A 115343-nucleotide genomic window follows, 5' to 3' on the forward strand; every position below is an offset into this window, starting at 1 on the left:
TCTTGGCCAGATCGACCCCAATGCGCTTAAGCTTCATGGGTGGACTCCTCTTCGCCGTTGACTGGTGTATCGCAGCTCCAGTCTGGCACTCGATGCCGAAGGCGGGGAGGAGTCCATCTCATTGCTTTGGGTCGCAAGCGGACCTATCAATGCATTCTAAGCAGTGTCGTCATTAGTCGGCGGCAACTCGCTCTCTTTCGAAGGGCGAACATGAGGTCGCGCCCGCTCTTCCTTGGCCCCGAACATGCGGTAGTTAGAGCGTGCCTGATTCAGGCTCGGGTGGTTCGCTCCACCAGCGAAGTCAGGATTGTCGAACTGCACGTCGTCATCCTCCCAGAAGCAAACAGGGCAGATCACGAACGAGCCGGGAAACGACCCATCGTCCGGCATCGTGAGATGGTCACAGCACGGGCAGGCAAGGCTCATATTCCCCCTTTGTAAAAGGTCTGCTCTGGGTCGGAAGCAGACCTTCCTGTGAGTAAGAAATTACTCGAAATCTGGCCTGATGGCGCCCCATCCGCCATTCTGGAACCCGTAGTAGTAAATCGCCTCTGGTCCCGAGTAGTGCTCGTCGGCAAGAAGAACGGCGATTCGTCCGCCCCCGAAAAACTCGATGGAGACCTCATCGGCGTTTATGTCGACGGCTTGCACCCGCCCCGATATGTGGCTGCATAGCAGGTTGCGAAACTGATTATCTCCGGTCCTAGCGGATTGCTCTTGCGATGACACCGCGACCGTATTCATCACATTGAGGGCCGGACCATCGAACTGGAGCTGCAAGTAGTCCCATACGAATGTCACGGCAGTGAGCTGGCGCCCGGCCAGCTCTTTTAGCTGCTCGTGATCTTGAATGCTCATCTGCCTTCTTGACCTCAATGCAGGAGGAGAGATAAACCGTGAAGAACCTTCAGACCACTGAGTGTCTGTTATGGGTCGGAAGCGGACGCTAGCACTCATGCTTTGGAATTCATGGGCTGACGTCCTGCCAAATCCCTGCTCGTTCGAACAACCCGACATACACATCGACGAGCTTGGCCAAGCCACGCGCATCCGCCCTTGATTCCGGTTCCCAGCGCGATATGCCCTTGCATTCACCGTTTGATACGACCTCAACGATCAATATGTCGCCGTCCGCACCCCTTACGTTGTCCGTTACCGGAAGGTTCCAGTAGCCGGCATCGCCAATTGCCTTCTTGATGTCATCAATTTCCGCGACGGATGGGCTGTCGGTTTTTTCAAATGCTACCGGCCCTACGCGCTGTCCAAATTGCCCAGACAAAACGATCGCTCGGCGTGTTGTTTTCGCTCCGTTCCTCTCGTAACGGAGTGCGATTGGATGCCGAAATGTAGGCAGATAGGTCAACCTGACGGCAAAGTACCCCGGCGCCTTGCCAGTCGCCGTCAGGGTTGGCTCATTGAAACCGTGAAGACCAAAAGCTTCGTATGGGTTGGAACAACTCTCGGTTTTAGAAACTTGACCGGCGAGTGCGACGTTGGTCCAAACGAAGAAAATCACGGCAAGGTTTGACAAAATCGGCTTCACGAATTCGATTCCTTGTTTGCGACTATGCCGCCAGAGAAATGTCCGCTCTGGGTCGGCAGCGGACCTTAGCCTACCAGCGTCAGGTCGTTCGGAAACTGGGATGCCGAGTCCCAATCGCTGTCGTCTAAAGCTTTCGCACTGCGCCGCCACGCCCTGTTGAGATGCGCATATACGTGGCCGAGATCAATACGAAGGGCGTCTTCGTCAAAGTCCGGAACCTGCACGAGATCTCTAAGGAGATTCCCGAGATGCTCCCTGGCGTCCTCAAGTTCAGACAAGAAGGCGGCCCACTCAACTGGCTGAAGGGTTCGATCGATCACTTGTCACCCAATTTGTCTCGTAATTGCCGATGTGAAAGCGTCCGCTCCGCGTCGGGAGCGGACATCGTTACATGTTCACTTCGTGAATTGCTTTGACGTCACTTCGCCTGTATTTGGGTCGATCGTGCAGGCGAAACATGCATAGTTGAATGCGACCAACGGATGTTCCGAAGTGATGCCGGTGTATGCGTCCACCTCGCCCATCCCGATGTCTTCCGCACGCCAAAGCGCCTCGCCAGTTAGGCCATAGGCGAAGAGGTTCCTCGCGGGCGCTCCATTAGGAAAGGCCATCCAATCGCATAGAACCACGACCAAGTCACCCACCTGGCGCGCGTCGAGGACGGGGTATCCGACCTCAATCGATCCCCCAGGTGCATTCACCTGGCTCCCCTGAAATTCAATCTTCAAAGTCCCCTCCGGCTCCGGATTCCCGCGTCGTCCCTGATGTCTGCTATGGGTCGGGAGCGGACTCCCGTTTCTATCCAAGCCCCTTAGCTGGCGTGACTCAACACGATGCGAAGTGCCAGGTAAGGAACAAGGTTGAACAGGAGGATGCCGATTTTGTAAATGGCCATGCCTGCGTAGTGGATGCTGTCGAAACGCTCCTCGGGCAGGCGGAACCAGCGACCGTGAAGGTTCAACATCCAGCGATGTGCAAGGACGAAAGCAGCGAACCACACGATCAAGATGACGTAGTTGATGATGGTGCACCAGAGCAGAACATCTTTCACAAGTTCAATATTCATTGTCCACTCCTTTGCCGGCTAACGCCCTAATGAGCGGACGCGCATATTCGTCATGTATCTGCATGCACTTGCTGGATGCAGCCTCCAAGGCACTGACTCCATAACCTTTACCCGACGCACATGTCACTGGCAATCCAAAGCAATGGTGGACTTGGAATGCATCCCTTTGAATACCCGCATGGGGTCGCTGGCTTACGTCCGCTGCGAGTCGGGGGAAGACACTTCGATGAGCCACGCATCATGCTGCTCTCGCTACCCCATCGAGCGAAGAGATGTCTTCGAGGCCACGAGTGCGGTGGCGTCCGCCACGCTTCCGAAGGTAATGCCCGAATCAGGCAGCCACCTGATCCCACCCGGCCGTTTCAGGAGAATTCCATCAGGGAATCGGACGGCTCGCGGGTATGCGGACCAAGGCATTACCGTATGGTGCTCGATGCCACCCACGCCGACCCCGACTTCACTCAATAGCGTCACTGCTTCGGTCCCGAATCCTTGTCGTCTCCTGAATTTCATCATGATGCCAAATTTCGTCGCCCAGACGCCGGATGCAGCAAACACACCGCAGATCAATACGATCAGCAAGACTATCCTTGGGTCCGACATGCCCCAAAGGCCAAGGAAAAAGATCGCGCACCCGACGCCGATAAGGCCAAATTGAATGGGTAGTCGTAACAGCCACGGTCCCTGTCGATACTGGCGATCGATGACTACCTTGAAGTAGGCCGTGTCACAAAGGTACTGATACTTGACGTCCATGAAGCGCTCATCCTTTCGCTGACGAAAGTCCAACTTGGCTGAACACCAGTGGCCGCTGTCGGGAATGTCCGTTTCGGGTTGCCGACTCAGCCGGGAGTAAACAGCCCCCTCGGATCACATCAACCTGATTCCCCATGGGCGCACAGCCCAGGCGAACAGGGCGAAACAGACGACGGTGATGATTGCGCTCAGGCCGAGGGCCGGCCAGAACCCGAAGCGCGAGAAGAGCCAGGGGAACGCCAGGAACATCGGCAGGGTCGGCACCACGTACCAGAACGTATACCAGGCGTGGTTGGCGATCTTCGCCGCTGGCTGCTTTTCCATGTGCAGCCAGGTCAACGCCAGCAAGGTCACCAGAGGTAACGATGCCAGCAGGGCACCGGCCCTGTCGCTGCGCTTGGCGACTTCCGAAACTGCCACGACGATGGCGGCGGTAATGAAGTACTTGGTGATGATCCAGAGCATGGGCGGTCTCTACTGCGCAGCAAGATCGACAGGTTGAAAAGTGACGGCCCACGGAAGGATCAGTCGCGCGCCTTGACGCTTGAAGGAAGGACGACGAAGTCCTGTGTTCTTTCCAGGGACTCCATGGCCGCGATGAGTGCCGCTGGTGGGGCTACGAGCTTGCGCTCGTTGAGGTCCAGCCAGCCGCCTGCGCTGGTCACCCGCGCGCTGAGCTTGCCGTCCTGCCGGAAAATCTCGTGCCGAAGCAGGAAGCGGCTGCCGTCGTCGGAATGGCCGGCAAGCGCATAGGTCACCGTGATCTGCTGTTGCAGGCCGATCTCCTTGAAGTATTCCAACTCGTCCTTCATGACCACCGGGCCGATCCGCAGGCGCATGAACTCTTCCATGGGGAACCCATGCTCCATCAGGAACATCTGCCGCACATCGACCGTCTTGTCGAGGTAAGCCGTATTCCGCATATGGGCGTTGAAGTCCATGTCGCCCCAACCTGCATAGAGAGTCTTCGTGTACATGCACGTGCTCCAGCGGATATGAGTAGCCAGCCTTGGACCATCCCCTCCGCGCCAGCCGGCCATGGCGCCCACCAACCGCCGGGAGTCTAGGACATTCCGCGGTTGCGAGCTTGCCGTGTTCGCCCGCGACCACTGCCCCATGCACGCCCCAATGACCGTTTCCCGTTCGAGGCCGCGCAAGCTTGATGCCGCCCTCCACTGACCTGCCGCGGCGGCAACAGACGACCCGGTCCTGACACGCCCATTCTTGATGAGGCCCGCGCTGGGTCGGCGGGTTTTTCCGGGATTTACGTCCGCGGCGCCCGCCAAACCATGCTGCAACAACAGGCACCCGAGAGCGCTGTACGGACCAGCTTCCGGATCATCGAGCACCAGCCGGCGCAGGTCTGCGACGCCCTCCCAGACCCGGGCCAATACCCCTCGGACGGTCTCCCCAGGTGTTTTTCGCCCATGGTGCGCCACCGCTTGACACCGGTGTCAATTACGTTACACGCTGATAACAGTTCCAATGCAAGGGGCGCACTGGGCGTGGCAATCGACCATCCGGATCGACTGGCGGGGACACCGACGCTGCCATTTTTGGCGGCCGATATCGGCGGCACGCACGCGCGTGTTGCGCTGATGCGCGCCTCGCCCGACGGGGCCCGCGGGGTCGAAACGCTGGCCTATCGCGTCTTCGCGTGCGCAGAGTTCTCGACCCTGCCGGAACTGTTGCAGGCCTTTGTCGACGCCGACGTGCGGGCCCCAGTGAAGCACTGCGTGCTGGCTTGCGCGGGCCAGATCATGGGCGACGAGGTGGTGAACGACAACCTCGCCTGGCCTGTCCACCTGGCGCAGCTACGTCACGCAATGGGCCTCGACGAGGTCGCCGTGCTCAACGACTTCGAGGCCTTGGCGTACGCGCTTGATGGCCCGCTTGCTGACGGTGGTCGTCACCTCTGCGGGCCCGGCGCCGCTACCAGTGGCCCGACCTTGGTGATCGGCCCGGGCACCGGCCTTGGCGCGGCGGTGCATGTTCCTGGCCCGGCCGGCGGCCTGGTGCTGGCGACGGAAGCCGGCCAGATGGATTACACACCCAACTCGATCCGCGAGCGCGAGGTTCTCGCCTACCTCGCGCCCAATGGCGGCTATGTGCCGTTTGAACACATCGTGTCGGGCCCCGGCCTGCTGACGGTCTACGCGATTCTGTGCAGGCTGCAAGGAGAGGCACCGAAGCTGTCCACGCCAGAGGCAGTCAGCGCGGCGGCTGTTGCCTGCAGCGATGTACAAGCGGTGGAGGCGGTGGAGATTTTCTGCGCCTCGCTGGGAAGCTTCGCCGGCAATCTCGCGATGGCCTTCATGGCCACGGGCGGGGTGTATCTGGCTGGCGGCTTCCTCTCTTCCCTGTTCGAGCTGCTCAAGGGCAGCGCCTTCGAGAAACGATTCCTGCACGGACGCAGCGCGCGCGCGCTGCTGTCGCAAGTGCCGGTGTGGGTCACCGAGCACGGCCGCCACGGCGTGCAGGGCGCCGCCCAGTGGTATCTCAGGCAGGCCCTGTCAGGGACGGGGACGCTGCGGCAGGCCGCGGCAGGTGGCGCCGGCCCATGAGCCCTATCGCGACCTCACGATTCTTCCGGTGCGTGGCCATCGTGTGGCTGGCCGCGACGGGCGCGGTCGTTGCAGCGCCAGCCATCCCCGCGTGGTCGTTGCTGCCGCAGCCGGCAAAGCTCAGCCCCGCCGGATCGGGCGCGGCCACGATCGCCGATGGTGCTGTGGTCTCGGTGCGCGGCGCGGATCGCGCACAAGTGCAGTCCATGGCGGAGCGCTTCGTGCAGCGCGTGGCCGACACCAATGGATTGCATTTGCGGCTGGCGGCTACGGGCGCCGCGCATCCTGCGATCGCCTTCGACGTCGAGCCAAACGCCGATGTCACCGACGACGCCGGCTATCGCATCACAGTGGATGACGGCGGCATCCTGGTCACGGCGCGTACGCCGCGCGGTGCGTTTTATGGCAGCGTCACGCTGGCGCAGTTGCTGACGCCAGCGGGATGGACGCGTGGCGCGCCGGTCGCGGTGGCGCATGGCGTCATCGACGATCACCCGCGTTTCGCATGGCGCGCCTTGCTGCTCGACTCCGGGCGACACTACCAGAGCGTGGCCGAGATCAAGCAGCTGATCGACTGGATGTCGCTGCACAAGCTCAACGTGTTGCTGTGGCACCTGACCGAAGACCAGGGCTGGCGCCTCGACATCCCCAAGTATCCCGAGCTCACCAAAATCGGCGCCTGTCGCAAGGCGGTGGGCTTCGATCGCGAACTGACCGGCTCTGCCGAGCAACCCTATTGCGGCTTTTATACGGAGGCCGACGCGCGCGACATCGTGCGTTACGCCGCCGAGCGTTATGTGGAGGTGGTACCGGAAATCGATCTTCCCGGGCATATGCAGGCCGCCGTCGCCACCTATCCGTGGCTGGGCGTGACCGGCCAGCGTCCGCCGGTATGGACCGAGTGGGGCGTCAGCCCGTGGCTGCTCAAGCCCAATGAAAAGACTCTGCAGTTTGTCGACGACGTGCTCGATGAAGTGATGCGGCTGTTTCCTTCGCGCTACATCTCCATTGGTGGCGACGAGGCGGACAAGCAGCAGTGGAATGCGTCGCCCGAGGTGCAGGCGCAGATGCGCAAGCTGGGCCTGGCGAACATGGATCAGCTGCAAGGCTGGTTCACCCAGCAAGTTGCCGCCCACCTGATCAAGGCCGGGCGTACGCCGGTGGGCTGGGATGACGAGCTGGTCGCGGGCGCAACGCTGCCGGCAGCGGAAGTGGTGATGTCCTGGCACGGCGACGACAACGAGCGCGTGGCGCTTACTGCGATCAAGCAAGGCCACGACGTGGTCATGACGCCGCAGGAATCGCTGTACTTCGACCACGTGCAGTCCGACCGACCCGACGAATGGCCGGGGCCGCCGCCGGCGGCGACGCTGCGGCAAGCGTACGACACGGTCGTCATCCCGAACGGCGCGAGTGCGGCTGAAGCCAAACGCATCATCGGCGTGCAGGCGGGGCTCTGGGCCGAGCAGATGCCAACCTTTGCACACGACCAGCACGCGGTATTCCCGCGCGTCGCGGCGCTGGCGGAGCTTGGCTGGTCGCCTGCGCAGGCGCACGACTGGGATGGCTTTCTGCAACGCATGCCGGCGGAACTGGCCCGTTACCGCGCGCTCGGCATCGGCTATGCCGACAGTGCGTTTGCACCCGCCTTTCAGGTGACGGCGAGCGAGGGTGGGTTCCGGGTCGAGTTGGCCAATCAGGTCGGATTCGGCACCCTGCGTTACACCACGGATGGCTCCGCACCGACCAGCCGATCCACGCCGTACTCCCGGCCGCTCACGCTGGCGCGCGATGCGACCCTGCGCGCGGCGACGTTTGCGGCGGACGGCTTCGAGCTGGCCGCGCCACGCGCGCTGGTGCTGGACGAAACCACCTTGCTGAGCCGCGACAGCAGCGCGCTGGCGACCTGCTCGCAGCAGCCGGGCTCGCGCCTGGAAGGCAGCAAGCCGGCGACGGGACCGCGGCCGCTCTATTCCGTCGACATCGGCAACGCCTGTTGGCTCTGGCCGCAAGCGTCCTTGGACGGCACCAGGCATGTGGCCATGACGGTCGAACGCATGCCATGGCGTTTCGGTGACGAGGCCAAGGACGCCGTGGTACGCCACCCGGCCGATGCGGCCGGTGAGTTCGAGATCCATGCGGATTCCTGTACAGGGCCGCTGCTTGCCCGTTTGCCGCTGGGGAGTGCGGCGCGGGCCAACGGGCAAGTTCGTCTTGATGCACAAGTGGCCATGCCGGCGGGGGCCGGCGCGCGCGACCTGTGTGTGTTTGCTACCGGCGATCCACGCCAGGGGCAGTGGGCGTTGGCGCGGATCGCGTTTTCGAAATAAGCGGAAGGCGGGACGGGGGTCCCGCGCCGTGGCAGCACAGTGAACGGCTTTGGCTCGCGTAGCCAGGGTTGGGGACATCGAGAAGTTGCATTACGACGGCGTGCGCACTTGCAGGCACCGCCGGGCCCTACGCGTTTTTCTTGAAACACCACGGAGCAGTTGAGGTTCGACAGGCAACACCAACGAGGTCAAAGCCCATGCCAAGCGCACTTCGCAAACATCCATTGTCATTCGCCGTCACCATGTCGCTGTTCGCCGCCGTGTCGACGTCGGCTGCAGCATCGACCTTCTTCGACGCCCAGGCGGACGACCAGGCCACGCAGAGCAGCACGGCGCAAACGGCGCCAACGCCGCCTCCCGATGCCAAGAAAGCAGACGGCAAGGCCGACAGCAGCGACGCGGAGAAGAACGCGGTCACGTTGTCGACGGTGGCCGTCTCCGGCGTGCGCGCGTCGCAGATCCGCGCGATTGACCTGAAACGCGATGCGACGAACATTCAGGACAGCATCACGGCGGAAAACATCGGCGCGCTGCCCGACACCACGATCACTGACTCGCTCCAGCGCGTTACCGGCGTGCAGATCAACCGCGATGCCGGTGTAGGTACCTCGGTCGACGTGCGTGGCCTGCCCCAGGTCGGCACCATGCTGAATGGCGAAGTGTTCATCACGGCCGACCAGATCGATTCGCAGCAGCCCGACTTCACCATGTTGCCGTCCACGCTGTTCCATGGCGTGGACGTGATCAAGTCATCCAGCGCCAACCTGACCGATGGCGGCATCAGCGGCGCCATCGACCTGCACACCTATCGCCCGTGGGATCTTCCCAGCGGTTTCACCTATAGCTATTCGGCCAACGGCGAGCGCGGCACCACCACCAATCATTGGGGTCCCGAGGCCAATGGCCTGATCTCGTTCAACGACGGTGGCCATTGGGGCCTGCTGGTATCCGCCGATTACTCCGACACCCGGCGCATGAACGCCACCGAGGGTCTCGACCAGTATGGCGTGGTGCTCAATGGCGAAAACGCGGCCAGCGCGGGCGGCTACAACGGCTTCCTGACCCCGTGGAACGGCGCGCCCATTCCATCGAAGATCGTCCAGAACGCCGACGGCAGCGTCGACGTCAATGGCGACGGCAAGTCCAACGGCGTGTTCATGGGCAGCCAGGACATCGGCCTCAATGACATCATCACCCAGCGCAAGCGCAAGTCCGGCAATGCCTCGTTCCAGATGGACCTTGGCAGCGGCTTCAGCCTGACCAGCGATTTCTTCTACTCGCAGCAGCGTGAGTACGATCGCAACTACGGCATCCAGTTCAATTCCACCAACTGGCAGGGCGCCACCTACGTGCCGCTGCAGTCGCGCAATACCGGCAGCCCTGCGCTCGGCCAGTACGGCACGCCAGATCCAGGCTGGGAGGGCTCGCAGATATTCACCACGCAGGTCTACCAGAAGTGGCCGGGCGACGTGGAGTCGTATTCGCAGATCATCCAGAAAAACTCGACGGCGAAGAACTTCAACCTGCAGATGGACTACGACAACGGCGGTCCGTTCACGGCGAGCGTGCGTGGCATCCGTGACACGGCGTCGCAAACGAACCAGGAAACCGACGTCAATATCTCCAACTCCGACGGCGCCCTGTGGCCCAACGTGCTGATGGACGGCGTGGACCCAAGTACCGTGCCGCCCGGTACCTTTGTCTATCCGTCGCAATTGGGCGGCAATCGTGTGTTCAATGCGAACGGTATGCCGCAGAACACGGTGCCGATCATCGCGAACTTCACTGGCAAGTACATCACCGTCAACCTGCCATCCTCGCTGGCATCCCAGTTCGCCGACCCGAACGGCTGGACCATGAAGACGCTGGAGTCCTCCGGCGACTACGACCGCCAGGTGGCGCTGAACGCGCTGCGTTTCGATGGCAAATACGATTTCCAGGATGGCTTCAAGCTGGAATTTGGCGTGCGCAACAGCATCCGCAGCGCCAGCAATGATGGCTGGACCCTGGAAACCCCGGTCTACGCGGGCATTGGCGCCAGCGACCCGGGTGGATGCCTGGTGCGTTACGTCGGTGCCGACGTGGTGTTGAATAGCGGCTCCTGTACGGCCGGCAATGACCAGGGCTACTTCCGCGCAGGACCGTTGTCCGCGATCTCGATGCCCAATACGGCGACGCCGCTATCGAGCAATTTCAAGTACTACAGCAACCTGCTGGGCTCGGGCATCAACTTCTGGGCGATCGATCCCAACGCCATGGTCAATCCGATTTCCTTCTGGAAGTCGCTCTACCCCGACACCGTCCAGGTGGGTGAGCCCGGCACGACCTGGGCCGTGCGACTGAAAGAGTTGTCGGGCTATCTGCAGGGCGACTTCAACGGCAGCATGTGGGACATGACGTACAACGGCAATATCGGCGTGCGCCTGATCCACAGCAATCTTGACGTGACCCAGCATCTGAGTGGTGCTCCGGGTGCGTACGGCGACGAACCGGAGGACGTCGGCACGGCCGTCACCAAGCGCAGTTATCAGGACGTGCTGCCGTCCCTGAACTTCGCGCTGGATCTGACCGATAGCCTGAAGTTCCGCCTGGCTTATTCCAAGAACATGATGCCGCTGGACCTCAGCACCTGGGCCGGCGGTTTGCAGCTGAACTACTCGCTGGCAGAGACACCGCAGGGTCCGATCTTCCGTGTCGCCAATGGCACCTCAACCGGCAACCCGAACCTCAACCCCTGGCGCTCCACCAACTACGGGACGTCGCTGGAGTACTACATCAACCCCACCAGCATGCTCAGCCTCGCGCTGTTCCGCATCGAGGTGGACAGCTTCATCAAGAACGGCAGCGTGACCAACTGCAGCCTGCCGGACGAGGACGGCGTGGTGCGCGATCATTGCATCGTGATCACCCAGCCCGTGCAGGGCACCGGCAACAGCATCCATGGCGCGGAGTTCGATTACCGCCAGGGCTTCACCTTCCTGCCCGGCTTCCTCTCCAAGACCGGCATCCAGGTCAACGCCACCTATGCACCCAGCAACTCCGGCGAAACGGATTTGTCGGGCAGCAAGATCCCGTTCCAGGACAACTCCACCAAGTCCGGCAACTTCATCGTGTGGTATCAGGACGACCACTTCCAGGCCCGTGTCGCCTATAACTATCGCTCGCGCCGCGCGGTGATGGACAGCGTGGGCGGCATCACCGGCATGGAAATGTACGAAGCGCCGCAGCATTACCTCGATGCGTCGATCTCGTACAAGTTCAACAAATACGCCGAAGTGTTCCTGGACGGCACCAACCTCACCAACGAGTATCAGCGTTACTACCTCGTCTGGCCCGACCAGCCCGCGCACTCGACGTTCTCCGAGCGCATGGTCATGTTGGGCGTACGCGGCCAGTGGTAAGCGGAGCAGCTTCCCACCTCGGCCCCGGCTGACCGGTGGCACCGTTCCTGCCCTCGCGGGAACGGTGCCACCACGGCTCGGGCTGAGTCCGGATTCACAAGATCGCCCTTTGGGATAGCTCCATGGATACTCCACTCGCACCCCACCACGACCAGGCAAGCATGCAGGACTCCAGCGCGCCCCGATCCGCTCGCGACAACGCCTTCCATCGTTCCATCGGCGTGTTCTCGGGTACCGCGATCAATATGACCCAGATGTGCGGCATCGGGCCGTTCATCACCATCCCCATCATGGTCGCCGCGATGGGCGGCCCGCAGGCGATCATTGGCTGGATCGTCGGCGCCATCCTGGCCATGGCCGACGGCCTGGTCTGGGCCGAGCTTGGCGCGGCCATGCCGGGTTCCGGCGGAACCTATGTCTATCTGCGTGAGGCGTTCCAGTATCGCACCGGCAAGCTGATGCCGTTCCTGTTCATCTGGACCATGCTGCTGGCGATCCCCCTGCTGATGTCCACCGGCATCATCGGCATGGTGGAGTATCTGGGCTTCTTCTTCCCCAACCTGGGCTGGTGGCCAGTGCATCTGATCGGCGTGGCGGCCACCGTCGTGGTCACCTGGTTGCTCTACCGTCGCATCGAATCCGTACGCTCGATCACCATCGCCTTGTGGATCATCATGCTGGTCTCCGTCGTCGGCGTGACCGCGGCGGGTTTCTCACACTTCAATGCGGGCTTTGCCTTTGCCTACCCGGCCGACACGTTCGGCAGCCACTTCCTGGTCGGACTCGGGGCTGGCCTGATCATCGGCATCTACGACTATCTCGGCTACAACACCACCGCCTATATCGGCGACGAGCTGCGCGATCCCGGCCGGACCATGCCCAGGTCGATCATCATCTCGGTGATCGCGATGATGTTTATCTACCTTCTGCTCAACATCAGCGTGCTTGGCGTGGCGCCGTGGCAGGAAATCGCGCAGTCCAAGTCGGTAGCGTCGCTGGTGGTGGAGCGTAGTTGGGGGCATGTGGCCGCCGCCGTCATGACCGTGCTCATCATCGTGACCGCGTTCGCCTCGGTGTTCACCGGCCTGCTGGGTGGCTCGCGCGTACCGTTCCAGGCAGCGCAGGACAAGGTGTTCCTGTCGGTGTTTGCGAACCTGCACGCCAAGCACGGCTTCCCGCACGTGGCCCTGCTGACGATGGGCGTGGTGACCGCCATCGGCACGTTCTTTGACCTGACCGAAGTCATCAACATGCTGCTGGCCGCGACCATCATCGTGCAGTCGCTGGCGCAGATTGCCGCCCTGGTGGTGCTGCGCAAGCGCCAGCCGGATCTCGCGCGCCCGTACAAGCAATGGCTTTACCCCGTGCCATGCGTGATCGCGCTGCTGGGGTGGGTCTATGTATACGTGTCTGCCTCCACCTTGTCGCTGATCCTATCCGGCCTGTGGATCATCGCCGGCCTGGTGGTGTTTGCGATCTGGGCCAGGCTCAACCAGTCCTGGCCGTTCGCGCCGACTGAAATACGCGAAACCTATCTCGGGAAGCAGTGACTCCATGCAAACTCCAGCCAGGCACGCGCTTTGGATGGTGCTCGCGGTGGCGATATCCGCCGCGCCAGCCGCCCACGCCCAAACCACTTACGCCCCCACCCAGGTAGCCACCGACGTCGGCTCCCTCACGACCATCAAGCACTGGCACATCCAGGACAGTGCGAAGGCACAACAAGGTGGCGCCGACATCTCCGCCACCGGCTTCTCCACCAAGGGCTGGTACCCGGTGAGTGGTCGGGCAACCGTGATGGCCGGGCTGTTGGAAAACGGCACGTTCAAGAACGACGTGTTCTACAGCGACAACCTGCGCGCGGTGCAGGTGCCGGACGCCAGTGGCAATCTCTTCGTGACGCCCTGGTGGTACCGCACCGAATTCACGCTGCCGGAGAACCAGACGGGCAGGCATACCCTGCTGCGCACCAACGGCATCATCGCCAGCGCCGACCTGTGGCTAAACGGGCATCAGGTCGCCGACCACGCCGACGTGGCCGGCGCCTATCCCGTGCACGAGCTCGACGTGACGCCCTGGGTAGGCCCAGGCGCCAACGCCCTCGCCATGCAAGTGCATCCGGCCGATCCGAGACAGAGCCTGTCAATTGGCTGGGTGGACTGGAACCCCACGCCTCCGGACAACAACATGGGCCCATGGCGCGGTGTCGACATCGTGCAGACCGGACCTGTCGCGCTGAGCTTTCCACAGGTGCTTTCGACGCTGCCGCTGCCCGATCTCTCGCATGCCGCGCTAACCGTGAAGGTCACCGCCAGGAACCTCGACACGGTGGCGCACGATGCGACGATCTCCGGCACGGCGGCCGGCGTTTCCATGCAGCAGACCGTCCATCTCGCGCCCGGACAAAGCCAGGTCGTTTCGTTCTCACCCTCGACCACGCCGGGCCTCGCGCTCGATCACCCGAAGATCTGGTGGCCGGTCGGCATGGGCGAGCACCCGCTGTACCAGCTCGAGATGACGGCTGTCGTCGATGGCTCGCCCTCCGACCGGGCCGCCACCACGTTCGGCATACGCAGCGTCACTTCCAGCCTGACCAAGCAGGGCTATCGGCAGTTCTTCATCAACGGCAAACCCCTGCTGATCCGCGGTGGCGGCTGGGCGCCAGACATGTTCCTGCGCGATGACCCCGCGCGCATGGAGGCGGAGTTCAGCTATGTCGCCAACCTCGGCCTCAACACCATCCGCAGCGAAGGCAAGCTGGAGAACCAGCGCTTCTACGATCTCGCCGACCGCAACGGCATCATGGTATTGGCGGGCTGGGAGTGCTGCGATAAATGGGAGTCGGCGGCGAAGACCGGCGGCTCCCCTTGGAGTGCGGCCGACCTGAAAGTCGCACAAGACTCCATGGCCAGCGAGGCACGCCTGCTGCGCAACCATCCCTCGGTGATCGGCTTCTATATCGGCAGTGACAACGCGCCGCCGCCGCCGATTGCAAAGATGTACGTCGATACCTTGCGCGCCGAGGATTGGTCCTTGCCGATCATCTCGGCCGCTGCCGACCAGGGGACCGCCGAGACCGGCCCCTCCGGCATGAAGATGGCCGGCCCGTACGACTGGATTCCGCCGGCCTACTGGTACGCCGACAAGCTTGGCGGCGCGTTCGGCTTTGATTCGGAAGTCAGTGCGGGCGCCGATATCCCACGGCTGGATGACCTCAAGCGCATGCTGTCGCCGCAGGAGCAGGAAGCGCTGTGGAAATCGCCGGAGGCGCGGCAGTACCACGCCTCCGCAGACTGGTCGACCTTCGCCGTGCTGACGCCGTTCGACAAGGCGCTGGCCGCTCGCTACGGCGCGCCCACCAGCCTCGCCGACTATGTCGCCAAGGCCCAGCTCGACAACTACGATAACGTCCGCGCCCAGTTCGAGGCATTCAACGCGCGCATGGACGCCGCCAAGCCAGCGACCGGCGTCATCTACTGGATGCTCAACAACGCGTGGCCCTCGCTGCACTGGCACTTGTACGACTACTACATGAACCCCGCCGGCGCCTATTTCGGCGCCAAGAAAGCGAACGAGCTGGTGCACATCCAGTATTCGTACGACTCGAACAGCATCGTGCTGGTGAACCACGCGCTGGACGATGCCCATGGCCTGCAGGCCAGCATCCGTGTGCGCAACCTGGACGGCAGCGTGCGTTTCGAGAAGCACCTGCAAGGCATCGACCTCGCGGGCAACCACACGCAGGCATTGGCAACGCTGCCGGCCATCGCCAACCTGTCCCACGTGTATTTCATCGAGCTCGAGCTGGCCGCTGCGGACGGCAAGCCGGTCAGCCGAAATGTCTATTGGCTGTCCACCAAACAGGACGTGCTCGATTGGCCGCATTCGACCTGGTACCTCACCCCGGTGACGAAGTATGCAGACCTCACCGCGCTGCAGTCGTTGCCGGCCGCGACCACCGAGGTGCACGCCACCACGCGGCGCGAGGGCAATGAGGATGTCACCACGGTCACTCTATCGGTGCCCGCATCGTCCAAGGCCGTGGCGCTATTCCTGCACGTGTCGATCAGGCGTGGCGCCCACGGCGACCTTGCGCTGCCGATACGCTGGACTGACAATGACGTCACGCTTTGGCCCGGTGAATCGATGGTCCTGACCGCGCGATACGCAGCGCAGGGAACGGCCGAACCTGTCGTCGAAGTGAGCGGGTGGAACGTTCCTGTCCAAAGCGTGGCGGCGGGCGCTACGCAGGGGACAGCTCATTGAAGACGCAAAGGCTTCCATGTCACGCGTGACCATCAACGATGTTGCCCGTGCCTCGGACACATCGAAAAAGACCGTATCGCGAGTATTGAACAATGAGCCGAACGTGCGCGACTCCGTGCGCGAGCGCGTGCTCGCGGCCGTGGCGGAGCTGAACTACCGGCCACTCACCTCGGCGCGCAGCCTGGCGACGAACCGCTCCTTCATGATCGGCCTGCTCTACGACAACTTGTCGCCGAGCTACATCATGGAAGTCCAGGCCGGCGTGCTGGAAGCCTGCGAGGCGAAGCAATACAGCATGATGGTGCAGCCGCTGGTGTCGACGGCGCCGGACTTCGTCGAGCGTGTCGAGAGCATCCTGTCGCGACACCAGCCCGATGGACTGATCCTCACGCCGCCGATCACCGACCACGCGAAGCTGCTCGATCACCTGCGCAAGAGCGACCTGCCGTTTGCCTCGATCGCGCCACGCCAACCCAAGGGCTGCATCGGCGTGATGCTGCACGAGCGCGAAGCGGCCGCGGCCATGGTCGAGCACCTGGCATCGCTGGGCCACCGCCGCATCGCCCATATCATTGGCGACCCCAAGCACGGCGCCGGCATCTGGCGCCTCGCCGGCTACCGCGACGGCCTGAAGCGCGCAGGCTTGAAGGAAAACCCCGCGTACATGATCCAGGGCCAGTTCTCGTTCGAATCCGGCGTGGCCGCCGCCCGCCGCTTGCTCGCGCTGAAGCAGCGGCCCACCGCCATCTTCGCGGCCGACGATGACATGGCCGTCGGCGCGATCTGGGCCGCCGCGGAGGCCGGCGTATCAGTTCCCGGCGACATGTCCATTTGCGGCTTCGACGACACCACCATCGCGACGCAGGTGTGGCCGCCACTGACCACGGTCCACCAGCCCGTGCGCGAAATGGGCAAGCGCGCCACGGAAGAGCTGCTGCTGCGCGTGCTGGGCAAGGGCGAAGCCCGCATGGTCGAAGTAGCGTACGAAATGCGCATGCGCGCCTCGACGGCACCCGCGCCCTGAACCTGGCACCATCCTGCAACCCACGCTACCGATCGACCGGAGATTGACCGCATGCCAGCAACGCCAGACGCCAGCAAGCCGCCGCGAAAGTTCCACTTTATTTCCGGGCTGCCGCGCTCCGGCACCACCCTGCTCGCTGCCATCCTCAACCAGAACCCGCGCTTCCGCGCCGGCATGACCAGCCCGCTGGCCGACATCATGGGCGTGGTGATTGCGGAAGCGAGCAGCAAGAACGATTTTTCGTTCGATGTCTCCGACGAGCAGCGCGTTGCCCTGTTGCGCGGCCTGGTCGAGAACTTCTACTCGGTGCAAACAGGCGCCGAGGTGGTATTCGACACCAGTCGGCTATGGTGCAGCCGCATGCAGTTGCTCAGCGTGCTGTTTCCGGAAGTGAAGGTCATCGCGTGCGTGCGCCAGTTGGCCTGGGTACTGGACAGCATGGAGCGATTGGTGCGCAAGCAACCGGTCAGCGTCAGCAAGGTGTTCCGCTTCGACACCAACACCACGGTCTACTCCCGCGTCGAGGCGTTGACCGATCCGCGGGGCATGGTGGGTTTTGCCTACCAGGCCACCAAGGAAGCGTTTTACGGCCAGGACGCGCAAAACCACCTGCTGATGCTGACCTACGAAAGCCTGGCGCGTGATCCCGCCACGGCCGTACGCGCGGTCTATCAATTCCTCGGTGAGCCGTGGTTCGAGCACGACTTCGACCACATCGAATACCACGCAGACGAGTTCGATGCACGCGTCGGCATGCCCGGCCTGCATTCCGTCCGGCCGAAGGTTGAGGCGATCGAACGCCAACCCATCCTGCCGCGCGACGTCTTCGGGCGCTTCGTCAACGAAGCGTTCTGGATGGACCCCAAGAACAACGTCAACCAGGTCACCATCGTCTAGAGGCGCGTCATCGCCACGAGAGACAAAGGCCGCTTGCGCGGCCTTTGTTCTATCTGAAGAGGCCAATCGAGCGTGGGGCCGGCTATCAAAGACGCTTCGCCACCAAGGCAAGCCCGCTCCTGAATGCCGTAGCGCCACCATTGGAAGGATGGCGGATCTTCTCGGCTTCCACGCCAAGCTTTCGCAGCGAATCGGCCGCAACGTTTCCCACGGCAACGACCGTGACATCGGGCAACGCCGAAAGAAGTTCGCGCAACAGGACGGCGCCAACAGCCTTCTCGGCTTCATTCGGCGCGCGATTCGACAAGGGTGATTCGCCATAGGGGTGCCAAGGGAAGGCACCCCACAGAATGGTGTAGTCCGCCAAGCCCTCTTCGCGCAGCGCACCCCACACAATCGTGGACGATGGCTCGCGCCAGGGAAGGCGCCGCGAAGAAAGTCGCTTACTCAGCTTGCCTACGCGTGGCACGCCGCCCTCCAGCAGCAGGGCCTCGGACGTAAATGGGACACCGGTTATCCGTGATCCCTGATAACCGGGCGCCTCGCCGATGAGCAGCAGCCTCGGGGCCGATGCCGACAGATGCAGCCTCAGGCGTTCGCGACGCCCCTCTACCGCGTCAGGAGCAATGTCATCACCAGAGACAGCATTCCAGGGATCGAAGACACGCGGCATCCCAGCGGTCGGCGCCGAGAAGAGCTCCGCGAGGAATGCCTTGATCTTCGGGTTGGTTCGCGTCGCCATGCCGTCGCTCCAAGGAACCCGTTGAGGTAGGAATTCGCCACGGGTCGGAAGCAGATACTCAAATCAGCCGCCCGTGCTACGGACCCCCATTCTCCTCTCGCAAGAAGACGCCTGCGCGCGAGTAGATAAAGCGGCGATCACTATCCGGAGCACAGCAAACGTATTCCTTGCCCGGACTGCCAAAGTAGGGCCACGCGAACACTAGCCAGTGGTCATCCACGAGCACGGCGTCCAATCGGCATCCGTCGATTTTTCGATCCACGGGATGGCAGAAGTTGGACGAATCCTTCTCTGCGAGGGCAATAATCTCGCGCTCGACTGGGGGATTGTGCATGGGAACGACACTAGCCGCCCGGAGAGCTTCCGATCTCTCGCGCAAGAACTGAGCACTGTCGTGCTCTTTCGAGCGCTCGTAGACATGGAAAAGTGCCCCCGCCAGGGCAAGCGCACCGATTTGGATGGAAACGGCCTTCCAGTTCACATCGCCACCTGCACCACGATCCAATGGATGATTCGCGACCCCGAACAGCCGAAGGTTTCTAAGGGCTGCTGAGAGTCGGAAGCGGACCTTCTCAGCTTGCCGTCCAGCCGCTGTTCTCGCAACCCGAGATCTAAGCGCATAGGGTTGACCCCTTCCCTGTGGTTACGGGCCCTATGCCCGATTACTTGGCGTCTGTGCTATCCGGCAAGGACTGACTCAGCGCTTCGGCGCGTTCACTCAGCACCAGCAAGGCGGTAAACAGGTCGTCGGTGATGTGGCCGTTTAGAGGCCAATGGCCGGGCTCGACGGATTGGCAGTTGGCCTGCACGTCGCGGAAGGCTTCGCTGTTGGCGAACAGGCGCGCGAGGGCGTGGATGCCGGTGCAGTGCATGGCGAGCATGGCTTCGGCGCGTGCGCGGGTGCCTCAGCTTTCGGAAGTCATCCAGTGGACGCGGCCCAGGGGATTGAGGAGTTTGTCGTCGTTGCGCCCGAACTGGCGAGTGCTTGGCTGGAGATCGGTTTGAGCCATGATCAACTCCCTTGCATAGGGTGGCGGTGGCGGGAGTAACGGCGTAAGACACGGCTGATCGACGGATAAGCCCAGGCGCCAATCCGTGTAGGTCAAAACCGTATTCAGGAGTAAGTCGTCACCAAGGTGCGGTGCATCGCCGAATCGGCCGATGCACCGCGAGAACGATCACAAGGACGCGCTTACTCGTTCATCGCCTGCTCGTCGCTGAGCTGTTTGGCGTACTGCTCCAGGCACCGGATCGCCATGGACACTCCTTCCTTGAACAGCGGTGGAAGTGGCCATGTATGGGCTTGGCGCGGCAAACACCTAGCCTTAGCCACGCGATACTGCTCGTCTTCAAACCACAGCTGCGCAAGCGCGTAGTGCGCCAGTGCAACATCGTCGAGGGTAGCGTGGCGGTGCGAGTGTGCCTGGGGGCCTTGCGCCATGGGATCGGCGGCGGGCGAGGCAGTGAACGGGTCACCCAAGGGAGGAAAAGACAGGCGTGCGGGTGCCGTATGATCGTGGACAGCCATGATCAACTCTCAGTAAGTTGGTGATGGTTAGCGGGTCGTAGGTGTTGGCGCACCTGCGGCCCGCGCCTCATGACATTGCTGCCATGGTCACTCGCGTTGCCCAAACCAAAGAACGCCGCGAGTGACGCGCCGAAAGTAGCAAAGCGAGACTTTGCCGCCTGTCAGGGATTACCGTTGCGACGCATCCGGTCGCATGACATGGCTCGTGTGGTCCTCGGACTTCGGGGATTCGGACGATCCCAGGCTCACTTACCTCTTGAGCTGACTGGCGATCGTTGGAGATGAGCCTGGAACCGTTCTTCTGCGAATCAGCGATACATCGCATCGATGTCAATGTTGCGATGCCACTGAGGCATCTGCAGCATCTGCGGGCATGCCGCAGAGAAAAATGGTCACCGAAATGACCGTTGTACGCACGAACATCGCGACTGCCATGTGCCCTACCTTTTTCATAGGTCAGTGCGAAACAACCATCTATGTATGAGATCGTTCCCGTCAAACGTCGGCTTCGAGTCGAAAGCAGACCTTACATTGACGGCACATTGATATCAGGAAACAGCCGCAAGAAGGTCGCGAGAATCAATGGTTGCTGCCCGAGGGCAGCCGTCGCCGTAGCTTCCCCTGGGCCATCCGGCTGTCGAACTCCACGGCGAAAGGCAATTCCGCTCAGTGCGAGATAGTCCGCCTCTGTGAGCCCTGGGGATGGCGTGAAACCAATAAGACGGAACACTTGCGCCCTCGGACCTGAAAACTCCCTGAGATCGACTATGTAGCCTGGGTAGCTCACAGAAGTCGCCATCACTCGCTCAGCCCAATCGTGCAACTCGGCAGTGTCGATAGCACCGGCCAGATAGCAGGCGAGAACGAATCCAATTGTCGATGAGTCGCCTCTTGTCAGTCCGATCATTGCGTCCTTGCCTCGCTTGAAGGGTAATGTCTGCGTTGGATCGGAAGCGGACCTTAGCAAGCCTGTTCAACAAAGCACCACTACGACTTCCTGATGTTCTGTCACAGCGGTCTTACACGCCGCGATAAGGTCCGTGACGCAATACAGCCGCCACCCGTTGCCTTGACCCCATTTAGCCTTTACCGGGTCCAAGCCCGCCTTCTCATCGTCGGCTGTCGCCCGCCGCCAGTCCTGGTGCCCGATCTCCTCGACCAAGGCCTTCCTATATTCGATTAGGGCAGGCAGGAGTACTTCAGCCTGGGTCGCACTGATCGTGACGAACTCTGATGTCTCAAACCCCGACGTTATCGATGGCACTAGATCGTCGGAAACGTTGCCGAGCGCTTTCAAGACAGCTTCGAAAGCTGATCCTGACTTGTCGTCGCCTGAAAACGTGCCACATGAAATGTGTAACCCCGCCATGCTCTCCCCTTGATTAGGTCCGTTTCGGGTCGAAAGCAGACCTTACATTCCGTAGCTAGAGCTCGATAAAGCCGCACTCCTCCGCGTCGTAGAAGCGAGCCTCAAGTCGACTGCAGATCTGCCTCAATACAACACGTTCCTCGTCTCCCCAGACCCCACTGAACGTAATTGCGCGTGGATCGGGGCTCTCGGCCACGCTTTCCACGTTGGCTGTGAGTCGAAGGCCTACCGCAACCTCCATAACCTCCGTCACAAGGTCCTCCACGACTTGCCGCGGCCCGAGTGGAGGCGGCACCCAGTCATTACCCAACGTCTCGGCGTCCCGATCCGCTCGCACGACAATACCGATGCTACCCATTTGCTTTCCCCTAACTCCGTGACTTTCTTAAACGTGATGTCCGTGATGGGTCTGAAGCGGACGCTCCTGACGGTTGCCATTCCGCTCGCTTAGCGCTTCGCGCCTTCAGTATTGCCAAGCGTAATGAAGGTGAAAATCGCGATGACGGCTGCCGATCCGAGCGTCACTCTGGAAGCCAAGAGGGCAACCAGGAAACTATAGTGAACTCCCAGCACCAAGCATTTGACCAGAACAGTGACCATCGCGATCGTTGTGACGACCGCATAGAAGATGAAGCCGCCTAGCAAAGCCTTCAGGACTCTTTTCACCAATCCCCTCTCCGTCAGTGATCAGAAATACGTCCGCTTCGGGTTGCGGATTCAGCCGGTCGTTGCAACGGTTTGATGAAATCGCTCGGCCGGCGTTTCGTAGTCGGAGGCGGACCTACTACAACCAATCAGCTATCCCTGTCCCGCGATCTGCCTTAGCTCATGGACGCGCTCAATATCAAGGTTCATCGGACAGACCACGAACTCCGGTGAACCGATATATTTGCCCGCGAGATCGCAATGGGCATTTCGATATGCAAGCCAGGATCTTTGCGCCTTGTCGAACTCGGCCGCATCGTCTGGACTCTTGGACTCCAATTGAGCGTGAATCACGTTGTACAGGGCATTTATTTCGCGCTTTGTTTCATCGACGACGAACTCTGTACACCCCTCGACTGCTCCAGTCGGGCCGGCGTCTGTAGAGGCTTTTAAGCATTCGTCGTACGCAGCCCTGTAGTCCTTCAGCTTTGGCGGATCTGCCAAAGCCTGGGTCGAGAGAAGAATAGAGCCCAGCGCGATACCGGTGGCAAACAGATGCATTTGTTCCCCCTTTTACTTGATTCTAACCGTCATCTCGCCAAGGCCCGCTACGGGTCGGCAGCAGACCTTAGCGGCTCTATCCCTTGAGGACCGATGTTAGCGACTTAATGCGTTCCATCGCGATTCGGTTGTGTGGATCAATGGCCAGAATCTTGCGATAGCTCGAAACGGCCTTCTCGGGTTTACCGGCAATTTCATAGGCAGCTCCGAGATCTGTCCACGCGTCGATACTTTTGGGGGAGACGTGACTCCACAAAAGACAAATGTCGACGGCATCGTCGGCATGGGCAAGGTCCGACAGAGATGAAAACCAAGCTTCGAAAGTATCATCAGGGATATGGAATCCCGGATGCTCCTTCGTATAGGCGGCATAGACCTGCAACGCGTTGTCGAAACCGCGAGCGCGAAGCGTCCTCGCGAAGTCTTGTACGGAAGGAGGCACCCCCGCAGATGCTCGATGTCGTATCGACAATACCCCAGCGGGTACATGCTCAGAATCGGGCGTTGCGGCCATAAATAGCTTAGCGCCGGCATCCCTTTTCAGCGTCGCATCCAGGAATGCAAGGGTATAGCGGGCCACCCAGGCATAGCTCTCGTTCCGCTCGTCAACGGTCGTTCCCTTGCTGCTGGCTTCGCTGAGGAAGCGGAGGTTGTCGGTCGCCAAGTCGTCGTGTGACAGCCTGTGCAAGCCGATCTCCGTCACGTCGGCGTAATGGATGTGAGCCAGAAAGCTGTTGGGCAGAGAATCGACGCCCGGCCCCAGCGGGTCACCCCGTTCGGCGAAGAAAAGCAGCGGTACGGTGATCCGATCTGGTATCACATCGGGAGCCGCGGCCAATACGTTGGGGAAGTAGCGAACGGAACCATCAAGATCCACCAAAGCCCGGATCCGGCTATCGGCAACAGCGGCAAAAGTGCTGGCCATGCCGCCCCAGCTGTATCCGACGACACCGACCTTGGCCCCATCTACATCGGGAAGCGATCCGGCGTACCCGATCAGGAAACCTATGTCTGCCGCTTGTGCGCGAGTGTTCTCCACACTATCGGCCACACTGCCGTCTCTCATATAGCGGACGTGCGCACCATGCGATGGACTCGCAATCACCACGTAGCCGTGGCTCGCAAGATATTCGCAAAGACCGTCGTTCTCGAACGCTGTCGATGCGTCACTTGGGGCGTAAATGATCAGCGGAAACGCGCCTTGTTCGGCCGGAGCATCACCAGTGGCGCGAACAGGTTCGTTACGCACGGCGTCGATGTGAGTGGGGCTGACTCCAAAGGCCAAATATTCACGCAATGCCTGCGTGGTAATGCGCATTGCCTCATCTTTGTCGAGGTCGAACCGGTCCTCGGTTGCAGCCAGCCGCAAGTAATCGTCATAAATGAGTGGACGTCCGGGCGAAGCAGCGGGATACCAGATCAAAGTCTGTATTGGGCGTCCTTGCAGACCCTGGTCAGCCTCGCCCGTGACGGCATCGTATCCCACGCGGTAGCTCCGACTGAGGTCGTATTGTTGTACAACCCTGAAGCCAACTAGATGCGGTCCGTATTCCGCCCGAAACTGAAATCCTTCACTGGCATGGACCGAGAGGGCAACGAGGACAAGGAAACAACTAGCCAGCCAACGCATGCGTTTCGGTCCTTTAGACGGGTTTGTGGTCCAGATGAACTGATTGCGCGGTCGTTAGTGTGTTGCGTCGACCGGTTGAGGCCGCCGCGAAAATCGGACCACCCTTTCGTCGAAATGCCCGCCTTGGGGCGGGCGGCTGGATGGTCAATTCTTCGCTGGCTAATCATCCTGGCCGACCAGCAGTTTGAAATTGACCAAGACGTAGAACGCGCCCCAATAGATGAAGACACTGGCGAATACGACAAACCACGAGATCAAAGGCATGGTCGAACTATTTGCAATCAGGCGTGACAGTGACAGTACAGAATGTGAGCTGTCGTCCGTGATCATGTCGCCGTTGAAGAAGGTTGGGAAATGGATTACGGAAAAGTCTCCCAATATGAAGGCGAACGCGACAATCAAAAATACCGCCAATCTCAGAAAGGCATGCGGCACCGGCCTCAGCGAGGCACTTCTGCGAATCGCCACCCTGATCGTGGGGGCAACTGGCCAGTAGCCAATAAATAGCAGCGCGGCGTAAAGCAAAAACAAGAGCCACTGAATCGTCATGACGAAACTGCATTTCTCTGGATAGGGGGAAATTCCGACAGATTTCCAGATGGCCGGCACATGATTTACCCCATATGCACCGATCTCGCTAGCCAAGGTTGAGCCAGCGACCACGTCAAAAAATATTGACGATAGGTAACTTATGGCAAGCGTCACGATCGCCGTTATCGCTATGGGTCCCAGGTTCATCTTGCCTTTAAGAGCAAGCTTTCGCCTTTTGGCATACGGCCCGATCATCAGACTCATCAGTCCTCCCGTTTAGCTTTTGATGACGCATTCGCGCGAAATCAGTTTCTGATCGGAATGTCTGCTGTGGGTCGGTAGCGGACCTCACGACTCCAAAGTGCGCCTACTGGCCAGTTGCCAGAACATGATGCCGGCAATACCGCCGGCAAAGCCAAGCGGGCCCCAAAAAATCTCGAACCCTCGCGAGAGATCTAGGGGCACCTTGTCGGGTGAATCGGTATAAAAGCTGATCGAACTGCCCAGTTTGACCCATGCCACCACGGCAAGAAGACCAACTACGATCCCGGCGCACGGATAGAAGGTAGGAGCCTTAACCTGCATTCTCTTAGCAGTCCACGCCAGCACCAAACAAGGAGCTGCCGAGAGCATCACCGCCACGAGCCAGGCGACCGTGAGCACTGCGACCAGCTCCACCCCGAATGCAAGAACTGAATGCTGCTTCGCAATGAGCTCCGCAAACATGCGCGTGCCGAAAAAGGCGTACCAGATCGCGAAGCAAAGGGCCGCCACCGAAACACTCTGAAAATAGCATTCCGCCATTTGACCGTAGGAAAGTGTTGCTATAGAACTGCGCCCTTCGATTAAAGTTCGCTCGCTCCCCATAATTCCTCCCAAGATGATCACAGTAAATCCATAGCTGGCGAGAGATCCAATCTCGGCCAATTTCACATCCTTGATCTGACTTTCCCATGTCCGCTTCGGGTTGCGGTTTCAGCCGGTCGATGCAACACACTGAAGACTGCGCGATTAGCAGGAGTGTTGCATCGACCGGCTGAAACCGCAGTCGGAAGCGCACCTTATCTGTCGAACCGAAGCAACCGCTCGGTTACGGGCGATTTTCCCCACGCATTTCTGAAGTCACCCCGTGGGACAAAGGAAATTTTCCGCCCAAAGGAACACGGTCGCTCGAGAAAAATGGTCATTCGGTAGGCTCGGCCACTGATGAGCCGGACGCGACCAATGTCATCCAAAGTAATTGTTGTGGTCTTCCTGCCTCGAGACACGACGAGAGAATCTCCACAGTCGCGCACAACGTCCATCAACCATGCGAATGGCAACAAGGCCACTATGGTTGCGAAGGCGCCAATCATCGCAACATGAAAACACATCCCCGGCGAAAAACCGCTTCCCCAAATTGTTCGCCAGGCAGCAACAAGCGTAAGCAGTGAGAAGGCGACAGCCATAAACGCGGCGATCGCCCATTTGGAGCCGAATACCCCGGCAGACAGGATTGCTCCTTCAGAATTCATCACGCCCCCTTTTTCGATTCTCTACCGCATTGACTGCTCACCCAGCTCAACTGTCCGCTTCGGGTCGGCAGCGGGCGCCCTCCCTCCATAACCCAAGCGCCAGCGATCAGCCAAGTCTCCAGCCAAAGTCCGAATACGGTACACCTTCAAACGCACACCGAATGCCTTGTGCAGTGTACGGAATGATGTCGTAGGGAAGCTCGGCCCAATCATGCCAACCAAGGTAGTCGTGCTTTCCGTTCTCAACCAATTCGGGCGTCCCCGCCCAACGCTCCGCAAAGAAGAATGCGCCCAGCCATTCGGCACCGGAATCGCCAGCGCGACAATGCATGAGGTGAGCCAACCGAAGTGTTTCCGGGCTAGCCACCAATCCCGTCTCTTCCCTGAGCTCCCGCGCGGCGGCCACCGTCAAAGGCTCCCCACCATCGTGGGATCCGGCGGGAAGACTTAAGAAGCCATCCATCCAGCCGGTGTTGCTGCGCCGTAACAACAGTACGTTGCTTTTCTTGCGAACGATGACGAAAACGCTCGTCGTCAACTGAAACCGCTGCCTCAATGCGCTCTCCAAAGCCAAGTCGTCCAGTGCGTCACTAAGGTCCGGCATGGGTTGCAAGCGGACCCTGAGCGGCGGCCTAGAGCGCCGCCAAATCTGTTCTCCTGACCCTCCTCACCCCACCGCGACAGGTCGAGGGGCGGTCGTAAAAATCATTCGGAAGTTAACAACGTAGTGGAGGATGGCCCAGTACACACAGATAGTCGCAAATGGCGCGAACCATGCGAACAAAGGCATGGCGATTGAGCTGTTCATGATGCCGACGAAGGTTCGCGAGGAAGCCTTCCCTTCATCGAGCGGAAAGAATCCCCCATTCATCAGCGTTGGGAACTTCATTACGCCGATCTCTCCAAGCAAATAGAGACACAGGGTGATCCCGCCGACGAAGAGCTTAAGCTCCCGGTGGCTGACGTATGTGCGCTTGTACCAGCCATGGATGGCAATCCTGGTGGGCGTTGAAAAAGGGCAGTAACCCACGAAAAGCACCCACGCGTAGATTGGCACGAAAAGCCATTGGACTGACATGATAAACCGAGCTGTCGCGCCGAACCTCGAGTACTCCGGTGCGTTGCGAACTACTGGGATTAAGCTAGCAGCCGCATCGACAAAGCCATTGATTGCCGGGCCACTAGAGAAGCGAGGATATGCGAGAAGACTAAGATAGCTAAGAACCAGAAAAACACCTGCCGACCAGAGAAGCGGTCTGAGGTAGAAGCGGCCCTTCAAGGCGAGTCGTTTCTTCTGCATAAACGGTGCTGGAAATTCGCTCACTCTCCCTCCTCGCGTCGTCACTGACCCTTGCCAGGGCTTCTTCACGGATCCGCTCCGCGTCTGAGGCGGACCTAAATCGGAGCTGGACCCGAGCACACTGCGCCTGGCGTCAGTCTGCCCCGTCATGCACAAGCTGATATGTCGGAGACAACGGCCAAATCCGTTGGTCCGGTTCAACAAGGCGAACTCTGGCGTAGCCGTTCTCCGCCACTGGCAGAGATGGCGCAATGGCTTTCTCCACGTCGGCTGCGACACTTAGCCATTGCCTATTCCACTGAGAGAAGTCTCGCAGGAACGGCTCTGGCAGCGACTCGATCTGCTTATTCGACCAGAGCAGGAGCGATCGACCTGATTCAGCGCCGTAAAAGAAATGAACTACGCCGCCAATAACGGCTCCTTGCGCCGTGTCGATCCAGACGAACCCCTTTTCATCGCACGAATGCAATCGACAGGAAGACAGCATGACGTACCGACCGTCCGTCTCCACCAGAGACTGATCGGGCCCACCCATCACCTCCCATACCGAACTTCGTAGTGGCGGAGGTGGAGCTTTTGACTTACTCATCCCGAGATAGATGCTTATCTTCGGCACGCTTCTGGCAAGCAAATGATCAAATCGCTTGTCGAAGAGAATCCCACTGGCGCTTGCCCCCTTGGATGGCAACAACCAAGTCAACGATTCTGACTCCGACGACACTGGAGCCTCGGCTTTCGCGGAAACCTGGCTCGCGAACAAGCCTCCAGCTATGGCGAGGAGAAACACCATGCTGGCCCACCGATAATTCGATCCCATACCTTTCCCAAGTGACTTTGAACTGTCCGTTTCGGGTTGCGGATTCAGCCGGTCCCTGCAACAGACTGAACACTGCGCGAGCATTAGCGCATTCAGAGGATCCACTTGAACGGGTCTCAGCGCGCGACTTGCTCAGCCCAGCTTTTCCCCATAGTAAAGCCGATAGAACCATGCCCATGCCGTCTCTATTTGTTTCTGGATGCGCGGCGGTACTGAATGCGGCATGGGTGTCGCCATGCGAGTGGACTGCCGGTGCGGGTACTTCATCCGGTAGTGGCTGTCGCTTTCCTGTTTTCCCACCGTGAGCCGTTCCGGATCAATCTCGAACGGCGCGAGCCCGAGCCATGCGTACAGATGTGACATGCATTTCGCCGGCTGCGCGACCAAGTCTTCGAAGCGCACGAAGTACAGCCGCTGCTTGACGGCATCAGGCAAATCCAAGACAGCTTGCAGTGCGATGAGCGGGGCTCCGATCACGCGGTCTTTTGCAAACAGCATATCCGCGCGGCCGAAACGGTCGTAGTCCGCCAGGTGATCGATAAAATCCACCAGTATCGTGCGCTGATGTTGCGCTTCAATCGATCCGTAGATCTGCCCGAGCTCACGCAGGCAGACGATCAATTTGGCTTCAGGCTCGATGTGCAGCAACAGTTCAAACGCATGCAGCCAGGCACGGTTCTTGTCGATCACCACCCGGTGTGTGCCGCTGTCGTGATACCAGCCATGCAAAAATCCCCGCATGGCCGAAGCCAGGTGCGCGTAGCTGGTCTCGAACGACGAATCCAGCTGCGACAGGAAGAACTGATCGTCACTGATCATCCGCCGGATGCCGAGCAGCGTGTTGCACAACGGCGAGCTTTGTCCTTCGCACTGAATCTCAGGGTGTTGCGCGAGGAGCTGGCATAGCAGAGTCGAACCCGCGCGCGGCAGGCCGGTGATGCCAACGAAAGTGGGCGTGGCCATGTCAGAACCCCTTACTGATCTGCACCCACGCACGTGTGGATGGACGCTTGCCCGCCAGCGCTGGCGTGCTCCCCACTGGCTGGCCCACTTGCACCTGCGCTATCCATTGGTCGTGTCCGACCCAGGACAGCCCGGCACCGAGGCTGCTCAGCGCGGCATGGTTGCTTCCGGTGTTGCCGGGCCACGATTGGGGATTGATCCACACGGCGCCTTGGTCGGCAAACACGCTGCCCTGCCAGGCTCCGCCTGGCAGACTCAGGTCATGGCGCAGTTCCACCGTGGCCAGATAACCTGAGGCACCGGCCAACGTACTTACTTCGTAGCCGCGCACACTTTGCATGCCTCCGAGCAGGAACTGTTCGGAAGAGTCCAGGTTGCGGTTGCTGTACTGGCCACTAATGGCCACGTACAAGCGCGTCGTGGCGGTGATTGACTGCAGACGATTCACGCCGCCATCCCAATGCAGCTCATGCCCTTGCGTATTGGCCGTCGCCGCATCGCTGGCCTGAGCCACTGGGTTGTCGAAACTCAGCTGCCCGCGCGTCACTGACAGTTGCGCTTGTGTCACGCCGCCGCCACCCCAGCTATCGAGGTGGTCGAAGGTGCCACTGGCGCTCCAGTTCCAGGTGTGGCGCTCATCGTACACGCCAGTCAGACCGGTATCGTCCGCCAGACCGCGATGGTCCAGCTCCAGCCGCGCACTGACGTTTGTCGTAGGGCTGCGCACGATGGCCTGTGTTATCCACGCGCTCGTTTCGTTCGCATGCCCTCGCGCATCCAGGTCTGACAGGCTGTCGCCCAGTCTGTAGGCAAGCGTCGAGTACGCCAAGCCGAACCGTGTGCCTGCGCCATTGAGCGCAAGATCATAGGCAAGATGCCCGTAGTGCATGTGCTCGTCGGACGTCAGAAGCCCCGCCGTGAGCTGGTCGCCGAGGCCAGCCAGGTTGTTCACCGCAACATTTCCGCCCAGGCGGGTACGGCCGGTGAATCGGTCTCCCGCATTATCCAGCGTAAGGTTGCCGGTCACCGGAGGCAGCGCCTGGGCATCGACGTTGAGGTTGCTGGTACCAGGCTGACTGCCGGGCCCCAGCACCGCGTGGGCTTGCACGCCGGGCAGGTCGTTCAATAACAGCAACTGACGATCTAGCGTCTGCTGCGTTACCAGTTGGCCGCTCTGCAGCGGGCTTAGGGTGGCGTCGAGCAGGCTCGTCCGGACCCGACTTTGGTTAGTCACCTGCACCTGGTCGTAGCGCGCCTCGATGACATTGAACTGCACCACGCCGTCACTCAACGTCTGCGCCGGCACCACAGCGCGGGACAACGGATAACCGTGGGCGCGATAGTAGTCAGTGATGCGCTGAGCCAGATGCGTGAGCGAGGTGAGCGTCTGCGTGTGGCCCTCGCCATCGGCGACCAGCGCGTACAGCGTCTCGGTATCGAACGTCGTGTTGCCGCGGACAACGATCTGCTTCACTTCGAAAGGCGTGTTGTCGGTAGCGTGGGCCGTCTCGGGTGACTGGATCTGTATCCCCGGCTCTCGGTTGGGCAACTCCCGCTGTGGAGGCTGCGCCTGCTGCAGCAACTGACCGCTGGTGGGCGGCACCTGCTGCGCGAACACGGGAGTAGCCAACAGTGCCAGGGCGAAGGGCGACAAACGCAACACGGTGGATCGGGTCACAGGCAGGTATCCGAAAGACAGAGAAGGGAGATGGAACGGGTCGTCATGGCAAGCGCACGCCGCCGCCAACCACGCGCACATCCGGCGTGTAGAGATCCGACACACCAGCCGGGCCAGGCGACCGCGGCGGTACCGTGGCCTCTCCGTCCGAGGTGGCCATCGTCGACACCGGCAGGCCGCCTGCCGAACGTGCGACGGGCGCCGATTGACCCAACTGCTGCTGGACGTAGGCCACGCCCGGCAGCGTCGCATCACTGTTGGCCATGACATAGAACGCCAGCGCATTACCTGCGGCCTGCGCGAAGACGTAATTGCCATCATTGGCGGCGAGTCCATTGCCGGTCATGGCGTATGCACCTGCGGGACTTTGCGCGGTTGCCGGCGTGGTAAAGGTCAGCGCGCCGGTGGTGGCATTGGTCAACGTGTCGCTGCCCTGGAAACCGCTGACCGTGCCAGTCAGCGACGGAACCGCCTGGCCGGCGAAGATCTGCATCGGTGTCGCCAGGTAGGTAAGCGTGGCCGGCGTCACCGTGAGCGTGCCGCTGCTATAGGTGATGGCGTAGTTACCCGACGTCAGGCCACCGGGCGTGAGTGCATAGTTGCCCACGTTCAAGGCACCTTGCGAACTGCCGCCATAGGTCAGCGCACCGGCCAGCACCGCGGTGGTCTGCCCATCGACAAAACCGCTATAGGTGACGCCGCTGCCACCGCTGTACGCATGTGCGTTGTAGATCGCGCTGGCATTATTGGCTGTGATGGTGAGTGGCGCCGGGGTAATGATCCCGGTGGCAGCCGTCACCGCACTGTTGCCCAGCATGTAGTTGCTTGCCCCACTGCCACCGATCGCCAGGCCGCTGACTTCGACGTTGATGCCACTGCCAGCATTTGCAGTGCTATAGAGGCCGGAGGCAGGGTCATTGAGACTGACCACATCGCTGCCAATCACGCCGGTCAACGTGTAGTTTCCTGGCGCCAACATCGCCACCGTGGTGCCGTCATACACCTTGCTGATCGGACCGCCAAGGCTGGCCGCCAGTGTCGCCGGCGTGATGCTTGCCGCCACACTCGCGTTGGTGGATGCCAGGGTGTAGTCGCTGGTCTGCGACCCGTTGCTGCCGACAATGCCGCCGATGCTCAGACCCGACACCGTGACGTCCGTGGCGCTGGCCACGCGTGCGCTGTTGTAAGCCACGCTGGTGTCGCTCAGGTTGGCGCCGGTATCACCCGACACCAGGCCACTCAAGCTATACGCCGGGTTGAAGCCGGTTGGCACCTTGGTCGTGCCGTCATAGATCTTGGTCACGCCGCTGTTGGTCAGCGTCGCCGTCAGTGTCGCTGGCGTGATCGTTGCGGCAACGGGAGAAATAAACGGCACCGCCACGCTGTAGTCAGAGCTCAAACTGGCGTACGTGCTGGAGAGAATATCCACCCAGAGACTGCCGCTCGCACTGATGTTGCTGGCTGTTGCTACATGACTGCTGTTGTAAGCCAACGTGATGCCGGAGGCATTGAGCACGAGGCTATCGCCGCTGAGCGCACCGCTGACGCCGCCGCCGATCAAGCTGGCACCGTTCGCCGTTGAAGTGCCATCGTAGACCTTGGTCAGCAGGCCGCCGATGGTCGGCGCCGTGGCCGTCAGCACCTGGGGTGAAATGCTGGCCACGCCGCCGCCGGTGGAGGCCGTGGTGCTCGCCAAGGCGTAATCGCCGAGCACGGAATTGTCGGTACCGTTACCGGTGATCGATGCCAGCGACAGGCCCGCCTGCGTGATCGAGTTCGCCGAGATGACGTGCGCCGAATTGAATACGGGCGTTGCTGAACTGCTCACCGTAGCGCTATCGCCCGACACCAGGCCGGCGATGCTGTACGTCGGACTGAATCCGCTGGGTGCCGACGTGGTGCCGTCGTAGGTCTTGGTGACGTTGGTGATATTGGAAAGCGATACCGTGATGGCGGCCGGCATGATGGTCGCCGCCACACTCGCACTGGTGGACACCAGCATGTAGTCGCTGGCCAGCGAGCCATTGCTGCCGGCAATGCCACTGATGGCCAGACCCGATACCGTGAGGTTGGTAGCACTGGCCACATGCGCACTGTTGTAAGCCATGCCGGTGTCGGTCGGGCTGGCGCTGGTATCACCGAAAATCAGTCCACTGTAGCTATACGTCGGGGTAAATCCGGCCGGTGCATTGGTCGTGCCGTCGTAACTCTTGGTCACATTACCGTTGGACAACGTCATCCGCAGAAGCTGGGGCGTAATCGTCGCCGCCACACTTGCACTGGTCGACGCCAACATGTAATCGCTGGGCAGCGAGCCGTTGCTGCCGATAACGTTACTGATGCTCAGGCCCGATACGGTGGCCTCGTTGGCGCTGAGGACGTGCGCGCTGTTGTAAGCCACGCCCGTGTTGGTCAAGTTGGCGCTGGTGTCGCCCGAAGCAAAGCCAATGTAGTTATACATTGGCGTAAAGCCGACGGGCGCCGCAGTCGTGCCGTCATAGATCTTCGTCGGACCGCTATTGGTAAGCATCGCCGTCAGCATCGCGGGTGTGATGCTCGCCGCCACATTTGCGCTGGTGGACGCCAGCATGTAATCGCTGGCCTGCGAACCGTTGCTGCCGGTAATGCCTGTGATGCCCAGGCCCGATACCGTAACGTCAGTAGCGCTGACCACGTGTGCGCTGTTGTAAACCACGCTTGTGTCGCTCAGGGTAGCGCTGGTATCACCTGACACCAGGCCACTGTAGCTATACGTCGGCGCAAAGGCGATCGGCGCATTGGTCGTGCCGTCATAGATTTTGGTCACGCCGCTGTTGTTCAACGTCGGCGTCAGTGTCGCCGGCGTGATCGTTCCGGCCACCGAAGCAATGGTCGGTACCGCCACGCTGTAGTCCGTGCCCTGGCTACCATTGGTGCTGGAGAGGATATTCACCCAGAGACTGCCGATGGCGTTGATGCTGCTGGCCGTTGCGACGTGACTGCTGTTGTAACCCAACATGATGCCGCTGGTATTGAGCGCGAGGCTATCGCCGCCGAGCGCACCGCTGACGCTGCCGCCGCTCAACATCGCACCGTTCGCCACGGTGGTGCCGTCGTAGACCTTGGTCAGCAGGCCGCCGATGGTCGGTGCCGTGGCCGTCAGCACCAGGGGTGAAATGCTGGCTACGCCCGCACCCGTGGAAGCGGTCGTGCTCGCCAAAATGTAATCGCCGAGCACGGAATTGTCGGTACCGTTACCGGTAATGGATGCCAGCGACAGTCCACCTTGCGCGATGGTCGTCGCCGAGACGACGTGAGACGAATTGAATACCGGCGTTGCCGAACTGCTCACCGTGGCGCTGTCGCCCGACACCAGGCCAGAGATGCTGTAGGTCGGACTGAATCCGCCGGGCGCGGCCGTGGTGCCGTCGTAGGTCTTGGAGACATTTGCGGTATTGGAAAGAGATACCGTCAACGGTGCCGGTGTAATAGTGGCCGCCACATTGGCGCTGCTGGATGCCAGGGTGTAATCGCTGGCCTGAGAACCATCGCTACCGATGATGCCGGTGATGCTCAGACCCGATACCGTGACGTTCGTGGCGCTGCCCACATGCGCACTGTTGTAGGCGACGCCGGTGTCGGAAAGGCTGGCGCTGGTATCACCGGAAATCAGTCCACTGTAACTATACGTCGGGGTAAACCCGGACGGCGCATTGGTCGTGCCGTCGTACGTCTTGGTGACGCCACTATTCGTCAGCGTCGCCGTCAGCGTTACCGGTGTGATGGTCGCCGCCCCATTCGCGCTGGTGGATGCCAGCGCGTAATCGCTGATCAGCGAACCATTGCTACCGGCAATGCCGCTGAGGCTCAGGCCCGACACCGTCACAAGATTGGCGATCGCCACATGCGCGCTGTTATAGGCCGCGCCGGTGTCGGTCAGGCTGGCGCTGGTGTCGCCGGCAACGAGTCCGCTATAGCTATACGTCGGCGTAAAGCCGGTCGGTACAGTGGTCGTGCCGTCGTATGTCTTGGTCAGGCCGATGTTGGCGAGCGTCGCCGCCAGGGTCGCGGGTGTGATGCTCGCCGCCACACTGGCGCTGGTGGAGGCCAACGTGTAATCGCTGGCCAGCGAGCCGTTGCTGCCGGTAATGCCACTGATGGCCAGACCCGATACCGTGACGTCCGTGGCACTGGCCACATGCGCACTGTTATAAGCCACGCCGGTGTTGGACAGGCTGGCGCCGGTATCGCCCGACACCAGGCCGCTGAAGCTATACGTCGGGGTAAAGCCCGCCGGCCCACTGGTGGTGCCGTTATAGGTTTTGGTCACGCCGCTATTGGTCAGCGTCGGCGTCAGCGTTGCCGGATTGACCGTCAAGGTCGCACTCGACGTACCAAAGCTCAAGTCGTAGCTGGTGGAATACGCCGACGACAGATTCTCGCTATAGCTACCGGCGTGCTGCGCGTTCGTCAGCCCCAACGTGATCGCCGAAAGCACCGGCGATGCGGACGAATAGCTCACTACCGCACTGGCCTGATTGGTCCCGTTATACGTCACCGTTTGATTGCTGGCGTTGATCGTCAGCGGCGTCAGCAAGCTTTCGATCAAGGGCGTGGTATTGCCCGCGTAGATTCGCCAGGTGCCACTGCTTCCACCGCTGGTTGCGATGGTCCAGGAATAATTGCCTGGCTGCATCATCTGGGCGTTGGACAAGCCGGTCATCCCGCTTGTGGAGGTGCTACCGCTGCTGGTCCCCAAGAGCTGCCCGGTGGTTGTCGTATCCCAATAGCTGGCTGTAACCGTGCCGCCATTGATAAATCCAACCAGACCACCGAGCGTGTCGCTTCCATCACCACTCGCCACGTGGCCTGTGGCATAGGCGTCGGTGACCGTGCCGGTGCTTAAACCAACCAACCCGCCAATGGCATTGACGTTACTCGTCCCGCCGGACGTCCACGACGCGTTACCTGTTGCGTAAGCGTTCTGAATGCTGCCCTGGTTGTAACCGACCAGCCCTCCGATGTCGTCTTGAGCCGAGCCGCCGCCATAGGACCCGCTCACCGCGCCCGTGGCATAGGCATTGCGGATCGTGCCGTAGTTGCCTCCGACGAGGCCGCCAAAATAGGACATGTATGACGTCCCGCTGACGACTCCCTTGGCGAAGGCGTTGCTGATGGTGCCGGTGGTTTCGTTATAGCCCACCAGGTCGCCAACCCATTCGCCACCACCGGCGGCGCCCCCCGTGCCGCTGGCTGTCCCCGTCGTGAAAACATTGCTGATGGCGCCCCTGTTGTCGCCTACCAGTCCACCGATGGAGGCACCGTAACCCGAGCCTGAAACGCTGCCGCCTAACAGACCGACGTTGCGGATCGTGCCCGAGGAAATTCCAAACAGGCCTACGCCGACCGGGGTGCCGCCCACAGCGCTGGCAGAACTCGCGATGGTCAGGCCACTTATGGTGTGGCCAAGACCGTCGAAGACGCCTGAGAACGGCGAGGCGTTGCTTCCTATCGGCGTGAAGTTGCCGGAGAGCACCAAATTGCCCGCAAGCGCGTAGTATCCGGATGCGCTCATACCCTGCAGCGCTGACGCGGTGTTGATCAGCGTATAGCTGTTTCCGTTGATGCTCAGCGCATTGCTGCCCGTGAAATTCACTTGCCCACCGAAACCGCTGCCGCCCAGCCCCACATTGACGCCGGTGCCGCTGTAGTTCAGTGCGAGACCCGCCGAGCCGCTGGCAGTCATCGTCCCGTTGATATTGATGTTGTTCTGCGCGTCCAACGTCAGCGTGTGCGCACTCCAGCTAACCGTGTCATTGACATTCACGTTGCCGGTGCCGGCGGTACTGCCTTCGCTGGACTGGATGACGACATTGCCGCTGCTCAGCGCGGCGCTGAGCGTGGCGCCCGAGATGTCACCGGAAGGTGTGCCGGCCGATACCGTCCCGGAATTGCCCGGCGCGATAGTGAAATCGGTCGGATCGATCAGCCACGTGCCGGACAAGCCGAGTTGCGCGGCCGTCGTGATCTTTGCAGTATCGGCTACGTTGACTTTCGCTGCGCTTGTTTCGATCTGCCCGCCATTGCCACTATTGGGGGCGCTGGCATCGAGCGTGCCAGCAACGGTGACAGCGCCCGCATCCATGCCACCCAGCAGAACGATGTGACCATTCTTGTTCTGTACGGTCTGCGCCTCGATGGTGCCGGTGTTGTTCACCGCACTGGCGAGCAGGCTATCGCGCGCGCCGGCCGTCATCCAAACGTTGCCGCCATCCGCTTCAATGAGCTGACCGTTCTGGGCGAGCGCGTTGAGCGTGCTCTGGTCTACGCGCACGCTCACTAGCTGGTTGCCGCTGAAGTTGAGCGTCACGGCGCTGCCACCGGCGAGCGCTACGCTGCCCAGTTGGGCGTGAATCGCGCCCTGGTTGCCGACCTGGTTGCCGAGCAGGGCGACGTAGCCGCCACCGGTGACGTTGATCGTGCCAAGATTGGTCACGCTACCCTTGCCCGTGCCGCTGAAGCTCAGCGAGCCGGTACCCAGTGCGCTGTCGTTGACATCCAGCGTCGAGGCGACGAGTCCACCCACGTTCACCTGTGCACCCTGACCAAACAGCACGCCGTTGGGATTGATCAGGAACACCTGACCGTTGGCGTTGAGGTGGCCAAAAATCTGGCTGCCATTGGTATCAGCGATGCGGTTGACCGCAATGGCGCTGGCACCGGGCTGCACAAAATCCACGGTGGACTGGCTGCCAATATTGAAGGTCTGCCAATTGAGCGAGAGATTCTGACTCTGCTGGGTGACGGTGAGTGTGTCGCCGTGCTGCGCAAGTTGACCGGCGCCGTTGGTGACTTTGCCGCCGGTGGGCAATGCGTTGGCCGCCACGGCGGAAGTCGCAGCGAGAACGACCGGGGTCGTGGTGGTGCCGGGAGGTGGTGCGGCCGCCAGCGCCAGAAGCGGCAGGCTCAGGGGTACGCCGGCCAACCACGCGGCACGACGCGTGCCCCCTTCAGCATTGCGCCCACCCTTAGTGCGACCACGGGCGAATTCGGACGCCACTTGAAGCACGCCCAGCCTGCGGTTCCAGACCAACCGAAAGATATGGTTCACCAGATTGTCCCCTGTGCGGTGCTCAAGCTTGAGCGCCAGACTTCATGTCATGTGGCAATGGTTCGACCGATATCACGCGCGATTCGCACGAGCGGTGCGTCCCCTCGCGCAGCGATACCCAAGAACCTAAGACAGCTTTTCGTGCCAACTTCCTTTTTCGCCACCGGCGACGGCGCGGTGACACAACAGCATCAACAGCGACCGAGGTTGCCGAAATTATCGACACTCCAGGGCCGCCATTGAGCCGGCCGCCATGCTGCCTACTTGTGACGCGTATCACAAGGTGTCGATCAGCCCTTTCACTCCAATCGGCGACGAGCACGTCGCCGGCACGGGTCGCAAAATGTTGCGCCAGAGGCAGGGCAAGGAAGTTCACTCAACGAATCCTGTCCCGCATGTCGCGCACCCAAGACTTCGCAGACGCACGTTGGCAACTAAAGCGGATGTTGTCAGTGCGATCGTTGAGAGCTTTGGCCTAGCGAATGACTTATGCAGAGGACGCGAATCCGACTCCGACTATGTCAGCACGTAAGTATTAACTGCTTTCGTCGCCGCTTTGTTTTTGGCGATCTTTAGAAACAAAGAAGGTAAAGCCCGCCATTGCAACACCGAGACCCGCGGCACCGCGAGACCCAGATTTAAGTGCCGCAACAAAGGCATCCTCGCCAGATGGGAGATGAACTCTTCACCGATTGCCATCTGGCCGGACACTCGGGAAACGCGTGGGGCGTCGTCAATGAAGAAAGCCGGGATCATCCCGACATCTTTGTCTGCGGCCCCACGCGCATACCGTGGAGCGAACTATGGAGCCATGGACCCGAGTTTGGGTAACGCGCAAGCCCGTAGTCGATCCGACAAGGCGATATGAGATCAGGACCAGTGGTATTTGGATGCCTGTTTTGGGTGACGGAATCAGCCGAGAGGCCGGGATAATGGGACGGTAGGCCGCTCACAAGCTGGCTCGCGCCTGGGCGTCAGGCAGTCCGCACAGCGTCGATAGCGCGGCTGCCGTCCAACTCTCGCGGTGCCCTAGCAAAGCGCTTTCAACCTTCCGGGCCACAGTGCACCGTGCTCGACACCGCCTGAAAACCGAGCGCAAAGCCCGTCATCGCGCGGCTTTCACGCGGCTTGCGGCATAGACTCGCGGTGGCCGAATGCCCTGGCAGGCTCCACTCGGCCGTATTCCGTGAATACCTAAGGGAGCGCGTGGTCATGATCGAGGCCGTCGTGGGAATGCGCGTGAATGAGGATCGCCTGTCACCGTGGTGGCTGCGCGCCGTGCTGGTGGTGATGGTGATCGGTTTTTCCACCTTGCTTGCCGTCACCGTGCTGGCGTATCGGAACGCGCCGCCAGTTCCTGCGCAGGTGGTCGGCCCCGATGGCGCCGTGCTGTATACCGGCGACGACATACGCGCCGGGCAAGCGGTTTTCCTGAAATACGGCCTGATGGACAACGGCAGCATCTGGGGCCACGGCGCCTATCTTGGGCCGGACTTCGGGGCCGAAGCATTGCATCGCATGGGCACGGCGACCGAACAGCATCTCGCGCAACAGCAGTACCAGCAGCCGTGGGCGTCGCTAGATCCGATGCAGCAGGCCGCCGTTCAAGGACAGACGGCCGTGATGCTCAAGACCAATCGCTACGATCCGGCCAGTGACCGCCTGTCGCTCACGGCACCGGAAGCGAAGGCTTTCGAACAGGAGGCCGCCTATTGGACCGGATATTTTCAGGAGCCCACCCGCAACGCAGGACTCAAGCGCGGCTTGATCAGCGACCCGCAGGAGCTGCACCAGTTCAGCGCCTTCGTCAGCTGGGCGGCCTGGGTTTCGGTGGCCAACCGACCCGGTCATGCGTATTCCTACACCAATAACTTTCCGTTCGATCCTGCAGTCGGCAACGTGGCGCCAAGCGGTGCACTGCTGTGGAGTGCTCTGAGCCTGGTGATGCTGCTGGGCGGCATCGCCGCGGTGCTGCTCGCGTTCGGTAAATTCGACTACCTCGGCTGGATCACGCGCGGCCACCGGGCCACGCCTCAGGTCATTCCCGGGCAATCGAGCCCCGGGCAGCGTGCGCTGGCCAAGTTCTTCGTGGTGGTGGCGTTGCTCTACCTCGCGCAGACGCTCATTGGTGGCGCGGTAGCGCATTTCCGTGCCGACCCGGGCACCTTTTATGGCTTCGAGCTGGAGCGCATCTTCCCCAGCAACGTGCTGCGCGTCTGGCACCTGCAGACCGCCATTTTTTGGATCGCCACCTCCTATGTCGCGGCGGCCCTCTATCTGGCGCGCTCGCTGCGCCGCGACGAGCCAAGCTGGCTGCCCATGGCGATTCATCTGCTGTTCGCCGCGTTCGCGGTGGTGATCGTGGGCAGCCTGCTCGGCGAGTGGGCCGGCATCTCGCAGCTGCTGGGGCGCTGGTGGTTCTGGCTCGGCAACCAGGGCTGGGAATACCTGGAGCTGGGGCGGATCTGGCAGTACCTGCTGGTGGTTGGCCTGCTCGGATGGTTCGCCCTGCTCTGGTATCTCGCGCGCCCGCGCGATGTGGTGCAGGTGGAAGCCCGCCCGCTCGCTCGCGTCTTCCTGTTCGCCGCGCTGTCGATCCCCGTGTTCTACCTGCCCGCCCTGTTCTTTGGCGCCGAGACCAACTACACGGTGGTCGATACCTGGCGCTTCTGGATCATTCACCTGTGGGTGGAAGGCTTCTTCGAATTCTTCGCCACCACCGTGGTGGCTGTGGTGTTCTACCAGCTGGGACTGACGCGCCTGACGACGGCCATGCGGGTCATTTATCTCGACGCGATCCTCTACTTCCTGGGTGGCCTGATCGGCACCGGGCACCACTGGTACTTCAGTGGCCAGACCCAGTTCAACATGGCCCTGTCCGCGCTGTTCTCAGCGCTCGAAGTGGTGCCACTGACGCTGTTGACGCTGGATGCCTGGGACTTCGTGCGGACCACCCAGGGCGGGCGCGATGACCAGGGAGGGGTGCTGCGGATACCGCACAAGTGGACGTTTTATTTCCTGATGGCCGTTGGCTTCTGGAATTTCGTCGGTGCCGGCGTGTTCGGTTTCCTGATCAACCTGCCGATTGTCAGTTACTACGAAGTCGGTACCCAGCTCACGCCAAACCACGGTCACGCCGCCATGCTTGGCGTGTTTGGCATGCTTGCGCTGGCCTTGTTGGTATTCGTCATTCGGCAAACCACCGCCGAGGCGCAATGGCCTGCCGTCGAGAAGTACGTCAAGGTCGGATTCTGGGGCGTCAACATCGGCCTGGCCATGATGCTGGTGATGAGCCTGTTTCCCAGTGGCGTGCTGCAGGTCTGGGATGTCATGTCGAACGGTTACTGGCACGCCCGCGGCTACGACTACGTCAATGCGCCGCGCTCCCGCCTGATCGAATGGCTGCGCATGCCCGGCGACCTGGTAATGATCGTGTTCGGCGCCGTGCCCATGGCCATGGCCGCGATCAAGGGCTGGTGGCTTTCGCGTTATCCGCTTCAGCCCTGAGGCGCGCCGTTTGCCGCCAAAGAGGCAGAAGTGCGTCAGCTCGCCGCGAGTGCCTTGCGTACGGCGTCCACGAAGGTCGGATCGACTCGTCCGATCACCGTGGTGCGCGCAATGATGCGCCCGTCGGGATCGAGCAGGATCAGTTCGGTGGAGTGATTGAAGTCGCCGTCGGGCAACTGACGGTACTGCAGGCCCAGCAGTGCGGAAAGCGCGCGCACGTCCTGCGGCTCGGCGCGGGCCAGGGTCCAGTGCGGCGCATCGAGCTGGCGCTTCTGGGCGTACTGCTGCAAGGCCGCCACGTTGTCGCGCGCCGGATCGAAGCTGACCGCGAGCAGATCCAGCTTGTCACGCGCAGGCTCGTCCAGGGCTTTGCGTGTGGCTTTCATGGTGTCCACGGTCATCGGGCAGACCATGGCGCAGGACGTGTAGAACATGGTTATCAGCTGCACGCGCCCGCGGCGTTCGGACAACGTCCAGCTGTGCCCGCCCTGATCGGTGAGCTTGATGCCGAGCTGATAAATCGAATCGTTCGGCAGCGGCGTCGCCGCCAGTGCCGGGCCGACCAGTAGCAGGCAAAGCCAGGATATCAACAGGCGTCTCATCGAATGCCTCACTCGGGCCGCGCGCAGCGGAAGCCCAGGTTGTTGGTGGTGTCCGAGGCCTTGAGCGCGGACAGCATGGCCACGCGCATCAGGGTGGCGTAGTTTTCCTTCTGCTGCATGTTGGCGGCGCCGGCACCGCAGAAGCGCACCTTGTCGGCGCCATCCTGCTCTCGACCATCGCCACTCACCAGCAAGGCGTTGAAGTCGTCCACCCATTCCCACACCAGGCCATTGAGGTCGCGCACGCCGTGCACGTCCGCGTCACCACCCACCAAGGGCAGCGGCGTGTTTGACGGACGGCTGTACCAATCCAGCACGCGGTCGCGCCAGGCGGGATCGCTGCGGGCATCGGCGCGATGCGCGTCGGCGGCCGCGGCGTATTCCCACTCGTACCATGAGGGCAGGCGCGCCTGCTCGCTCTCGCAGAAAGCCTGTGCCGCGAACCAGCTCACCCGCGTCACGGGTTGCTGCGGCAATTCGCTGGCACCCAGCGCATCGGCGCTGGCCCAGCGCGATAAATACTGGCCATCGGCGAAGACCGGCGCCACGCGATCACGTCGCCACTGCGGATGCGCCCTGACGAAGGCCAGGAACTCGGCGTTCGTCACGGGCTCGGTGCGCAGGCGAAACGGCTTGATCTGCGCCGGCGCGCTCTTGTTGTCGGCTGCGATCACGCTGGCGAAGCTGCCGCCAGGCAAGGGCACGTAGTCCGCCGCCAGCGACGCCGACGCCGCACACATGCCCATGACCAGCCACCACCCACGCATGACTATCGAACCCATCAGTGCCCTGCCGCAGGTGTCGGCGCGGGCTGCGCGCGTACCTTGGCCACGTCTTCCTTGGTGATCTGCCCACCTGGGTTGCCCCAGCTGTTGAGCACGAAGGTAAGAATATTGGCCACCTCGTCGTCGGTGAGCTGACCCATCGGCGGCATCACCGAATCGTACTCCTTGCCGTTGACGGTGACCTTGCCGGTGTGGCCATGCAGGGGGATGCTGATCAAGTCGTCCTTGCTCAGCTTGGCCAGGAAATCGGACTTGGCCAACGGCGGAAACACCCCTTCGAGGCCTTCGCCATTGGGCTGGTGGCAGACCGAGCAGGTACCGGCGAACAACTCCTTGCCCGCGGCGATCTGCTCGTCCTTGCTCAGCGTGCCGCTGGCATGCGCCTGGGCGGCGACCGCCACCGCCTGCAGGTTCGGCCCGGCGCGGTCACCCAGGTAGACCGAGTCCACCTCCTTGCCCGAGTAGATCGCCTTGTTCTCCGGGCCTTCCACCTTGAGGATGCCCAGCGCGCCCTTGTTGAAGGCGCGGAAAATCGAATGGTCGACCAACACGTAGCTGCCCGGCACGTCGACATGGAACTCGCCCATGATCGCGCCGCCAGCGGGAATCAAGGTGGTTTGCACGTTCTCCTGCGCGTGCGTGCCACCTTCGAAGTAGACCTTGTCGAAGATCTCGCCGATCACGTGGAAGCTGGAGACCAGGTTGGGCCCGCCATTGCCCACGAACAGGCGCACGGTTTCCCCGGTCTTGGCGGTGAGCGCGTGGTCGCCGGTGAGCGAACCCTCGTGGCCGTTGAACAGCACGTAGGTCGGATGCTCATCGATGGCCTTGTCCATATCGAACGGCTGGTGACCCTTCTCGCGGTACTTGCCCGTCGTATAGAAGTCGCCCTGCATCACGTAGTACTCGTGGTCCACCTTGGGCAGGCCTTCCGGCGGCTCGATCAGGATCAGGCCGTACATGCCGTTGGCAATGTGCATGCCTACCGGCGCAGTCGCGCAGTGATAGACGTAGATGCCGGCGTTGAGCGCCTTGAAGGTGAACTGGCTCTCGTGGCCCGGTGCGGTGAAGCTCGACGCCGCGCCGCCGCCCGGACCGGTGACGCCATGCAGGTCGATGTTATGCGGCATCTTGCTGTCCGGCGAATTCTTCAGATGGAACTCCACCGTGTCGCCCTGGCGCACGCGGATGAAGCTGCCGGGTACCGTGCCGCCGAAGGTCCAGTAGGTGTAGGTGACGCCTTCGGAAATCGGCATCTCCTTCTCGATCACTTCCAGGTCCACGATCACCTTGGCCGGATGATCGCGATGGATCGGTGGCGGCACATTCGGTGGTATGCCCAGCACGGCATGGATGGGTTCGCCCTGCGGCGGACCGAAATCACCAGGTACCGATGTCGCGGATTTCGCTGGCGCGCTGCTGCTCGCCGCGGTGTCATTCGCCGTCTTGCCCGAACAGGCCGCCAAGGCCAGCATGCAGCCGGCCACCCACATGGTCATCAACTGCCGCTTCATCGTAACGCTCCCCTTTCGGATTCCCGTCACGCAACCCGGCATGCTCACCGCCCAACCATGCCGGCCGCGGGAACGAAGTGAATGGAAATAAGCGGAACCTTGCGCCCGCTGGCGTGAGCGACCCGTCAACGCGGGGCGCTGCCTCTTGGAGCGAGCTCCCATCTGCCCTGCAAATGGTCGGCCCACCCATATGACACGGGCAGGCCCTGCTCGACCCTGGCGGGCATGGCTAGGATGGCTTTCTGGATTTCAGAGGAGGATGAATCCGGGTACCCAAGTAGTGTCCGGCCGCCTTCGGTGAACTTGCCTGGCTCGGCGGAGGCGAGGTGATCCTTGACCACGTCGCTGAGTGCGAAGACTTTGATGGGCCAGCCTACCCGTCACTCAAGCGGCTGGCATTGTCTGGGCGTCTCCCGTGCGCCCAAGGTCCATGGCAGACCGTAGCTACCCTACCTCCGGTAACAAGCGCCCATTGGCGCCGCTGGACGGTCGCGCGAGCTCAGTGCCTCTGCTGCTGGCAATCCTCGAGGTCCGCTGTGCATTGCGGAATCAGCTGGTCGACGCACATTCCATCGACATCAACCCGACGGCACGGCTGCCAGGTTAATGCCGTTCTCTGCGGCCTTCTGCCGAGTGAGGTCGGTTATGACCACTCCCTTTGCCATCAGATAGTCCGCGAGATGCTGATTCTTGCAAATGACGGCTGCTGTAAGGGCATTGAAGCCTTTTGAGTTCGGAGGCGTGTCCAGTCGAACGCCAGCGGCGACCAGCGCGTAAACATTCGATGCTTGATCATGGAGTGATGCTGCTTCGAGTGGGCTGAGCACATTGCCGTCAGCTCTGAGATTTGGATCCAGTCCATGCGCCATCAGGGTCACCAAAGTAGCCGTGGAGTCGTATTGAACGGCCCATGACAGCATCCTCAGGGCATTCTCTTCCCGGATCTGCGCTCCTTTTTCGAACAGCCTATTGAGCAGGTCGGCATCGTCCGCGAGGACAGCCATGTCAATCGCGTTCATCTGCTGGCCGTGCAACGGCATTGACGCGTTGGGATCAGCCAGTGAAGCGGCTATTTGAGCCAACCTCTCTCGGTCAGCCATCTCGTCTTTGGCCGCCTCCCCGTGACAAAGGCCTCGCTGGAGTGCGCGTGTCAGCACGTTCGAAACGGTATCCGAAGTCGGATCCGACGGATCGGATGCCCTCGAGGCTGACGACAGCACAAGCCCGATCGACAATACGGCAGCGCAACACGACATCCTGCTCATGATCACCCCTTAGGAATTGGACCAGCTTCGTTCGTCGTGGCTGATAAGGAAGCACGCGAACCCACCCGATGGCTTGCGCGCAACTCTATGGTGTCTGCTTCGAGTTGCGGACTAACATCTATCCAAATCACGCAAGCGATCAAGCGGCTTTAGTCTGCGGAGCGCCGCCATCTGACGAGCAGCGCTCCGGCAAACCTCAGAACCTCCAATCCAGACTCAAGCGCGCGGACTGATCCGAAGCGCGCTGAGCAAACTGACCTTGGTAGCTGGCATCCACCGAAACGTTGGGCGTGATGGTGAAGCTGATGCCCGTGTTGAGCACGCCGGCATTGCGCGCCACCGGCAGGCCGGCGATGTCGAAGCTGTCGCCACCGGCGGCAAAGCGCATGGTCGCGCCGGGCACCGTATCGCCCCAGGCGTGCTGCCAGCCCAGGCCCACGTGCGCGTGCAGGCCGTGATCTGCCCCCCCGAGGTCGAAGATGGTCCGCAGGCCCAGCGTACTGTAGCCGAGGGTGCTGTCCTGCGCGGCCACATCCAGCGTGGCGGGCATGCCGTTCTCGTGAATCGTCGGCGTGCTCAAGCGCTCGACGGCCAGGTTCGCGAACGGCGCCAGCATGGTGCGGCCCAGCGCAATCGGCCAGCTTGCATCGACATAGCCCTGCGCGGTGTTGGCGCGGTAGCTGCTGCCTGCACTGCCGCCGAAGGTGCCAAAACCGATGAAGCGGTTCGTGTCCACCTTCTGCCAGCCGTAGATGACGCCCCCCTGCCACTGCAGCGGGCCGGTCTGCATGCTGCCGTACAAGCCCAGGTGTTGGTCGACCATGTGGGAAGACGCACCCAGCGTGGCGATGCGTGCCGTGCCTTGACCGGTGCCGATCACCGCGCCCAGCCGCGCGCTACCACCTACCGGCAGGTCGCCCCCGATCAGCAGGCCACTGCCGTCGTCACTGAGGTCAGATGCATTGCCATCGCTGTCATGGCTGCCCCAATGCCCCCAAACGGCAGTCCAGGCGGTGACGCCGTGGTCGTCGGTGACATTCAGGCCGTTCGCATTGTTGTCTTGACCGGCAAGATGCTGGTTGATCGCTTCGCGCACGTAGTGATCGTTGTCGGCAATCGCCGTGCGGGTCGAGGCGTGGATTTCGCCGGAGAGCTGATCGAAGGCGTGGCGGGCGGTAGCCGCGTCCAACACCACCAGCGCATCATAGAGGGGGCTGCTTGGACCCAGGGCGTTCGTCGCCGTCGCCACTGCCCGCTGGTTGGGCGTCTGCGCCACGGTGGCGAAGCTGATGTCGTTGCGCTCCAGTGATAACGTCACCGCGTTGGTGCCATAGCTAAGTACCGGCTCGAGAAAGGCCAGGTTGGCGCTGGCCGAAGCGAACCGGCCACTGACGCCACCGGCGGCGGTGAGCACCGTGTAGCTGGTGAGCGGCGCCCAGTTGCCCGCATCGGCCAGCACCAGCGCCGTGCCCGCGAGGCTGGCGGTGCCGCCGACGCTCAGTAGACTGGCCTGACCACTGGGGGTCGCTTCCACCTCAAACACACCGTTGGCGAGCTGGGTGTAGTTGCCCTGGATGGTGAGTGTGCCGATCGAGCCACCCGCCCACAGCGTGCCGCCGTTACTGACGTTGCCGCCAATCGTGCCGTGGCCGCGCAGCGTGCCGCCACTGGCGACGGTCACGTTGCCACCCAGCACGGCCGCTGGCGTGCTTGCATCGCCCACTTCCAGCGCGCCTGCCTGCACGGTCGTGGTGCCGGTAAAGCCATTGCTGTTGCCGTCCAGAATGAGTGTGCCGGCGTTCTGCACCAGTGCGCCGCTGCCGGAAATCGCACCTGGGAATTCAAGCGCATCGCTGCGGAAAAACGTGAGCACGCCATGGGCGCCGATGGTCACGTCGCCGGTAATGGAGCCTGCGGTCCCGTTGTTGCCAATCTGCAGCGTGCCTTGATTGATCGTGGTACCACCGGTGTAGCTATCGGTGCCAGTAAGCACCAGATTACTCGCGCCGTTCTTGATCAATGCACCTGGTCCGTCGATGTTGCCTGACGTGACGAGGCTACCGACGGTGTCAAATGTGCCGCTGCCTGCCAACGTGATGTTGCGCGCCGAGTTGAACGAGGCTGTGTTCGCCAGCGTGCCGCCGTTGAAGGTGAGACCACCCGACGCGTCACCCAGGTTGGCATCGCTCGACACCGACAGCGTGCCACCATTGATCGTGCTGCCACCGAGATACGTGTTGTTGCCCCCGAGAGTCTCGGTCCCGCCGGCCAGCGTGAGGCCACCGTTACCCGTGATGGTGCCGCCGAAATGGCCAGCCGCATTCGTCAGCGTCAACACCTGGTTGCCGAGGCTCACCTTGCCGTTGCCATCGAGTGAGACGATCGACGCGCCACTGCTGGTGCCCGAGATATCGAAGATGGCGCCGCTGGCGACGTTGACGTCTGACGAATGGGTCGGTGCGCCGCTGCCCGACAAGGCCAGCGTGCCGCCATTGATCGCGGTGGCGCCGGTATAGAGGTTGGACCCGGCCAGGGTTTCGTTGCCGCTGGCGAGGGTAAGCCCGCCGGCGCCGGCGATCGTACCGGCAAAGTTGCCGCTGGCCTGGGTCAGCGTGAGCGTCTGGTTGCCGAGATTGACGAAGCCACTGCCGTCGAGCGACGTGATGGACGCACCACTTGTGGTGTGGCTGATGTCGAAGGTGGCGCCAGTCGCTATATTCACGTCCGCGGAATGGGCGATGCTGCCGCTGCCTGATAAGGAAAGGGTGCCGGCACCGATGGTAGTTGTCCCGGCGTAGGAATCCGCACCGGTGAGCACCAGCGTGCCTGCGCCGCCTTTTGTGAGGCCGCCACTACCCGTCAACGCCTGCGCCACCGTGAACGCATTAGCAGCATTGTCGATGTCAAAGCCGCCACCTGCATTGCCCCAGACAATGTTGCGGGCCGTCTGGTTGAACGTGGTGCCGGTGACTTCCAGCGTGCCGCCTTCGAAATCCAGCGGATTGGTGCTCGCGCCGAGGTTGGCATCGGAGGACACCGCCAGGTTGCCGCCACTCAGTGTGGTCGTGCCGGTGTAACCATTGATACCGTTGAGAACCAGCGTGCCGCCATCGGTCTTGTTCAGGCCATTGACGCCATCCAGTACATTGTCGATGGTGGCGATAGCACCGCTGCTCACGCGAAGGACCGGCGCTACGCCACCCTGCCCAACCAGATTGATGGCGCCGCCCGTCACATGGTAGCCGTCACTGACGAACTGGATGCCGGTGGCGCCGACCGTGCCGTTGGTGTCATCCACTGTCACCGTGCCTGATGCGCCACCGAAGATCGCAAAGTCCGGTTGCGGCGACATCGGCCCGACAAACTGGCCGGTGGTGTCGGACCAGGTGTTGGAATTCAACGACCACGTACCGCTGCCGCCGCCCATTTGGCTTGCGCTGGCCAGCCCGTTCGCATTCCACGCCGCCAACGTGAGGCCAAGCGTGTCGACCAGATTGATCTGCTTGGTGACGGTGAGTATCTGCAATGCCATGCCACTCGGCGGCGCAAAACCGCCGGCGGTGATGTTCAACGAACCACCCCAGTCGAAGAGGTTGTACAAGCCCGGCCCCATGCTGCCGAGATTGTTGACGTTGAGGGTGGCGCTGTCGATCGACAGGCTGCCGTTCACTACAACGTGATCGCCCTGGCCAGGCGTGCTGAAGTTGGGACCGGGCGAGCCGAAGTCGAAGTTCAGCTGCGACCCGGCACCGATGGTGAGATTGCCATTGACGGTCAAGGTGCCCGCGGCGAGCGCACTGCCCGGCGTGAGTGAAGCACCGTTGGCAAGCACGACACTACCCTGCACGCTGCCGTAACCGCCAAGCGTGCCTCCGTTGACGCTGACATCGCCGCCCAGGGCGGCTGCGGTGTGCAAGCTGTCGCCAATGAGCAGCGTGGAACCGGAAGCCACGGTGGTAAGACCGCTGGCCGTGTTGACGCCGTCGAGGGTCAGCGTGCCTGGGCCATTCGTGGTCAGCGTACCGGCGCCAGAGATCACGCCGACATAGATGCCGCTACTGCCTTGGTTGAACACCAGTGCGGCGTTATTGACGATATCGCCTTGCAGGCTGCTCGTATTGCCTTGCAGCGTGCCGGCGCTGATCGTCGTGCCGCCGACATAATTGTTGACTCCGGTCAGCACCAGCGTGCCGGTACCGGTCTTGGTCAATGTGCCGATGCCGGAGACTGTGCCGCCATAGGTGCCATTGGCGGCCTGGTTGAACACCAGTGCAGCGTTGTCGGTGATGCTCCCCTGCAGGCTGGTCGTATTGCCTTGCAGGGTGCCTGCACTGACCAACGTGCCGCCAATGTAGCTGTTGACGCCGATGAGCGTCAGCGTGCCCACGCCCGTCTTGATCAGCGCGCCGTTGCCGCTGATGCCGCCCGATACCGCCAGGTCGGCATTGGTCTGCAACGTGCCACCGGTGTTGACCAGGCTAATGTTGCGGCTGGTCGCAAACGCGCCATCGGTCTCCAGCGTGCCGCCGTTGAGGGACAACCCAGCGGTACTCTGCCCCAGGTTGGTATCCGCAGAAACGACGAGCGTACCGCCGTTGAGTGTCGTAACCCCGGTATAGGCGTTGGCACCGGAGAACGTCTGCATGCCGCCATTGAGCGTGACGCCGCCGATGCCGACAATCGTGCCGCCGAAATTTTCGTTAGCAGCGTTGTCGATCACCAGCGTATGCGTGCCCAGCGTCACCGTGCCGTTGCCGGACACACCGGCGATCGTAGCCGTCGTGCCCGTGGTACCGCTGACATCGAGGGCGCCGCCATCGAGAACATCGGCGCCCTGGAAATTGCCGTTGCCCGTCAGCGCCACCGTGCCCTGGTTGATGGTCAAGGACCCGCTGAACGTGGACGCGTCACCTGAAAGCGAGAGCGAGCCGGCGCCATCCTTGATGAGCTGACCCATGCCGCTCATCGAGCCGGCGAAGCTACCCGTAGAAGCCTGGTTGAAGTCCACCGCTGGCGTTCCGATGCCATTGCTCACGAAGGTCAGATTGCCAACGAGGGCACTGCTGTTGCCGGTTAGCACACCTTGCTGGATCGTCCAGTCGATGCCCGCGTTGCCCGTGCCGGTCAGTGTCCAGTCGCTGTTACCGGTCTTGGTATTGCTGACGAAGCCATTGATCAGTGCGGCATTGAGGGACCCGTTTATGCCGCCCGCCAGCGTAAGGATGTCGCCGCCGTTGGTGTTGCCGCTGATACTCTGGATATTGCCGGTAAACGAGGCGCCCGACAGTACCACCAGCTGGTTGCCACCGCCGGAGAAAAGCACCGAATCCGCCTGTGTGGTGCCGTTGCTGCCACCGGCAATGGTGCCTTCGTTGACAACCGTGACTCCACCCCAGCCGCGCACGCCAACACCCGGCGTGCCGTCCTGCGCGCTCGGTATCGGGGAGACGGTGTTGGCGTTGCCGCCGATGATCAAGCCCGCGTTCTCCAGCGATGAGCCCGCACCCACAAGGTTGACGCCTGCGCCACCACCACCGTAACCACCGGGCAGGTTCCCGCCGTCCTGATAAATCCCAGGGCTGCCTCCGAGGCCGCCGATGATCGAGCCGGTAGCGTTGTTGGTGACCGCCGCTCCGGCGCCGAGCACCAGCAGGCCATCACCGCCGGCGCCACCACTGCCGGCATAGCCGCCATTGCCGCCGGCCCCGCCAGCGCCACCCAGCAACCTGCCGGTGTTGATGAGGGATACGCCACCCGCGCCCGCCGCAATGATCACACCCGCGCCACCGCCGCCACCGCCACCCGGGTCGCCGTTCGTGGCGTTGCCATTGGCCGCCGAGGCGGTCGCATCACCACCCTTGCCGCCCATACCGCCGGCGATGGTTGTGGCACTCCCCACGAAGGGCGCCGAGCTGCCGTCGTTGATGTAAACGCCGGCTCCGCCGCCACCGCCGCCACTGCCGACAACGCTTGCTCCCGACTCGGCCTGGCCCGCACTGCCGGTACCACCGGTAACGGACGCGGCGACGCCCGCTGAACCGATGGCCCCTGCGGTGCCGCCGGCGCCGCCGATTGCCGTGATATTGGTCGAACCTACGTTGAAGATCCCGTTCGCGCCATTGCCACCCGTGCCGTTGGTGGCGGTGCTACCCGCGCTTTCGCTGGTATTGGGGTTCCACACGATCGCATCGCCGCCGTCGCCGTTACCAGCACCGCCAATCGGGCTGCGACCGGGGCGTCCACCGATGCCGCCCGCCGCACCGCATCCCGAGGAGGCGCTTGGCGTACAAGTCTCGCTCCATGCCGGCGCGGTCACACAAGCCAACGCCAGGGCGGCAATTGCCAGCGCAAGCGGATGGCGGCGCGGGACGCGCGTACCGGATGCGCCGGAAGACGAACCCCGCGTTCGCGTGAGTTCGGACGTCACCTGCACGACCGCCAGCGACCCATTCCATACGAGTCTGTACACACGGTTCATTCGATTTTCCCCTGTCATGCGCCGCATCGCTCGGCTGGCGTGCGATAGCGGTTCGGATTCGCGGCCATTCAACGCCGCCGATGGAGCCCCTGACGCGAAAGGTTTTCGCGCACCAACGTTCACTGGCGCATACGTTTGCCCCGCCCGTACGTACCTGCGCCAACACGCTAATCGTGATCGATGTCAGACACCGCATCAACCATGTTTTCGGAGGGAATGGCCGCGGAACGACGGGGCTTCACCCTCGCCCGTACATCGTCGAATCACACCACGCGTACGGCGCGGATGTTGGCCGCCGCATTAAGCCAGAAGGCGTCGTTCTCGAAGCGCCGGAAGATGTCGGGCGGCAACACCGTCGCGCGTTCTTGCGCTTGTACCTTTCCGCCCACAGTGTGCAGGCCAGGGGTGCCGGCGCGTTCGTCAAACTCCTCCGCCTCAAATCGCACGTTGTCGAAATCGTGCTGAAACAGTGGCTCGCCGATGAACTCGTAGACCGCGGCCATGGCCCCAGCAGGATCGCGCACCAAGGTTTCGTACTGCAGGACCATCAGATGCTTAGCATGCTCGCCGTAAAACGCTTCCTTCAGCGCGTTGTACGCATAACCCAACATCCCCTCGCCATGGGCAATGCCTTCGGCGCGACTGTAGACGGTGCCCCCGGTCTGAAAACTGAAAATGGTGGATGGGCGCAACGCGTTGTTGCGAATCGCACACTCCACGCTGTCCACGATCCATGACACGTGACGCACGCAGGCAATCAACTTCGCGCCAGGGAAAAGCGTGTGCAACACCGGCAACTTCGCGCACCAGATGCGGCTGGTGTCGAAGACAACGTCCGCCGTGAACTCGTCACTGTAATAACTATCGAAAAGCCCACGCAGCACGCGCTGGCGTTGCTGGTCGGTGATGAATACCGAAAATTCGTTCCGACCACTCATCTCACCCAACATGGCATTGACCATGCCGGCGAGGGGGCCACTCATGTTCGCGTAAAACCGCGGATTCTGGCGCAGCAACGCCGCCAGCAGCGTAGAACCGGACCTGGGCAAGCCAGATAGGAAATGAATGGATTGCACACTGCCCCCTTTTTCGGCCTATCCCAGGCTTTGAACGCTTCAACATCATTGATAGCCGTCCGAAAGAAAAGGGCCGGAGTAGCCGGCCCTTTCCCATTTCAACACCAGGAAGTCATTGCTTCCTCGGCGCCTCCTTCAGACCGCGATTGAGCAGCATCGGCTCGATGCTCGGGTCCTTGCCGCGCCAGTTCCTGTACATCGTGGCGAGGTCCTGGGTGTTGCCCTGCGAGAGGATCATCGCGCGGAAGCGGTCGCCGTTCTCGCGGGTCAGGCCGCCCTTGTCGACGAAGCCCTGGAAGGCGTCGTCAGCCAGCATTTCCGTCCACAGGTAGGCGTAGTAACCCGCGGCATAGCCGCCACCCCAGATGTGCGAGAAATAGCTGGAGCGATAGCGGGGCGGCACATAGCTCAGGTTGATCTTGGCCTTGGTGAGCGCGTCCATCTCGAACGTGTTCGGGTCCTGCTTCGGCGCATCGGCCGACAGGCTGTGCCAGCTCATGTCGAGCAGGGCGGCGCCGACCAGTTCGGTCATGTCGTAGCCCTTGTTGAAGGTCTTCGCCTTTTTGATCTTCTCGACCAGTGCCTGCGGCATCGGTTCGCCGGTCTGATAGTTTTTTGCGTAGTTGGCGAAGATCTTCGGGTCGGTGGCCCAGTGCTCGTTGAATTGCGACGGGAATTCCACGAAATCGCGTGCCGTTGCCGACCCCGAAAGACTCGGGTATTCGGAATTCGCGAACATGCCATGCAGACCATGACCGAACTCATGGAACATGGTGATCACGTCGTCGAACGACAGCAGCGCTGGCTGGCCCGGTGCCGGCTTGGTGAAGTTGGCGACGTTGAAGACCACGGGCTTGGTGCCCATCAGCTTGGATTGGGCCACCAGATTGCTCATCCAGGCGCCGCCGTTCTTGTTGTCGCGCTTGAAGTAGTCACAGTAGAACAGCGCCATCGAGGTGCCGTCCTTGTCGAACACTTCGAACACGCGTACGTCAGGCTGCCAGACGGGGATGTCCTTGCGCTCTTTGAAGGTCAAACCGTAGAGCTGGTTGGCGGCGAAGAACACGCCGTTCTGCAGCACGTTGTCCAGCTCGAAGTACGGTTTGATCTGCGATTCGTCGAGATCGTACTTGGCCTTGCGGACCTGCTCGGAGTAGTGATTCCAGTCCCACGCCTCGACCTTGAAGTCGCCCTTCTGCTGGTCGATCACGTCCTGGATATCCTTTGCCTCGCGCTGGGCACGCGCGGTGGCCGCCGGGGCCAGCTTGTCCATGAAGGTGATCGCCGCTTCCGGCGTCTTGGCCATCTGGTCTTCCAGCTTCCAAGCGGCGTAACTGGAGAAGCCCAGCAGCTTGGCCTGCTCGGCGCGAATCTGCGCGATACGCGAAATCAGCTCGCGCGTGTCGTTGTCGTCGCCCTTTTCCGCACGATTCCACGACGCCTTGAACAACTGCTCGCGCGTGGCGCGGTCGTTGAGGTTCTGCAACGCCGGCTGCTGCGTAGTGTTCTGCAGTGGGATCACCCACTTGCCGTCCAGCTTGCGACTGGCGGCTGCCTGCGAAGCGGCGGCGATGTCGGCATCGGACAAGCCATCGAGCGTGGCCTTGTCGTCCACCACCAGCGCGCCGGCCTTGGTGCCCGCCAGCAGCTTCTTGGCGAACTGAGCGCGCAGTCCGGACTCTTCCTTGTTGAGCGCCTTGAGCTTGGTCTTGTCGGCGTCGGAAAGTTTTGCGCCGCCGCGCACGAAGTTCTTGTAGGTGACCTCCACCAGGCGCTTGGATTCCGGATCGAGCTTGAGCGAATCACGCTGGTTGTAGATCGTCTCGATGCGCTTGAAGAGCTTATCGTTCAGGACAATGGCGTCCTGATGCTCCGCAAACTTGGGCGCTTCGTCCTGCTGCACTTTCTGCAGTACGTCGTTGGTGTTGGCACCCGTCACCGCGAAGAAAGCGCGGCGAACGCGGGACAGCAACTGACCCGACTTCTCCATCGGGATGAAGGTGTTCTCGAAGGTTGGCGCATCCGGGTTGTCGGCGATCTTGTTGATCTCCTCCAGGTGCTGCTTCATGCCCTCCTCGAGCGCCGGCTGGTAGTCGCCATCCTTGATCTTGTCGAACGGCGGCGCCTCGAAGGGCAGCGTGCTGGGCGAGAGGAACGGGTTCACGGCGCTGACCTCAGCGGCCGGCGCCGCCGTGGATGCCTTGGCTGGCGCGGTGCCGGCGGGAGCGGGAGAGGGAGCGGGGCCAGGCTGCGCAGCCTGTTCGTTCGATTGCTGCGAACAGGCGGCCAGCGCAATGGACGTGGCTATGACAAGCGTACGAAGGCGTGGCATCAGGAGTTCCCCAGTGGACTGAACAAACCCTCACCTAACCACACCTTGCCTCGCCTGCCATGGGTCGAAAGTCAGGCCCGCGCCCACTCAGCCAGAAGCTGCCGCCTCCGTCATCAACCATTCGCGAAATGTCGCGATCTTGGGCAGCGAGGAACTTTCGACTCGATAGACCACGTAATGAGCCCACTGCGGCGCCAGCTTCATCTTCGGAATCTGCCGGATGAGTCGCGCGTCTCTTGTCGCGCCTGACGCGATCGACCAGGGGCGTGTTCTGTTCCCCCGATCGAGTAGGCGGCCCACGTCGTGACTCAGTGAGCGTTTGCCGGAGTCGCGACATAGCCAATGCACTCCACTTCGAGTGCAGCCCCCAGAGCCAAACCCGTCACGCCAAAGGCGCTACGCGCAGGGAACTGACCGGCCTGGAAATAGCTGCGATAGATCTGGTTAAACGCGTCCCAGTTTTTCATGTCGGCCAGCATGACCGTGCATTTGACGATATGGTCCGGCCCCATCCCCGCGAGCTTGGCCGCCGCCATGATGTTGTCCATGGCGAGGCGCGCCTGGGTTTCGAAGTCCTTGCCCAGGCCTGTGGCATCGTTACCGATCTGCCCAGAGAGATAGACGGTATTGCCCGCTCGTACAGCCGGCGAGAAGGGATATTTGGTCTCGCCGGTAACGTAGTGGGTGATGCCCCCTTGTGCGGGAGCGGCGTGCAAGTTGAACGCACTAGCCACTGCTACGGTGGCGACGGCCAGCATTCGAACGAAGGGTCGGGTCATTGAAGCGGTCTCCTGGAGCAGTGGCGTGAGATTGGGCGATAGGCCAATTGAACGAGCACACCCGAATACTGCACTACTATCACTCATCCCTGTGTCGTGCAGCCACTGGCGAACCCGGCCAGGCAAGCTCGGAGGAGAGCATCAAGTGACCACGACGGAAATGATCCATGGTTCCTGCCGCTGCGGCACGATTCAATGGCGCTTCAAAGGTACGCCCGAGTCAGCAACAGTGTGCAATTGCACCGCATGTCACCGCTACGGCGCGCTGTGGGCGTATGCGTATGAAGGGGATGGCATTCACGTCTCGGGCCCGACGCAAACCTACACGCAGGGAAGATGGGTCGTGTTTCATTTTTGCTCCGTCTGCGGCTGCGTGGCGTACTGGCGCGGATTGAAGAACAGCGAGAACGGACAGCGCCCCATGGGCGTCAACCTGCGACTGGCCGACCTGGAGAGTGTTGCGCAGATTCCCATAGTCCGTCACGACGGGCTCAACACCACGGATGACATGCCGCAAGACGGTCGATGCGTCACCGACTATTGGTATTGAATCGCTCTCCCTCTGTCGCGAGCAGCGCTTGTTGGCGAGGATGGCTCAGGAAGAATCGGAACGACGGATCCGCCTTGTTCGAATGGAAGCCCGGATCAGAGTGCAGTTATTTCGGAAGAGCGCACTCTGACCACGGCTTTGCTCATTCCACCCAGGTATTCAATCGCCCGACCAGACACCATCCCCGCAACACCACGTACCCGCCACCAAGGCCGGCGAACAGGGTTGCACCTGGTGGCGGATGTGTGATGTTGCTGTAGGCATAGACGTCGTCGCCCGACGCCATGCGGTCGCTGATGACCATCCAGTCCGCATATTTATTGAACTGACGATCCATCCATTCTTTGCTCGTTGGCTGGTGCGCCAGGCGAATGCCCGTCGGCAAGGTGAGGCAATGAAAGTCTGGGTCCACTTGGTCATTGACGGATCCAAAGCCTGTTACCAATTGCATCAGTGTGTCTGACCCGTGCATTTGCCTCAGTCGGACTTGTCGGTCCCGCTGCGCGACCAGCCCTGCCCCGTAGAAGGCCAATGCTGCGGCGACCAACACGCTCGACATCCAGCCCAGGGATTTCCAGTTGATGGTCATGGGTAACCCGGGTGCTTCAGAGCGAGGGCCCCACTTGAACACTTTCCTGGCCGTCCGTGGTGAGGGAAACCATGATGGTTGCGCCCTCCTGACGCCGGGTCTTCAGATAGGCATCTGCATAAGTATCGATATAGACGGCAGCCTCATAGGGACCACAATAACCTTCCACCTCCACCACCGCCGTTGAAGGTCGGTCACTGAGCAGGAGGTTTACGGTGTGCAGCGTTTCTTCGCGCAGCGGCTTGCCACGGTACGTCAGGCTGGTGAGGGTCGCCCTGGCCTGCCGCGGCTGCGTGATGGATGCCTGTACGGAAACCCCGTTGCGGCATTCCAGGGTGAGCGCGCGCTTGTCCACGCAATGGGCATCGTCGGTGCAGGTGGTGTCCTTGGTGATTGTTTGACGCTTGGGGACCAGGTCAGGGCCATCCAGCGTGACGGTCGATGGCTTCTCCGCCGCGCTCGCGCCGCAAGTAAGGGCAGCGCCAAAGAGGGCAATAACAGCAAGAGCGACTCTGTAAGCCATACCTTCCCCTGGATCCTACTTAGAAGACATCACCGATGTTGATTTACAACTGTCCGTTACGGATCGGAAGCAGACCCCGGCCACCAAGCGACTTCCTAGTCGGCCGACCCCGCCTGCAAGGCCTTGGTAAGCGCATAGCGGGCACCCCCGGGCGGAAAGTCAGGCAATCGACTGAAGACGGTGTAGCCGCGCTTTTCATAGAAGGGTAGCGCCTGGAAATCGAACGTTTCGAGGAAGGCATTGGCACACCCTTTTTTGATCGCGGCTTCCTCGATCAGTGCCATCAGGGCGCTTCCGTAACCTTGACCGCGCAATTCATCTTGAAGCCACAGCGCGCTGACCTGCAGCCAACTCACATAAGCGGCTGCAACAACACCGCCGACCAACTTGCCTTCGCCGTCCCGAACGGTCGCCACAAGATATTCCGGCGTCGCGCCATTGGTATGGGACTGATTGAAAGCGAGTAGGCCATGGACGATTGCATTGATGTCGCTACCACTTGGCTTGTCTTCGAGCGCCGTGCAGAGTGATGTGGCCATAGCTGTCCCTAGGTTGCGTCTGATGCGACCGTCCTTGTCGACGGAGCGCCAATGGTGAAGTCGACTGACATCTCGGTGTCTTCTCTGGATCGGAGGTGACCCGAAGCGGGCGTTAAATCTCTTCCCTTCAACCCGACGCCTCAAGCAATCGGCTAACGCCCCTGAGTCCGGTCTGCCTTCTCTACCAAAACGTCAAAGGCCTTGCCGATTTGCTCATGCGTAAAGTCACAGTGCCCCTCTCCCACACGTGGCAGCACCGTCACTTTCGACGCATTGCCAGCGGCCTTCGCGAGTTCGGGATAGACCGTATCGAAGCGGGACGGCACAGTCTGGTCGAAGGCGTTCCTTTGCAGTACGACGGGGCTGGCGACTCGCCCAGTTAGCGTCACGTTGTCAGCGAGATAAGTCATCGCCGATGGCGTTCCCTTGTAGCGACGTACCTTGTGTTTGAAGTCGGCATCGTCTGCGAACTCAGTGTAGTTGGCCTTCATCGTATCGACGGGCATGCCACCTGCACGCTGCTCGATCTCCCGCAGCAACATATAGTTGAGCATCAATGTCCCAGGTAACGTTGCACTGGTTTCCTGCAACCTATCCTCTAACCGGGCGGCCTTGGTAGGATCGCTCTGCAGCGCTTCTTGAATGCGGCCCGAATCGATCATCGCTGGAGAGGCGGGATTCGCCAGATCCGGCATGACCCCCGGGAAATACGTATCAAAGGCGACCAGGGGCGTCACGACGCCGCGCGCGACAATGTCCGGCGCGGACACATTCACGCCACACACCGACAGCGCTCCACTGTAGGCCGGGCCGTGGCGTTCCAGGGTTGCCAGCGCCTCCAGCCCACCTAGTGAGAACCCGACCAAGTAAGCACGATGCGGCTTTCCGTTCTCCTTGATAAAGAGCCGACGAAGCTGCTCGCTGTCTTCCAGTGCATCCCCCACTGCCCAGCCCTGGGAAGCGAACGCACTGGCCGCGACAGCAAAGCCACGAGAAAGGAAGACGGGCGTTTCTTCATTCTGCGGCCACGGGCTCTGGCGCGGCACGCCCTTCGGCTCATAGCCGTGCATAAGCACGACCAGGTCACCATTCCAGTTCTTCGGTATATCAATTCGATAGGGGGCACCATCCAACGATCCTACCGACGTGCGGATCACCGACCCGGTCGCGGAATCCGAGGAGGCCGACGAGGCATTAATCGGGCAACAGACACTACAGGCCACCAGCAGGCCAAGAAGCCAACTTCCGGGAGCGCAGCGCATGCAATTTCCCCTGGGGATGTCATTTAAAGCTAGCACAGGACTGGCGACTGGCCGTCGCCGGATCTCCATCTATTTCCGGTTGTCCCCAGTGGGCGGCTTGGAGCCGGCCGATGATCGCTTCGGGTCGGAAACAACCATTCGGTGAATAGTCATACCTCCACTGGAATGTCCATGCGCCTGCCGAAATAGCTTGAAAGAAAGACCACCATGACCATGATGCCGAGCGAAGAGGGAATGACCTGGCTCCACGGCTGTGCGTGCTTGAGTAGATTGCCCGCTCCAGACGACAGCATCGCGAAATAGCATCCGGTCATTTTGAGTCCGTGATCCAGAGGCCGGACGCGGCGCAGCCAGTACGCCGCCCAAAACGGCCTGCTCAAGTCGTAGAGCGCCATACATGCTACGTAGGCCGCTGTTGAGTAGGCGATCGCGGGTGTCCAGGACGCCGTACCAGTGCCCTTCGATAACACGATCCACGCGCATCCGATCAACGCGACAATGGCTAGTATGGCGTCGACGGTGGAAGGGTAGCGGTTCCGCAGCGCCAATGAGCGCAAACTGCTGATGTACTGATAGGAAGCAGACAGTGTCACGGCTATCAGCGCTATCGGCACGTAAAGGAAGATATCGGCCAAGATGGCGGTGCCTAGAACCATGCCAGCCATCACCACGAATACGCGGCCGCTGCGCCGATGAACGACGCCTCCCTTTCTCGATAGCAGAGGCCATAGCCCGCAAATCAGGCCGCCTGCACCCATGCCAATGTGAACGGCTATGTTGACGTCGTTCGCCTGCATGCTCCCCCCTGGGATGCAAGAACTTCTATGGAAACAGCGAGACTTACATTCCCATGGCTTCCGGGCAATTGAAGCTATGCGCTATTCAGTCTCGACGCAAAACCAGGATGCCGGAACGGGCTGCTTCGAGTTGCGGATTCGGCCGGTCGAAAGCCGACATGGAATGCCCAGCTCAGTCGTGGAGGATACCTATCGTCCGAAACCACGTCTCGGCCAACCGGGGCCAGCCCGTGATCGGGTCCGGTGTCGGCCTCAAGCCGAATGCATGGCCTCCATGAGCATACAGATGCATCTCAGCCGGCACATGCGCCTTTGCCAGCGCGGCGTAATAGACCATCGACTGATCCACGCCATCGACATAATCGTCTTCCGCCTGCACGAGAAAGGTGGGCGGTGTCTCGCTGGACACGGGTACATTGGTATTCAATTTGCCACCACCCTCGGTGAGATGCCCGGGGTAAATCGGCATTGCAAAATCCGGTCGCGCACTCTCCTTGTCGGCCGCATCTACCGGTGCATACAGGGATCGATTGAAGTTCGTGCTGATCTCGGCCACCAGGAATCCGCCCGCTGAGAAACCCAGCACGCCGACCTTGTGCGGATCGACATGCCATTCCGCCGCGTGAAAGCGCACCAGTCGCATCGTTCGCTGCACGTCCTGCAGTGAGGGCACCGATAGTGCCAAGTTGTGCGGGCGGCAATCGCATTTCCACTCGTAGGGCTTGCTTGGCACCCGATACTTCAGCAACACGCAAGTCATGCCATTGGACGTCAGCCAGTCGCAGGCCTCGGTGCCCTCCAGGTCCATGGCCAGTATCTGGAAGCCGCCACCCGGAATCACGACAACCGCGGCCCCCGTGTTCCTTCCCGTGGGTGCATACACCGTCATCGTGGGCCGCGTCACGTTGAACACGTTGGTCACCGGCTTGCCGGCCAGGAACTTGTCACTCGACTTCACGGTTTCCGGACCTGGTACGGATTGCAGATCGGGCGCCGCCCCGGGCCATAACGGTAACTGCGTGTGCCCGCCGGCCGCTTGCCAAGCGGGCGCTTCCGCTTCCGCGCCCGCGCTTACCAGCAGCAGCACCAAAGCAACTGACCAAAGCTTCATGGCAAACGTCCTTGTGGCAACGCAATGATTTGATACGGCATTGGATATCGAAGACGAGACCTTTGCCGCAACGCCTGAACTCCCCTGGCAATATCTAACTGCGTCCTATGCTCTGGCAGGGCCAGGAAAATGTCTTTGTAAAGGCGACGTCCGCTGGTAGTCGGAAGCGGACCGGACCCGGGCAGCGCAGAAGTGCTGCTGCGATCGCTTCGAGCCCAGCGAGTTCCAGGGGTTCCCAACCAGCAGTTCCGCGCCATCGGCCCAAAAATGCTGCACCGCAATGGTGCACGGCTTGCCCGGTTAGCTTGCAACTGGTGCGCGAAAAGCCTTTTAGATGTCCGTATTTTCGATAACCCCATGTTTTTCCGGCTTAGTTAGCCACGGCACGAATGATGCATAGCAACATGCACGACTGGTGGTCGGCGCGCGCCGACCACCAGGGCTTGCGGGGGCAGTACGTCATCTTCGGGCGGGGGTGCTATGTCGGGCAAGGCGACACGGATCGAGCTGTTCCAATGGCGCACGCCGCACATGCGTGCGTTCCATCTGAGCTGGCTGGCCTTCTTTGTGTGCTTCTTCGCGTGGTTTGCGGTGGCGCCGATGATGCCCATGGTGCGGCAGGCGTTTGGGCTCAGTGCCGACCAGGTCGCGAACATTACGATCGCGGCCGTGGCGGTCACCGTCTTTGGACGTCTGCTGGTAGGCCCGCTGTGCGACCGGCTGGGGCCGCGGCTTACCTACACCGGCTTGTTGTTGCTCGGATCGATTCCGGTATTCGGCATGGCGCTGGTGCAGGGCTACGCATCTTTCCTGGTGATGCGTCTGGCCATAGGCATGGTGGGTGCGGGGTTCGTCATTACGCAGTACCACACCTCCGTGATGTTCGCGCCCAACGTGGTCGGTGCCGCGAATGCCACCACGGCTGGCTGGGGCAATGCGGGTGGCGGTGCCGCGCAGGCCGTGATGCCGATGGTGCTTGCCGGCTTGCTTGCCCTTGGCGTGGGCCGCGCCCTTTCCTGGCGCGCGGCCATGCTGCTGCCGGGCGTGCTGATGGTGATTGTCGGACTCCTGTATTGGCGGTTCACCCAGGACTGCCCCGAGGGCAACTATCGCCAGCTGCGTGCGCAGGGCGTAACCGTGGGCAGCGGCAAGCAAGGTGGCTGGGCGGCGTTTCGCCAGGCGGCGGGCAACTATCGCGTCTGGATGTTGTTCGTCACCTATGCGGGATGCTTCGGCATCGAGTTGTTCGTGCATGGCGTGGCGGCGGCCTATTACGTCGATCGATTCGGGCTGAACCTGCGCAGCGCCGGCCTGGCTGTCGGCGCGTTTGGTCTGTTGGCGCTGTTTGCGCGAAGCCTGGGCGGTCTGGCCTCCGATCGCCTGGCGCGCCGGCATGGCTTGTCGGCACGCGCCCATCTCCTGTGCGTCCTGATGTTGTGCGAAGGCACCGGACTGCTGTGGTTCGCGCATGCCACGGGTGTCGGCATGGCCGTGGCCACCATGCTGGTTTTTGGCTTGTTCACGCATCTGGCGTGCGGGGCCACCTATGCGCTGGTGCCGTTCATCGATCGCAAGGTGCTCGGCGGCGTGACGGGCATCGTTGGCGCGGGCGGCAATGTCGGCGCCGTGGCGGCCGGCTTCCTGCTGAAGCACACCGGTTCGGTGCAAGTCACCTTCGCGCTACTCGGTGGCTTCGTCATGGTCGGCTCGCTGTGCGCGCTGGCCGTGCGCTTCAGCAACGAGCATGTCGCCAACGAAGAGCGGCTCTATCAGCAAGCCTTGCAACAGGGTCGCGCCGCGGCGCCCGCCCTGACCATCAATTGATTCGGTATCGAGGTCATCGACATGACGATGAAGCTTGTCGTAGTGGGCAATGGGATGGTCGGTCACAAACTGCTGGAGGAGCTTGCGGCCATGCAGCCGCCCGGCCTTCAGGTGACCGTGTTGTGCGAGGAAGCGCAGCCCGCCTACGACCGCGTGCACCTCTCGGAATTCTTTGCAGGCAGAAGCGCCGATGAGCTTTCGCTTGTCACGCCAGGATTCTTCGAGCAGAGCGGCTTCCACCTGCGTCTGGCCACGCATGCGGTTGCCATTGATCGCGCCACGAAGCGCGTCACCACCAGCGCCGGTGACATTCTTCCCTACGACAAGCTGGTGATTGCGACGGGATCGACACCGTTCATACCCGCTATTCCCGGCAATGATCGCCCTGGCTGCCTGGCGTATCGCACGCTAGACGACCTGGCGGCGCTGTCTTCATGGGGCGGCCAATCCAGGCATGGCGTGGTGGTGGGCGGCGGCCTGCTTGGCCTGGAATGCGCCAAGGCGCTGCGCGACATGGGACTCGAGACCCACGTGGTAGAATTTGCCACGCGCCTGATGGCGGTGCAGGTAGACGACGTCGGCGGACAAGTGTTGCGCAAGACCATCGAGGATCTGGGCCTGGTGGTTCACACCGGCAAGAACACCCAGCAGATCGTGGATGGTGAACGACTTCGTCACCGCATGAATTTTGCCGACGGAAGCCATCTGGAAACGGACCTCATCGTGTTCTCCGCCGGCATTCGCCCGCGCGATGAACTGGCGCGGCAATGCGAGCTGGGCGTGGGCCAGCGCGGCGGCATCATGGTCGACAACTTCTGCCGCACGCGCGACCGCGACGTGTATGCCATCGGCGAATGCGCGCAATGGGGTGGCAAGGTCTTCGGGCTGGTGGCGCCCGGATACGACATGGCGCGCGTGGTGGCCAATCACCTCAACGCGCTGCTGACCCGCAGACAGGCGCCCACATTGCCGGAGTTCGCTGGCGCGGATATGTCCACCAAGCTCAAGCTCATGGGCGTCGATGTGGCCAGTATCGGTGACGCACACGGCACCACGCCAGGCAGCCGCAGCTACCAGTTCAGCGATGGGCGCAAGCAGGTCTACAAGAAGCTGGTGGTGTCGGACGACGGCAAGCGCCTGCTGGGCGGCGTGCTGGTCGGCGATGCCGCCGAGTACGGCACCCTGCTGCAGATGATGCTCAACGGCATGGAGCTGCCGGACGCTCCGGAGTCGTTGATCCTTCCCGCGCTGGGCAGCAAGAAGAAGCCGGGCCTGGCGGTGGATGCCTTGCCTGCATCGGCACAGATCTGCTCATGCAACAACGTCAGCAAGGGCCAGCTGTGTGAGGCGGTCGCCGCCGGCGCCACGTCCATCGATGCGCTGAAGCAGGCCACGCGGACAGGTACGTCCTGTGGCGGCTGCGTGCCGCTGGCCACGCAGATCATGAAGGCGGAAATGGAACGCCAGGGCCTGGCGGTAAGCCATGCGTTGTGCGAGCACTTCGCTTATTCGCGCCAGGAGCTCTACCACCTCGTGCAGGTGAAGAAGATCCGTCGCTTCGACGACCTGCTGGCGCAGCACGGCAGCGGACTGGGTTGCGATATCTGCAAGCCGGTGGTCGCCAGCATCCTGGCGTCCTGCTGGAACGAATTCATCCTGCAGCAGGAACACGCCTCCCTGCAGGACTCCAACGACTACTTCCTCGCCAATATCCAGAAGGACGGCACCTACTCGGTGGTGCCGCGCATGCCCGGCGGCGAGGTGACGCCGGACGGACTCATCGCCATCGGGCAGATCGCACGCAAATATGGTCTCTATACCAAGCTCACCGGCGGGCAGCGCGTGGACATGTTCGGCGCCCGCCTGGAGCAGCTGCCGCCGATCTGGGAAGAGTTGATCGCTGCCGGCTTCGAATCGGGCCATGCCTATGGCAAGTCGCTGCGCACGGTGAAGTCCTGCGTGGGTTCCACCTGGTGTCGCTACGGCGTGCAGGACTCGGTGGGACGCGCCATCGACCTGGAGCATCGCTACAAGGGCCTGCGCTCGCCGCACAAGCTGAAGTTCGCCGTCTCCGGTTGCACCCGCGAGTGTGCGGAGGCGCAAGGCAAGGACGTAGGCATCATCGCCACCGAAAAGGGCTGGAATCTCTACGTGTGCGGCAACGGTGGCATGAAGCCCCGGCATGCCGAGTTGCTGGCCGGTGACCTGGATACCGACACGCTGGTCCGCTACATCGACCGCTTCCTGATGTTCTACATCCGCACGGCGGACCGCCTGCAACGCACCAGCGTCTGGCGCGACAACCTGGATGGCGGCATGGACTACCTGCGCGACGTGATCATCAACGACCGCCTGGGCATTGCCGCGGAACTCGAAGCGGACATGCAGCGCGTGGTCGACAGCTACGAATGCGAGTGGAAGCGCGCCGTGAGCGACCCGTTGGTGCGTCAGCGATTCCGTCACTTCATCAACAGCGATGCCGGTGACGACCGGGTGGCCTTCGTGACCGAGCGCGGGCAGATCCGACCAGCCTCTGCCGACGAGAAACGCAGCCGCCTTGGCCGTATCCCGGCCGTGGTCGAAACGGAGTAAGCCCATGAGTCATGCAACGAGTGGAACCGGCTGGACGCCCGTGTGCCGGATCGATGAGATTGTTCCCGACACCGGCGTGTGTGCGCTGGTGGACAGCGAGCAGGTGGCGATATTCCGGCTGCGCGACGATGCGCTGTTTGCCATCGACAACGTCGATCCCGATTCCGGCGCGGCGGTGCTTTCGAGGGGATTGGTGGGCAGCCTCGGGGAACAGATCGTCGTCGCCTCGCCCATCCACAAGCAGCACTTTGATCTGCGCACCGGGGCATGCCTGGAAGTGCCGCACTACAGCGTGCACGCCTGGGAGGTTCGGCGCGACGGCGATGTTGTCCTGGTCAGGCGCGGCGAGCCATGAATCATTGGCGTCCCCGGCGAACGGTGACCGGCCATCGCGCCAGCTTGCTGCCTGCGCGCGTCTGGCTGCCATGCGGTCGACCCATACCGGCCGCGGTCGCCGCATGAGCGCAACGGTGGCCACCACCTGCCCCTACTGCGGCGTCGGTTGCGGCGTGCTCGCCCAAGTCGCTGTCGATGGCGCGGTCAGCGTCCAGGGCGACGTCGCGCACGGCTCCAATCACGGGCGCCTGTGCGTGAAAGGTGCAGCCCTCGGCGAAACGGTGGATTTGCAGGGCCGCCTGCTGCATCCAAAGCTGCGCGCAGAGGATGGCTCGTTTCGTCGGGCCAGCTGGGACGAGGCACTGGATCGGGTCGCCGACGGCTTCCGTCGCATCGTCGATCAGCACGGGCCGGACGCCGTGGCGCTATATGTGTCGGGGCAGCTGCTGACCGAGGACTACTACGTCGCCAACAAGCTGGCCAAAGGCTACCTTGGCACCGCGAACATCGACACCAATTCCCGTCTGTGCATGTCGTCGGCCGTGGCCGGCCACAAGCGCGCCTTCGGCGAGGACGTCGTGCCCGGCTGCTACGAAGACCTGGACCAGGCAGAGCTGATCGTGCTGGTGGGCTCCAACACCGCGTGGTGCCACCCGGTGCTCTTCCAGCGCATGGTGCGGGCGCAGGAAAACGGTGCGCGGCTGGTGGTGATCGATCCGCGCTTCACCGCCACGTGCGAATCGGCCGACCTGCACCTGCCGGTGAAGCCCGGCACCGACGTGTGGCTGTTCAACGGACTGCTCAGCTTCCTGTTCCAGCACGGCGTGATGGATGTCGGGTTTGTCGACACGCACACCGATGGCTTGAATGCGACCTTGGCTACAGCGGCTGCCGAAGCCGGCGACTACGCGACCGTGGCGCGCATCTGTGGCGTGCAGCTGTCGGATCTGCTGGCCTTCTATCGCCTGTTCGCGCGCCATGAGCGGGTGGTGAGCCTGTTCTCGCAGGGCGTGAATCAATCGTCCAGCGGTACGGACAAGGTCAACAGCATCATCAATTGCCACCTGCTGACCGGTCGCATCGGCAGGCCGGGTATGGGCCCGTTCTCGATCACGGGTCAGCCCAATGCGATGGGCGGGCGTGAAGTGGGCGGCTTGGCCAATATGCTGGCTGCGCATATGGAACTGCACGACCCGGTGCATCGCGATATCGTGCAGAGCTTCTGGTCGTCACCGCACATGGCAGCGCAGCCTGGCCTGAAAGCCGTGGCCCTGTTCGACGCGGTGCTTGAAGGCCGGGTCAAGGCACTGTGGATCATGGGGACCAACCCGGTCGTCAGCCTTCCCGATGCCGACCGCGCCCGGCGTGCACTGAATGCCTGCGAGCTGGTGGTCTGCACCGACGTCATCGAGCACACCGACACCAACCGGCACGCGCATGTGTTGCTGCCTGCACTGGCTTGGGGCGAGAAGGATGGCACGGTGACCAGTTCGGAGCGCCGCCTATCGCGCCAGCGCCCGTTTCTTCCCGTGCCCGGCGAGGCGCGCGCCGACTGGCGCATCATCTGCGATGTGGCCCAGCGACTGGGGTTTGCCGAGGGTTTCGGTTTCCAGAGTCCGCACGAGATCTTCATCGAACATGCGCGCCTCACGGCATTTCGCAATCACCCGCCGGGCAACGGCGACTTGCCGGCATCACCGCGGCAGCTGAATCTCAGTGGGCTGACCTCGCTCACCCGGCAGGCCTACGACAGCATGCGGCCCGTGCAGTGGCCAGTGCGCGAGGACGGCAGCGGAACCGCCAGGCTGTTTGCCGGTGGGCAGTTTGCCCACCCTGACGGGCGCGCGCGCTTTGTCGCCACCTCGGGACGCGCGCCTGCGAACGCGACCGACCGCGAGTATCCGCTGGTGCTCAATACAGGCCGCGTGCGGGACCACTGGCACACGATGACGCGCACCGGCAAATCACCACGACTGGCCGGCCACACCAGCGAACCCTATGTGGACATGCATCCCCACGATGCCTTGCGCAGCGGCGTGCGCGCGGGTGAGCTGGCGAGCGTGCATTCGCGCTGGGGCTCGATGGTGGCGCGCGTGCGCCATGGCGGTGGCGTGCTGGCCGGTACTGTCTTCGTGCCGATCCACTGGAACGACCAGTTCGCCTCCGATGCGCGCGTCGGCGGCCTGGTGAATCCGGTGGTCGACCCCGTTTCCGGCGAGCCGGAGTTCAAGCACACGCCGGTGCGCGTCGAACCGTTCCCGGTGCGCTGGTATGGCTTTGCGATCGGGCGCCAGTCTCTGCCGACATCGGCGCTGAGCTACTGGACGCTGATCCGCGGCGACCGTTTCCTGCGCTACGAGATCGCCCACCGCGAACGCCCCGGCGATTGCAGCGCATGGGCCCGCACCTGGCTGGGCGCACACACATCCGATGCGGACTGGCTGGAGCATGACGATCCGAGCAGCGGCATCTATCGCGCAGCCTGGGCGGTCGAGGGTCGGATGGAGGCATGCGTGTTCCTGTCCTCGCGCCCCGATCTGCCGTCCCGGCATTGGCTGGCCAGACTGTTTGGGCAGGAGCGGCTGACCGAATCGGATCGCGCGGGCCTGCTCGCCGGTGAGCCGCCAGGCGCCGGCATCGATGCCGGCCCGGTGGTGTGTTCGTGTTTTGGCGTGGGGCGAAACACGATCGCCGAAGCCATCAGCGCCGACGACCTGGACACGCCGGCGCAGATCACCGCCGCACTGCGCGCCGGCGGCAATTGCGGGTCGTGCATACCCGAACTACGACGACTGATCGCCGAGACACGCGCGGCACCCACTGTATGAGGCACGGCACTGGCACACGGGAGGGACGTCATGAAGCTGTATCCGCTCTTCGCTGACCTTGAGGGTCTGCCGGTATTGGTGGTGGGCGGCGGTGCCGTGGCACAGCGCAAGGTGGAAGCCTTGCTTGGTGCCGGCGCACGGGTGACAGTCGGCTCCCCCGAGCTGAATGAGCACCTGGCACAACAGCGCGAGGCGGGACAGCTCAACTGGTTGCACGGCGCGTTTGCACCCGCCTGGCTCGATGGCATGTGGCTGGTGATCGCCGCCACCCACGATCCCGTGCTCAACGCCCGCGTGGCGACGGCGGCCCACGATCGACGCATCTTCGCCAATGTGGTGGACGATGCCGCGCATTCACGTTTCCACGTGCCCGCCGTGATCGATCGTTCACCGCTGATGGTGGCCATCGGCACGGCGGGCGCGGCGCCAGCACTGGCACGGCGCGTGCGCGAATCGCTGGAACGCATGATGGACAACGCACTGGGCGCGCTGGTGGCCCTGGCGCAACGCCATCGTGCGCGCATCGTGCAACATCGTCCGGACCTCGCCGATCGCCGCGCCTTCTATGACTGGCTGCACGATGGCCCGGTGCTGACCCTGCTACGCCGCGCCAGGCCGCAGGATGCCGAACAGGCCTTGCTCGATGCACTGCATCGCAACGAGGCCCCGGCACGCAAAGGATCGGTGGCCCTGGTCGGTGCCGGGCCCGGTCACCCGGGACTGCTCACGCTGCAAGCGTTGCGAGCGCTCAACGAGGCGGACGTGATCCTGCACGACCAGCTGGCCAGCGCCGACGTACTTGCCATGGCGCGACGGGACGCCGAGCGCATTGACGTCGGCAAGCGCTGCGGTGGTCGCCAGGTGTCGCAGGATCGGATTCATCGACTCATGCTGGCCCATGCCAAGGAAGGGCGCCGCGTCGTGCGCTTGAAAGGTGGCGATCCCTTCGTGTTCGGCCGTGGCGGCGAAGAACTGGCCTTCCTGCGCGCCCATGACATTGCCTGCGAAGTCGTGCCAGGCGTCACGGCGGCCGTGGCGTGTGCCGCCTTTGCCGGCATTCCGCTGACCCATCGCGACCATGCCCAGTCGATCTGCCTGCTCACGGCGCATGGCAAGCAAGCAGACGATCCGCTGGATGAGCAGTTGCTCGGCCATCCGCGGCAGACTTTGGCGGTCTATATGGGGGTGGAGAGGATCCAGGCACTCACCGATCGCTTGCTCGCCCAGGGCCGCGCGGCGCATACGCCGATCGCCATCATCGAGAACGGCAGCCTGCCGCAGCAGCGTGTGATTGCAGGCAGGCTGGATGCCTTGCCGGCGCTTGCAAGGACCCATGCCGTCGGCACGCCGGCCTTGCTGATCATTGGCGAGGTGGCGGCCTACGCGGAGACCCATGCGTGGTTCGGCGAGCTGATCAGCGAACGGGCGTCGAACCGCCACATGGAAGCTCCGATACCTGTGGAGGTGGCCTGATGAAGATGGCACGGGAAGATGGCCAGGTGTCGTTCCCGCCGAGGCGTTCGCGATGACAGCAGCCGCCGAGGCCGCACGCCCACTGGCTGGTCGCCGTATTGCCGTGCCCGAGTCGCGCGAACTGGATGTGTTTGCTGCACTGCTTGAGCGGCGCGGCGCCTACGTGCTGCGCTGCCCGCTGGTAGACATCCGCGATGCAGCCGATCCCGCACCGGTGCTGGCATGGTTGCGCATGTTCAGTGACGGTGGCTGCGACGATCTGTTGCTGTTCACCGGCGAAGGGCTCCGTCGCCTGCTGAACGCGGTCGATCAACACGCACCTACCCTCCGTGCCAGCTTCGTCGAACAGCTGGCGCGCGTACGCATCATGGCGCGCGGACCGAAACCGGGTCGCGTCCTGCGCGAACTGGGCTTGCGACCGCACTGGGTGGCCGATCCCGCCACCACGCAGGGCATGATCGCCAGCCTTCGCGACATCGACCTGCGCGGGCGACGCGTAGGTGTGCAGTTGTACGGCAGCGAGCCCAATGCGCCGCTCATGCATTTTCTCGCCGAGGCCGGCGCCATGGTCTTGCCGGTGGCGCCGTATCGCTATGCGGATGCCAGTGATGACGCCGATGTGCTGACGATGATGGCGCGCATGGCGCAAGGCCATGTCGACGCCATTGCGTTCACCAGCCTGCAGCAGGTCGAGCGCCTGTATCGGGTGGCGGACACCGCGGGACAAACCGCCTTGCTGCAAACGGCGTTGTCACGCACGTTGGTGGCCGCCGTCGGCCCCCTTGTTGTCGACATCCTCAGGCAACGCGGCATTCAGCCGAGCGTGACGCCCAAAGGCAGCTACCACATGAAGCCGCTGGTCAGTGCCCTGACGGAGGCGCTTGGGCCGCCTTTGTTGAAGACCTGATGTCCATGGAAACGCCGTGCCGCCATTGCGCGCGTTCGCCTCGCATAGTTTGGCCACCAGGGGAACCCATTCGGCACGCCGATTCCCCGGCCAACTATCAAGGCATCCAGGGCGTGGTGCTGATCGTCCCTGGCTCTCCAGGATGCCAAGCACGGATACTGACCATGGCGACAGGCATGGCGATCACTACGTCTTGAGTGCGAAATCTGCCGGCAATCATTGCGCTCAGGCCGATCCGGACTCAGGAAGAAGCGCGTACTGCGTACTCTCGATTGTTGCCCATTGGCTGTCTTCTCATGGCCCAGTTGAACAACGGCGTCGCCATGAGCGTACTAGTGATGGCCATGAGTACCAGGATGGAGAAGAGGCCGGGTTCAATGATTCCCGCCTGCAGGGCGATGTTGATCAGAATCAGCTCCATCATGCCTCGTGCATTCATCAGCGAGGCTATGGCCATGGCGCTGTTGTTGCTTTCTCCGGAAGCTCGCGCCGCTGCCCAGCATGCAAGGCCTTTCCCGGCAAATGACGCCAGCATAGCGGCCACGGCAGCAAGCATCATCGTCGGCTGCAGCACCAGTGTCAGTTGCGTCTTCATTCCTGAGTAGGTAAAGAAAATCGGTACAAGGAAGATGACGACGAAAGGCTGCAGTTGTTCTCGAAGCTTTTCGGTCAACGCGCCCCTGGGCAGGCACGCGCCCAATAGAAAGCCACCGAAGACAGCGTGAATGCCGATGGCATCCATCGCCCATGCGCTCAGACAGAACATGGCGAGCACCACCGCGAGCACCGTAGCGCTTAGCGGCTTGTCTGGTCCGACATGGTCGGCAAGACGGCGCAGTGCGCGCCGGCCAATGAAGATCATGAAAAGCGCATAGCCGATGCCGCCTCCCATGGTGAGCGAAGCGCTACTCGCACCGCCACCGAAGCTCGTCAACACGATGGCCAACATGCACCAGGCCGCGGCATCGTCCATGGCGCCTGCGGTCAGCACCAAGGTACCCAGTCGACTGCCGGTCAGCCCGCGCTCGTGGATGATGCGGGCAAGCACCGGGAAGGCGGTGATGGCGGTGGCAGCCCCCATGAATACTGAGGCGTTGAAGAGACTTGTTTTCGCAGCGAACAGCCCCGGAAGAGTGAGCAGCCACGGGGTTATCAGCACGGCCAGCGCGAACGGCATCGCAATACCTGCCAGTGATACCCATAGGGCACTGCGATATCGCGCGCGAAAGTGCGCGACATTGACTTCGGTACCCACCAGGAACATGTACAAGCCCACGCCCAATTGGGCCACGACATAGAGAACGTCCGTGGTCGACTTGGGGAAGATCGCTGCCTGAGCATTGGGCAGCACGAGACCGAACAGCGATGGCCCCAGCGCCACGCCCGCGATCATTTCGCCGATCACCTGCGGTTGACCCATCTTGCGAGCCAGCCATCCGACCCATCGACAGGCGATCAAGATGATCGCCATCTGGATAAAGTAGTAGACCGACATTTGTGGCGTGGGCATCGAGAGAACCTTTGCAACACTCTGGCGCGTATCATCAATCGGCGATGGCCGCCTCCAGGTCGAGGCGGCCATCGCCGTCAGCGGCGTTTGGACAAACCCAATAGCAAAGTCAGCGGCCTACGCAGCCGCACCCTCCGCTTCCGCTTTCTGCCTGTGCTCAGCACACATCTTCTCGACAAGGAAACGGTGATCGGGGAGGTCGTCGGCAGCATTCGCGGCCACTTGCTGGATCATGGCGAACTCCCGGCGAGCCTCCTCGAATCGTGGATACGCACTGCGCATGGGCTCGAGGTTGGTCTTGAACTCCATGCCGTAGAGCACGTATTGCCAACTCGATACGAGAAACATCTCCAGATCGCTGACGAAATCCAGACGATGGGGCGGTCGGTGTTTCCACTCGGCAAGTCTGTCCCGCAAGGTCTGGGGGATGCTGGACGCATCGGCGTTGTCGATCCAGAACGGCGAGTCGCGGCGCTGGCTCAGGCAATAGTGCATCTTGATGAAATCGATGATGCGGTCGTAACGCGCGACCATCATCTCGTTGAAGTGACGCGCGGCCCGCTCCATGTCGTCGGTATCACCCGGCAGCAGGTGCGTGAGCAAGTAGGTAGCCAGCTCGACCAGTGCAATGCCGGTGGATTCCAAGGGCTCAACGAAGCCGCCCGCCAATCCCACGGCGACGCAGTTCTTGCGCCAATGCTCCGGCCGATAACCCGTTTCGAACTTGATGTGCATGGCCTTCAGACCTTCGGCGGCAGCACCGAGATAGCGGCGAAAGACCTCTTCGGCACGTTCATCGTCCGTATGCCGGGACGAATACACGTAGCCGACGCCGCGCCGTTTCTGCAGACCGATGTCCCAGATCCAGCCAGCTTCCTGCGCGGTGGAGATGGTGTAGGAAGGAATCGGCGCGTCGGGCCGCTCATAAGGCACCTGCATCGCCACGGCACGATCGGCGAACAACACATCGCGACGGCTGCGAAATGGCGACTTCATCACGTGGCCTATCAGGCTTCCTCGCAGACCGGTGCAGTCCACGTAGAGGTCAGCGGTCAGCTCGCCCAGTTCCTTGGTGATGACGCGCGCGATCGCGCCCTGCTCGTCCAGCTCCGTGCGTTCGACGGTCGCGACATGATGTTTGACGCCAAGCACTTGTTGTCCGTGTTCGGCGAGCACCTTGGCGAAGCAGGCCGCATCGAAGTGGAAGGCATGATTCATGGGGCCCTGGTAGTCCGGGTCCGTCAGACGCTTGGGGCCGCGATTTTGATCAACCAGCCTGCTCTGCATGCTCACTGCATCGGCGAACGACATCCCTTCGGGCGCCGCGCCCAGGAGCCAATAGGGCAGCAGTTCCGGACCTCCGGGACGCTGGCTTGGCACGCTGAACGGATGGAAGAAATGGTCGTTGCCCGTCGCGCCCTCTGGCCGCACCCAATGGCGATAATGAATGCCCTGCTTGTACGTCGCCGTGGCGCCGACAAGAAAACGCCGTTCATCGAGACCGATGGCCGAGAGCGTGCCCCTTATCGACGGAAACGTCGCCTCACCGACGCCCAACAGGCCAATATTGGCCGACTCCACCAGGTGCACCTGGACACTCTGCGGATCGATCGCGTTCACTGCCTTGGCAAGGTAGCAAGCGGCCAGCCAGCCAGCCGTGCCGCCACCCACCACGAGCACCTTTTTCAAACGAGTCATGGAATCTCCGTGCCGGCTGACTAGCCGGTCAGCTGGTGCGCCGCGCGTGCGCAGACATAGCGCAAAGAAAAGCCGGATCCCCTTGCGGTGACCCGGCCAAAACGCCATTCGAGGGGAGGAGGACGACCTTTCTGGAAAGGTCGTCCATGGAACGGCAAACGGGTGGCGGTGTTGGTGAAGTGGGACACCGCTTGCTCATCAGGTCAGAACCAGACGCCTAGCTGGAGGCCGTAGGTGCGTGGCGCCAGATATTGCGAGACGTATTCGAACGACTGGTTTGGCAACTGGAAGCGGCCGGCACTCGTGCGCACTCGTCCGTCCGAAACGTTTTGAACGTACGCGCTCACCCACCAGCGGTCACTCGGTTCGGTATAGCGCAGCGAGATATCGCCGCGGGTATACGCGCCCTGCTGGTCGCCAGGGCCGAGGTTGAAGTAGCTAAGCCACTGCGAGCTCTGGTATTGAGCGCTGATGCGCGGCGTCAGGCGGCCACCGTTCCCCAGGTGGAAGTCATGCTCGTAGATCGCGGTAAGCGATACGTCCGGCGCATGCGGCAGATCGTTTCCGGTGACGTCCATGCAGCTGGCGATGCCCGATTGCGGCGCGCAGGGCGGCAGACCCTGGTAGTCGTTGCTTCCCGCGTAAGTCAGCGTGCCGAGCTTCTTCTTCGGGATGGCCGAGAAGATCAGGTTTCCGCGATCGTCTTGCTGCGAATAGGCCAGCTCCGATTCGAAGCCAAGCACCTCGGTGCTGCCCTGCACATTGGAGAAGCCCAAGCCGCGGTTGCCGTTCGGGTAGGTGATGGGCGCCGATAGCTGGAAGTCCTTGAAGTCCGCGTAATAGACCGCGCTGTTCCAGGTCATGTGACCGTCGAGGAACGCGAACTTCGTGCCGATTTCGTAGTTGGTCAAAGTCTCAGGCTTGAACAGCGTGCCGCCATCCTGGATGCCGCCCGACTTGTAACCGGTGGAGATGCTGGCGTAGAGCAGGCCATGCTCACTGATATCGGTGTCGACGCGAGCGAGCCAGGTGGGCTCACCCTTGCTGTACTTGCCGTCGTTATGAGTCGACACGGCGAAGCCGGTCGCCGGACCTGGAATGGTGCTCGGGGCGATCGGCACTTGCGGCACCGTCGGGTCGTAATCCCAGCCCCAGTTGATGCCGCCGCGGTTCTCCTTGTCATCTTGCGACCAGCGCGCGCCCGCGGTCAGACGCCAATGGTCGGACACATGCCACGTGGTTTGACCGAAGATCGCCTTGGACTCCACCGTTTCCTTGGGCTGAATAAACGACCCCTGCCAGCTCACCGAGCCGTTCTGGGTGCCGTTCATGATCGGAATGTCGAAACGGATGTTGTTGTCTTCGTACGCGTAGTACAAGCCGACGATCCAGTCGAGCGTCTGCTGGCCGGTCGACTTGAGGTCGAGCTCTTGGCTATAGCTTTCGTAGTTGGAGTAGTTGGTGCGGTCGTCCTGGTACTGGGCACCGGTGGTGAAGCTGGTAGGTACCGAGACGCCGACATCCTGGTCGAAGTCGCTCTTGCCGGAATAGCGGTTGTAGCCGGCGATGTAGCTCAGCTCCATGCTTTCATTGATATTCCAGTCCATCCGGCTGCGCAACGTCCGGGATGTGCGATCCAAGTACGGCGCGGTATCGATCAGCGCCGACCAGAAGTCCTGACCGGCACGCGGAGTCTGCATCAGGCTCAGGCTGGGCGTGCCACGATCGAGGAAGTACTCGTACGACAGATCCCACTTGAACGAATCACTGGGCTGCCACAGGGCGCTGACACGCGCAGCCGACTGGTCCTGCGCGTTGTACTTGTCGGCAGAGTGAATGTATTGAGCGGCGTTGATCGGTTGGAACTTTGCCGGATCAGCACCCGTGGCGAGGTAGGTCGCCTGCTGCTGCGCCACCGTAGGCAGCTCGCTCGCCGGGTTCTGGTAATCGACATAGCCGTCGTGCTGCTCGTGCACTACCGCAACGCGCATCGCGAACGTGCTGCTGATGGGCAGATTGATCGCGGCGCGCGCGCCCATCTGATTGAAGTTGCCAGCTTCGACCAGCGCGTTGCCGGAAAAGCCGGCATTGAGATCGGGTTTGGCGGTCTGGAAGCTGATGGCGCCTGTCGTGGAGTTACGACCCCACAGTGTGCCCTGAGGACCGCGCAGCACTTCGACGCCGTCCATATCCAGCAGCAGTCCGGAAGCGGCCTCGGCACGCGGCGCGTAGACGCCATCCACGAAGGTGGCTACTTCAGGATCGGCGTATTCGGTTTTCGCGCTGTCGTTGCCGATGCCGCGCAACGTCAGCGTGACCACGCCATGGTCGCCTTCCGTGGTGCCTTGCAGGCCCGGCACCAGTCGGGTGAGGTCCTGCACGGTGGTCACGCGTTCCTTCTCGAGCGTATCGGGCGAAATCGCGGTGACTGCTACCGGCGTCTTCTGGAGTGGCGTCTCGCGCTTGGTGGCGGTCACCGAGACGGCACTGAGCTGCTTGACCTTTCTTTCAGCCGGCGCCGGGTTCTGCGCCGACGGATTCGGCGATGACGCATCCTGGTCCGTTGCCAGCACCATGCCGGGGGTGAGAACGAGAGACATGGCGATATACAACGCCGAGTAGCGTAGCTTCATTTAGCTTCCCCTCCAGATCGTTCGAATAGTTGTGAGCCACCGCCCTCGACGATGGCGCTCCTGTCTTGCTCCCCAGTGATAGCGCTGTCATTTCAAATAATGACAGCGCTGTCAAACCGGATAGTAAAGCGCTTCCCACGTAGAAGCTTGACGCGGAGCAACACGTGCGTCGTGCCCCTCAAACCCTTGGTACAGCTACATTCGCGGTCATCCATGACCCCTTTTATGATGCAAAGCAGATGGCCGTTTTAGCGTCCAATGTCACAAATTTGATGCCCGGGCACTTGGGACGCCGAGCGGATGACTGGCGTCGCGCCAGACTTCCAGCCGTCAACCCCGACCAACACACCTGCGAAAAAGCGCGTGACTTCGCGACGTGCGTTCCTGGTATTGCTACTCCAAAGATGGTTGCCCCGAGCCGAACATCGTCGTGCACATCAACTGCACTATTTGGCGCAATCGATGACCTGATCCACGTCGGTACCTAATGCAACGCGAGAGATCGCCAGCTCGGTTCCCTTGCCTGCGCCCCAGGCGAACGGCTGGTCGACGTGGTGCATGTCGACTCCCGCCGCACGAAAGCATTTCAGCGGCACGCCCACGCGCACCCACTTCCCCGGCGTCAGCTTGGCCAACTGCGGGCCAAGCGCGACATGTCCCTGACAACCGTTGCCGCAACCCATGCCCACCCATGCGTCCTGCGTCGGCAGCGCATCCACGCGGATGGTCATCACCAGCAGCACGTCACCATTGGCCTCACGATCGAGATCCATGGGTGAATGCGCACGGATAGTTAGCTGCGCCTTGTCGTTGTTCCAGGCGAAGCGGCGTGCGTCCTCCTGCGCCTTGAAGTCGATGCCGGCCATGCGCAGGCTGGCGTCGGCGGTGCTGGCCGACGACACGTCGCCCGGAACCGCCGCACCATCAGCACCTACCAGCGTAAAGGTGTAACCGTGCACGGCCTTGCCGCGCTCGAGATAGTCGCCTACCGGAATCTGCTCGCCACTGATCCCCGATGCTTCGGACAGTTTCGGCAAGGCCGTGTGATCGGCGTAGGTCAGGCCAAATCCAAGCGGGAACTGCGGCTCGCCCTGCCCTTGTACAGCCGAGCGCGGCCACGCATAGGACAGCTTGCCGCGAAAGTCGTTGGCTACGCGCCCGTCACGCGTGCGCAGCAGCACGTCCGCCACGCCACCGCCTTCACTGCCTGGCAGCCATGCCGCCACGAATGCATCGGCCGCATTGATCTCACGATTCACCCAAAGCGGACGTCCGCTCAGGAACACCGCCACCACCGGAATACCGTCACCGCGAAGGCGGCGGATCAGCTCGAGGTCGCGGTCATCGCCGGGGCGATACAACAGGTTGGGGATATCGCCCTGGAACTCGGCGTAGGGATCTTCGCCGAACACCACCACGGCCACGTCCGGCTTACCGGTGTAGTGACCATCGGCAGCGATGTCGGCAGCGCCACCTGCCGCCCGCACCTGCTCCACGATGCCTGCGCCGATGGACTGAGCGCCGGGGAAATTCTCGTTCTTCAGACCTGTGCCCTGCCAATCCAGGGTCCAGCCACCACTTTGGCGGGAAATACTGTCCGCACCATCGCCAGCCACCAGGATGCGTTTGCGCGGATCGATCGGCAGCACGCCGCCATTGTTCTTCAGCAACACCAGCGATTCACGCACGGCGCGGCGCGCGATGGCCCGATGCGCAGGGCTGCCCACCAACTCGGCGGACTTCACCACGAGCGGCTGCGTCGATGGCGCGCCGGCGTCAAACAGGCCCGCGCGTAGCTTCACGCGCAGAATGCGTGCCACGGCATCATTCACGCGAGACATCGGAATGACGCCCGACTTCACCTCGGCCAGGGTGTGCTCGTACAAGCCGCGCCAGCTGTCCGGCGCCATCAACATGTCGAGCCCGGCATTGATCGACGCCGCACAATCGTCGTTGGTGCAACCTTGAACTTGACCGTGGGCGTTCCAGTCACCGACCACGAAGCCCTGGAAATCCATGCGTCCCTTGAGCACGTCGGTCAGCAAGGCCTTGTTGCCGTGCATCTTTTGGCCGTTCCAACTGGAAAACGAGGCCATGACGGTCTGCACGCCGGCGTCGATCGAAGGCGGGTAGCCTGCCGCGTGCAACGTTCGCAGGGCGGTCTCGCTGATTTCCGCATCGCCCTGATCCTTGCCATTCTTCGTGCCACCATCGGCAAGGAAATGCTTGGCCGTCGCGATCGCGTGCGAACTGTCGAGAAACTCCGGCGTGCCGACTTTCCCCTGCAAGCCCTCCACCATCGCCGCCGCATACTGCATGACCAGCGCCGGGTCTTGCGAATAGCCTTCATAGGAGCGGCCCCAGCGCACGTCCTGCGGCAACGCGACGGTGGGAGCGAAGGTCCAGTTGATGCCGGTGGCACGCACTTCGGCTGCCGTGGCGGCGCCAATCTCACGTATCAGTGAAGGGTCGTGAGTGGCGCCCAGCCCCACGTTCTGGGGGAACAACGTGGCGCCAACCGCATTGTTGTGCCCGTGCACGGCATCGATGCCAAACAACAAGGGAATCGCCACATGTCCGTCACGGGTGTCCATGGAAGCGCGATAGAACGCTTCGGACAGCGCCTTCCACTGTTCGGCATTGGCTAATTGCGCACCGTTCGGCTTGGAGTTACCGCCGGCGAGAATCGCACCGAGCCGATACTTGCGCACATCCTCGGGCGTGACGCTGAGGACGTCGGCTTGAATGAGCTGCCCGACTTTCTCCTCTACCGTCATCTTCGCCATCAGTGCGGCAAGGCGTTGCTCCAGTGCTGCGTCCTTCGGCAACGGCCAGGTGGCGCGTGGCCATTGCTCGGGATGCACGGCCTGAGCGTCGTCGGCCTTTGCGTGGCCGCCCCCCACGCAAGCCAATGCAGCAGTCAAAACGATGGGGGCACAACGCAATCGACGAAAGGACGCCCGCACAACTCTCTCCAGAGGAAGCAGCTCCCCCTCGGAGTCCGCTGGAGCGCGAGACTGACAGAAATGATAGCGCTGTCAATTTGCGTTGCAGCAAAGTTACTTCTGCAACAATACCTTGTTCTATAAGGAGTTATGGCCCGGATTGGCGGAAATAGAGGTTGATCACGTAGACAGCCGGACCTCCCGAGCGATCACGGGTCAACCATGGGTCCCACCGGTCCCTCGGTGTGCGCCGGATGGGTCGATCAAGGCAAAAACCGCCGTTGGCGATCAGGGCACGGCGGCTGTCGACTCGCGCAATTGAAGCGCGTAAGGAACTTGCACCAGCAGCCCCGTGCCACGCCCGCGAAGAAGCTCCATCAGCTGCAGCGCGGCAAGCTTCCCCATCTCGCGACTCGGCTGCCGCACTGTCGTCAAAGGAGGCCACAACTGGGTCGCCAACGGCGTGTCGTCAAACCCGCACACCGATAAATCACGCGGGACTTTCAGGCCAAGCTCGTTCGCGGCCCACATGACGCCGGCCGCCATATCATCGTTGGCGGCGAAGATCGCGGTAGGGCGTTGGGGTAGCGCAAATAGTTGCCGTGCGGCCATCACGCCAGAGCCGAACGTGAACTCCCCCTGGGCTACATATTGAGCATCGTAAGTTATCCCGGCGGCGGCCAGCGCGTCTTTGTACCCGGCCAGTCGCCAGCGGCTGGCGCCATGGTTGGCAATGCCTACGATGTGCGCAATGCGCCGGTGTCCAAGTTCGACCAGATGGTTGACCAGGGCCTCCGCCGCCTGCTGTTCGTCCATGCATACGCCAATGGCGCGTCCGCGATGGAGCGGCGAGATGCTGGCGTAAGGCACGCCTTGCTCTTGCAGACGCTGCAATAGCGGTGGGTAGTCGGTGAGCGGGGGCGTCATGATGACGCCATCGATCTCGTGATCCGCAATCAAGGCGTCGACGCGACGAATGAAGTCTTGCCCGCGCATCCGCAGGGGGCAGGCCATCATGCTGTAACGATTTGCATCACAGGCGTCGAGCACACCATCCTGGATCTCGGCGAGATAGGTCGACGCAGGGTTGTTGTTGTTGTCATACAGCATGGCGACCAGGAACGAGCGCCTCCCGGCCAGCCCACGGGCGGCCGGGCTGGGTCGATAATTCATCGACTCCATGGCTGCCAGCACCTTCTGGCGCGTGGATTCCTTGACGGACGCCTCTTCGTTCAAGACGCGAGAGACCGTCTTTGGCGAGACACCCGTCGCGCGTGCTACATCTTCGAGGCGTACCCGCATGAATTCTCCAGACATCACCGTGCTGCGGCGTGACTATGCCTCTCGCGGCCAACCCTTTACAAGGACCCGCGAGCGAAGGGCAGAAGGCGATCCACTTGGGCGACTTCTCTCCTTTACGCGTGCTCCCGCGTCGCTTTGAGTCCGACGCTCTCCCAGGACGGGGTAACCCCTGGCTTTGGGCCCGGGACACCGTCAATGCCCACTCGTTCTGGCCACGTTTGCGTACGTAGAGCGAGTCCCGGCGGACGTCAGCCCGCCGGGATCGTTGCAAACAAACCACGGTGGTCGTTGACCGGTCGTGCACCGATTCATCCGCGTCAATCCAACCTCCAGCTCAGCTCGGCCATGATCGCGAGGCCGTAAGCGTTGTCGTTGTATCGGTCGTCGTACGGGTACGAACCGTTGGTGCCGTCGCGGGGTGGTCGCTTGTTCAACACGTTGTTTCCTATGAGCGAAAGCGAGACGTCGCTGGATCCCAGCTTTCGCTGTGATAACGAATTGGCATGGGTGACGATTCGGGCCTACTCCGCTCTCATCAGGCAGGCTTCAAGAAAGCCCTAAGGTCGGCAGCGCGGTCTCGACGTCATTCAATGCGTCAGCATAGGCGGAACGCCAGAAGACTCTGCACCGTCTCTCGACACCAACCGAAGCTAGTTCGCAATAACGTACGCCCTTGCTTCAAGATTCGAGGTTCCGGCTAACGCCTTGAGGCATTCTGCCAACCGGGTGTCGAGGTCAGGCCGGCAAGCACGTGCTTATCTGCCAAGCGGGCGCACCGCCAGTCGTTTAGCGTTACGGTGGACGAGGGACACCATCGGGATCGCAAACGCGACTCGCGCGCCGCGTCACCAGCGATATGACAGGCCGAGATACGTTTGCATGTCCGGTGTCGCATGATTCAGGCCCACGTTGGCGCCCATGTCCAGCTGAAGATTCGGATTCAACACGTAAATGAAGGCGATGTCGCCCGATTCTCGCTTTATGTGCCCCGAAGGATCCTGGTTGTCCTGGCGCCAGTACTCGATCTCCATGGAGAGCTTGCTGGTCAGCGAGTGGGTAAGGTTGATGAGGTTGGTCACCGAAAGGTGGTGGCCTTGACCGTCGGTGTCCGCCACGGCGTCAAGCTCCGGTCCCAGGGTCAGGGTGAAACCAGCGCCCACGGCTGCGCTCATCGGCACGATGACGCCGCCCTCCCACTGGCCATTGCCAATGCCGTGCGATGCCGTCGGTGCCTTGATGAAGGGAATGATCGAGGCGCTGAAGATGTCGCCGGTGTAAAGGTTCGTCTTCACGCGTACGAACAGGTCGCCCGCACCGTTCGTGGTCTGGTGCTGGCCATCGGCGCTGGTGCGCGCCCGAACATCCGGCGCCCAGTTCACCTCGATGTCGGTATGGCTGCTGATACCGTATTTGAGATACGGATTGACGAAGTACAAGGTCTCGGTGCTGCCTCCGTCGTGCGTGTCGCGGGTGTAGTTGCCAACGTCCGTTTCCAGCTGCCACATGCCTTCGGGCACAGTGCAGGTCACATTGGCCTTGGTGGGGCGGTCGGTGCAGATGGGCGGAGCGTCGTCGGCGCGGGCGGTGAACGCCGGCAGGGATAGGGCCAAAGCGAGCGGGACGAGCAGGATGGATCGGAGAGTCATGGTCACGTCTTTGCATCAAGAGTCACCACCCATGCTAGGCACCTGAATCTAAGGACGGTGCAGCATTTGCGAAAGCGATATCAAGACGCCATCAAGGTGTCTCGACGATGCCGGCCAGGCGGTAGCCCACCTGCAACTCAGTCACCAGATGGCGCGGACGCGCTGGCTGTTCCTCCAGTTTCTGCCGCAGGTTGGCCATGTAGACGCGCACGTAGTGTGAACGCAAGGCGTGGCCGGGACCCCATACCTCGATCAGCAATTGCCGGTGCGTCAGCACCTTGCCCTGCCCCCGCACCAGAGCCGCCAGAAGGCGAAACTCGATGGGCGTCAGGTGCACCACCTCGCCACTTCGCCACACTTCATGGGTGGCGAGATTCACTACGATATCGCCGAACCGAATAAGCGCGCTCGCCTGCCCACGCGCGCCCGCGAGGTTGGCGCGGCGCAACTGCGCGCGAACGCGCGCTACAAGCTCCGGCACACCAAAGGGCTTGACCAGGTAGTCGTCAGCACCCGATTCCAGTGCGGCCACTTTCTCCGTCTCGCTCTCGCGCGCAGACAATACGATGATCGGTGCCGTGGACCATCCCCTTACGTCGCGAATCACCGCCTTGCCATCGTCATCGGGCAGACCGAGGTCGAGCACGATCAGGTCGGGCTGGCGGCTGGCGGCATCGATGCGCGCGTGCAGCGCATCGCCGACTTCGAATACCGTCATGTCCTCGCGCTCCAGCGCAAGGCGCAGAAAGCGGCGAATGTCAGCCTCGTCTTCCACGACCAGGATGCGCGGCTTGTTCATTCGGGGTCTTCCATGTCGATGGTCGGCGGCTCACCAGCGACCAGGATGATTTCGAAGCGCGCGCCATGAGGGTCGCGGCGGGATGCCGAAATGCTGCCGCCGTGTGCCTCGATGATGCGACGCGACAGTGACAGCCCCAACCCCACGCCGGGCACGGCCGATTCACGCGCACCCCGCGCGAATTCGGCGAACAGTGCATTGACGTCGATACCAGGCGGAAAGCCTGGGCCATCATCTTCCACGCGCAGGATGAGGTTCGAACCCGTGCGGTCGGCGCGGATATAGAGGGTGGCATCGCTTGGCGTGTATTTCGCCGCGTTGTCGAACAGATTCACCAGCACGCGCTCAAACAAGGTAGCGTCCAGTTCCACCAGCGGGAGCTCGGCCGGGATATCGACCACCACCTGACGCGCACCGAGCGGTGTCGCCGCCAGCGCGGAGCCGACGAGTTCGTCCAGTGCATGCCATTGCAGATCCAGTCGGACGCCTTCGCTCTGCAGGCGCGCGACATCCAGCAGGTTCGTAACCTGACGTTGCATGCGGTCGGCCTGGTTCACGATGGCCAGCGCCACGTCACTCTCGCCCAGCATGCCGGCCATGCCCCGGATGGCAGTCAACGGCGTACGCAGGTCGTGCGACACGGCAGACAGCAGCGCATTGCGCAGACGCTCGCCTTCCACGCGCAGCTGTGTCTCGTGCGCGACCTCGACGAAATGCACGCGCTCGATGGCAAGCGCAATCATCGACTGGAAGGCGCGCAACAGGCCGAGCTGCTCGGTATCCAACGGTCGCACCGATTTGCGCTCGAGCATGAGCACACCGCGCGTGCGCAGAGGTGTCGTCAAAGGCAGATAGCTGGCGTAGTTCGCGGGCAGCGTCTCGGTGCCACGCCCCGCCGGCATGCCCTGTTCGAGCACCCACTGGGCGATGCCCGTATCGCCGTAGCAGGGCGTTGGGATGCGCTCATCCCGGCCGGGCAGCAATAGCGTGGTCTTGCCGTCGAGCAACGGGCCTATGCGCGTCATGCAAATGTTGGCGATGTCCTGGTCACGACCGGCCACGGAGAGATCCGCGGCGACGGCCGCGAGCGCATTCGCGCGGCGCTCCCCCGCTGCCGCAGTCACTGCCTCTGCACGCAGGCGCGCAGCAAGCTGGCCCGTCACCAGGGCGACTGCCAGCATCAGAAGGAAGGTGAAGAGATATTGCGTATCCGAGACGTGGAACGACCACACCGGCGGCACGAAAAAGAAATCGAAACTGCCTACGGCGACGACGGCGGCGAGGGCACCGGCGGCGCGCCCCCAGCGCAGCGCCACCAGCATCACGGTCAGCAGGAAAACCATCACCACGTTCGACAGGTCGAACACGCGCAGCAGCACGGCAGCGACACCGGTCGTGAACGCGCAGGCCGCCACGGCGTAGCCCAGCACGCGGTATTGGAACGGTCGCGGCGGCACTTGTTCGGGGTGCGGAATCATCGCCGGCCATGATAGCCCCCCCTTGGCGGGGGCGGCTATCGCGATGGACCTCGGCCTGATCACATCAGCGGAGTCAGCAGCAGATCGATCAGCTTGATGCCCACGAAGGGTGCAATGATGCCGCCCACGCCGTAGATGAGCAGGTTACGGGTGAGCAGGTCCTTCGCCCGCGCCGGCCGGTAACGCACGCCGCGCAACGCCAGTGGAATCAGCGCCACGATGATCAGCGCGTTGAAGATGACGGCCGAAAGTATGGCGGATGCCGGCGAATGCAGGTGCATGATGTTGAGCGCGTCCAGCGACGGATAGGTCGCCACGAAGGCCGCCGGCACAATGGCAAAATATTTGGCCAAATCATTGGCGACGCTGAAGGTGGTCAGTGCACCGCGCGTCATGATCATCTGCTTGCCGACCTCGACCACGCGCAGCAGCTTGGTCGGGTTGGAATCCAGGTCAACCATGTTGCCGGCTTCCTTGGCCGCCTGCGTGCCGCTGTTCATCGCCACGGCCACGTCGGCCTGCGCCAGCGCGGGGGCATCGTTGGTGCCGTCGCCGGTCATGGCGACCAGGTGGCCTTCGCCTTGATAACGACGGATGAGGGCGAGCTTGTCCTCCGGCGTGGCTTCGGCGAGAAAGTCGTCCACGCCGGCCTCCGCTGCGATGGCGGCAGCGGTGAGGTGGTTGTCGCCGGTGATCATCACCGTGGCAATGCCCATGCGGCGCAACTCCGCAAACTGCGCCTTGATGCCCTCCTTCATGATGTCCTTCAGCTCCACCACGCCAAGCACGCAGCGGCCATCGGCGACCACCAGAGGCGTGGCTCCGCGCCGCGCGACGTTCTCGACGGTGCGATCGATATCAGCGGTGAAGGCGCCCCCCAGCGCTTCCACATAGGTTCGCACGGCGGATGCTGCTCCCTTACGGATGCACCGCTCGCCCATATCGACGCCGCTCATGCGTGTGCGCGCGGTGAAAGGCACGGCGACGCTGCCTTCAGGCAGACCGAGATCACCCGCCCCCAGCCGTTCACGTGCCAGCGTGACGATGGAGCGACCTTCGGGCGTTTCGTCAGCCAGGGAGGCATAGCGCGCGGCCTCGGCCAGGGCCGACTCGCTCACGCCAGGCGCTGGATGAAACGCATGCGCCTGGCGATTGCCCAGCGTGATCGTGCCTGTCTTGTCCAGCAGCAACACGTCCACGTCACCGGCGGCCTCGATGGCGCGCCCTGAAATAGCGATGACGTTGGCCTTCAACATCCGGCTCATGCCGGCGATGCCGATCGCCGAGAGCAACGCGCCGATGGTGGTGGGAATCAGGCACACCAGCAGCGCCACCAGGACGGTCACACTGACCACGCTGCCGTGGCCGCTGAGCGCGACACTCAGTGCGGAGAACGGTAGCAGGCTGGCGCAGACCATCAGGAAGATGGCAGTGAGCGCCACCAGCAGGATCGTCAGCGCAACCTCGTTCGGCGTCTTGCCGCGGCGCGCGCCTTCGACCATCGCGATCATGCGGTCCAGGAACGCTTCGCCCGGGTTGGCGGTGACGCGCATGATGATCCAGTCCGACAACACGCGCGTGCCACCGGTGACCGATGAGAAGTCGCCACCGGACTCGCGCACCACGGGCGCAGACTCGCCCGTGACCGCCGATTCGTCGACCGATGCCACGCCTTCCACCACCTCGCCGTCGGCAGGAATGGTTTCGCCCGCCTGCACGAGTACGTACGTGCCCGCCGTGATTTCGTCGCTGTTGGCGATATACCAGCTGCTGTCCAGGCGCGGCTCGCGCAACACCTTCGCGTGCACGCGCTTCTTCGCCGCGCGCAGCGCGGCGGCCTGCGCCTTGCCGCGCCCCTCGGCGAGTGCCTCGGCCGCGTTGGCGAATAGCACCGTGAACCACAGCCAGCCGGCAATGGCAAAGACGAAGCCCGCCGGCGCATCGGCCTGGCCGCGCAAGGCCTGCAGGCCGAGCACCGTGGTGAGGATGCTGCCGAGATAGACGACGAACATCACTGGGTTCTTCCACTGCGTGGCGGGCGCCAGCTTGGCGAACGCGTCCCAGATGATCGCGCCCAACCCTGGCGACGCGATCGCCGGCGGGGTATCGAGGCTTTCGGGAATAGAGAGTTGAGAAGTGCTCATGGTGGGCTCCGTTCAGCGCGCGCCATCGAGCGCGAGGTTCAGGGCAAGGACGTTGATGCGCGGCTCGCCTAACAATCCCAGTTGGCGCCCCTGCACCTCGCGATCGATCAAGGTGTTGACCTCGCCCAGCGACAGGTGACGTTCCGCCGCGACGCGCGACGCCTGTGCGTGCGCATTGGCGAGGCTGATGTCCGGATCGAGCCCCGATGCGGAAGCGGTGACCGCATCGACCGGCACCGGCGCGTTGCCTGCCAGGCCGTTTTCCTTGCGAAATGCGGTCGCGCGATCGCGTACGGCGTCGCGCAATTTCGCGCTTGTTGGGCCGAGGTTGCTGGCTCCGCTCGAGGCAGCGTTGTAAGGCTGGTCGCTGGTTGCACTGGGGCGCGGGTGGAAGTAGCGCGGCGCGTGGAAATCCTGGCCCAGCAGGACCGAGCCCACGACGACCTCACCCTGGCGTACCAGGCTGCCGGCCGCCTGACGCGGAAAGAGGACGGACGCGATGCCGGTGCTGACCACGGGATACGCAATGCCAGTGACAGCCATGAACAACACGGCCGACACGACGACAGGACGAACAAGGGAAGGAATCATGGTCATGCCTCAGAAGAACTGGCCGGCGGACATCGCCAGGTGCTCGACGATCGGGCCCAGCGCCAGCGACGGCAGGAAGGTGAGCCCTCCCACCACGACGATCACGAAGATCAGCAACACGGTGAACAACGGCGTCGCGGTCGGCAACGTGCCCGGGCTCTCCGGCACGGTCCGCTTGACCGCCAGCGAACCGGCCACCGCCAGCATGGGCAGCAGGGTGAAGTAGCGACCCAGCAACATCGCGAGGCCAATCGTGGTGTTGTAGAACGGCGTATTCGCGTTGAGGCCGCCGAACGCCGAGCCGTTGTTGGCCGTGCCCGAGGTGTAGGCGTAGATCAATTCACTGAAGCCATGCGGACCGGCGTTGCCAAGACCTGACGCGGCCCCAGGCCAGAGCGCGGCCAGCGCGGTGAACCCGAGGATGCAGAACGGATGCGCAAGCACCGCCAGCATCACCAGCTTCATCTCGCGCGCCTCGATCTTCTTGCCGAGAAACTCAGGCGTGCGCCCGATCATCATGCCGACCAGGAACACCGTGAGAATGGCAAACGACACCAGATTGATGAAGCCGACGCCCACGCCGCCAAACACACTGTTGAGCATCATGAGGAACAACGGCACCATGCCGCCGACCGGCGTCAACGAATCGTGCATCGCGTTGACCGATCCCGTGGTGGCGGCCGTGGTGACGGCCACGAAGACACTGGTCTGCGCAATACCAAAACGCATCTCCTTGCCTTCCATGTTGCCGCCGGGCTGCAGAGCCCCGGGCGCCTGGTCAACAGACAAGCTGGCGAACATCGGATTGCCGGCGCGCTCAGCCGGGTATTCCACGGCGAGAAACCCCACGAACATCACCAGGAATGCGGCAAGGAACGCCCATCCCTGTGCACGGCGCGACAGCATGCGGCCAAAGGCGTAAGTCAGCGCCGAAGGAATCAGGAACATCGCCAGCATGTGCAACAGGTTGGTCAGCGGCGTGGGATTCTCGAACGGATGTGCTGCATTCGCGCCGAAGAATCCGCCGCCGTTGGTGCCGATGTGTTTGATGGCCTCCAGGCTCGCCACGGGCCCCGTCACGATGTGCTGCGTGGTGCCTTCCAGCGTGGTGGCATCCATGCCGCTCGCCAGCGTCTGCGGCATGCCCTGCCAGACATACACCAGCGACAACACAAGGCAGATCGGCAACAACAGTCGCCAGGTGATGCGACTGAAGTCCACCCAGTAATTGCCGACATCACGCGCTTCGCGCTGCGCCAGCCCGCGAATGAAGGCCGCGCAAGCGGCAATGCCCGATGCAGCGCTCACCGTCATCAGAAACGTGATGACGGCCATTTGCGAGAAATTGGACAGGCTGGACTCGCCGGAATACGACTGCCAGTTCGTGTTGGTAATGAACGAGGCTGCCGTATTGAAGGCAAGGTCAGGCGTCTGCGAGGCGCGGTGCAGCGCATCAAACGGCAACCAGGATTGTATGCGCAGGATCACGTAGCCCAGCAGCATCATGGCGGCGTTGCTCAGAACCAGGGCAAGGCCGTAGGCCTTCCAGTCCATACCAACACCGGGCTCGATTCCCAGCAGGCGATAGCCGATGCGCTCTGGCAGCCAGTGTCCGCGTGCTGTGAGCAGCTTGGTCAGCCAGCGTCCGGCCACGACGACCAGACCGGCCATCAGCACCAGGAGCAGCACGAATTGGGCGATATCGATGGACATGGGCTCAGATCCGGTCCAGCGCGATGACAAAGCAGGCAGCAACGACGAAGAACAGCGCCGCCACCGTCACGAAGACGATGTCGTACATGAGGTACCTCGGAGAGTGGACTCAGAATTGCTCTGGCTTGATCAGCGCGTAGAGCAGATAGGCGAACAAGGCGAACAACAGGACGCAACCGGTCACGAGCATGACGGCGCCTCCGTGGCATGGGCCTGACGCATGGCGGAAAGCCTCTTGAATGACGAGGTACGCAGCGTAGGTCGACACAGTTCAAGATGGCGCGGAGATCGAGGTGGGCGGTATCAAGGCCGTATCAAGATTCCGGCGGCGCCAGTAATGACCGCTCCGGACGGTGGCTTCAATCAGTCAGCGCAACCCACTGATGAAACGGCTCGGCCGGTACTTCGAGGCTCCGCGCCTATGTCGACGGCCGCTCGGCCGTCGTACTGGCGACGTTATCCCTGGACTGGGTAACCCCGGGCATTGGCGTCCGGGGCAACGGCAACGTCGACTTGCTCCGGGCAATTCGCCTACTTGAAACGAATCTCGGCGGGCATCAGCCCGCCGAGAGGTCAGCACACGTGCTTCGCGCGTCGTCGCGACACCTTCGAGGAAACATCCGCCTCAATCAAACTTCCAACTCCACTCGGCCATGATCGCGCGGCCGTAGCCGTTGTAGTTGTACTGGTCGTAGTACGGGTACGAGCCGTTGGTGCCGTCGCGCGGGGGTCGCTTGTTCAACACGTTGTTGCCTATGAGCGACAGCGAGACGTCGTCGTTCACGCTCAGGTTGATGCTGGCGTTGCCGATGTGAACGGCTATGTTGATGTCGTTCGCTTGCATATTCCCCCTGGAATGCAAGAACTTCTTCGGAAACAGGCAGATCTTTATCTCGATGGCGACCGAGCGGTTGAAGCTAGGCGCGCTTCGGTCTCAACACCAAACTAGGATACCGGAACTGCCGGTTCGGGTTGCGGACCTTAGCTTAAGCCCTAGGCTAACCACTGCGAACGACACCAAAGATGGCTGAGAACACGCACAGGGCGAAGGCGGTTCCAAGGAGCCCATTGACCGCTGCAACCACTACGCGTTCGAACTCCACGAAAAGACACTGTCGCGCTATCGCGACCTTGTCAATCCAGGCTCCGTATGGGGTGCCTCCTTGTAAGCCAAGGCTTAAAGACCATCGGATCCTAGTCGCCGTTTGTCTGACGATCGACTGGCCGTTGCCACAGGAGTCACCCTGGACCCGCTGACGTTGGTGTTCGCGCGGGTGCATACAGGCGCTTAGCCCGCGAAAGGAACTAAAGGTCAGGCGTTGCCGAATCAACATGAATTTCACCGACCGACCTCTATGACTTCTCCAAGGGGAAGGTCTGAACAAACCATCGCCTGCAGCAATGACGGAAAGCCATTTGTTCAGATCGACGCGAACTGCCGCCCAAACGTTGAGCCATGCCATGAGGCGTACCGTCATCGGCACCGGCTTTCTTCGCCTCAGGAGTGGAGACTAGATGAGCCATCGGAACCATAGTTCCCCTGCCGCCCTATTCCTCATCATGCTGGCCCTATCCATTACCCATGACGCGCACGGCCAGACCAGTACCGACCATATCAACGACTTGCTGAGCGATCCCGGTAGCGCCGGCCTCGGCTTTGTCGTGCGCACCGAAACATCGCCCTACAAGGACGCTGGCTATCGCACTGACTTGCTGCCGCTCTACCTGTACGAAGGCACGCATTTCTTTCTCAGTGCCGATCGTATTGGCATCAAGCTCTACAACTCCGATGAGCAACGCTTGGATGTATTCCTGGCCCAGCGTCTTGAAGGCTTTCCGGAAGAACAGCGGAACGGCGTGCTGGAAGGCATGGATCTGCGCACCACCAGTGCCGACTTGGGCATGGCCTACGCGAACCGCCAGCCCTGGGGCACCTTGCGCGCCGCGGTACTGCACGACATCACCAGCGTCTCGCACGGTACCGAAGTGCGCCTGGGTTATTCGTATGACTGGCGCTTCAGCCGCTGGGTGCTTCGCCCGGACTTCACCGTGTCCTTCCGCGACGCCAACTTGAACAACTATTACTACGGCGTGAAGCCCCAGGAAGCCACCGCCGTGCGCCCTGCCTACGAGCCAGGTAGCGGCGTCAATGCCACGCTTGGCCTGTATGCCACTTATACCGTTCTCCAGAACTTGCGCTTGATCGGGGGCCTTTCCGCCACCTATCTGGATAGCGATGTCCGCAAGAGCCCGATCGTCCGTAACGGCATCCAACCCGCACTGTACCTGGGCGCCGTGTACGACTTCGGTAGCCATCACGATGCGGCCTGGTACGACGACAATTCGCCCACCTACCTCAAAGTGTTCTACGGTCGCGCAGCCGGCGCAGGTTGTCATATGGCCAACATCGTCACCTTGAGCTGCGTTTCGCTGGACAACGAAAACCCCACCAGCATTACCGGCGTACAAATCGGCCGCCCCTTCATCCGACGCTTAAACGACTGGCCGCTGGATTTTGTCGGCTACATCGGGCTGCTGTATCGCGACGACAACGGCCTGGCGACCAACGGCTTACAGATCGACATGTACATGAAAGCGTTCTACTACGGCTTTCCCTGGAGCCGCTGGGTGGAAACCCGTCTGGGCTTTGGCTACGGCCTTTCCTACGCGGAACACGTGCCCTACACCGAAATCAGCAGCCAGGCTCGGCGCGAGCGCGAAACGTCGCGCCTGCTGAACTACCTTGACCCCAGCATCGACGTCAACGTCGGCGACATCTTCCGCTCAAAGGCGCTCAAGAGGACTTATTTCGGCTTTGGCGTCTCGCACCGCTCCGGCATCTTCGCGTCGTCGCGCCTGTTGGGTAACGTCGACGGCGGCTCGAACTACATCTACACCTATCTTGAAACCGCTCTTTGACAAAGCAGTGCGCGGGCAAGCCTTGCCAACCAACGGACACTTTATGAGTAGCTAGTGACCGCGAATTGGCCAGAACGGCCAACTTATGGGCACGTGCACATCGGATGTTCGATAAAGCATAAATTGGCCGCGACTTTCAACCATAACTTGGCCGCTCGATCTCAACCGCCCAGCTACGTCCAGGATCCCGGGTGGGCACGGCTATTCACTGAGTCCGCACGCGATGAGCGGCTCTGCGCGTGAGCCTATCCGGCGTCGCGTGCCTTCACGAAATCCACGAAAGCGCGTAGCGGCGTGGGCAGGTTGCGTCGCCCCGGGTAATAGAGGAAGGGGCCACTGAACGGTTGCTCCCAGTCTTCGAGGATGGGCACCAGCCCGCCCGAATCGACATGGGGGCGCAGGAGTTCTTCGTAGGTGTGCACCACCCCCATCCCGGCCAGCGCGCCCTGGATGACCAGGTCGAACGCGGCACCCGGTCGCGCGCGCAGCGGGCCGGTGGGATCGATGCGCACGATGTCGCCGTCGCGCTCGAACTCCCACACGGGCATGGCGCCGCTGGCGAACTGTACGCGCAGGCAGGCGTGTTCAAGCAGCTCACGCGGATGCGCCGGTCGCCCATGGGCGTCGAGATAAGCCGGCGACGCCGCCGTGGCGAAGCGCTCCACGCGTGGCCCGATCGGAATGGCGACCATATCCTGCGCGAGGCGCTCGTCGTAGCGGATGCCTGCATCGCAGCCGGCGGAAAGCACGTCCACGAAGCTGTCTTCCACCATCACTTCCACGGTAATGCCGGGATGCTGCCTGGAGAAGTCGGCCAGGATAGGCAGCAACACCGCGCGTGACACGCCGGCAGGCACGTTGAGCCGCAGCGTGCCGGTGGGCGTGTCGCGAAAGACGTTGAGCACGTCCAGCGCCGCTTCCATGTCCGCCAGCGCCGGTGCCAGTCGCTCGATCAGGCGCTGCCCGGCTTCGGTGGGCGCGACGCTGCGCGTGGTGCGGTTGAGCAGGCGCACACCCAGCGCGCATTCCAGGCGTCGCACGGCCTCGCTCAGTCCCGACGCCGAAACGCCGCTGGCGCGCGCGGCATCGCGGAAACCGCCGGCGCGGGCGACGGCGAGAAACGCGGCGAGATCGTTGAATTCCGGGGCCATTGTGCAGAGTTTCGCACAGCCTGTACGCATTGGCGTGGATTATCAAACGCCATCGCCCCGCACATAGTGGCGTGATCCCATTGAGGATCTCCCCATGACGCAACCTGTAAAGACCTTTCCCTTCGCCGGCAGCACCGTCAACCGCATGGGCTACGGCGCCATGCAGCTGGCCGGCCCCGGCGTGTTTGGGCCGCCGAAAGATCATGCGGCGGCGCTCGCCGTGCTGCGCGAGGCCGTCGAGTCCGGCGTCAACCACATCGACACCAGCGACTTCTATGGCCCGCATGTCACCAATCGCCTGATTCGCGAGGCGCTGCATCCGTATCGCGATGACCTGGTGATCGTCACCAAGGTCGGCGCCGTGCGCGGCGACGACGCCTCTTGGCTGCCCGCGCAGCAAGCGCCGGAACTGGAGCGCGGCGTGCACGACAATCTGAAGAACCTCGGGCTGGACGTGCTCGACGTGGTCAACATACGCATCATGGGCGACGTGCATACACCGAAGGAAGGGTCCATCGCGCCTCAGGTGGAAGCGCTGGCGGAACTCAAGCACAAGGGGCTCATCCGCCATGTGGGCCTGAGTAATGTGACCCGCACGCAGGTGGCCGAAGCGCGGCGCATCACCGAGATCGTCTGCGTGCAGAACCTATACAACGTGGTGCATCGCGAGGACGGCACGCTGGTGGACGAACTCGCCGCCGATGGCATTGCCTACGTACCGTTCTTCCCGCTGGGCGGCTTCACGCCGATCCAGTCGTCCGAGCTGTCGGAAATCGCAGCAAACCTCGGCACCACGTCCATGCAGGTGGCGCTGGCGTGGTTGCTTCATCGCGCGCCCAACATCCTGCTGATCCCTGGCACTTCGTCGGTAGCGCACCTGCGCGAGAACATGGCAGCCGGCGAGCTGGCCCTGTCGGGCGACGTGCTGGCGCAACTCGACGCACTGTAAAACCGTGGCGGAACACCGGCCCCGGCCGGTGCTCCACCATGCGCTGTTTATTCCTCGACGACACGCGTGGTCCAGTGGGCCCAGCACGAAGTCCATTACGTCAACTTCCTGACCAAGAGCAAGACATGAAGAAATCAAGGCCAACTCTCACCACGTCGGCTGGCACACCTGTTTCCGATAACCAAAATGCGCTCACCGCAGGTCAGCGAGGCCCTTTGCTGGTACAGGATCACCAACTATTCGAGAAGCATGCACATTTCAATCGTGAGCGCATTCCCGAACGCGTCGTCCATGCCGTGGGATCGGCCGCCCACGGCACATTGACCATCACCCATGACATCACGCGCTATTCGCGAGCAAAGGTGTTCAAGCCAGGCACACAAACACCTTTGTTCCTTCGCTTCTCGACCGTGGCCGGCGAACGCGGCGCCGCGGATGCCGAGCGCGATGTACGAGGTTTCGCCATCAAGTTCTACACCAACGAAGGCAACTGGGATCTGGTGGGCAACAACACGCCCGTGTTTTTTGTGCGCGACCCATACAAATTTCCCGATTTCATCCACACCCAGAAGCGAGATCCGCGCACCAATCTTCGCAGCGCAACGGCGATGTGGGATTTCTGGTCGCTGTCACCCGAATCGCTGCATCAGGTGACCATTCTTATGAGCGACCGCGGCCTGCCTGCCACGTTGCGCCACATGCATGGTTTTGGCAGCCATACCTACAGTTTTTGGAACGACCAGGGAGAGAGGTTCTGGGTGAAGTTCCACTTCAAGACACGGCAAGGTATCGAGAACTGGACCAACGAAAAAGCCGCTGGCGTCATCGGACAGGATCGCGACTCGCACCAGCGCGATCTTTACGAGGCCATTGAACGTAACGACTACCCGAAATGGACGATGTACGTGCAGGTGATGCCGGAGGCCGAGGCACAGAACACGTCGTTCAACCCCTTCGATCTCACCAAGGTGTGGCCGCACAAGGACTATCCGTTGATTCAAGTGGGCGTACTGGAGCTCAATCGCAATCCGGATAACTATTTTTCCGAGGTTGAGCAGGCAAGCTTCTCACCGGCGAACGTTGTCCCCGGCATCAGCCACAGCCCGGACAAGATGCTGCAATTTCGTATCTTTTCGTATGCCGACGCGGCGCGCTATCGCCTGGGTACGAATCACAATTCGCTCGAAATAAATCGACCGCGCTGCCCCGTTAACAACTATTACCGCGATGGCGAGATGCGCTTCGATGGTAACGGTGGCGGCAGCGTCAACTACGAGCCAAATTCGCTCAATGGCCCCATCGAAGACAAGTCGGTGCAGGAGCCTGCACTAGCAATTTCGGGCGACGCCGATCGCTACGACCATCGTGATGGCAACGACGACTACACCCAGCCGGGTGACCTGTTCCGCCTGATGCGTGCAGACCAGAAGCAGAAGCTCTTCAGCAATATAGCCGCCGCTATGCAAGGTGTTCCGGATGAAATTATTCGGCGCCAAATTGCGCATTTCAGCAAGGCTGATTCTTCTTACGGAGAAGGCGTTGCTGAAGCACTTGGAATCTCACTCTGATCCTTCGATCTCATTGGAATAACGGAACCGGCGCTTATCAAAAGCGTCGACGTGAGCTATGGACGGGAGAAGTTCTTCTCACTGGATAGAGCGAGATTTGTTTGACCTATCGAAATACGACCATGCATCAGGATAACGTGTTGAATATGCTTAACCCCCCCTCGGCACTGCCGCGGTTTCCGTCTCAGTTCGGGCCAGTGCTGGCCAGCTCGATCCTTCGACACAGGCATTCATCGATGCTTTGGCCGCTAAAGGCGGCGAACCAATTTATAAGCTGCCTGTGCCGCAGGCTCGCGAGGTCCTGGAAGGCGCGCAGTCTGGCAACGTCCCCAAACTGCCAGTCGATAAGCAAGACCTCACCTTTAACGATGCCAGCGCCGGCCCTGTATCCATCACCATCATTCGCCCGAAAGGCGTGACAGGCACATTGCCTGTGGTTCTCTATATCCATGGCGCTGGCTGGGTGTTGGGTAGCGAGAATACGCACGATCGATTGGTACGCCAACTCGCCAATGGCGCGCGCGCCGCCGTCGTTTTCGTTAACTATTCGCGTGCGCCGGAATCGAAGTTCCCAGTCCAGAACGAACAGTCGTACGCAGCCGCCAGGTGGGTTGTCGAGCATGGCAAGCAGCACGGCATTGACGGCCAGAACATGGCGATCGCCGGTGATAGCGTAGGTGGCAATATGAGCGCCGCGGTAACTTTGATGGCCAAGGAACTTGCTGGCCCGAAGTTTGTCTACCAAGTGCTGTTCTATCCGGTTACAGATGCGAACTTTAAGAATGGTTCCTACCGTGAGTTCGCCAATGGCCCTTGGCTTACGCTACCCGCAATGCAATGGTTCTGGAACGCCTACGTCCCTGACGAGGCCGCCCGAATGAACCCTCTGGTGACCCCGCTGAATGCGACGTTTGAACAGCTTAAGGGGCTACCACCGGCGCTCGTTATCACTGGTGAAAACGATGTGCTCCGAGATGAGGGCGAAGCCTACGCGCACAGGCTGATCGCAGCTGGTGTTGATGTGACAGCGACCCGCTACCTCGGCACCATCCACGACTTCGTAATGCTCGATGCGTTGGGCGACACACCGGCAGCGAAGGCTGCAGTGGCTCAGGCCAACGAGAAGCTTCACGCGGCTCTCTATCCTCGCAGCTAGTAATTTTCGACCAGCTGGCGCCCCATAGCTTTGAGCGCCGGCAATGTGCTATCGCCGCACTCGAAGCGACATTGGAGACAACTGATCTCGTTTACGAAGGGCACGTTGGTGCGTGCTCGGACAGGCGAATTCAATCGCCCCGTGTCACGAGTCCTACCACGGTCCATGAAGTATGAAGAAGTCAACCTACGACGAACGCCGCGAGCTTGGCGCCTTCCTTTCCGTTCGACGTGCACAACTTCGACCTAACGAGTTCGGGCTTCCCGGTGGAACCAGGCGCACTCCTGGTCTGCGACGAGAGGAGGTTGCGGTTCTAGCAGGGGTGAGCGTGAGCTGGTACACCTGGCTTGAGCAAGGCCGAGATATCCAGGTATCGGACAACGCACTTGGTCGCATTTCCCGAGTATTGAGACTCAACGACATCGAAACGGCTTACTTGTCTTCGTTGTCATCGCGCGCTGCTCCCCAGGTCAAAAGCAGCAAGAAACTGAGCGATGGCTTGAGGATGCTTGTTGATGCCATGAACCCCATCCCTGCGTATGTTCGAAATCCTCAGCTGGATATTCTCGCGTGGAATAGTGCCATGGCTGATCTATTGGTCGACTACGGCTCTCTGGAGCCGTTTGAGCGCAACCTGCTGCGCCTTCTGTTTTTGTACTCCCCTTATAGGACGCTCATTCTCGATTGGGAACAGATGGCTCGCGGCATGATCTCAGCGTTCCGAACTGCTCGCGCAAAGGCGCATGACAAGACGCCCTTCGACAGGCTCGTCGCGGAATTGATCGACCTAAGTGACGAGTTTCGTGAGTGGTGGCCCGATACCCAGGTGCGAGGTTTCAACGAGGGTAGTAATCGTCTGATGCACCCGACCAAAGGGCTGACAGAGTTTATTTACATTGCGCTAACGCCCGCGGGACGCCCGGACCTTTCACTGGTCAGTTACGTCCTCCAGAGCTCTGCCTATGACTCCCGGTCATAGGATAACAAGACGCCTTCTTGGCCTTAACCAGATCACCATAATGGGTTTCGCACAGCGATCCACTGGAGATTGGACTCCAACGGGGGACGCTGCCGCCACCCCTCATGGAGTCTGCTATGACCAACAACGCGTACAATCCCGCGATCGTGTACGTCGACGGCGGCGTTTCCCGTAATCCCGCGAATGACGAGTTGATTGCGACCTACCCGTATCAGACCTCCGACGATGTCGAACGGATGCTTGATGCGAACTCGGCCGCCTTCCGAATGTGGCGTGCCACGCCCATGAGCGAGCGCGTCATCGTTTATCGTCGTCTGGCGACAGTGCTTCGCGATCGCACGGAGCGCCTCGCTTCGGTCATCACCGCTGAGATGGGTAAGCCCATCGTTGCTGCCCGCGCCGAGGTCGAAAAATGCGCCGCAACGATCGATTGGATTGCTGCAAACGGCCCCGCGATTCTTGCCGATGAGCCTGTGCCGGTAGACGCAAATGATCAGGTGCATGTTTCCTACCTGCCGATAGGCTCGATTCTCGCCGTCATGCCGTGGAACTTTCCACTCTGGCAGGTCGTCCGTGCGTCTGGACCAATCATGCTCTCTGGTAACGGCTTCATCCTTAAGCATGCCCCAAATGTGATGGGCGCGGCGTATGCGCTGGAAGAGGCTTATGAGGCCGCCGGCTTTCCCAAGGGCCTCTTCGCGAACCTGAATTCTGACAATGCTACGGTCGCGCACGTCATCGAGGATTCCCGTGTCGCCGCGGTGACTTTGACCGGCAGCATGCGCGCGGGCGCTGCCGTCGCGTCGACTGCCGCAAGGGCACTTAAGAAGAGCTTGCTTGAGCTCGGCGGCAGCGATGCGTTCATCGTCTTAGCTGATGCAAATATTGAACTTGCCGTTGAAGCGGCAATCCATGCCCGCTTCCAGAATTCGGGGCAAGTATGCCTGGCGGCAAAACGTTTCATCCTTGAGCGTCCAATAGCCGACCAGTTCACTCGCAAATTCGTGGAAGCAGCAAGAACCCTGAAGATCGGCGATCCCACGGATACATCAACCCAAATCGGCCCGATGGCGCGCAAGGATCTGCGTGACGAGCTGCATGACCAAGTCGAACGGAGCCTCGCCGAAGGTGCAACGCTCCTCCTTGGCGGCAAAAAGGTGCCTGGAGCTGGCAACTTCTATGAACCGACTGTGCTGGGTGACGTCGCTCCAGGTATGACTGCCTTCGATGAAGAAACGTTTGGACCGGTCGCAGCCATCGCGATAGCTGATGACCTGGAACACGCCATCGAGTTGGCAAACACGAGCGATTACGGTCTTGGGGGGAACCTGTGGACCTCGGATACCGAACGAGCGCAGCGTATCGCTCGTCGCCTGGATACGGGCGGGGTATTTATCAATGGCTTTAGCGCTTCGAATCCGCGGATTCCAGTCGGCGGGGTGAAGAAAAGTGGTTACGGGCGCGAGCTTTCGCACTTTGGCCTGCGCGAGTTCACTAACGCCCAGGCTGTATGGATAAGGACGGTCGACTAGCCGAGCGCGCCTGATCCGCATTTCCGCGCTATCCCGTCCCATTACCCCATCGCTAATTCTTTAGAGGAGTGCTTGTTATGGCCGGCTCGACCAGCCTCGTGTTGCAGCCTGTGACCATCGGAGACCTGCAACTGAGCAATCGAATAGTCATGGCTCCGATGACACGCAGCCGGGCAGATGATGCCGGCGTCATACCCGAATACGCAGCTGACTATTACGGGCAGCGTGCGCAGGCCGGGCTTATCGTTACCGAAGCTACCAATATCTCGGCTCAGGGTCGCGGCTATCCGCGCACGCCCGGCATCTGGTCAGATGAGCAGGTAACCGCATGGCGCAGAGTCACCACGGCCGTGCACCAGCGTGGAGGAAAGATCTTTCTACAGCTCTGGCACACAGGTCGGATGTCCCACCCTGATATGCATGGCGGCGCGCTCCCCGTCGCACCATCAGCTATCCGCCCACTGGGCCAGATCCGTGTCGGTGATGGCATGAAGGATTTTGTCACGCCGCGGGCATTGGAGACCGACGAGATACCACGGATCGTCGAGGACTACCGCCGCGCTGCGGATAAGGCCAAGAGGGCCGGATTTGACGGTGTGGAAGTTCATTCCGCCAACAACTATCTTCTCGAGCAGTTCGTCCGCGACAGCACCAACCGCCGCGGAGATCAATACGGCGGCACGCTCAGCAATCGGCTGCGGTTTCCGCTGGACGTCGTGCGTGCAGTCATTGACGTTTGGGGCGCAAAGCGAGTTGGTATCCGCATATCGCCGGTGACAACCACACCTGGCGAAACTCCGCTCGATAGCCACACAGAAAACACCTTTGCAAGCTACATCGACGAGCTCTCCAAGCTCGGCCTTCTCTACGTGCACGGCATCGAAGGAATTACCCAACAGAGTCGCGATACGCCAGCCAGCTTGAATATCGCAGCACTCCGCCGGCGCTTCGCTGGTGCTTACATCGCAAACAACCAATATACCCTCGAACTAGCGGAAAAGGCGCTGGCTGCCGGTGATGCGGATTTGTTTAGTTTCGGCCGCCCCTTCATCGCCAATCCTGACTTTGTGGAGCGACTTCGGGTCGGCGCGCCCTTGGCCGATGCACCAAAGCAATATTGGTATGGCGGCGATGCCACGGGCTATTCCGATTGGCCACCCATGGTTGCGCTTCGCGGTAATCAGCGCTCGGAGCCTCTGGTTAATCAACAATAGGGGCCAAGCGATGCGCTTCGCTTCACAAGTGGTCCAGGCGATTCCTTTTCGCACGGCCATGTTTGTAGCCCGCTGTGCGGGAGCTGCTGCGACAGCCTATGAACTGGCTGTCTCACTTGGCTTGACCGAAGCTTCCTGGGCTGCAGTGTCGGCAGTAATCGTGTCTCAGGAAGAGCTCCGCGAGACTCAGTCGTCACTGGTGGGGCGGGTAATAGGCACGCTGGTTGGCATTGTAGTGACGATCCTCGTTCGCCAAGTGACCATGATTTTCACCGTGTCCGTTGGACTCCAGATGGGGCTAGCGATCGCCGTCTGTGCGCTGATCGCCCAGCGATTTCCTCTGCTTCGCGTTGCAATGTGGACGTGCCCGATCCTGCTTCTACCGTCAGATCCCGTGGTGCCCATTACTGCGATCGCGGTGCTGCGTGGAGGCGAGGTTGTCTTGGGCACAGGGGTCGGCTGGTCGTTTCATTGGGTCGAGGCGTACTTCTTAAGTGAAGCGGCACAGAATGACCGACCTCTCCGCTAAGGCTGTCATTGCCGCCCCTCCCTCGTGGCGCAGAAGAGGACACATCCGTTCCGCCTTGCGATCACCAAAGCGTGGTCTTTCTACAACGTGCGCCGCTACCAGGCTCGAGATCGAACGGACTTCTGTGTGCGTATGAACGGTACGCAAGGCCGCACCGTTCCATAAAGCGATGTTCAGCACACCGCAATTGTTCACCTTCCCGCCCCAACGGGAGCGCACCGGCTCTTTGCTACGAAGCTCCGTTTTTTTGTTTCACTCTGTAGGCGAGTGGCCTGCTTACTAAAACAACCAAGGAAAACGCCATGAAAGTTCTCATTGTTTTGACCTCTCACGATCAACTGGGTAACACCGGCCGCAAGACGGGCTTTTGGCTCGAAGAACTAGCTGCGCCGTACTACACCTTCAAGGACGCAGGCGTCGAAGTAGTTATGGCCTCGCCTAAGGGCGGCCAGCCTCCGCTGGACCCCAAGAGCAACGAACCGTCTTTCCGCACCGCCCTTACCCATCGTTTCGAAGCCGATGTCGCGGCCAATGCTCAACTGGCGAACACCGTTCGCCTCGATAGCGTCTCGCAGGCGGATTTCGACACCGTATTTTATCCGGGCGGCCACGGCCCACTCTGGGACCTCGCCGAAGATGCCCATTCGATCGCACTGATCGAGTCCTTCATCGAGGCTGGCAAGCCGGTCGCGCTCGTCTGTCATGCGCCGGGCGTGCTTCGCCACGTCAAGGCGGCAAATGGCAAGCCGCTGGTTGAAGGCAAGCAGGTCACCGGCTTTACCAATAGCGAGGAGGAGGGCGTTGGTCTAACAAAGATTGTTCCCTTTCTGGTCGAAGACGAACTCAAGGCAAAGGGTGGCCTGTATTCCAAGGGTCCGGACTGGGGCTCGTATGTGGTCACCGATGGCCTGCTGATCACGGGCCAGAACCCGGCGTCGTCGTCGGAAGCGGCGACGGTGCTGATGGAACGACTTTCCGCCTGATCGAATCGCTTCTTTGAATCCAACTATCACCAGCCCATCGATTGCTCGATTTTCTTGGGAGAAACACATGAAGAGCTTATTCAGCCGCACCCGCATCGCTGCCGCGCTGGCCATAAGTCTGTCCGCTTTCGGCGCCCACGCGACACCTTCTCAACCGATCAAGAATATCGTGCTGGTGCATGGCTTCTTCGCGGACGGTTCTGGCTGGAAAGCTGTGTCGGACATCCTTATGAAAGACGGCTACAACGTAGCTGTCGTTCAACAACCGGAGACCTCGCTCGCGGATGACGTAAAAGCTACGCTCGGCGTGCTTCACATGCAGGACGGTCCGGCCATCCTTGTGGGCCACAGCTACGGCGGCGCCGTAATCACGGAAGCTGGCAACGATCCTCAGGTGGCGGGCCTCGTTTACATCGCCGCGTACCAGCCCGATGACGGTGAGAGTCTGGCAACCCTCACGGAAAAGTTTCCCGGCGCCACCAAAGCGATTAAGAAAACCGCAGACGACTTTCTTTACATCGACCCCGCCCAATTGCATGCGGACTTCGCCGCCGACGTTCCTGCTGCCATCACGCGCTTCATGGGCATCTCGCAGGTGATGCCATCCGTGCATGCCTTTACTGACCCTGTGTCTAAGGCAGCGTGGAAGGTCAAACCCAGCTGGTCGCTGGTCGCCAAGTCCGATCGCACGGTCAACCCGGAGCTTGAACGCTTTATGGCCAAGCGCGCCGGCAGCACCACGATCGGCGTGGACTCAAGCCATGCCGCATTCCTTTCGCATCCGAAAGAGGTGGCGAAGCTGATTGAGCAGGCTGCGGTAGGTTCATCGAAATAACGACCTTACGTCCCTTGCGGTACGGGTCGTCGAAATGACGACCCACTGCCCCGACATGAAGACAAAGGCACTTCCATGAGCAAGGAAACCGCAGGAAAGGTCATCCTCGTTACCGGCGCGAGTACCGTCATCGGTGCGAGAAGGCATCACTCCTCGCTCTGGAAGCTGGCATTTTGACTACAAGGTCTTTTCTAGGTACCCATTCAGCACGAGGACGAAACCTGCATGCGAACAAAGCGCTTCAGCCAGATCGACGTCTTTTCTGGCGAACTCTTCATGGGCAATCCAGTTGCCGTGGTACATGGCGCAGATGACTTTTCCGACGAGGACATGGCAGCTCTTGCACGCTGGACCAACCTTAGTGAAACCTGCTTTCTTTTGGAGCCGAACGACCCGCGTGCTGATTATCGCGTCCGATTCTTCTCTTCGCTGCGCGAAATGCCATTTGCCGGCCACCCCACGCTCGGTACGTGTCATGCCTGGTTGTCGGCTGGTGGTGTGCCCCGCGATACGCAAGTGATGCAGGAATGCGCCATCGGGCTCGTTCCTATACGCATCTCAGAGCGCGACTTGGCATTTGAGGCACCTTCATTCGTGCGTTCTGGTGCCGCCGACGGGGCATTGGTAGAGCGCATTCTCATCGCCTTTGGTTTGCAAAGGAGCGAGGTCCTGCACGCCGAGTGGGTTGATAACGGGGCTGGATGGTTGGCGCTCATGTTGAACGATGACGCACGGCTTCTCGCGCTGAAGCCGGACCTCGCTTCGCTGCACGCACTTCCGATTGGGTTAATTGCGCCATCGCGAGGCGATGCGGCTTACGAAGTGCGTGCTTTCGTGGGAGGCGATGCGATGCCGGAGGATCCTGCCACCGGAAGTCTCAACGCAGGGATCGCCCGTTGGCTGATCGAGACTGGCATGGCACCGGCATCGTTCACCATTGCCCAAGGCACTGCCATGGGGAGAAAAGGGCGCATCCACGTACAAGCGTCAGAGGGACGGATTTGGGTTGGAGGAGCTTGCGTCACGCGGGTAGATGGCGTTCTGCACGCGTGATCATGCTCTTACCTGGTGCTGGAGGGATGGATCGGAGCTTGGTCCACCTACAGGCTTTCCGGGTAGGCAATGTCCGCTTTCGACTGCCGTTTTAACCGGTCAACGTAAGACTTTGATCAATTCGCTGAGGGTTTCTTGGGCAGCGCTGCGAGTTGTCTACGGGCTGGCGGGACACTTTATGCTTTATTTCAACCGTAAAGTGTCCCAAACGGACAATTTATGCTTTAGAGAGCAACAACTGTTCGTTAAAGGACAATTTTTCGCGCCGGTTAAAGGAAAGTCTTTCACTTCTTTGCAAATAGAGGTGGTGGCGATAGCTGGCACCCGAAGAGGAACTCCCCCGGTCGAATTGCTATATCGCCAAACGGCCCAGTATTGGCGCCTCAGTGGACTCTGAGTGCAAGTCCCGCTCTCGCGGCCAGCGATCTGGTCGCCGTGACATAGTCACTGAGGACGTGGCCGAATACCTATTATCGGTCGGAAGCGGACCCTTTCCCTAATCTCGGTGCGAACACTCAATGCCGGTGCACGGTCAACTTTCGTCTGGCGTAACCACGCGTATTGGGCGGGTTCCGATCTTTGCACCTGTGGCCTCATCCACAGCCACCGCCTTGATGTCGGTTCCCGTCTCCGCGTCGAGAAAACGGGTCAGCTTGCCTCCACTGCGGTACTGGCGTCCCCACGCGCCAATCATAAAGAGCACCGGCAGGAAATCCCGACCGGCATCCGTCAGCAGATATTCCTCACGGGGGGGATGCTCGGAGTAGCGGCGCTTCTCCAACAGTCCCTCCTCGGTCAGCGTGCCTAACCGCTGAGTCAGCATCGTCGGTGCAATGCCTAGACTCTTACGGAACTGGTCAAAGCGCGTGAGACCGGCGTGGGCGTCTCGCAGGATCAAGATGCTCCACCGGTCCCCCGCAAAAGCCAGGCTGCGCGCAATCGGGCAAGGCTCATTGCAAAGATCTTCGCTGTTCATATCAAATCGATAGTGACTTACTTCGGAATCGATAGTATAGTCGATACGAAATCAGTAGTAACTATCGAAGACAAGTGCATTTTTCCCGGCGGAGCTTTGAATCATGAGCAAGAGCGGTATGGGCGTTGCCTTGGTCACCGGGGCATCTTCAGGTATCGGCGAAGCCACGGCGGACCTACTCGCCAAGGCGGGCTACAGGGTCTTCGGCACCAGCAGGAGACCGGCCTCTTCGGCGAATGAACGGTTCGAGATGTTGACCCTTGACGTCACCCTCGACGCTTCCGTCGGAGCACTCGTTGAGAAAGTCATCCAACGCGTCGGCCGCATCGATGTGCTCGTTAACAACGCCGGCTTCGGGGTTGCTCCGGCGGGCGCGGAAGAAAGCTCCATCGAGCAGGCCCAGGCGATATTCGATACCAACTTCATGGGTATGGTCCGAATGACGCGCGCAGTCGTCCCCTACATGCGACAGCAGGGTAGCGGCCGAATCATCAACATCGGTTCTGTGCTCGGCTTCTTGCCAATGCCCTACATGGCTTTGTATTCGGCCACGAAACACGCCGTTGCAGGCTATTCGGAAGCACTCGACCATGAACTGCGCACTATGGGCATTCGCGTCTCCGTGGTCGAGCCGGCCTACATCAATACGTCGTTCGATGCGAATTTGATCAAGCCCGACGCACCACTCGACGTGTACGGCGCCATTCGCTCAGGCGTGGAGAGGCGGGTGAAGGAAGTGCTCACTGGCGCGGACGGCCCTGATGTCGTAGCCAAGATGGTGACAAGCGCGGCCATGTCACGCCACCCGAAGATGCGTTATGCACCGGGACTGGCTCGTCGCATGCGATTCCTCCGGCGATTCGCGCCAGCTAGCGTGCTGGATGCGGGAGTGCGGAAAGACCTGCGGCTCTAGGCGTGGGCAAGCGCCGTCGATTGATACATCCAGGAGAGAAAGAAGGATCATGAAGGCATTCATCATTGATCGGTACAGCAAGAAAGTTCCAATGCGGCTTGTCGAAGTGCAGGAGCCGGAACTTCAGAACGATGACGTGCTGATCGAGGTTCACGCCGCAAGCGTGAACCTGCTCGATTCCAAGATCAAAAGCGGCGAGTTCAAGCTGATCCTGCCCTACAAGCTACCGCTCGTTCTAGGCCATGATGTTGCCGGCGTCGTGATTCGAGTGGGATCGCGTGTTCGCCAATTCAAGGTAGGCGACGAGGTCTATGCTCGCCCGCCTGACCACCGCATTGGCACGTTTGCGCAGCTCATCGCAGTGAATGAGAACGACGTCGCGCCTAAACCCACCAACATCACTATGGCCGAAGCGGCGGCGATTCCTTTGGTTGGCTTGACAGCATGGCAAGCTTTGGTCGAACGAGCTCATCTCAAGAAGACGCAGAAGGTCTTTATCCAGGCAGGATCCGGCGGTGTTGGCAGCTTCGCCATTCAGCTGGCCAAGCACATCGGAGCTACCGTGGCCACGACCACGAGCACCGCCAACATCGACTGGGTGAAACGCCTCGGGGCAGACATTGTCGTCGACTACAAGAAGGATGATTTCGAAAAAGTACTGAAGGACTTCGACGTTGTCCTGCACAGCCAGGATGCAGTGGCGCTGGAGAAATCCCTTCGTGTGCTGAAACCGGGAGGAACCCTCATATCAATTTCCGGGCCGCCCGACCCGGAGTTCGCCAAAGGTATCGGAGCCCCCTGGTTCGTCGGCCTCATCTTCCGCCTGTTGAGTTCCAAGGTACGCAAAGAGGCGATCCGTCAAAATCTGAACTACTCGTTTCTCTTCATGCAGTCCCATGGGCAGCAGCTACGGGAGATCACCCGATTGATCGAGGCCGGCGCTGTTCGCCCCGTCGTCGATCGAGCTTTTCCGTTCGTATCAGCGAATGAAGCGCTCGCCTATGTCGAAGCGGGCCGCTCGAAGGGAAAGGTAGTCCTCAATCTCCGGTAACTCAATCTCCTGGAACGACCGGCGACTACGCTTTTGTGGTGCCACCGGTGTCCCGAACCGACATTCGAGCTCCGGTAATCGCGGCGGGATGTCGAACGACCTGAAGCCATTCAAGGAACAGCATGCTTTTTGAACCACTAAAGACGCCGACCATCCAGCTCGGCAACCGAGCCGTGATGGCACCCATGACACGCAGTCGTGCCGTCGACGCCAACACGCCCAATACGCTGATGGCGGAGTACTACGCTCAGCGTGCTTCTGCGGGCCTGATTGTTGCCGAGGGCACGTCACCGTCACCCAACGGCCTGGGCTATCCGCGAATTCCCGGACTCTTCAATGATGCGCACGTACGTGGATGGAGAGCCGTCACCGACGCAGTTCACGCCAAGGGCGGCAAAATCTTCGTGCAGCTGATGCACACCGGCCGCGTGACTCAGCTGGCCAATCTTCCTGCGTGTGCGGAGGTGCTTGGACCCATGGCGGTGGCGTGCCCGGGTGAAATGTACACTGACTCGCACGGCATGCAGCCACACAGCGTGCCGCGTGCGATGACCACAGCCGACATCTCCCATGCGGTGGATGAGTATGCCAAGTCGGCGCAACTCGCGATCGAAGCAGGATTTGATGGGATCGAGCTGCATGCCGCGAACGGCTATCTGATCGAACAGTTCCTCAACGCCAATGTGAATCAACGCACTGATGCCTATGGCGGGAGCAGTGAGGGACGAAATCGATTCGCGCTCGAGATCGCCCGCGCTACCGCCGACGCAATCGGCCCCGACCGCGTCGGCATTCGGCTGTCGCCGTATGGCGTATTCAACAGCACAGGCGCCTTTTCCGACATTGAGGCGCAGTACGAAGCGCTCACACGGGAACTGTCGGCATTGGGCCTGCAGTACCTTCACCTGCTGGATCATTCTGCACTGGGTGCGCCGCCCGTGCCCGCCGAGCTGAAGTCTCGGCTTCGAGCCTCGTTCCAGGGTTTGTTCATCCTTGCAGGTGGCTTCGACCGCGCCAATGCCGAAAGCGAACTCGTGGCCGGGCGCGCAGATCTCATCGCCTTCGCCCGTCCGTACCTCGCTAATCCAGACCTAGTGGAGCGTATGCAGGCCGACGCGGCACTGAATACCGCCGACGTGGCGACGTTCTACACCCCTGGCCCTAAGGGCTACACCGACTATCCGGCACTTGGGCGCTAGTTTGTTTCAACGGTGACCGGTTCACAGGGAGTGACCGCTTCGGGTTGCGACTTCAGACGGTCGACGCAACACACTATACCTTTGGCCCTGGACGCCTTTGCAGCTGGGGGCCGGACTTTAGTACTCGCTCCGGCCCTTCCAGCGCTCTAGCGCCAGGTAGCCCCTAACCCCGAGATCAAGGAACGGCCTGCTAGGCAGGGAGCTGGGCGCGCCGAGCGCCATCATGTCCTTCACCAGAAGACTTGATTCACCGCTTGCGTACTCCGCAAGGAGTCGACCGGCAATGGTCTGTTTGACGACCCCGACGCCATTGCATCCGCCCGCGGCAAACACCTTTGGCGCTACTTGCCCCCACGCCGGCGCGCCATTCCTGGTGATGTTGATGGTTCCCGCCCAGAAGTGCTCCATTTTGGCGTCCGACAGTTCCGGGAAGCGCGCATCAAACACGCGCTTGTGCTCGCTTCGTACGCGATCCCGTACCGAGGCAGGAATGGCATAACCTGGCGCATAGTGGAAGTGTTGACGGATGAGGATACGGTGATCATGCGTATACCTCATCGTGGCCCCAACGAGGGCGTTCACGGGGGTGACCCCCCACTCCTCGGGGTCGCCAATCCTCATGCGTTGCGGCTTGCTTAGTGGCGAGGTCAACGTCGCGAAGCTCGCTATTGGAAACATTCTTTGCGTGTAGTAGCCGAATTTCGGAAGGAACACATTGGTGGCAAGCACGACCTTCTTCGCACGAACGATTCCCAAAGGCGTCTTGGCGACAAAGTACGTGCCTTCCTCCAGATCTAGAACGGGTGTGTTCTCAAAAAGCCGCACATTGGGCGGCAGCGAGTCGGCCAAGCCCCTGACGAGAGCTGCAGGATTCAGCAGGCCATCGCTAGGTGTGTAGATACCTGCGTGAAAGTAGCTGGTGCCCAGTCGATCGCGGAGCTGTTCGCGGTTAAGTACCTGATAGTCGATGCACTGCGACTTCAATTCATGTTCATAGACGCTCAACACCTTCTCAGCCAGCCTCGGTGACACGGCGCAGTGATACTTACCTTTGCGCGCCCATTGGCAATCAATGTTTTGCGTTTGCATAAGCTGCTCAAGCCAATCGGCGCCCGCCCTAAGCAATCGCTTGTAGTGCGCAGCCTGTTCCAACTCCTCCATTGAGCTGCCGACATTGTGCGGAACGTCGATAGCAAACCCCGAATTGCGTCCGGACGCTCCTTCTCCAATGGCTAACGCTTCAAGCAACACAACAGAGTTCTCTGGGCGCAGCTCGGCAAGGCGCCGGGCCGCTGCGAGACCGGCGTAGCCGGCACCCACGACGAGCCAATCGGCGCTGACATCGCCATTCAACGATGCCTTGGGTATCCGCGCCGGGAGGATAGCCGACCATCCATTGGTGTTGTCCTCAATCGGCAGAGCGTCAACCTTCATATTCAGTCCCTTAGGTGAGAGAGCGGCAAGCGGCGAGCCGCAGTGTTGCAGAGCGCATCAACGACCGCTGTCGTCGGAATCAGGCCTTGTGATCGCGAAGAAAACCCGCGCTTCGGACCCGAAGTACCTAACGGTGGTCCCTTTAGGTATATGGATGACATCCCCAGCCTCGGCTTCGACGACGTCACCATTCTCGATTCGGACCCCGAAGTGCCCGGAAAGAACGAGGATCAGCTCCTCGTAGTCGAGAGTCTTTGGCGGGGCACTTTCGCCGTTCCACGCGCAGTAACCCGCAAGAAGTCCACTTGTCTTCGGCGTACTAGCCCACGCCAGTTCGACTTGGTCGGCGCCCGAGTTTTCGCGAGCCGTGAAGTGCAGGTCGCCGCGGCGAGTAAGTGTCGGACTCATGATTCGCATGGCCTTCAGGCAAGGTTTCTCAGGGACGGCTGTTCACTATCAACTGTCTGGCCAAGGTCCTTCATGGCTCGCGCAGCCATCCAGTAGTGATAAGCGGCCCAGATGCCCGTAAAGGAGCAGCCGAGCAGCACGTAGCGGAGCGACTCTGATGGTTGCGCTACGTGAGCACCCACGACATCGGACAGCGCACCAATGAGTTGAGGTGCGATCGCCAGGTTGGCGATATTCGCGACAAACAAAAGAATCGCGCAGCCCTTTGCGCGCATCTCCGGAGGAAATCGGTTTTGAACGAGCGCCGAGGTGGGGCCGATGTAGATGTAGATGACGGGAACAAAGATCCAAAGCATCGCCGTTGCGACGCGGATATCGCTGACTAAGAACAGTGCCATGGATGGCACCGCGCCAATCATCGTCGTCCACGCAACAAATGATGGAACCCACCACTGGGGCCCCCTCTTTAGCCACGCCATAATGGCGATCGTGAGCAGCATGACGATGCCGCCCCCAATGCCATGCATCGGACCGAGCAAAGAGCCAGCCTGCCCAGTTGTCAGGGCGAAGGATCTGGTGAGAAATGCTGGCGTCCACCAAAGAATGCCCCAGCCCCAGAAGGTCACGATGGTCGCTCCGGCCATGATGTGTACCAAGGCCCTATCCGCGAGCATGAACCCAATAGTGTCTCTGAGCGTCGCACCCTCTCGGCGGTTATTGGATCCCGCGTCGTCCTGCCCCCTCTTTGGCTCGCGAATGAGCCAGCACAACGCTGCAAAGGGAAGGCCAGCCACACCAAAAATAATCAGTGCTTGTCGCCAGCCATAATGATCGTTGAGGTAGCCTGCACCCGATGCACCGAGGTAAGCGCCGACACTGGCCCCAAGGCCAAACACTGACAAGGCAAAGGCCCGGGACCGAGGCCCGAATTTGTCGGATAGCAGCGAATGACTAGGAGGCGTTGCTCCCGCTTCGCCAATGCCGACGCCAATCCTCATAAACAACATCATCCAGTACGTGACGGACAAGCCGCACAGGATGGTCATTACGGACCAGATGCCCACCGAGATCGCAACCATCTTCTTTCGGTTCGCGCGATCAGCGAGCACGCCAAGGGGAAGGCCTGCGGTAACGTAAAAGATGGCAAGCGAAACACCCGTCAAGAACCCGAGCGCCGAGTCGCTCAAGTGAAAATCGGCCTTAATAGGCTCCAGGAGCGTAGAAAGAACAAAGCGATCAGCGATATTGATCGCATAAATGATCGTCAGGGTAGACAACGCGAACCAAGCGTTGGACCTCCAGGCGAACCGGTGTTTAACTGGATCTGCGCGAGGGCGGTCCCGATGCCCAATCATCGAGAACTCCTCATTTGATCGCCCGCCTGCCTGTCGTGAAGGCAGCAGTTACCAACCCGCCCGTTGATGCGTGCGGGATCGAAGCTCTGAGTAAGTGGCGCCACGAATACAGTCACGGTTTCGCTGCATTGCGTCGGTCGAGCAAGTCCGCCACCGCGCGCAAGATCTGTGCCGCGGTTGCGCCGTCAAACCGCGACATGTCCTGCGAGAAGGCCTCGATCACCGGAAGCGCCGCCTCGAGATCCCCGTTTCGTGACGTTGTGACGAACGCATACAACTTCCTGAGACAGGGTGTGTGCGTAGGCGGATCGTCATGGAGCGCCCGACTAATGCTTGCACGGGAAAAGCCGGTAAGTTTGGAAAGACTGTTCTGGTTGAGAACTTGCTCGGCCATGTAAGCCCAAATCACCTCGCGCTTACGGCGCACCTCGGCTGCAATGACCTTATTGGACAGTCGGCCGGAGACGGGTTCTTTGCCTGGGGAATGCATAAGTCAATGCCTGTATGTCGGTCGCATATAACTAGAGATGAATCTCCGCAAAGGTGAGGTCTCCCGTTAGAGCACGCACTTCTTGGAGATCGTCTCGCTCAGATCCCAGTAGTCCTCGGTCACCTCGGGACCCTCTGTCGAAAAGGACACATCTCTGCGCACGCCGTCACGCTCCAGGACCAGGTGCACATCCTTGTCTAACAAAACATTGGTGGCGCTATGGGCAATGCGGGGCGTGGCACCGGTGAAGCGGACGATTCGGTCACCGTTGGCCAGACCCGCCCGTCCGGCGTTCGAATCCGCCACGAGGCCATCAATCACGCGGGGCTCCGTGAGCAAACTGTCTTCGGAGAACCCGAGCACAGGTCGCGGGTGCTTTTCGGTGCGCTTGGTAAAGCACGGGCCAAAAGCGTCCGACGGCGGCTCGATCAATACACCGTTGAGCATGCGATTAAAGTCGTCTTCGCCCTCGGCGCCCAGTTCGGCTTTCACCAGTTCCCGCCACTTTCGTTCGTCATAGCCATGGCCGGTACGCCGGCTTTCCAGCATGGCGAGGACAAGGTCGTCCAATGAGCGGCGCCCGTTCGAGTGCTTTCGGATCGACGTATCGAGGTTGACGAAATATATAAAGCCGCGGTTGTAAGGCACGCCTTGGATGGAGCGGTCCGACCAGCGCCGCTTGCCAATTTCCGCAAATGGCAAGTCGACGAAGGGGCTGGTGTAGTACGCGTCCACCATAACGGCGATCTCTCGCGCCGCCGTCGGCAGATCTATTAAACCCTGCCGGAGGGGAATCCGAATCTTGTAGAACTCGGCTAGCCCTTCCCCGTACCAGGCATTGACGCCAGACTCACCGTCCAGCATCCCGATGAAGTGATGGACCATTTCGTGTGTGAACATGATCCGGCGGGATGCATCGCTCAGCTGGCCCACGCCGTACTCCAGCATGAATCCGGCTTTCGTCGCGCCGCCTCCATCGCGCGGCCGTGCGTACGGTCGCATCAGCAACGTGTATGACGAGATATTCGGTTGCTTGAAGAAGGTCTTTAGGGCGTCAAAGGCCTTTGCCGACCACGCCGACGCGGCTGCCACGTCGAAGCGCGGATTGCCGATCCAATAGGCCTTAAACAGGCTGCTCGATGGTGCATAGGCTTGTACATTTCCGGCAAGAAAGAAAAGCGTCTCAAACTCGTCGGGCGACTCCTGCCATTGCAGGTTGCCCTCACCTTGGGCGGTAACTCCTCGCGATCCCGCGGGAAGCGCAGAGAGGTCCCACGACCACGAGACGTCGACCTTCGCCGCTTCTTTTGTCGGCACCAGGAGAAAGGTGAACGGTGCGCCACCGAAGCCCCCATTGGTGCCACGAAGGTCATACGAAGGTCCTGGCTTCTTTGGCGCCATTGCATCGGCGACGTCGGCCACGTAGTGAAGGGTGATGGCGCCCCTCGGCGCACGCTTCGGTGTGAAGGTCCGCATTTCGACAGGGTAGCCCGGCGGTGCCTTGTCGACAGTTACGGTGAGTGAGAGTTCACCTTGGTCGTCGTGCGCAGAGACGTCCCCGTCCGTGTAGGGCTGACCCATTACGGTTGTCACCCGTGCCGGCACTTGGAACAACGGATGGCCCGCTTCCCCGCTCGCTCCCCGCACCACTTCGGTGATCTGGACGCGCTTAATATCGCCAGATTCCGCAATGGGCTTAAGAATCACATCAAGTTGAAGAGGCTCCGCGGCATGCACCGCGCCGACAACGAGGCCGCTCGCCACAGTGGCAAGCTGAAGATATTTCCGAATCACGTTCGACCCTCTCGGCCACCGCGGGCCGTTAGCCTTTCAAAAACTCACCTCCGCCGCGGTCCTTCGTGAAACGCGGGAGTCCTAGCGCATGCAGGCTACGCAATGGGGGGCGACTTTGAGATCGTCCCGATATACCTGCCCGCCCTTCATGACGAACTTCACGCGCTCGAGCTCGGTGATGTCCTCTAGGGGATTACCCGACACGGCGATGATGTCCGCGTAGCGGCCTGCTTGAACGCTACCGATACGGTCGGAGGCGCCAATCAAATCGGCGGAATTGCGTGTCGCCGCGAAGATGGCATCCATTGGCTTCATGCCCTCATGGACCATGACGGCAAACTCTCGAGCATTGCCATCGAACGGCAGCAGCCCGGCAACGTCGGTACCGAAGGCAATCTTGACGCCAGCCAGGTAGGCGTCGTGGAACATTTTGCGGATCACACCCGTGATCTTGGCCGCCTTTTCTGCCGGGCTCAGTCCGCCTTGTGGGGGAAGGTCTCTAGCCTTCTGTG

General features: G+C 61.5%; 89 protein-coding genes (1 of these 89 running past the window's edge). 30 read left to right on the plus strand and 59 right to left on the minus strand.

The window, feature by feature from the left end; translation table 11 throughout:
* Positions 1–156 precede the first annotated feature (156 nt).
* From OUZ49_RS20960 to OUZ49_RS12750, 8 genes are all read right to left on the minus strand, one after another.
* Positions 157–426 carry a CPCC family cysteine-rich protein gene (locus OUZ49_RS20960; RefSeq protein ID WP_380003888.1) on the minus strand — a complete coding sequence of 90 codons (270 nt, stop codon included), beginning with the start codon at positions 424–426 and terminating at the stop codon, positions 157–159.
* Between the two features lie 60 nt (positions 427–486).
* Positions 487–858, minus strand: coding sequence for a hypothetical protein (locus OUZ49_RS12720; protein ID WP_266150816.1), 372 nt, complete (start codon positions 856–858; stop codon positions 487–489).
* A 109-nt stretch (positions 859–967) separates the two neighbouring features.
* The gene (locus OUZ49_RS12725) at positions 968–1543 is read right to left on the minus strand and encodes a hypothetical protein (protein ID WP_266150817.1); all 576 of its coding nucleotides are present in this window, start codon (positions 1541–1543) and stop codon (positions 968–970) included.
* Positions 1544–1938: 395 nt separating this feature from the next.
* Positions 1939–2271, minus strand: a complete 333-nt coding sequence (locus OUZ49_RS12730) for a DUF7957 family protein (protein ID WP_266150818.1) — start codon at positions 2269–2271, stop codon at positions 1939–1941.
* A gap of 83 nt (positions 2272–2354) precedes the next feature.
* On the minus strand, positions 2355–2609 hold the full coding sequence (locus OUZ49_RS12735; protein ID WP_266150819.1) for a DUF6868 family protein: 255 nt from the start codon (positions 2607–2609) through the stop codon (positions 2355–2357).
* A gap of 252 nt (positions 2610–2861) precedes the next feature.
* Positions 2862–3365 carry a hypothetical protein gene (locus OUZ49_RS12740; RefSeq protein WP_266150820.1) on the minus strand — a complete coding sequence of 168 codons (504 nt, stop codon included), beginning with the start codon at positions 3363–3365 and terminating at the stop codon, positions 2862–2864.
* A 114-nt stretch (positions 3366–3479) separates the two neighbouring features.
* Positions 3480–3830, minus strand: a complete 351-nt coding sequence (locus OUZ49_RS12745; protein ID WP_266150821.1) for a DUF3147 family protein — start codon at positions 3828–3830, stop codon at positions 3480–3482.
* Between the two features lie 59 nt (positions 3831–3889).
* Complete coding sequence (locus OUZ49_RS12750; protein WP_266150822.1) at positions 3890–4342, minus strand: acyl-CoA thioesterase; 453 nt, start codon at positions 4340–4342, stop codon at positions 3890–3892.
* A 528-nt stretch (positions 4343–4870) separates the two neighbouring features.
* Here OUZ49_RS12750 and OUZ49_RS12755 point away from each other — a divergent pair.
* From OUZ49_RS12755 to OUZ49_RS12785, 7 genes are all read left to right on the plus strand, one after another.
* Positions 4871–5929: a glucokinase gene (locus OUZ49_RS12755; RefSeq protein WP_266150823.1), complete on the plus strand. Its 1059-nt coding sequence runs from the start codon at positions 4871–4873 to the stop codon at positions 5927–5929.
* Positions 5926–8259, plus strand: coding sequence for a beta-N-acetylhexosaminidase (locus tag OUZ49_RS12760; protein WP_266150824.1), 2334 nt, complete (start codon positions 5926–5928; stop codon positions 8257–8259). Before OUZ49_RS12755 ends, OUZ49_RS12760 begins: the two co-directional genes overlap by 4 nt.
* Positions 8260–8456: 197 nt before the next feature.
* Positions 8457–11660: a TonB-dependent receptor gene (locus OUZ49_RS12765; RefSeq protein WP_266150826.1), complete on the plus strand. Its 3204-nt coding sequence runs from the start codon at positions 8457–8459 to the stop codon at positions 11658–11660.
* A gap of 122 nt (positions 11661–11782) precedes the next feature.
* Entirely contained in the window at positions 11783–13210 is a 1428-nt protein-coding gene (locus OUZ49_RS12770) for an APC family permease (protein WP_266150827.1), read from the plus strand.
* Positions 13211–13214: 4 nt separating this feature from the next.
* Complete coding sequence (locus OUZ49_RS12775; RefSeq protein ID WP_266150828.1) at positions 13215–15926, plus strand: glycoside hydrolase family 2 protein; 2712 nt, start codon at positions 13215–13217, stop codon at positions 15924–15926.
* Between the two features lie 16 nt (positions 15927–15942).
* The gene (locus OUZ49_RS12780; RefSeq protein WP_266150829.1) at positions 15943–16950 is read left to right on the plus strand and encodes a LacI family DNA-binding transcriptional regulator; all 1008 of its coding nucleotides are present in this window, start codon (positions 15943–15945) and stop codon (positions 16948–16950) included.
* Positions 16951–17001: 51 nt separating this feature from the next.
* Positions 17002–17847: a sulfotransferase family protein gene (locus OUZ49_RS12785; RefSeq protein WP_266150830.1), complete on the plus strand. Its 846-nt coding sequence runs from the start codon at positions 17002–17004 to the stop codon at positions 17845–17847.
* An 85-nt stretch (positions 17848–17932) separates the two neighbouring features.
* Here the strand turns inward: OUZ49_RS12785 and OUZ49_RS12790 are convergent, their stop codons facing one another.
* Entirely contained in the window at positions 17933–18589 is a 657-nt protein-coding gene (locus OUZ49_RS12790; protein WP_266150831.1) for a uracil-DNA glycosylase, read from the minus strand.
* A 208-nt stretch (positions 18590–18797) separates the two neighbouring features.
* Between OUZ49_RS12790 and OUZ49_RS12795 the strand changes: the two genes are divergently transcribed.
* Positions 18798–19142: a hypothetical protein gene (locus OUZ49_RS12795; protein WP_266150832.1), complete on the plus strand. Its 345-nt coding sequence runs from the start codon at positions 18798–18800 to the stop codon at positions 19140–19142.
* A 109-nt stretch (positions 19143–19251) separates the two neighbouring features.
* Here OUZ49_RS12795 and OUZ49_RS12800 read toward each other — a convergent pair whose 3' ends face one another.
* The 15 genes from OUZ49_RS12800 to OUZ49_RS12870 all read right to left on the minus strand — a co-directional run bounded on the left by OUZ49_RS12800 (position 19252) and on the right by OUZ49_RS12870 (position 38971).
* A complete protein-coding gene (locus OUZ49_RS12800; RefSeq protein ID WP_266150834.1) occupies positions 19252–19470 on the minus strand; it encodes a hypothetical protein in 219 nt (72 codons plus the stop codon).
* Between the two features lie 311 nt (positions 19471–19781).
* A complete protein-coding gene (locus OUZ49_RS12805; protein WP_266150835.1) occupies positions 19782–20117 on the minus strand; it encodes a hypothetical protein in 336 nt (111 codons plus the stop codon).
* Positions 20118–21090: 973 nt separating this feature from the next.
* Positions 21091–21486: a hypothetical protein gene (locus OUZ49_RS12810; protein WP_266150836.1), complete on the minus strand. Its 396-nt coding sequence runs from the start codon at positions 21484–21486 to the stop codon at positions 21091–21093.
* Between the two features lie 447 nt (positions 21487–21933).
* Positions 21934–22152, minus strand: a complete 219-nt coding sequence (locus OUZ49_RS12815; protein ID WP_266150837.1) for a hypothetical protein — start codon at positions 22150–22152, stop codon at positions 21934–21936.
* Positions 22153–22284: 132 nt separating this feature from the next.
* Positions 22285–22692 carry a lysozyme inhibitor LprI family protein gene (locus OUZ49_RS12820; protein ID WP_266150838.1) on the minus strand — a complete coding sequence of 136 codons (408 nt, stop codon included), beginning with the start codon at positions 22690–22692 and terminating at the stop codon, positions 22285–22287.
* Positions 22693–22768: 76 nt separating this feature from the next.
* Complete coding sequence (locus tag OUZ49_RS12825) at positions 22769–24322, minus strand: dienelactone hydrolase family protein (protein ID WP_266150839.1); 1554 nt, start codon at positions 24320–24322, stop codon at positions 22769–22771.
* Positions 24323–24481: 159 nt separating this feature from the next.
* A complete protein-coding gene (locus tag OUZ49_RS12830) occupies positions 24482–25117 on the minus strand; it encodes a hypothetical protein (protein ID WP_266150840.1) in 636 nt (211 codons plus the stop codon).
* Between the two features lie 84 nt (positions 25118–25201).
* Positions 25202–25780, minus strand: coding sequence for a hypothetical protein (locus OUZ49_RS12835; protein ID WP_266150841.1), 579 nt, complete (start codon positions 25778–25780; stop codon positions 25202–25204).
* Positions 25781–26473: 693 nt separating this feature from the next.
* A complete protein-coding gene (locus OUZ49_RS12840) occupies positions 26474–26971 on the minus strand; it encodes an NUDIX domain-containing protein (protein ID WP_266150842.1) in 498 nt (165 codons plus the stop codon).
* Between the two features lie 63 nt (positions 26972–27034).
* Positions 27035–27691, minus strand: coding sequence for a hypothetical protein (locus tag OUZ49_RS12845; protein ID WP_266150843.1), 657 nt, complete (start codon positions 27689–27691; stop codon positions 27035–27037).
* A gap of 109 nt (positions 27692–27800) precedes the next feature.
* On the minus strand, positions 27801–28457 hold the full coding sequence (locus tag OUZ49_RS12850; protein WP_266150844.1) for a hypothetical protein: 657 nt from the start codon (positions 28455–28457) through the stop codon (positions 27801–27803).
* A 159-nt stretch (positions 28458–28616) separates the two neighbouring features.
* Positions 28617–29447, minus strand: coding sequence for a sulfotransferase family protein (locus tag OUZ49_RS12855; RefSeq protein WP_266150845.1), 831 nt, complete (start codon positions 29445–29447; stop codon positions 28617–28619).
* Position 29448: 1 nt separating this feature from the next.
* A complete protein-coding gene (locus OUZ49_RS12860; RefSeq protein WP_266150846.1) occupies positions 29449–31125 on the minus strand; it encodes a ShlB/FhaC/HecB family hemolysin secretion/activation protein in 1677 nt (558 codons plus the stop codon).
* A 43-nt stretch (positions 31126–31168) separates the two neighbouring features.
* Positions 31169–38215, minus strand: coding sequence for a YDG domain-containing protein (locus OUZ49_RS12865; RefSeq protein WP_266150847.1), 7047 nt, complete (start codon positions 38213–38215; stop codon positions 31169–31171).
* 516 nt (positions 38216–38731) lie between these two features.
* Positions 38732–38971 (minus strand): hypothetical protein, encoded by a 240-nt coding sequence (locus OUZ49_RS12870; RefSeq protein WP_266150848.1) that lies wholly within the window; start codon positions 38969–38971, stop codon positions 38732–38734.
* Between the two features lie 456 nt (positions 38972–39427).
* On the opposite strand from OUZ49_RS12870, the gene OUZ49_RS12875 reads away from it, so the two are divergent.
* Positions 39428–41722: a nitric-oxide reductase large subunit gene (locus tag OUZ49_RS12875; RefSeq protein ID WP_266150849.1), complete on the plus strand. Its 2295-nt coding sequence runs from the start codon at positions 39428–39430 to the stop codon at positions 41720–41722.
* A gap of 35 nt (positions 41723–41757) precedes the next feature.
* Here OUZ49_RS12875 and OUZ49_RS12880 read toward each other — a convergent pair whose 3' ends face one another.
* The 8 genes from OUZ49_RS12880 to OUZ49_RS12915 form a co-directional block, all read right to left on the minus strand.
* Positions 41758–42324 carry an SCO family protein gene (locus OUZ49_RS12880; protein WP_266150850.1) on the minus strand — a complete coding sequence of 189 codons (567 nt, stop codon included), beginning with the start codon at positions 42322–42324 and terminating at the stop codon, positions 41758–41760.
* A gap of 8 nt (positions 42325–42332) precedes the next feature.
* Positions 42333–43091, minus strand: a complete 759-nt coding sequence (locus tag OUZ49_RS12885) for a formylglycine-generating enzyme family protein (protein ID WP_266150852.1) — start codon at positions 43089–43091, stop codon at positions 42333–42335.
* A gap of 14 nt (positions 43092–43105) precedes the next feature.
* Complete coding sequence (gene nirK, locus OUZ49_RS12890) at positions 43106–44623, minus strand: copper-containing nitrite reductase (RefSeq protein ID WP_266150853.1); 1518 nt, start codon at positions 44621–44623, stop codon at positions 43106–43108.
* Between the two features lie 578 nt (positions 44624–45201).
* Complete coding sequence (locus OUZ49_RS12895) at positions 45202–45888, minus strand: ankyrin repeat domain-containing protein (RefSeq protein ID WP_266150854.1); 687 nt, start codon at positions 45886–45888, stop codon at positions 45202–45204.
* Positions 45889–46084: 196 nt separating this feature from the next.
* Positions 46085–52366, minus strand: a complete 6282-nt coding sequence (locus OUZ49_RS12900; protein ID WP_266150855.1) for an autotransporter-associated beta strand repeat-containing protein — start codon at positions 52364–52366, stop codon at positions 46085–46087.
* A gap of 263 nt (positions 52367–52629) precedes the next feature.
* Positions 52630–53442: a sulfotransferase family protein gene (locus OUZ49_RS12905; protein WP_266150857.1), complete on the minus strand. Its 813-nt coding sequence runs from the start codon at positions 53440–53442 to the stop codon at positions 52630–52632.
* Between the two features lie 112 nt (positions 53443–53554).
* The gene (dcp, locus tag OUZ49_RS12910; RefSeq protein WP_266150858.1) at positions 53555–55774 is read right to left on the minus strand and encodes a peptidyl-dipeptidase Dcp; all 2220 of its coding nucleotides are present in this window, start codon (positions 55772–55774) and stop codon (positions 53555–53557) included.
* Between the two features lie 308 nt (positions 55775–56082).
* Entirely contained in the window at positions 56083–56553 is a 471-nt protein-coding gene (locus tag OUZ49_RS12915; protein WP_266150859.1) for a RidA family protein, read from the minus strand.
* A 145-nt stretch (positions 56554–56698) separates the two neighbouring features.
* Here OUZ49_RS12915 and OUZ49_RS12920 point away from each other — a divergent pair, with 145 nt between their 5' ends.
* A complete protein-coding gene (locus OUZ49_RS12920; RefSeq protein ID WP_266150860.1) occupies positions 56699–57103 on the plus strand; it encodes a GFA family protein in 405 nt (134 codons plus the stop codon).
* A gap of 142 nt (positions 57104–57245) precedes the next feature.
* On the opposite strand, the gene OUZ49_RS12925 is transcribed toward OUZ49_RS12920, so the two are convergent.
* From OUZ49_RS12925 to OUZ49_RS12950, 6 genes are all read right to left on the minus strand, one after another.
* On the minus strand, positions 57246–57692 hold the full coding sequence (locus OUZ49_RS12925; RefSeq protein WP_266150861.1) for a hypothetical protein: 447 nt from the start codon (positions 57690–57692) through the stop codon (positions 57246–57248).
* A 16-nt stretch (positions 57693–57708) separates the two neighbouring features.
* The gene (locus OUZ49_RS12930) at positions 57709–58215 is read right to left on the minus strand and encodes a hypothetical protein (RefSeq protein ID WP_266150862.1); all 507 of its coding nucleotides are present in this window, start codon (positions 58213–58215) and stop codon (positions 57709–57711) included.
* 95 nt (positions 58216–58310) lie between these two features.
* Entirely contained in the window at positions 58311–58754 is a 444-nt protein-coding gene (locus OUZ49_RS12935; RefSeq protein ID WP_266150863.1) for a GNAT family N-acetyltransferase, read from the minus strand.
* 152 nt (positions 58755–58906) lie between these two features.
* Positions 58907–60016, minus strand: a complete 1110-nt coding sequence (locus tag OUZ49_RS12940) for an alpha/beta fold hydrolase (RefSeq protein WP_266150864.1) — start codon at positions 60014–60016, stop codon at positions 58907–58909.
* A gap of 149 nt (positions 60017–60165) precedes the next feature.
* The gene (locus OUZ49_RS12945; protein ID WP_266150865.1) at positions 60166–60813 is read right to left on the minus strand and encodes a hypothetical protein; all 648 of its coding nucleotides are present in this window, start codon (positions 60811–60813) and stop codon (positions 60166–60168) included.
* A gap of 172 nt (positions 60814–60985) precedes the next feature.
* Positions 60986–61924, minus strand: coding sequence for an alpha/beta hydrolase (locus OUZ49_RS12950; RefSeq protein WP_266150866.1), 939 nt, complete (start codon positions 61922–61924; stop codon positions 60986–60988).
* A 480-nt stretch (positions 61925–62404) separates the two neighbouring features.
* On the opposite strand from OUZ49_RS12950, the gene OUZ49_RS12955 reads away from it, so the two are divergent.
* The 6 genes from OUZ49_RS12955 (at position 62405) to OUZ49_RS12980 (ending at position 71884) form a co-directional block, all read left to right on the plus strand.
* Positions 62405–63748 (plus strand): MFS transporter, encoded by a 1344-nt coding sequence (locus OUZ49_RS12955; protein WP_266150867.1) that lies wholly within the window; start codon positions 62405–62407, stop codon positions 63746–63748.
* A gap of 27 nt (positions 63749–63775) precedes the next feature.
* A complete protein-coding gene (gene nirB, locus OUZ49_RS12960) occupies positions 63776–66340 on the plus strand; it encodes a nitrite reductase large subunit NirB (protein ID WP_266150868.1) in 2565 nt (854 codons plus the stop codon).
* A 4-nt stretch (positions 66341–66344) separates the two neighbouring features.
* Positions 66345–66695, plus strand: coding sequence for a nitrite reductase small subunit NirD (gene nirD, locus OUZ49_RS12965; RefSeq protein WP_266150869.1), 351 nt, complete (start codon positions 66345–66347; stop codon positions 66693–66695).
* A 103-nt stretch (positions 66696–66798) separates the two neighbouring features.
* Entirely contained in the window at positions 66799–69504 is a 2706-nt protein-coding gene (locus OUZ49_RS12970) for a nitrate reductase (protein WP_266150870.1), read from the plus strand.
* A 30-nt stretch (positions 69505–69534) separates the two neighbouring features.
* Positions 69535–70977 carry a siroheme synthase CysG gene (cysG, locus tag OUZ49_RS12975; protein ID WP_266150871.1) on the plus strand — a complete coding sequence of 481 codons (1443 nt, stop codon included), beginning with the start codon at positions 69535–69537 and terminating at the stop codon, positions 70975–70977.
* Between the two features lie 52 nt (positions 70978–71029).
* Positions 71030–71884, plus strand: coding sequence for a uroporphyrinogen-III synthase (locus OUZ49_RS12980; protein ID WP_266150872.1), 855 nt, complete (start codon positions 71030–71032; stop codon positions 71882–71884).
* 241 nt (positions 71885–72125) lie between these two features.
* On the opposite strand, the gene OUZ49_RS12985 is transcribed toward OUZ49_RS12980, so the two are convergent.
* The 13 genes from OUZ49_RS12985 to OUZ49_RS13040 form a co-directional block, all read right to left on the minus strand.
* Positions 72126–73394 carry a cation:proton antiporter gene (locus OUZ49_RS12985; protein WP_266150873.1) on the minus strand — a complete coding sequence of 423 codons (1269 nt, stop codon included), beginning with the start codon at positions 73392–73394 and terminating at the stop codon, positions 72126–72128.
* Between the two features lie 117 nt (positions 73395–73511).
* Positions 73512–75092, minus strand: a complete 1581-nt coding sequence (locus OUZ49_RS12990; protein ID WP_266150874.1) for a tryptophan halogenase family protein — start codon at positions 75090–75092, stop codon at positions 73512–73514.
* A 203-nt stretch (positions 75093–75295) separates the two neighbouring features.
* Entirely contained in the window at positions 75296–77725 is a 2430-nt protein-coding gene (locus tag OUZ49_RS12995; RefSeq protein WP_266150875.1) for a TonB-dependent receptor, read from the minus strand.
* A 446-nt stretch (positions 77726–78171) separates the two neighbouring features.
* Complete coding sequence (locus OUZ49_RS13000; RefSeq protein WP_423357711.1) at positions 78172–80649, minus strand: glycoside hydrolase family 3 protein; 2478 nt, start codon at positions 80647–80649, stop codon at positions 78172–78174.
* A gap of 309 nt (positions 80650–80958) precedes the next feature.
* Complete coding sequence (locus OUZ49_RS13005) at positions 80959–81972, minus strand: LacI family DNA-binding transcriptional regulator (RefSeq protein WP_266150877.1); 1014 nt, start codon at positions 81970–81972, stop codon at positions 80959–80961.
* Between the two features lie 845 nt (positions 81973–82817).
* Positions 82818–83618, minus strand: a complete 801-nt coding sequence (locus tag OUZ49_RS13010; protein WP_266150878.1) for a transporter — start codon at positions 83616–83618, stop codon at positions 82818–82820.
* 91 nt (positions 83619–83709) lie between these two features.
* Complete coding sequence (locus tag OUZ49_RS13015) at positions 83710–84417, minus strand: response regulator (protein ID WP_266150879.1); 708 nt, start codon at positions 84415–84417, stop codon at positions 83710–83712.
* The gene (locus tag OUZ49_RS13020) at positions 84414–85895 is read right to left on the minus strand and encodes a DUF4118 domain-containing protein (protein ID WP_266150880.1); all 1482 of its coding nucleotides are present in this window, start codon (positions 85893–85895) and stop codon (positions 84414–84416) included. Before OUZ49_RS13020 ends, OUZ49_RS13015 begins: the two co-directional genes overlap by 4 nt.
* Before the next feature lie 59 nt (positions 85896–85954).
* Positions 85955–88039: a potassium-transporting ATPase subunit KdpB gene (gene kdpB, locus OUZ49_RS13025; protein ID WP_266150881.1), complete on the minus strand. Its 2085-nt coding sequence runs from the start codon at positions 88037–88039 to the stop codon at positions 85955–85957.
* A 12-nt stretch (positions 88040–88051) separates the two neighbouring features.
* The gene (gene kdpC / locus OUZ49_RS13030; RefSeq protein WP_266150883.1) at positions 88052–88630 is read right to left on the minus strand and encodes a potassium-transporting ATPase subunit KdpC; all 579 of its coding nucleotides are present in this window, start codon (positions 88628–88630) and stop codon (positions 88052–88054) included.
* A 9-nt stretch (positions 88631–88639) separates the two neighbouring features.
* Complete coding sequence (gene kdpA, locus OUZ49_RS13035) at positions 88640–90343, minus strand: potassium-transporting ATPase subunit KdpA (protein WP_266150885.1); 1704 nt, start codon at positions 90341–90343, stop codon at positions 88640–88642.
* A gap of 109 nt (positions 90344–90452) precedes the next feature.
* Positions 90453–90533 (minus strand): K(+)-transporting ATPase subunit F, encoded by an 81-nt coding sequence (gene kdpF, locus OUZ49_RS20965; RefSeq protein ID WP_380003893.1) that lies wholly within the window; start codon positions 90531–90533, stop codon positions 90453–90455.
* 435 nt (positions 90534–90968) lie between these two features.
* Positions 90969–91187, minus strand: a complete 219-nt coding sequence (locus OUZ49_RS13040) for a hypothetical protein (protein WP_266150887.1) — start codon at positions 91185–91187, stop codon at positions 90969–90971.
* 671 nt (positions 91188–91858) lie between these two features.
* On the opposite strand from OUZ49_RS13040, the gene OUZ49_RS13045 reads away from it, so the two are divergent.
* Complete coding sequence (locus OUZ49_RS13045; RefSeq protein WP_266150888.1) at positions 91859–93262, plus strand: MipA/OmpV family protein; 1404 nt, start codon at positions 91859–91861, stop codon at positions 93260–93262.
* A 245-nt stretch (positions 93263–93507) separates the two neighbouring features.
* Here OUZ49_RS13045 and OUZ49_RS13050 read toward each other — a convergent pair whose 3' ends face one another.
* Entirely contained in the window at positions 93508–94413 is a 906-nt protein-coding gene (locus tag OUZ49_RS13050; protein WP_266150889.1) for a LysR family transcriptional regulator, read from the minus strand.
* A gap of 94 nt (positions 94414–94507) precedes the next feature.
* On the opposite strand from OUZ49_RS13050, the gene OUZ49_RS13055 reads away from it, so the two are divergent.
* The 10 genes from OUZ49_RS13055 (at position 94508) to OUZ49_RS13100 (ending at position 105211) form a co-directional block, all read left to right on the plus strand.
* Positions 94508–95362, plus strand: coding sequence for an aldo/keto reductase family oxidoreductase (locus tag OUZ49_RS13055; RefSeq protein WP_266150890.1), 855 nt, complete (start codon positions 94508–94510; stop codon positions 95360–95362).
* A 125-nt stretch (positions 95363–95487) separates the two neighbouring features.
* On the plus strand, positions 95488–96930 hold the full coding sequence (locus OUZ49_RS13060) for a catalase (RefSeq protein WP_266150891.1): 1443 nt from the start codon (positions 95488–95490) through the stop codon (positions 96928–96930).
* A gap of 241 nt (positions 96931–97171) precedes the next feature.
* Positions 97172–98086, plus strand: coding sequence for an alpha/beta hydrolase (locus OUZ49_RS13065; protein ID WP_266150892.1), 915 nt, complete (start codon positions 97172–97174; stop codon positions 98084–98086).
* A 172-nt stretch (positions 98087–98258) separates the two neighbouring features.
* Entirely contained in the window at positions 98259–99065 is an 807-nt protein-coding gene (locus OUZ49_RS13070; protein ID WP_266150893.1) for a helix-turn-helix transcriptional regulator, read from the plus strand.
* 116 nt (positions 99066–99181) lie between these two features.
* Entirely contained in the window at positions 99182–100597 is a 1416-nt protein-coding gene (locus OUZ49_RS13075) for an NAD-dependent succinate-semialdehyde dehydrogenase (protein ID WP_266150894.1), read from the plus strand.
* Between the two features lie 77 nt (positions 100598–100674).
* Positions 100675–101811: an alkene reductase gene (locus OUZ49_RS13080; protein ID WP_266150895.1), complete on the plus strand. Its 1137-nt coding sequence runs from the start codon at positions 100675–100677 to the stop codon at positions 101809–101811.
* 10 nt (positions 101812–101821) lie between these two features.
* Complete coding sequence (locus OUZ49_RS13085) at positions 101822–102340, plus strand: FUSC family protein (RefSeq protein ID WP_266150896.1); 519 nt, start codon at positions 101822–101824, stop codon at positions 102338–102340.
* 302 nt (positions 102341–102642) lie between these two features.
* A complete protein-coding gene (locus tag OUZ49_RS13090; protein ID WP_266150898.1) occupies positions 102643–103323 on the plus strand; it encodes a type 1 glutamine amidotransferase domain-containing protein in 681 nt (226 codons plus the stop codon).
* A gap of 67 nt (positions 103324–103390) precedes the next feature.
* Positions 103391–104158 carry an alpha/beta hydrolase gene (locus OUZ49_RS13095; protein ID WP_266150900.1) on the plus strand — a complete coding sequence of 256 codons (768 nt, stop codon included), beginning with the start codon at positions 103391–103393 and terminating at the stop codon, positions 104156–104158.
* A gap of 225 nt (positions 104159–104383) precedes the next feature.
* Positions 104384–105211: a PhzF family phenazine biosynthesis protein gene (locus OUZ49_RS13100; RefSeq protein ID WP_266150901.1), complete on the plus strand. Its 828-nt coding sequence runs from the start codon at positions 104384–104386 to the stop codon at positions 105209–105211.
* Between the two features lie 532 nt (positions 105212–105743).
* Here OUZ49_RS13100 and OUZ49_RS13105 read toward each other — a convergent pair.
* On the minus strand, positions 105744–106187 hold the full coding sequence (locus OUZ49_RS13105; protein ID WP_266150902.1) for a winged helix-turn-helix transcriptional regulator: 444 nt from the start codon (positions 106185–106187) through the stop codon (positions 105744–105746).
* Between the two features lie 103 nt (positions 106188–106290).
* On the opposite strand from OUZ49_RS13105, the gene OUZ49_RS13110 reads away from it, so the two are divergent.
* The 3 genes from OUZ49_RS13110 to OUZ49_RS13120 all read left to right on the plus strand — a co-directional run bounded on the left by OUZ49_RS13110 (position 106291) and on the right by OUZ49_RS13120 (position 109350).
* Complete coding sequence (locus OUZ49_RS13110; protein WP_266150904.1) at positions 106291–107100, plus strand: oxidoreductase; 810 nt, start codon at positions 106291–106293, stop codon at positions 107098–107100.
* Between the two features lie 49 nt (positions 107101–107149).
* Positions 107150–108151: an NADP-dependent oxidoreductase gene (locus tag OUZ49_RS13115; RefSeq protein WP_266150905.1), complete on the plus strand. Its 1002-nt coding sequence runs from the start codon at positions 107150–107152 to the stop codon at positions 108149–108151.
* A gap of 122 nt (positions 108152–108273) precedes the next feature.
* Complete coding sequence (locus OUZ49_RS13120; RefSeq protein WP_266150906.1) at positions 108274–109350, plus strand: alkene reductase; 1077 nt, start codon at positions 108274–108276, stop codon at positions 109348–109350.
* A gap of 117 nt (positions 109351–109467) precedes the next feature.
* On the opposite strand, the gene OUZ49_RS13125 is transcribed toward OUZ49_RS13120, so the two are convergent.
* The 6 genes from OUZ49_RS13125 to OUZ49_RS13150 all read right to left on the minus strand — a co-directional run.
* Positions 109468–110784, minus strand: a complete 1317-nt coding sequence (locus OUZ49_RS13125) for an NAD(P)/FAD-dependent oxidoreductase (RefSeq protein WP_266150907.1) — start codon at positions 110782–110784, stop codon at positions 109468–109470.
* Between the two features lie 57 nt (positions 110785–110841).
* Positions 110842–111192, minus strand: coding sequence for a cupin domain-containing protein (locus OUZ49_RS13130; RefSeq protein ID WP_266150908.1), 351 nt, complete (start codon positions 111190–111192; stop codon positions 110842–110844).
* 14 nt (positions 111193–111206) lie between these two features.
* The gene (locus tag OUZ49_RS13135; protein WP_266150909.1) at positions 111207–112469 is read right to left on the minus strand and encodes a spinster family MFS transporter; all 1263 of its coding nucleotides are present in this window, start codon (positions 112467–112469) and stop codon (positions 111207–111209) included.
* Positions 112470–112659: 190 nt separating this feature from the next.
* Positions 112660–113037 (minus strand): hypothetical protein, encoded by a 378-nt coding sequence (locus OUZ49_RS13140; protein WP_266150910.1) that lies wholly within the window; start codon positions 113035–113037, stop codon positions 112660–112662.
* A 66-nt stretch (positions 113038–113103) separates the two neighbouring features.
* Complete coding sequence (locus OUZ49_RS13145) at positions 113104–114831, minus strand: M61 metallopeptidase family protein (protein WP_266150912.1); 1728 nt, start codon at positions 114829–114831, stop codon at positions 113104–113106.
* An 81-nt stretch (positions 114832–114912) separates the two neighbouring features.
* Positions 114913–115343: the 3' portion of an amidohydrolase family protein gene (locus OUZ49_RS13150; RefSeq protein ID WP_266150914.1), read on the minus strand. 895 nt of this gene lie beyond the right edge of the window; the window shows 431 of its 1326 coding nt (coding positions 896–1326); its start codon lies beyond the right edge, outside the window — the gene reads right to left on this strand; the stop codon is at positions 114913–114915.

The organism is Dyella halodurans, assembly GCF_026283925.1.
GTDB classification, from domain to species: Bacteria; Pseudomonadota; Gammaproteobacteria; order Xanthomonadales; family Rhodanobacteraceae; genus Dyella; species Dyella halodurans.

Bases quoted from the DNA above. Each gene is read 5' to 3' on its own strand.
- OUZ49_RS20960 (WP_380003888.1), bottom strand. From the start codon at position 426: ATGAGCCTTGCCTGCCCGTGCTGTGACCATCTCACGATGCCGGACGAT.
- OUZ49_RS12720 (WP_266150816.1), bottom strand. From the start codon at position 858: ATGAGCATTCAAGATCACGAGCAGCTAAAAGAGCTGGCCGGGCGCCAG.
- OUZ49_RS12735 (WP_266150819.1), bottom strand. From the start codon at position 2,609: ATGAATATTGAACTTGTGAAAGATGTTCTGCTCTGGTGCACCATCATC.
- OUZ49_RS12740 (WP_266150820.1), bottom strand. From the start codon at position 3,365: ATGGACGTCAAGTATCAGTACCTTTGTGACACGGCCTACTTCAAGGTA.
- OUZ49_RS12745 (WP_266150821.1), bottom strand. From the start codon at position 3,830: ATGCTCTGGATCATCACCAAGTACTTCATTACCGCCGCCATCGTCGTG.
- OUZ49_RS12750 (WP_266150822.1), bottom strand. From the start codon at position 4,342: ATGTACACGAAGACTCTCTATGCAGGTTGGGGCGACATGGACTTCAAC.
- OUZ49_RS12760 (WP_266150824.1), top strand. From the start codon at position 5,926: ATGAGCCCTATCGCGACCTCACGATTCTTCCGGTGCGTGGCCATCGTG.
- OUZ49_RS12765 (WP_266150826.1), top strand. From the start codon at position 8,457: ATGCCAAGCGCACTTCGCAAACATCCATTGTCATTCGCCGTCACCATG.
- OUZ49_RS12770 (WP_266150827.1), top strand. From the start codon at position 11,783: ATGGATACTCCACTCGCACCCCACCACGACCAGGCAAGCATGCAGGAC.
- OUZ49_RS12775 (WP_266150828.1), top strand. From the start codon at position 13,215: ATGCAAACTCCAGCCAGGCACGCGCTTTGGATGGTGCTCGCGGTGGCG.
- OUZ49_RS12780 (WP_266150829.1), top strand. From the start codon at position 15,943: ATGTCACGCGTGACCATCAACGATGTTGCCCGTGCCTCGGACACATCG.
- OUZ49_RS12785 (WP_266150830.1), top strand. From the start codon at position 17,002: ATGCCAGCAACGCCAGACGCCAGCAAGCCGCCGCGAAAGTTCCACTTT.
- OUZ49_RS12790 (WP_266150831.1), bottom strand. From the start codon at position 18,589: ATGGCGACGCGAACCAACCCGAAGATCAAGGCATTCCTCGCGGAGCTC.
- OUZ49_RS12800 (WP_266150834.1), bottom strand. From the start codon at position 19,470: ATGCTCGCCATGCACTGCACCGGCATCCACGCCCTCGCGCGCCTGTTC.
- OUZ49_RS12805 (WP_266150835.1), bottom strand. From the start codon at position 20,117: ATGGCTGTCCACGATCATACGGCACCCGCACGCCTGTCTTTTCCTCCC.
- OUZ49_RS12810 (WP_266150836.1), bottom strand. From the start codon at position 21,486: ATGGCGGGGTTACACATTTCATGTGGCACGTTTTCAGGCGACGACAAG.
- OUZ49_RS12820 (WP_266150838.1), bottom strand. From the start codon at position 22,692: ATGCATCTGTTTGCCACCGGTATCGCGCTGGGCTCTATTCTTCTCTCG.
- OUZ49_RS12825 (WP_266150839.1), bottom strand. From the start codon at position 24,322: ATGCGTTGGCTGGCTAGTTGTTTCCTTGTCCTCGTTGCCCTCTCGGTC.
- OUZ49_RS12830 (WP_266150840.1), bottom strand. From the start codon at position 25,117: ATGAGTCTGATGATCGGGCCGTATGCCAAAAGGCGAAAGCTTGCTCTT.
- OUZ49_RS12840 (WP_266150842.1), bottom strand. From the start codon at position 26,971: ATGCCGGACCTTAGTGACGCACTGGACGACTTGGCTTTGGAGAGCGCA.
- OUZ49_RS12850 (WP_266150844.1), bottom strand. From the start codon at position 28,457: ATGGTGTTTCTCCTCGCCATAGCTGGAGGCTTGTTCGCGAGCCAGGTT.
- OUZ49_RS12855 (WP_266150845.1), bottom strand. From the start codon at position 29,447: ATGGCCACGCCCACTTTCGTTGGCATCACCGGCCTGCCGCGCGCGGGT.
- OUZ49_RS12870 (WP_266150848.1), bottom strand. From the start codon at position 38,971: ATGATCCCGGCTTTCTTCATTGACGACGCCCCACGCGTTTCCCGAGTG.
- OUZ49_RS12875 (WP_266150849.1), top strand. From the start codon at position 39,428: ATGATCGAGGCCGTCGTGGGAATGCGCGTGAATGAGGATCGCCTGTCA.
- OUZ49_RS12880 (WP_266150850.1), bottom strand. From the start codon at position 42,324: ATGAGACGCCTGTTGATATCCTGGCTTTGCCTGCTACTGGTCGGCCCG.
- OUZ49_RS12885 (WP_266150852.1), bottom strand. From the start codon at position 43,091: ATGCGTGGGTGGTGGCTGGTCATGGGCATGTGTGCGGCGTCGGCGTCG.
- nirK (WP_266150853.1), bottom strand. From the start codon at position 44,623: ATGAAGCGGCAGTTGATGACCATGTGGGTGGCCGGCTGCATGCTGGCC.
- OUZ49_RS12895 (WP_266150854.1), bottom strand. From the start codon at position 45,888: ATGAGCAGGATGTCGTGTTGCGCTGCCGTATTGTCGATCGGGCTTGTG.
- OUZ49_RS12900 (WP_266150855.1), bottom strand. From the start codon at position 52,366: ATGAACCGTGTGTACAGACTCGTATGGAATGGGTCGCTGGCGGTCGTG.
- dcp (WP_266150858.1), bottom strand. From the start codon at position 55,774: ATGCCACGCCTTCGTACGCTTGTCATAGCCACGTCCATTGCGCTGGCC.
- OUZ49_RS12915 (WP_266150859.1), bottom strand. From the start codon at position 56,553: ATGACCCGACCCTTCGTTCGAATGCTGGCCGTCGCCACCGTAGCAGTG.
- OUZ49_RS12925 (WP_266150861.1), bottom strand. From the start codon at position 57,692: ATGACCATCAACTGGAAATCCCTGGGCTGGATGTCGAGCGTGTTGGTC.
- OUZ49_RS12930 (WP_266150862.1), bottom strand. From the start codon at position 58,215: ATGGCTTACAGAGTCGCTCTTGCTGTTATTGCCCTCTTTGGCGCTGCC.
- OUZ49_RS12935 (WP_266150863.1), bottom strand. From the start codon at position 58,754: ATGGCCACATCACTCTGCACGGCGCTCGAAGACAAGCCAAGTGGTAGC.
- OUZ49_RS12940 (WP_266150864.1), bottom strand. From the start codon at position 60,016: ATGCGCTGCGCTCCCGGAAGTTGGCTTCTTGGCCTGCTGGTGGCCTGT.
- OUZ49_RS12945 (WP_266150865.1), bottom strand. From the start codon at position 60,813: ATGCAGGCGAACGACGTCAACATAGCCGTTCACATTGGCATGGGTGCA.
- OUZ49_RS12950 (WP_266150866.1), bottom strand. From the start codon at position 61,924: ATGAAGCTTTGGTCAGTTGCTTTGGTGCTGCTGCTGGTAAGCGCGGGC.
- OUZ49_RS12955 (WP_266150867.1), top strand. From the start codon at position 62,405: ATGTCGGGCAAGGCGACACGGATCGAGCTGTTCCAATGGCGCACGCCG.
- nirB (WP_266150868.1), top strand. From the start codon at position 63,776: ATGAAGCTTGTCGTAGTGGGCAATGGGATGGTCGGTCACAAACTGCTG.
- nirD (WP_266150869.1), top strand. From the start codon at position 66,345: ATGAGTCATGCAACGAGTGGAACCGGCTGGACGCCCGTGTGCCGGATC.
- OUZ49_RS12970 (WP_266150870.1), top strand. From the start codon at position 66,799: ATGAGCGCAACGGTGGCCACCACCTGCCCCTACTGCGGCGTCGGTTGC.
- cysG (WP_266150871.1), top strand. From the start codon at position 69,535: ATGAAGCTGTATCCGCTCTTCGCTGACCTTGAGGGTCTGCCGGTATTG.
- OUZ49_RS12980 (WP_266150872.1), top strand. From the start codon at position 71,030: ATGACAGCAGCCGCCGAGGCCGCACGCCCACTGGCTGGTCGCCGTATT.
- OUZ49_RS12985 (WP_266150873.1), bottom strand. From the start codon at position 73,394: ATGCCCACGCCACAAATGTCGGTCTACTACTTTATCCAGATGGCGATC.
- OUZ49_RS12990 (WP_266150874.1), bottom strand. From the start codon at position 75,092: ATGACTCGTTTGAAAAAGGTGCTCGTGGTGGGTGGCGGCACGGCTGGC.
- OUZ49_RS12995 (WP_266150875.1), bottom strand. From the start codon at position 77,725: ATGAAGCTACGCTACTCGGCGTTGTATATCGCCATGTCTCTCGTTCTC.
- OUZ49_RS13005 (WP_266150877.1), bottom strand. From the start codon at position 81,972: ATGCGGGTACGCCTCGAAGATGTAGCACGCGCGACGGGTGTCTCGCCA.
- OUZ49_RS13010 (WP_266150878.1), bottom strand. From the start codon at position 83,618: ATGACTCTCCGATCCATCCTGCTCGTCCCGCTCGCTTTGGCCCTATCC.
- OUZ49_RS13015 (WP_266150879.1), bottom strand. From the start codon at position 84,417: ATGAACAAGCCGCGCATCCTGGTCGTGGAAGACGAGGCTGACATTCGC.
- OUZ49_RS13020 (WP_266150880.1), bottom strand. From the start codon at position 85,895: ATGATTCCGCACCCCGAACAAGTGCCGCCGCGACCGTTCCAATACCGC.
- kdpB (WP_266150881.1), bottom strand. From the start codon at position 88,039: ATGAGCACTTCTCAACTCTCTATTCCCGAAAGCCTCGATACCCCGCCG.
- kdpC (WP_266150883.1), bottom strand. From the start codon at position 88,630: ATGATTCCTTCCCTTGTTCGTCCTGTCGTCGTGTCGGCCGTGTTGTTC.
- kdpA (WP_266150885.1), bottom strand. From the start codon at position 90,343: ATGTCCATCGATATCGCCCAATTCGTGCTGCTCCTGGTGCTGATGGCC.
- kdpF (WP_380003893.1), bottom strand. From the start codon at position 90,533: ATGCTCGTGACCGGTTGCGTCCTGTTGTTCGCCTTGTTCGCCTATCTG.
- OUZ49_RS13040 (WP_266150887.1), bottom strand. From the start codon at position 91,187: ATGCAAGCGAACGACATCAACATAGCCGTTCACATCGGCAACGCCAGC.
- OUZ49_RS13045 (WP_266150888.1), top strand. From the start codon at position 91,859: ATGAGCCATCGGAACCATAGTTCCCCTGCCGCCCTATTCCTCATCATG.
- OUZ49_RS13050 (WP_266150889.1), bottom strand. From the start codon at position 94,413: ATGGCCCCGGAATTCAACGATCTCGCCGCGTTTCTCGCCGTCGCCCGC.
- OUZ49_RS13055 (WP_266150890.1), top strand. From the start codon at position 94,508: ATGACGCAACCTGTAAAGACCTTTCCCTTCGCCGGCAGCACCGTCAAC.
- OUZ49_RS13060 (WP_266150891.1), top strand. From the start codon at position 95,488: ATGAAGAAATCAAGGCCAACTCTCACCACGTCGGCTGGCACACCTGTT.
- OUZ49_RS13070 (WP_266150893.1), top strand. From the start codon at position 98,259: ATGAAGAAGTCAACCTACGACGAACGCCGCGAGCTTGGCGCCTTCCTT.
- OUZ49_RS13075 (WP_266150894.1), top strand. From the start codon at position 99,182: ATGACCAACAACGCGTACAATCCCGCGATCGTGTACGTCGACGGCGGC.
- OUZ49_RS13080 (WP_266150895.1), top strand. From the start codon at position 100,675: ATGGCCGGCTCGACCAGCCTCGTGTTGCAGCCTGTGACCATCGGAGAC.
- OUZ49_RS13085 (WP_266150896.1), top strand. From the start codon at position 101,822: ATGCGCTTCGCTTCACAAGTGGTCCAGGCGATTCCTTTTCGCACGGCC.
- OUZ49_RS13090 (WP_266150898.1), top strand. From the start codon at position 102,643: ATGAAAGTTCTCATTGTTTTGACCTCTCACGATCAACTGGGTAACACC.
- OUZ49_RS13095 (WP_266150900.1), top strand. From the start codon at position 103,391: ATGAAGAGCTTATTCAGCCGCACCCGCATCGCTGCCGCGCTGGCCATA.
- OUZ49_RS13100 (WP_266150901.1), top strand. From the start codon at position 104,384: ATGCGAACAAAGCGCTTCAGCCAGATCGACGTCTTTTCTGGCGAACTC.
- OUZ49_RS13105 (WP_266150902.1), bottom strand. From the start codon at position 106,187: ATGAACAGCGAAGATCTTTGCAATGAGCCTTGCCCGATTGCGCGCAGC.
- OUZ49_RS13110 (WP_266150904.1), top strand. From the start codon at position 106,291: ATGAGCAAGAGCGGTATGGGCGTTGCCTTGGTCACCGGGGCATCTTCA.
- OUZ49_RS13115 (WP_266150905.1), top strand. From the start codon at position 107,150: ATGAAGGCATTCATCATTGATCGGTACAGCAAGAAAGTTCCAATGCGG.
- OUZ49_RS13120 (WP_266150906.1), top strand. From the start codon at position 108,274: ATGCTTTTTGAACCACTAAAGACGCCGACCATCCAGCTCGGCAACCGA.
- OUZ49_RS13125 (WP_266150907.1), bottom strand. From the start codon at position 110,784: ATGAAGGTTGACGCTCTGCCGATTGAGGACAACACCAATGGATGGTCG.
- OUZ49_RS13130 (WP_266150908.1), bottom strand. From the start codon at position 111,192: ATGAGTCCGACACTTACTCGCCGCGGCGACCTGCACTTCACGGCTCGC.
- OUZ49_RS13140 (WP_266150910.1), bottom strand. From the start codon at position 113,037: ATGCATTCCCCAGGCAAAGAACCCGTCTCCGGCCGACTGTCCAATAAG.